The sequence below is a fragment of the Pedobacter folensis genome (assembly GCF_056490665.1).
On record NZ_JBWJIF010000005.1, the window covers coordinates 115,343 to 230,685 of the forward strand.

Consider the following 115,343-nt stretch of genomic DNA (forward strand, 5'->3'; position numbering starts at 1 on the left):
TTTCTTTTACAAATACGGTACTTACATTGGGTTACGATTTATATCCTAATTATCAGGAAGGATTCAGAACTAACCACGAGAACAATATCGAATCAGTATTTGAAATACAGTGTGAACTTTTACTGAATAATAAAGATGCTTCTAACTCTCAGTATAGCCAGGTACAAGGTGTACGGGGAAGTGTTGCCGGTTGGGGTTTTAATGTACCTACTTCGGCTTTAGCAGCAGCTTACGAAGCTGGTGATCCCCGTAGAGATGCAACAATAATTTTTAGAGGAGAAACTACGCCACAAGGTGATGCCATTAGTCCTACCGGAGATAATCCAATGTATAATCAAAAATCATATGTACCATTTAGTTTAATCGTAAGCGGCTATACAGAAGGCTCACAACAAAATGTTAGGGTAATAAGATTTGCGGATGTATTGTTAATGAATGCAGAAGCTGCAAACGAACAAGGAAATCCAACTTTAGCTAAAACATCATTAAACCGTGTACGTGCCCGTGCACGTGGCGGAGTTACCGGTATTTTACCAGATGTAACAACTTCTGATAAAGATGCTTTGCGCCAGGCAATTTGGAAAGAAAGACAAGTAGAACTAGCCATGGAGTCTGATCGGTATTTTGATGTCATTCGCCAAGGTCGTGGAGCAGCTATATTTGGCCCTAAAGGCTGGAAAGCAGGCAAAAACGAAGTTTGGGCAATACCCGCAAATGAAATTGATAAAAGTGCAGGAACTTTAACTCAAAATCCAGGTTACTAACCGCTAATTTTTACGAAAATGAAAACACAATATTTTTTATTATTGACGGTTGTAACCCTGGTGTTATCATCGTGCCAAAAAGACTTTGATCCAACAACCTATGCCCCACCCTTAAATATCAATGGCTACACCAGTTCAAAACAAATTGCTACTTCAAACCTGGTGGCGCATTGGGCATTTGATGGCACTTTAATCGATAGCGTATCGAATACGGCCGGCACCAATACTGGAACCAGTTTCGGTACCGGTGTTAAAGGCAGATCGCTGCAAGGCGCATTAAACGGCTACGTAACATCCAACACCCCGGCCGCAGTACAAAATTTAAAAAGTTTTACACTGACTTGCTGGTTTAACATGCCCCTTAATGATAAAGGAATTGTTGGACTGGTTGATGTTGCAAAATCATCTGACTTTTGGGGAAACCTAACGTTGTTTATGGAAAATAACGGAGATGCTACAACAGGCAGATTGGTGGCCCGTAGTTATACAGGCGTGGTAAACAATGGTGGTGACAATTTTTTAAAGCTTGTTGACCCATGGAATAAATGGAATCAAATAGCCTACACCTATGACGCTACCACTTCAACTTATAAAGTATATTTTAACGGTTCTAAAATCGGAGAAAAGGTTGTGGCAAACTTAGGTCAGCTAACGTTTCAAGATGCTTCTAAAATGGTTTTTGGTACCGTCCAGTTTCAAACAACACCTAGTTTAACTACTTCTACAGGCAAGCAGGATTGGGCAAGTTACCTAACCGGTCAAATAGATGAAGTTAAAATTTTTAACAAGGCGCTTACTGATGTTGAAATTGGTTCATTATCTAAACTAGAAGGTAGGGGTAAATAAATCTCCACAACCTATAGGCACAATAAAAAGGGCTGCCAAACGGCAGCCCTTTTCAACTACGCTACTATGAACAATAAATATTTTTATATTTTAATCTTATCAATTGTTTTTTTTGCATGCAAAAAAAGCGATACACCTTCCCCTATTGATCCGCCCGTTACACCAAGTTCATTTTCCTTTAGTGATTTAAAGGTAAACGATACTTATAGTGGCTTTACATATTATGGTTTAAATAATAGCCCAATTATTAAAATCACATTTTCAGCACCAATTAATACCACTTCGGTTAGTGGTAATGTTACCCTTACTGATGCTGCCGGAAATTCAGCCGCATTCACTTCCAAATTAGAGAACAACGATAATACAGTTGTAATTACGCTGTCGGCGCTGCAACCTATTACAAAATATATTTTAAATATTAATACCGGCCTGTTATCGAAATCCGGGAACAAGCTACTTTCGGCCATCACTGTAAATCTGATCACGGCTGTTGACGATACCGACAAATTTGCCCGCATCAGCGACGATGATCTATTAACTTTAGTTCAAAAACAAACATTTAAATATTTCTGGGATTTCGGCCACCCTATAAGCGGCCTGGCAAGAGAAAGAAATACATCAGGTAATACCGTAACCTCAGGAGGCTCAGGATTTGGAATTATGGCACTGGTAACGGGCATCAGCCGTAATTTTATCAGCAGGGCCGATGGATTGGCAAGGATACAAAAAATGGTATCTTTCTTAAAAACCGCTGATCGTTTTCATGGGGCTTACCCGCATTGGCTGGATGGAAACACAGGAAAAGTAATCCCTTTCAGTACCAAAGACAATGGCGGCGACCTGGTTGAAACTTCCTTTTTAATGGCGGGTTTAATTACTGCCCGGCAATATTTTAACGGAACTGATGCTGCAGAAACGGCATTAAGAGCCGATATTAATGCCATTTACAGCGGCGTAGAATGGAATTGGTATAGAAAAGACAACAGCAATACCCTTTATTGGCATTGGAGTCCAAATTACAACTGGGACATGAACTTACCGATTAAAGGTTGGAATGAATGTTTAATTACTTATGTAATGGCTGCAGCTTCACCTACCTCCTCCATCCCGAAAACCGTTTACGATAATGGCTGGGCTCAAAACGGAGGGATGAAAAATGGCAATACTTATTATGGCCTTCAGCTTCCATTAGGGGTAGCCAACGGTGGTCCGCTTTTCTTTTCACATTATTCTTTCTTAGGTATTAATCCAATAGGTTTAAATGATGCCTACGCCAATTACGAAACACAGACCAAAGCCCATACTTTAATCAATTATAATTATTGTAAAGCCAATCCACTTAGCAACTATGGTTACAGCGAAAACTGCTGGGGCTTAACTGCAAGCGATATTCCAAACGGATACACCGCCAGCGCTCCGGGTAATGATGTGGGGGTAATTGCGCCAACGGCAGCTTTATCATCTTTTCCGTATGCACCAACCGAATCAATGCAGGCACTAAAGTATTTTTATTATAAACTGGGCAATAAAACCTGGGGAGAATATGGGTTTTACGATGCTTTTTCTTTAAAAGACCAATGGTTTGCATCCTCTACACTAGCGATAGATCAAGGGCCGATCGTAGTCATGATCGAAAATTATAGAACTAAGCTCATCTGGAACTTATTTATGTCAGCTCCCGAAGTTAAAGCAGGCATGAAAAATCTTGGCTTTAGTGGTCCCAACCTTTAACATCATACAGCAAAATGAAATTTATATCCCGAAACTTCCTTTTATTATCATTTACCCTTTTCACGCTGTCATCATGTGCGCAGCATGAAACCTCTTCCTATCATCCCGATCTCAGCATCAGGAAAAATCTTTCCGATATAGAACTATTAGATCTGGTTCAAAAACAAACGTTCCAGTATTTTTGGGATGGAGCCGAACCCATTTCAGGAGCGGGTAGAGAGCGTTTCCATGTGGATAATGTATATCCTGAAAATGACAAAAACACAGTGGCTACCGGAGCAACGGGCTTTGGACTAATGGCTATTTTAAGCGGGATTGACAGGGGTTATGTGACCAAAAAAGATGGATTAGACCGTTTAAATAAAATACTGGATTTTTTAACCAAAGCCGATCGCTTTCATGGGGCATGGCCGCATTGGATAAATGGCGAAACCGCTAAAGTACGTCCGTTTGGGCGAAAAGATAATGGAGGCGATCTTGTCGAAACTTCTTTCGTTGCACAGGCTTTAATCTGCATCAACGAATATTATAAAAATGGAACCGAACCCGAAAAAGCATTGGCAAAAAAAGCCGATGAACTTTGGAAAGGTATCGATTTTAACTGGTACCGCAACGGACAAAATGTGTTGTATTGGCACTGGTCGCCAGAGTACAATTGGGAAATGAACTTTCCTGTTAAAGGCTATAACGAATGTTTAATCATGTATGTTATGGCCGCCTCATCCCCTACGCACAGCATTCCCGCCGAGGTTTATCATGAGGGTTGGGCAAGAGGAGGCGCAATTAAAGCAGATTTTGATCTATATGGTCATCACATTCCTTTAGATTATCAAGGTGCAAAAAATTCTGTGGGTCCTTTATTTTGGGCACATTATTCCTATTTAGGCTTAAACCCAAAAGGCTTAAAAGACCGCTATGCTGATTATTGGGAAAACAATGTCAATCAAACACTGGCCATTCACGATTACTGTGTAGCCAATCCAAAGAAATTTAAAGGTTATGGCGAAAATAACTGGGGCTTAACTGCCAGTTATTCGGTAAAAGGTTATGCCGCGCACAGCCTTCAGGAAGATTTTGGGGTAATCTCTCCCACTGCTGCCATATCATCTATCCCATACACCCCAAAAGAATCGATGAAGGTCATCAGACACCTTTACGAAAACCTGGGCGATAAAGTGTGGGGCAAATACGGTTTTTATGATGCCTTTTCAGCGCAGGACAATTGGTATCCAAAAAGATATTTGGGGATCGATCAGGGGCCGATGGTGGTGATGATCGAAAATTACAGATCAGGGCTGCTGTGGAAATTATTTATGGGAAATAAAGATGTTCAGAGCGGGTTAAACAAATTAGGTTTCGACCATCCAGCTTTAAAAAAATAAAATGAGAAAGTTAATTACATTAATATTTTTGGTCTGCACGGTTTCCGCTTTTGCACAGAAACAAAAAACCTACTGCAATCCAATTAATGTTGATTATGGATACACACCCTTCGAATCTTTTACCGAATGGGGCAAACACCGGGCAACGGCCGATCCGGTGATTGTAAATTATAAGGGCGATTTCTACCTTTTCAGTACCAACCAGTGGGGTTATTGGCATAGTGCCGATATGCTGAACTGGAAATTCCACGAAAGAAAATTTCTTCGTCCATGGAACAAAACAAAAGATGAACTCTGTGCACCAGGAGTAGGCATTGTTGGCGATACCATGGTGGTTTTCGGCAGCACCTATACTAAAAACTTCACCTTATGGGGAAGTACCGATCCCAAAGGGAACAAATGGTTTCCATTGGTAGATTCGTTAGAAATTGGCGGCTGGGATCCATCCTTTTTTACCGATGATGATGGCAAATTTTACATGTACAATGGGAGCAGCAACAACTACCCCATGTACGGCGTAGAATTAGACCGCAAAACTTTTCAACCTAAAGGCACGCGCACGCCTATGTACCTGCTTCAGAGCTGGCGTTATGGCTGGCAGCGTTTTGGTGAATATATGGACGATACTTTTCTCGATCCTTTTGCCGAAGGCGCATGGATGACCAAACATAATGGCAAATATTACTTTCAATACGGCGCACCGGGAACCGAATTTAGCGGTTACGCCGATGGTGTGGTGGTTGGAAGCAAACCTTTATTTTACGATAGCCCATCTGTACCACAATCTGATCCTTTAAGTTATAAAGGCGGTGGATTTTCTCGCGGTGCAGGTCATGGCGCTACCTTTCAGGATAACAGCAAAAACTACTGGCACATTTCTACCAGCATTATTTGTGTAAAAAATACCTGGGAGCGCAGAATGGGTATCTGGCCTACGGGTTTTGATAAAGATGATGTGATGTGGACGAATACTGCCTTTGGCGATTACCCACTCTATTTACCTGCCGAAAGGAAAGAAGGTGGGCCAGCGGGTCCAGGCTGGATGCTCATCAATTATAAAAAGCCGGTAACTGTTTCTTCTACATTAGGCAGCTTTAATGCCAATAATGCCGTTGATGAAAGCATTAAAACCTACTGGAGCGCCAAAACTGCAAACAACGGAGAATGGATCCAGACTGATCTGGGTAGCCTGGCTACCGTTAATGCCATCCAGATTAATTATGCCGATCAGGATGCCGAATTTATTGGTAAACAAACGGGCATTTATCATCAATACAAAATCCTGTCCTCAACCGACGGAAAAAAATGGACTACTCTTGTTGATAAAAGCCAGAACAAAACCGATGTACCACATGATTATATCGAGCTCCAAAAGCCAGTTAAAACCAGGTTTATCAAAATGGTCAACATCCACATGCCTACAGGTAAATTCGCCATTAGCGGATTACGTGTTTTCGGAAACGGAAATGGTGAAAAACCAACAAAAGTTAATAACCTGATTGTACTGCGGACAGAAAAAGATAAACGCAGTGCCTACATCAAATGGCAACCCGTTGATCGGGCATTTGCCTATAATCTTTATTACGGTACAGCACCAGATAAATTGTACAACTGCATCATGATCCACGATTTTAACGAGTATTGGTTCAAAGCAATGGATAGCCAAAAAGCATACTATTTTGCTATTGAAGCAATAAATGAAAATGGCGTATCGGCAAAAACCGAAGTGAAGAAAGTTGATTAATAAAATAGCGCACGCTCGTTTGTAACGAGTGTGAAAATAACCAATCGCTTAAAGCGATTAACATCTAACCCGATGAAATCGTAAAGTGATTAGGCACTCACTGGAAACGATTGCCAGCATTTAATAAAAGAATAAAATACACACATAATGAAGAGAGCGAATATCCTGGTTGTTTTTTTAACCCTGCTTGTACTGAACGGATCAGCACAAACCAAAAAACCTGTTTCGACAGAAGAGGCAAAGATGAATACTTTCATCAGCAACCTCATGGCGAAAATGACTGTTGATGAAAAAATTGGTCAGCTGAACCTGCCTAGTTCTGGCGATATCACGACCGGACAAGCCAACAGCAGCGACATTTCTAAAAAAATCAGAGATGGACAGGTAGGTGGATTATTTAACATCAAAGGTGTAGATAAGATAAAGGCAGTTCAAAAAATTGCAGTAGAAAACAGCCGCATGAAAATTCCTTTACTTTTTGGAATGGATGTGATCCACGGTTACAATACGGTTTTTCCAATTCCATTGGGCATGAGCTGTGTATGGGACATGAATACCGTACAAAAATCGGCCAGGGTTGCCGCAATAGAAGCCAGTGCAAGTGGTATCAACTGGACCTTCTCTCCTATGGTTGATATTTCGAGAGATCCACGCTGGGGCCGCATTTCAGAAGGAAGTGGCGAAGATGCTTATTTAGGTTCGCAAATTGCTGCCGCCATGGTAAAAGGTTATCAAGGAAAACTCCAGGCCAATAACGAAATTTTAGCCTGCGTAAAACACTATGCGCTTTACGGTGCAGCCGAGGCCGGTAGAGATTACAATACCACCGACATGAGCAAAGTGCGCATGTACAACGAATATTTTCCACCTTACAAAGCCGCTGTTGATGCTGGTGCAGCCAGCATTATGGCCTCTTTCAATGAGGTTGATGGCATCCCTGCAACTGGTAGCAAATGGTTAATGACCGATGTTTTACGCAATCAATGGGGTTTTAAAGGCTTTGTCGTAACCGATTATACCGGTATTCCTGAAATGATTGCACACGGCATGGGCGATTTACAAACGGTTTCTGCCCTGGCTCTAAATGCAGGCATTGATATGGATATGGTAGGCGAAGGCTTTCTGGGTACGCTAAAAAAATCATTGGCAGAGAAAAAAGTTGGCATCACACAGATAGACAGGGCTTGCCGGTTAGTACTTCAGGCCAAATATAAATTGGGTTTATTTGCTGATCCTTATAAGTTCTGTAACACAGAAAGAGCAGAAAAAGAGGTTTTTAGTCCAGCCAATCGTCAGGTTGCACGCGAAATTGCAGCAGAAAGTTTTGTGTTATTAAAAAACAACAATAATGTACTTCCGTTAAAAAAATCAGGTACAATCGGTTTAATTGGCCCTTTGGCAGATAACACGGCCAACATGTATGGTACCTGGAGTGTTGCTGCGCTTTTTGATCAATCGGTAACAGTACTTCAAGGTTTAAAAAATGTGATTGGAGATAAGGCGAAGATTTTAACCGCACGCGGGGCTAATTTTTTAGCAGATTCTACCATGGAACACCGTTATGTAAACATCCACAACCCTACCTACAAACGCGACCCACGCACAGAAGCTGAAATGATTAAAGAAGCTTTAGAAGTGGCCAAAAAATCGGATGTGATTGTAGCTACCATTGGTGAGGGTTCTGAGTTTACAGGCGAAAGTAGCAGTGTTACCGACATCCAGATTCCCGAAACACAGAAAAACCTGTTAAAAGCTTTGGCTAAAACAGGCAAGCCAGTGGTATTGGTATTGTTTACGGGCCGTCCCTTAGCCTTGAACTGGGAACAGGAAAATATCCCGGCTATTTTAAATGTATGGTTCCCCGGTAGTGAAGCAGGAAATGCAATTGCTGATGTACTTTTTGGTGATGTAAATCCTTCTGGCAAATTGAGTACCACTTTCCCTCAGAACGTGGGTCAGGTACCACTATACTATGCACATAAAAATACCGGTCGCCCCTTGGCTGAAGGCAAATGGTTCGAAAAATTCCGTTCCAACTATTTAGATGTCAGCAATGATCCATTATATCCATTCGGTTTTGGTTTAAGCTATACCTCATTTAATTACAGTGATGTTAAACTGAGCGCAAATACATTAAGCAAAGGAAAATCGATCACGGCATCGGTTACGTTAAGCAATACAGGGAAATATGAGGGTAAAGAGGTTGTTCAATTATACATTCAGGATCTTGTTGGAAGCATTACCCGCCCGGTTAAAGAGCTAAAAGGTTTCCAGAAAATTAATCTAAAGGCCGGAGAAAGTAAAACCGTCACTTTCAATATTTCCGAAAACGATCTTAAATTTTACAATGCTGATTTAAAATTCGTTGCAGAACCCGGCGATTTTAAAGTATTTATAGGAACAAATTCACGCGATGTAAAAGAAACATCTTTTACGCTGAAATAAAGGCAATTAGGTTTGGTTATAAACCCTGTGCTATTGTAAAATAGCCAGGGTTTTCTATTTTTGTTAAATGAAACCTTCATAATTGATCAAAAAACACAGGGTAATAACAAATGATGATCGCTTCATTACCATTAAAACAATCTTAAACAGATGAAAAAGATTATTCTAACTATCTGCATTCTTTTTTCTGTACTCTTTTTAAACGCTCAAGACTTAAAAAAATACGACAAGGGAAGCTACATCAAAGGAAAGGACTCTATTTACTACAGAATTCTGTTTCCTGAGAATTTTAATCCCGATCAAAAATATCCAATCATCTTCTTTCTCCATGGAAGTGGCGAAAGAGGGAATGATAATGCCAGTCAGCTCGTACACGGTGGAAAATTGTTTTTAAAAAATGACCTACGCAAAAATTTCCCTGCTATTGTGGTTTTCCCACAATGCCCATCAAACGATTTTTGGGCAAATGCCAATTTTGAGAGAGATGCCAAAGGCAAAAGAAGAATCAGTTTTGTAGAGGGTGGCAAACCAACCAAAATTATGCATGCGCTGCAGGGAATGGTTAAAAACTTCCTTAATAAACCCTATGTTAATAAAAAACAGGTATATGTAGGTGGTTTATCGATGGGCGCAATGGGTACCTACGAATTGTTAAGAAGGGAACGCCGTAAATTTGCCGCAGCCATTGCCATTTGTGGTGGAGACAATACCAACAACATTAAAAAATACCAGAAAATACCCTTATGGATTTTTCATGGTGCAAAAGATGATGTTGTTGATCCGGCTTTTTCTATTGCCATTGCTGAACGTTTGAAAACGGTTGGCGATGAAGTGAAGTTTACCCTGTATCCAAATGCCAACCACAATAGCTGGGACAGCGCCTTTGCCGAACCGGAGTTGTTAAGCTGGTTGTTTTCGCATAAGAAATAATAGAACGGTCCGTCATACTGAACTTGTTTCAGTATCTATCTGGCTAGACCCTGAAATAAACTCAGGGTGATGATCAGATTAAAAGAATTAGAAAAGCAGGGTTCGGTATCTTATCGGTTCCGAAAGTCCTGCCATCCGCTTTACTCACCCCGATTGAAAAAATCGGGACTCGTGCCCGCTTCTGTCAGGTTTAATTTACCCGGGTTAACCTATTAACCTAAACCCGACAAAATGGAAAGCCCGCAGGGTGAGGAACGAGGCCGAGGACTTGGAATGATGGCGGGACCGCTGTAACCGAAACGCATCAAACCATTGTTTTCCAAAATAATATTGACCACCTGAGGGCATCAATTGATACGATTAAGTTCTATGATCTCTGGATTAAATAGAATAATCCTTCATACTGAACTGGTTTCAATAGCAATCTGGATAGCCCCTGAAATAAATTCAGGGTGACGATCAGCGCAAACAAAAAAGGTCCCGATGCAAAACCGGGACCTTTTTCTATAAATATCTAATTGATGTTACTCCGCCATATTATGGTAAACGGCCTGCACATCATCATCTTCCTCCAGTTTATCGATCAATTTCATAACATCAGCAGCTTGCTCTTCTGTAACTTCGTGATGAGATAAAGCAATACGCTCTAATTTTGAACTTTTTAACTCGATGCCTTTCTCCTCTAATGCTTTTTGCAAAGAGCCAAAGTTTTCGAATGCGCCCTGCGCAACAGCAATATCATTGCCTTCTTCATCGGCCTCTACATAAAGTTCCTCTAAACCAGCATCAATTAATTCGAACTCTAATTCTTCCAGGTCTAAACCTTCTGCAGGTACAAAACGGAAAATAGATTTGCGGTTAAAAATAAAATCCAATGACCCGGTTTTACCCAAAGAGCCATCCGTTTTATTAAAATAACTACGAACATTGGCAACCGTACGATTGGTATTGTCAGTAGCAGTTTCAATTAAAACGGCTACACCGTGTGGCGCATAACCCTCGTATACAATTTCTTCATAGTTAGCCATCGATTTATCAGATGCACGCTTAATTGCAGCTTCTACCCGATCTTTTGGCATGTTTACGGCTTTCGCATTTTGCATTGCCGTACGTAAACGGGAGTTGGTTTCCGGATGAGGCCCTGATTCCTTAACCGCCATTACGATATCTTTACCAATACGCGTAAACTGAACCGCCATTTTGGCCCAACGCTTAAATTTTCTCTCTTTTCTAAATTCGAATGCTCTTCCCATTTTGTCGTATTGAGATATAAGATTTGAAATATGAGACCTTATGCCTTCAACCTTCCAACCCTCTACCTTTATATTATTTTTTTAAATTTTTTAACATATCTGCTGTTAGTTTCGATAAATCGAATTCTGGTTTCCATCCCCAATCTTTCGCCGCATAATTATCGTCGATAGAACGTGGCCAGCTGTTTGCAATTTGCTGACGAGGATCGTTAGCGCCGTAAGTTAAGGTAAATTCCGGAATATGTTTTCTGATTTCGGCAGCCAAAACCTCCGGTGTAAAACTTACGCCACCAAAATTATAGCTGCTGCGCACTGAAATCTGATCGGCCGGTGCATCCATCAGCTCAATTGTACCGCGGATCGCGTCATCCATATACATCATTGGTAACTCGGTATCTGCACTTAAGAAACTCTGGTAACTTCCTTTTTTCAATGCATCGTGGAAAATGTGGATGGCATAATCTGTAGTTCCACCACCTGGGGCAGCTTTCCAGCTGATTAATCCCGGATAACGGATACTACGCACATCCAATCCGTATTTTTGGTTATAATATTCGCACCAACGCTCTCCTGCCAGTTTACTGATTCCGTAAACGGTATTCGGATCCATTACACAATATTGTGAGGTATTATCTTTCGGCGAATTCGGACCAAATACAGCAATAGAACTTGGCCAATAAACTTTTGCAGTTTTATATTCTAAAGCTAAATCTAAAACATTCAATAAGCCATTCATATTTAAATCCCAGGCTAGCTTTGGATTTTGCTCTCCTGTGGCCGATAATAAAGCCGCTAAAAGGTAAACCTGTGTTGGTCTGTATTTATGAAAAATACCATTGATCATTTCTTTATCAAGTACATTCACAAATTCAAACGGTGCAGAGTTTTTGATATCATAATCCGGCCTGCGTATATCGCATGCAACTACATGATCATCACCATATATTTTACGTAACATGGTTACCAACTCGGTACCAATTTGCCCGTTAGAGCCTAAAACAACAATTTTTTCTTGCATAATTTTTTTGAGATTGAGCAAAGGTAAAAAAATGAGATAAAAGGCAATAAAATATTTATACTTAGTGTATAACTTCAGTTATGAACATCAGGATAATCATAACTCATATCTATCATCCAAAAACTTTTATCCTGCCATTTCTCTAGCTATAAGTCCATAATTTCAGCGCCATCAAATGAGCTGAATTACACCATTACCTGTGTATAACCTAAAGCTATAATTACTTCAAAAAAAATCTGGTTTCGACTAATTTTTTCCTTAAAAAACGGGCGTTTTTAAATTTATTAGTAAATAATACGCTTACCTGTACTAAATGTACTTTTTACACCAAGTAAAATGACGACAAAAACCTGCTTTAAACAACAATAGAGCAATAAAAAACTACTTATTTAGAATAATTATTCGGAGTAACAATCACGTTGCGTATCAATAATTTAACTGTAAAAAATTAATCTTTCCGTTATATTTTTTCTAATATTACTAATTCAACACATAAGTAACCAATATATAAAATCATAAAGACGATGCACAGAAGAGAAGCACTCAAAAACGTTGCATTTTTGCTGGGAGGAGCAATCTCGGCAAGTACAATGGGCGTTTTATTTGAAAGTTTTACGCTCCCGGAAAACGAAAAGAACTTTGTCCTCTATTCATTGGAAGACGAAAAGATTTTTGCTGAATTTGCTGATATTATTGTCCCGACGACCAAATCATCTGCTGGTGCCAAAGCTGCAGGCTTAGGAAAATTTATTCCAATGATGATGAAAGATTGTTATCCTGCTGCCATGCAAACCTCATTTGCACAAGGCTTTAAAGATCTTCAGGCTAAATCAAAGAAAGATTTCGGAAAAAGTTATATCACTTTAACACCAGCTGAGCGTAAAAAACTCATGATCGATTTAAGGGCCATTGCGCTTGCCCAAAAAGAGAGCAAATCTGAAGAGAATAAAGATTTAGCTTACTTTTTTATTACCGCAAGAGATTTAACCTTACTCGGTTATTATTCTTCAGAAATTGGTTGCACCAAAGCACGCGAATACGTGCTTATTCCAGGCCGATATGATGGCAATGCACCATTAAAACCAGGTCAAAAATCCTGGGCAACCTAATTTCTAACTCCAACAACAAAACATCATGAATTTAAATACAAATTTAAAAGCAGAAAACACTTACGATGCTATTGTAATAGGATCGGGGATTAGTGGCGGCTGGGCTGCAAAAGAACTTACTGAAAAGGGCTTACGCGTGTTAATGCTCGAAAGAGGAATGAACATCGAGCACATTACCGGTTACGAAACGGCCATGAAAAATCCATGGGATTTTAAACATGCAGGTAAACTTACCGAAGAGCAAAAACGTACTCACCCTGTGCAAAAAAGAGATTATCCTTACCAGGAAGCAAACGAAAAATGGTGGGTAAACGATTTAGAATGCCCATATACTGAAGATAAACGTTTCGACTGGTACCGTGGTTTCCACGTGGGTGGAAAATCGTTAATGTGGGGTCGCCAAAGTTACCGGTTAAGTGATCATAACTTTGAAGATAACGCAAGAGACGGACATGGAAGCGACTGGCCGGTTCGATATGCAGAACTTTCGCCTTGGTACGATTATGCTGAACGTTTTGCAGGAATCAGTGGTTCGAAAGAAAACTGGCCTACCTGCCCTGACGGACAGTTTTTACCTCCAATGGATTTAAACATTGTTGAAAAATCGGTAAAAGCACGTATCGAAGAACATTACAAAAGAGAACGGATCATGATGATTGGCCGTGTAGCCAATCTTACTGTACCACATAAAGGCCGTGGCAATTGCCAGTACAGAAATTTATGTAGCCGTGGTTGTCCGTTTGGTGCATATTTCAGCACACAATCTTCTACCCTGCCAGCGGCTATGGCAACTAAACGTTTAACGTTAAGGCCGTACTCTATCGTAAATCATATTATTTATGATAAAGACACTAAAAAAGCCAAAGGTGTAATGGTTATTGATGCTGAAACCAACAAAACGATGGAATTTTATGCTAAAATCGTTTTTGTAAATGGTTCTACATTAGGCTCAACATTCGTTTTATTAAACTCTACATCAGAAGCACATCCAAACGGGTTGGGCAATGGAAGCGGACAGTTAGGGCACAATTTAATGGATCACCATTTCCGTTGCGGAGCATCTGGAGAAGCTGAAGGTTTTGACGATAAATACACTTACGGACGCCGTGCAAACGGAATTTATATCCCGAGGTATCAGAATATCGGAAACGATAAACGCGATTACCTGCGTGGTTTTGGTTATCAGGGCGGTGCAAGCAGGGCAAACTGGCAAGGTGATGTGGCTGAACTATCTTTCGGTGCCGATTTAAAACAAAAAATGACCACCCCAGGCAAATGGTCTATGGGCTTGGGCGGTTTCGGAGAAATGTTACCTTATTACGAAAACAAGGTATACATCGATAAAACCAAAAAAGACAAATGGGGACAACCCGTATTGGCTATCGATTGCGAGTACAAAGAAAACGAGAAAAAAATGCGTGTGGATATGATGAATGATGCTGCCGAAATGTTAGAAAAGGCCGGTATGAAAAACATCAAAACATTCGATAATGGCTGTTATCCAGGTATGGCGATCCACGAAATGGGTACCGCACGTATGGGTAATGATCCTAAAACTTCTGTATTGAATAAATGGAACCAGATGCACGAAGTAAATAACGTTTTTGTAACCGACGGATCGTGTATGCCATCAATCGCTTGCCAAAACCCATCGTTAACATTTATGGCTTTAACTGCCCGTGCCTGCGATTACGCTGTAAAAGAATTAAAGAAAAAGAATATCTAGAAAGGTTTAAGGTAAAGGGTTTAAGGTATAGGGTTTAATCTCCTATGCCCTAAGCCTTTAGCCCTATACCCCATATCTCAAAAATGAAAAGAAAATTAAGAATGGGCATGATAGGCGGTGGAAAAGACGCTTTTATCGGTGCCGTACACCGTTTGGCTGCCAACATGGATGGCCTTATTGAATTATCTGCCGGAGCTTTAAGTGTAAATCCTGAAATTGGCTACGAATCTGGAAAACTCCTTTTTCTTCCGGATAACAGAATTTATACCAATTACGAAGAAATGCTGACGAAGGAAAGTGAATTGCCAGCAGATGAAAGAATCGATTTTGTAACCATCGTTACGCCAAATTTTGCTCACTTTGCCCCTGCAATGATGGCTTTGGATAAAGGTTTTAACGTAGTCATCGAAAAACCGATGACCTTAACTTTAGAAGAAGCAAAACAGCTGCAAGCTAAAGTAGAAGAAACTGGCTTAACACTATGTTTAACCCACACCTACTCGGGTTATCCAATGGTTAAACAAGCCAAACAAATGGTGAGTGAAGGTGCTTTGGGTGCAATCAGAAAAATCATGGTCGAATATCCTCAGGGCTGGTTAAGTACCCTATCTGAGCGTGAAGGAAATGCACAGGCAGCCTGGCGCACCGATCCATCTAAAACCGGAAAAAGCGGTAGCATGGGTGATATCGGCACACACGCCGCTCATTTGGCAGAATATATCACTGGTTTAAAAATCACTAAAATCTGTGCAGATTTAAATATTGTTGTTCCAGGTAGAGCGATTGACGATGATGGAAACGTATTGTTAAAATTCGATAATGGTGCTAACGGTGTTCTGGTAGCATCGCAAATTGCTGCCGGAGAAGAAAATGCTTTGAAAATTAAAGTTTATGGCGAAAAAGGTGGTATGGAATGGCACCAGATGGAACCAAACACCTTAATTGTGAAATGGTTAAATGCACCTGCTCAAATTTACAGAACAGGCAACGGTTACATGGGTAGTTTCGCTCAGCACAATACCCGTACACCAGGTGGCCACCCGGAAGGTTACTTGGAAGCATTTGCAAATATTTATAGAAATTTCGCATTAACAGTAGATGCGAAGTTGAATAACGAACAACCTACAGCTGCAATGTTAGACTTTCCAGGTACTGAGGATGGCATTAGAGGTATGGCATTTATCGAGAATGTAGTGGCCTCCAGCCAATCAGACCAAAAGTGGTTAGATTATAAATTATAACAATCAAGCATGACAACGATAAAAGGACCAGCAGTATTTTTAGCACAGTTTATAAGCGACGAAGCCCCATTTAACTCCCTTGACAGCATTTGTGAATGGGCAGCAGGTTTAGGTTTTAAAGGCATTCAGATGCCAACCTTAGATGCAAGATTTATTGATCTGCAAAAGGCTGCTGAAAGCAAAACCTATGCTGATGAACTGAAAGGAAAAATCGCCTCTTATGGCTTAGAAATTACTGAACTTTCTACACACTTACAAGGTCAGCTGGTTGCGGTGCACCCTGCTTACGATGATTTGTTTGATGCCTTTGCACCAAAAGAAGTACACAAAAACCCAAAAGCAAGAACAGAGTGGGCTGTGCAACAAATAAAATATGCGGCTAAAGCCTCTCAGAACTTAGGTTTAAATGCCCATGCCACATTTAGTGGATCATTATTGTGGCAATATTTCCACCCCTGGCCACAACGCCCGGCGGGATTGGTTGAAGAAGGTTTTGCAGAATTGGCAAAACGCTGGACGCCTATCTTAAACGAATTCGACCAATGTGGCGTTGATGTTTGCTACGAAATACATCCTGGCGAAGATTTATTTGATGGCGAAACCTACGAAATGTTCCTCGCTGCAGTAAATAATCATCCTCGGGCATGCTTATTGTATGACCCATCTCACTTTGTGTTGCAACAATTGGATTACATTCAGTACATCGATTTTTACCACGAACGCATAAAAGCCTTTCATGTTAAAGATGCAGAATTTAACCCTACAGGCAAACAAGGCACTTTTGGTGGATACCAGAGTTGGGCAAACCGTGCTGGTCGTTACCGCTCACCGGGTGATGGTCAGGTTGATTTTAAAACCATTTTTAGTAAATTGGCGCAATATGATTTTAAAGGTTGGGCCGTTATGGAATGGGAATGCTGTATTAAAAACCAGCAAGATGGTGCCCGTGAAGGCGCAGCGTTTATCAAAAACAATATCATTAACGTAACTGATAAAGCATTTGACGATTTTGCAGCATCGGGTAGTGATAGCGCTTTCAATAAAAGAATATTAGGATTATAAGAATAACAAAACACACATGAAAAAAACATTTTTAATTTTAGGCGCCGTAGTCATTTTTATGGCGTCGTTTTCAAAGGCTGATTTATCGAGAGAGAAAACTGTAGTTGCAACAGCAACAATGACGAAGCATGCTGCTTTTCAATCCAATCCGGGAGAAAAACTGATCAACAAATCAGACTGTCTGGGTTGCCATAACAAGACCAACAAAATTATTGGTCCGGCTTACGTAGAAATTGCCAAAAAATATCCGGCTACCGAGAAAAACATCAATATGTTAGCCGATAAGATTATTAAAGGTGGAACAGGCGTTTGGGGCAACATGCCAATGACTGCTCACGCTACACTTAAAAAAGACGATGCAAAATTAATGGTAAAGTACATTTTATCCCTAAAAAAATAATTTTAACCAAATTAGCAAATCGATTTACTACAGATGAAAACAGAGCAAGAAAATAAAAACACGAGTAACCGCCGTGATTTTATTAAGACCACAGCTATTGCCGCTGCTGCGTTTATGATCGTGCCCCGCCATGTTTTAGGTGGACCCGGTTATTTAGCACCAAGCGATCGTTTATTGGTTGCCGGCATTGGTGTTGGCGGAAAAGGCCAAAGCGATTTAAATATGTTTTACAAAAGCGGAAAAGCAGACATTGCCTTTTTATGCGATGTAGACGATCGCCGTGCAGCAAATAGTGTTAAAGCTTTTCCTAAAGCAAAATACTATAAAGATTGGCGCGAAATGTTAGATAAGGAACATAAAAATTTCGATGCTGTGTCTGTTTCTACTCCTGATCATAACCATGCCATACAGGCTTTGGCAGCGATGCAATTGGGTAAACACGTTTATGTGCAAAAACCTTTAACACATGATATTTATGAGGCGCGTATTCTAACCGCAGCTGCAAAAAAATATAAAGTGGTAACCCAAATGGGAAATCAAGGTGCATCAAACGATGGTCCGCGCCAAATGAAAGAGTGGTATGAAGCTGGTTTAATTGGCGATGTACACACCGTTTACGCGTGGACTGATAGACCGGTTTGGCCACAAGGCATTCCCCGCCCAACAAAAAAAGCCGAAATTCCTGCAGAATTAGATTGGAACCTATGGTTAGGTACTGCGCCTGAAAAAGATTTTATAGATAAATTGGTGCCTTTTAACTGGCGTGGCTGGTGGGATTATGGTACTGGTGCCCTGGGCGACATGGGCTGTCACTTAATCGAAGCGCCTTTCAGTGTATTAAACTTAAAATATGCAAAAGAGGTTGAGGCCAGCGTAGGCTCTGTTTATGTAGATGAATTTAAACGCGGTTATTTCCCTGAAAGCTGCCCGCCATCAAGCCATGTGACCTTAAAATTCCCGAAAACGAATAAAACCAAAGGTGATGTTACGCTACACTGGATGGACGGTGGTATCCAGCCCGAACGCCCTGAAGAATTAGAAGCAAACGAAACTTTTGGCGATGGTGGTAATGGTACCTTGTTTATCGGAACTAAAGGTAAAATGATGTCTGAAACTTATAGTGCAAACCCAAAATTATTGCCATTAAGTAAAAACAAAGACATTAAAGTGGCGCCAAAATACACGCGTGTACCAGATGGCGCAAATGGCCACTATAAACAATGGGTTGAAGCCGCAATTGCGGGTTATGGCAAACAGGAAGTAAGTTCGCCTTTCGAAATTGCAGGTCCGTTAACAGAAGCTTTACTGATGGCGAATCTGGCAATCAGAAGTTTCGATATCCAAAAAACTGTAAATGGTAAGACTACTTACCCAGGCCGGTACACTAAAATGCTTTGGGATAACGACAATATGAAAGTTACCAATTTTGACGAAGCAAACCAGTTTGTAAAACGCGAATACCGTAAAGGCTGGAACAATTTAACTCTTTAATTATCCTAACCTGATCGGTTTAAATCCCATCAGGTTTTATTTAAAAAAAATGAAAAAAATCTTTCTTTCTGCTTGCATCTTGTTAGCGGTAACACAAATATCAAAAGCTCAAAAGGGCTTTAAGCCACTTTTTGACGGCAAAACAACAACAGGCTGGCATACTTACAATAAAACTACGGTTGGCAGTGCCTGGCAGGTTCAGGATGGTGCCCTGCATTTAGATTTAGCAACCAAAGGTAAAGATGGCGGCGGTGATTTGGTTACCGACAAAGAATACGGCGATTTCCATTTAAAATATGAGTGGAAGGTAGCTCCAAAAGCAAATAGCGGTTTAATTTTTTATGTTCATGAAGAACCTAAATACCACGCTACCTATTCTACAGGTTTAGAAATGCAGGTTATTGATAACGATGGCCACCCGGATGGAAAAATTACAAAACACCGCGCCGGCGATTTATACGACCTGGTAAAAAGTTCATCAGAGCCCGTTAAAGCTGTTGGCGAATGGAACAAAGCTGAAATCATTAGCAAAAAAGGCAAATTAACATTAATTTTAAACGGTGTTGAAATAGTAAAAACCACCCTTTGGGACGATAACTGGAAAAAAATTGTTGCAGGCAGCAAGTTTGCAACATGGGAAAACTGGGGAACTTTTAAAACCGGTAAAATTGCCTTACAGGATCACGGAGATGAAGTTTGGTACAAAAACATCTCTATTAAAGAACTATAAATCAGGTTGAAGGCGTAAGGTAGAAGGCTGAAGGTTTCTTTTCTTTCGCTTTAACCATATATTTGAGTTTGCGGGCGGGGAAGCATAAAGTTTGCCCGCTTTCGCATTAACCTTACACCCTATACCTTTAACCTTAAAACCTTATATAAACCAAATGAATAACACTACTCGCTTTAAACTCTCTGCCATGATGTTCCTGGAATTTTTTATCTGGGGCGCCTGGTTTGTAACACTTGGAACTTTCTTAGGAAACAACCTTAAAGCCACGGGCTCAGAAACCGGAGCTGTATTTTCAACCCAATCATGGGGCGCCATCATCGCTCCTTTTATTGTGGGCTTAATAGCCGACAGGTATTTTAACGCTGAAAGAATTTTAGGTGTGTTGCACATCATTGGTGCAGTATTAATGTATCAAATGTACAACGCTACCGATGTTAGCGTATTTTACCCATATGTATTGGGCTACATGATCCTTTTTATGCCAACACTGGCTTTGGTTAACTCAGTTTCTTTCAATCAAATGAAAGATCCGGAAAAAGAGTTCTCATCAATCCGCATCTGGGGTACATTAGGCTGGATTGCTGCAGGTTTATTAATCAGTTATTTCTTCCACTGGGATTCAAAAGAAAGTACAGAAGCTGGCTTATTGAAAAATACTTTCTTAATGGCAGGTATAGTATCTTTAGTTTTAGGCTTGTTCAGCTTTACGCTACCAAAAACGCCGCCTAAAGTTTCTTCAGACGAAAAAATTACAGTTTCTGATGTATTAGGTCTTGATGCTTTAAAACTTTTGAAAGACAGAAACTTCTTGATTTTCTTTATTTCATCTATTTTGATTTGTATTCCTTTGGCTTTTTACTACCAGAATGCAAATCCATTCCTTTCCAATATTGGTATGGATAACCCTACCGGAAAAATGACCATTGGCCAGGCTTCAGAAGTTATTTTCTTATTGTTTATTCCGATATTCTTTAAAAGGTTCGGTTTTAAAATGACCATCCTGGTGGGTATGCTGGCTTGGGCAGTACGTTATGCATTATTTGCTTATGGTAACGCCGGCGAATTGAGCTTCATGCTAATCCTGGGGATTGCCTTACATGGTGTTTGCTACGATTTCTTTTTCGTTTCCGGACAGATTTATACCAACTCTAAAGCTGGTGAACGTTTTAAAAGTTCAGCTCAGGGTTTAATTACCTTAGCTACTTATGGTGTAGGTATGTTAATTGGATTTGCTGTAGCTGGTAAAATTTCTGATGCTTACAAAGCAGCAGACGGCGTAATGGACTGGAAAATGATCTGGATTATACCAGCTGGAATTGCACTAGTGGTATTTATATTATTTGCACTGGTTTTCAACGATAAAACCAAGTCTGAAATAGACGCTAAAGCAGTTTAATATGGCCTCGAACGTAAATAGAAGAAATGCTTTAAAGAACATCATCGCAGGAACCGCTGCAATTGGTGTTTCTTCAGGATTTTCAGCATTAGCAATGGATAAATCAGAATCAGATCAGCCATTAAGGCTAAAAGGAAATATTAATCATGCCGTTTGCCGCTGGTGTTTTAGCGGTTTAGATGTAGAAACACTTTGTGTTGAAGCTAAAAAAATCGGTATTACAGGCATAGATTTAGTTGGACCAAAAGATTGGCCGACTTTAAAAAAACATGGATTAGTATCGACCATGTGTAATGGTGCAGAGATTAATTTAGTGGATGGTTTTAACGACGAGAAATTCCACGAAAAGTTAATTCAAAACTATACTGCAATGATTCCGCTTGTTGCCGAAGCCGGATACAAAAACCTAATTTGTTTTAGCGGAAACCGTCGTGGTAAGGATGATGAAACCGGTTGGAACAATTGTGTGAAAGGATTGAAACAGTTAATCCCTTTGGCCGAAAAGCACAATGTTGTATTGGTAATGGAGCTGTTAAACAGCAAAATTAATCATAAAGATTACCAATGTGATAGAACTTCATGGGGCGCCGAGCTTTGCAAACGCTTAGGATCTGAAAACTTCAAATTGTTATACGATATCTATCATATGCAGATTGATGAGGGAGATGTAATCAGAAACATCAGAGATCACCATCAGTATATCGCCCACTACCACACCGCCGGTGTTCCGGGTAGAAATGAGATAGATGATACGCAGGAACTATATTATCCTGCAATCATGAAAGCCATTGCCGAAACTGGCTTTAAAGGTTTCGTTGCACAAGAATTTATACCTAAAAACGCTGACAAATTAGCTTCTTTAAAAAAGGCAGTTTCTATTTGCGACATCTAAAAAAATACACCTATGTTATCAAGAAGAAATTTTATATTAAATACGAGTATGGCTGCAGCGGCAGCACTTTTGGTTCCATCCTTCGCTTGTGTAGCCAATGATAAAAAATTAGTGGGTTTGCAATTATACTCTTTAAGGGATGAGCTTCCGAAAGATGTAAAAGGAACATTGGCTAAAGTAGCTAAAGCTGGCTTTAAGGAGGTTGAAACTTATGGTTTTTCTATAAAAGATCAGTTTTGGGGCTTAACACCAGCCGAATTTAAAAAATTGCTTGATGACAACGGATTAACTGCGCCAAGCGGTCACTACGGTTTAGGCAGTTATTTAACCGATGGAAACACTGAGGAATTAAAAGCAGCAATTGCAGCGGCTAAAGTGTTGGGAAGTGAATATGTAACCATTCCCTGGTTAGATGAAAGCATCAGAAAAAGTGCTGAGGACTACAAAAAAATTGCAGTTAAAATCAACGAAGCCGGAAAACTGGCGAAAGAAGCGGGTATCAGGTTAGCTTACCACAACCACAATTTCGAATTCGAGAAACAAGGTGATACCACTGGTTACGAAATCCTGTTAAAAGGAACCGATAAAAACCTTGTTGATTTCGAACTTGATTTATATTGGGTAGTACGCTCAGGTAACGATCCGATCAAATTATTTAAAGAAAATCCAGGCCGTTTTACCATGTGGCATGTTAAAGATATGGATAAAGCAGATCCGGCATTAAATGCAGAAGTAGGAACAGGCTCGATTAACTTCAAACCTATTTTTGCGGATGCAAAACTTTCGGGTATGAAACACTTCTTTGTAGAGCACGAAACCAATTACAAGCCAAACCCGATGGAATCTGTTGCAGCAAGCTGCGCATATATTAAAAAAGAAATTATTTAAATTTAAGAGATGAATTCAAGAAGAACATTCTTAAAACAGGCAGGATTAGCTGCCGGAGCGGCATTGTTAATTCCGTCGTTTGCTTTTGATAAAGTAAATAAAAATATTGGTCTACAATTGTACTCTTTACGTAACGAACTGCCAAAAGATGTAAAAGGCATCATCGAAAAAGTAGCACAAGCCGGCTATAAGGAAGTAGAGACCTATGGTTTTGCTAATGGAAAATTCTGGGGCTTAACGCCAAAAGAATTTAAAGCACTGTTAGATGCAAATGGTTTAAAAGCACCAAGTGGCCATTATCATATGGATGATTTTGTAAAAACCGGAAAAACAGACAGATTAAAAGCCGATATCGAATCTTCAGCAGCCATTGGTGGCAAATTCTTTACCATTGCCGGTGCACATGTAGATATGAGCAAAGGTGTAGATGGTTTCAAGAAAACGGCTGATGATTTTAATAAGGTTGCTGAAATTGCAAAAGCATCTGGTTTAAAATTCGCTTACCACAACCACGATTTCGAATTTAAAAAATTAGGTGATACCACCGGTTACGATGTTTACTTAAGCGAAACTGATAAAAACCTGGTAAATTTCGAAATGGATTTATACTGGGTAGTACGCTCAGGTAACGATCCTTTAGCCTTGTTTAAAAAATACCCGGGCCGTTTCCCAATGTGGCATGTGAAAGATATGGACAAAGCCAAACCAGAATGGAATACCGAAGTTGGCAAAGGTGCTATTGATTTTAAAAGCATTTTTGCCCAGGCAAAATTATCTGGTATGCAACACTTTTTTGTAGAGCACGAAACCAATTATCAACCTGATCCGGTAGGTTCGATCAAAACAAGCTGCGATTATATTAAAGCTAATTTGATTTAATTTACTAACCCTCGCAGTTTTTTAAACGGCATGGCCCTCATTAAGGCTATTACACCGAATTGAATCTGCGAGGGTTATAAAAAAAGAATTTCTAATGGCAAACTGATTTGGGCGTTACCCTTTCCCCTGAAATACGGGAAAGGGTCGGGCTTTTCAGGGCTGCGCTTTTCTCCGGTACCAATAAAAAATTGGCACTAAATCCTTACAATCCCTAACGCGGATTTACCGAATTAAAATTTCCTCTATTATTAGAAAGACTGCCCTCAGTTATTTAAACCTGATAGAACGGCAATACTTTTTAATTGCAATGACCATAAATTTTGACCGTTATTGTTTAAAAAGATTATAGTGATAGCAGGGCCTTCGCAACCGATATGCACAGGAACCTGCTTTCCAAAACAAAGAACGACAATTTTTAATGTGGTTTTTTACTGCCCAAAACTTTATACGCTAAGCCTTATTTTCTATTGAAAAAGTAAGATTTTAAATATTAAAAGCAAATTTAATTGGTAACAATGGGGATATAAGCTTAATTTTTAGCATATTTGGGCTTATATCAAATGTTTAATAATATATAATTAAAATTTAAAATGAAAGTAGCAGTAGTAGGTGCCACCGGATTGGTAGGCACTGTCATGTTAAAAGTATTGGAGGAAAGAAATTTCCCTTTAACAGAGTTGATTCCCGTAGCATCAGAAAAGAGTGTTGGTAAGGAAATTACTTTTAAGGGTAAGAAGTTCCCAATTGTTAGCATGGATACTGCAATCAGCATGAAACCAGATATCGCTTTGTTTTCTGCAGGTGGAAATACTTCATTAGAGCATGCTCCACGTTTTAAAGAAGCGGGAACAACTGTTATTGATAATTCATCTGCCTGGAGAATGGATCCTGCAATTAAATTAATTGTACCGGAAGTTAATGCACACGAGCTTTCTATCGATAACAAAATCATTGCTAACCCGAATTGTTCTACCATTCAAATGGTTGTGGTTTTAAAACCTTTGCACGATAAATACAAAATTAAACGTGTGGTGGTTTCTACTTACCAATCGGTTACCGGTACAGGTGTTAAAGCAGTTGAACAATTAATGAATGAGCGTAAAGGCGTTGATGGTCCTAAAGCTTATCCGTACGAAATTGATTTAAATGTTCTTCCTCATATTGATGTTTTCATGGAGAACGGATATACCAAAGAAGAAATGAAAATGGTGAAGGAAACCAACAAAATCATGAGCGACGATAGCATTAAAGTTACGGCTACTACGGTTCGTATCCCGGTAATGGGCGGTCACTCAGAATCGGTAAACATTGAGTTTGAAAATGATTTCGATTTAGCTGAAGTGCGTAGTATTTTAGAAAAATCACCAGGCATAATCGTTGTTGATGATGTTGCCAACCTAAAATATCCAATGCCAAAAGATGCGCATGAAAAAGATGAAGTTTTTGTAGGCCGTATCCGCAGAGATGAGTCGGCACCAAAAGCATTAAACCTTTGGATTGTTGCCGATAACTTACGCAAGGGTGCTGCAACCAATGCCGTTCAGATTGCCGAATACCTGATTCAAAAAGAATTGGTTTAATCAATAAATTTAAATAAAAGCCTCGATTTATCGGGGCTTTTTTATGCGCGCTCCAATCATGAAACATATCCCCATTGCTTTAATTTACACCAGGTTATTAATTGGTTTCGGGATTATTTTACTTAGCCTTTTCCATGCCAATCACTATTCTTTTCTTGCGATTACATTATTATCGATCGGTTTATTAACCGATGTTTTCGACGGAATAATTGCCAGAAAGCTCAATATCTCTTCAGAAAAGTTACGCCGTTTAGACTCCAGTATTGACCAGGTATTTTTCATTTCGGTTGCAGTAGCGACTTATCTTCAATGCCCCGATTTCTTTAAGGCCAACCTGGTAAAACTGATTGTACTCGGTGCTTTTGAGGCCTCAACTTATGCTTTAAGCTACATCAAATTTAAAAAGGAAATTGCCACACATTCGATCGGCGCCAAAGTTTGGACCTTAATTTTATTTGCTACCCTGGTCGAAATTATGGTGCATTGCGAATCAGTGGTGCTATTTGAGCTTTGCCTTTGGATTGGTCTGGCCACCAGATTAGAAATACTTGCCATTGTTTTCACCCTGAAAAAATGGACAAATGATGTGCCTACTATTTATCACGCTGTAAAACTCAGACAGGGAAAAGATATTAAACGCAATAAACTGTTTAATGGGTAACTCAGTTAAAACATATAAAACAGCGACCGTAATCACTAAATTATATATAAAAAAGAGATTGTAATCACTAAATTATATATAAAAAAGAGATTAGCTTTAAATTTGATTATATTTGTTATCGAAAACGAAATCATGAAATGATCATTAGAAGTTTGCAAACTCATATCGAATCTAAGTTTTTTAAACAAAAAGCAATTATAGTTACAGGCGCAAGGCAGGTAGGTAAAACCACTATGTTAAAACAGCTGGTCGATAAAACAGGATTACCTTTTGTTTTCCTAAACTGCGACGAAGCTAACGTCCGCGCAACCCTAACAGATATCAGCATCGAACGGCTAAAATCAATTATTGGGTCGAATAAATTTATTTTTATCGACGAAGCACAACGTGTTACAAATATTGGTTTAACATTAAAATTAATAGTCGATAATTTTACCCATGTACAACTTTTGGTTACAGGTTCTTCATCTTTAGATCTGGCTGTTGGCATCAAAGAGTCATTAACCGGAAGAAAATTTGAATATCACCTCTTTCCATTTTCAGTAGCAGAGCTTGTTGAAGATACAAACCTGCTTGCAGAAGAACAGGCATTAGAAAAAAGATTAATTTATGGCTCTTATCCTGATGCCATCAATTATCCAGCGGAAGAAAAAGAGTTATTGCTGAACTTAACCAATAGTTATCTTTTTAAAGATATTTTATCGCTTACAGGCATTAGAAAACCTTTGCAACTCGAAAAATTGGTACAAGCCTTAGCGTTGCAGATTGGTAATGAAGTATCGTACACTGAGCTCGGCCAAATGATTGAAGCAGATAAACTAACCGTTGAGCGTTACATCGATCTTTTAGAACAGTGTTTTGTTGTATTCAGGTTAGGTGCATACAGCAGTAACCTCCGGAACGAAATAAAGAAGAGCAAAAAAATATACTTCTATGATACAGGGATTCGCAATGCAGTAATTGAAAATTTCAGTATGCTCGGATTGAGACAGGATGCTGCTCAGCTTTTCGAAAATTATATCGTTTCAGAATATATAAAGGCCAGTAACAATAAAAGAAAACATGCGAAATATTATTTTTGGCGTAGTTTTCAACAGCAGGAAATTGATTTAATAGAAGAAATTGATGGAAAAATTAATGCAATAGAAATCAAATGGAACGAAAATAAAAAAGTCAGGTTTCCATCAACCTTTTTAGATGCATACAACACCAATGAAACACACTTTATAAATAAATCTAATTATACCAGCTTTCTGATATAATCTTTGCCAATAAAAAATGAAATTTATCAAATTATTAATCCTATTCATTTTCTCAGCAATTGCTACAATTGCTCAAAATAGAATCCAAAATCTAGAAAAAGCTTTCAATAGTTTATTAAATGATGAACAGGCCAAACATGCCATTGTCTCACTTTGTGTTTTAGATGCCAATACAGGGAAAACATTATTTGCTAAAAACGAGCAAATTGGCCTGGCTACCGCTTCTACCCTAAAAACCATTACTGCGGCCACTGCTTTCAGTATTTTAGGAAAGGATTTTCAATTTCAAACCACGCTGGCCTATACCGGAACAATTACTACAGATGGCATATTAAAAGGAAATCTGATCATTATTGGCAATGGCGACCCAACATTGGGATCGTGGCGTTATCAAAACAAAGAAAATGCGGTTTTAACGCAATGGGTTGCTGCCATAAAATCGGCAGGGATTAAAAAAATTGAAGGGGCAGTAATTGGTGACGATCGTATTTTCGGTACCCAAACTACACCCGAAGGTTGGGTTTGGCAAGATATTGGCAATTATTATGGTGCCGGAACTTCTGGTTTAGCCTGGCGCGAAAATCAATTCGACATCCATTTAAAACCTGGAAGTACCACATCGGATGAAGTAAAAATTGTAAAAACAGTTCCTGCTACTCCTTATGTGCAGCTGGTAAATGAATTAAAAACGGGTAGCTCGGGATCGGGTGACCGCGCTTATGCTTTCTTGCCTCCTTATAGTAATACGGCTTATATCCGCGGCAGCTGGGGCATGGGCATCGCAAAATCGGGGATTTCAGTTGCCCTACCCGACCCTGCTTTTGATTGCGCATACCGTTTGCAGGATACCCTGAAAAGATTGGGCATTTCGACTAACCAACAAGCCACAACAGCCCGGTTAATGCTATTAAACAATCAGGTAATTCCTTCGGTTACACAAAAGATAAACACCATAAGCTCTCCCAGTTTAAGCGAAATCACTTATTGGTTTTTAAAGAAAAGCATTAACCTGTATGGCGAAACACTTTTAAAAACCATTGCAATAAAATCGGGTAAGACAGCTACAACAAGTAAAGGTGCTGAAACCGAGATCAATTTCTGGGCGGATAAGGGCATCGATAAAACGGCCCTCAACATCATTGATGGCAGTGGACTCTCTCCAGGCGATAGAATAACAACTTCGGCAATGGCCAGTGTACTTTTTCAAATCCAAAAGGAAAACTGGTTTCCTGATTTCTATAAAGCTTTGCCAGAATACAATGGTATGAAAATTAAAAGCGGAACCATAAATGATGTTTCGGCATTTGCCGGTTACCATACCGATGCTGCAGGGAATAAATACGTTTTGGTGATCAACATCAATAATTATAGCGGAAGTGGAATTAACAAGAAGTTATTCAACGTATTAGATGAATTGAAGTAAGACCATATACAAACTTGCTTTGATTTTTAAAATTGTGTATTTTTGGTATATGGAAATAACAATCGACATAGGTTATGAACAATTGTTAGCAGCGATAAAAAAACTTCCTGCTGCAAAAATCAAGCAATTAAAGTCTGTTTTAAATGATGAATTTATTAAGCAGAAAGCATCAAAAGATCTATCAGAATTTCAGATTTTTTTACTTACCGCCCCGACTATGAGTGAAGAACAGCATAAGCAGTATCAAGCTGATAGAAAAAACTTCAATTCATGGAGAACGAAATAGTCTGCCTAGACACTTCTATTTTAATTGATTTTTATCGAAAAAAACTCAAAGAAAAAAGCGCCTTTATAAGCTGGCCAAAATTTATAATCTTTTTGCTGTATCAATTATTACCGAATACGAAATTATGATTGGTACCAAAACAGAAGAAATTGAATTTTGGAAAGATTTCTTCGAACGTGTAACCATAATTCCTTTTGATAAGAGTGCCAATAACATTGCAATCGAAATCACAAAGCAAACTAAAGCGAAATAGTAGTTTAATTGAAATTCCGGATATTTTTATAGCTGCAACTGCCCTATCCAGAAAAATAAAAATTGCCACACTCAACAAAAAGCACTTCGAAAGAATTAATGATTTAGAATTGATTGCAGTATAATCCAAACTATCATCAAAGCGTTATATTGTAAGAAGATAAGAAGCTGTTCAGGGCATTAGATGAATTGAAGCAATCTCAACGCAAAACACCATTACCCAGGTAATTACAATAAAATAAAATCCAGGCGACACTAATATTAATCGGAATAAGGATTAATCCAAAGCCGAACATGATGCACAGGTAAAACAGGAAAAACAGGCAAAAAACCCATATTAGAAATCCCTTAATCTGCATTGCATTTAACATGAGTAAACTTCTGAATAGCATTATTACAGAAAATGCAAATAACATTAATGTAAGCGATGTTAAAATGCCAAAGCTGCTGAATAACCAACCCATTTCAGGCAGTAATAAAACAAGATAGTTTAAACAAAAGCTAAAAAACACTTTCCCCTTAGCAAAAGGAAAGTTTGGTAAAAAGGATAAGTACCTATTGTTAAAGATCTTCTCCTGATAAATAAGCACAACATGAGCAACAACAATACAAGTGGTGATGAGCATCAATAATCTTGAATCATCTTTAAGGTCAGTAAAAACTAGCAATATACTCGAAATCAGCACCCAGGAAAAAAATTTGGTAAGGATGTATGCCAGCTTCAATTGATTGAAAACCTGAAAACTATACAATAAAAAAACGGGCTTGTTCCATTTTCGACTAATTCTGATCAACCAATCTGGTTTAGCGGCCTCGATTAAACGATTGCTTTCATTTAAATAGATATAGGCACTGGCCATAATCAGAAGCACCTGAAAAAGTAAAATCCCAATAGAAATCAGGTAGAACCCAAATATCAATCCTATGGTTATTGCATACAGCGTATAACTTAAAACCGGGATAAATAGGCAAGTCTGTATGGTAAACCAATGCTTAAACTGTTGTTTTTTGTTTGATGCGGTAAAACTGTAATACAGAAACTCATGCTGAGGCAAAGCCATTTGATTTAAAACATATTTCAAGCTTTTATAAGCATAAAGTGAACTTCCTATCAGGTAAAAAGCTAAAATGAGTGGATTACTCACGATACTAATGGTAAAGAAAAATTGCCAGAAATCAATTTGCTCTGGCCTAACCGTACCCAACGTATTGATAAATAAACAATAACTGACCAATATCACGAAAATGAATACCAGCATACCTGCGTGGGTACGGTAAAATCCATCAACGAATATTTTCTTTAAGGCAGTATTTGGAAGCAACAACATTAAAAATTCAGTGTTATTTTTTTATCTTCAATATTAATCTGTTTTATTCCTGGCAGTTTTGACTCATCCAACGGCTGATGCGACGACAACAAAAAACTAATTTTTTCATTTTGGTGTTTTTCGTTGATCCAACGGTATAATATTTCTAAAGATTCTACATCAATTGTATTTAAAGGTTCGTCTAATAAAATCAATTTAGGTCGTCCTAAAAAAGCCAAAACCAACGACAACTTTTTTAACATCCCACTTGAATAGGAACCCAGGGGATTATGTATGTAAGATTTCATTCCCATTTCAGTAATTAAAGTCTCTTCCTGATCAGGAATAGCTCCCTTTGCTTTCGCGAAAAGATCGACCATTTCAAATCCGGTTAAAAATTCAGGGTATAGCGGCTCAGCTTCAGCAAAATTTACCAGCCTTCGATAAGAAACGCCATGGTTTTTCAAATAAATAGTGCCGATGGCTATATCTCCGTTAAAAGATAATATGCCGGCAATTGCTTTCAGCAGGGTGCTTTTTCCTGATCCATTACTGCCTTTTATCCAGAAAATACCCTCGGGAATTTTAATATTATCTATCTTTAAAACAAGATGATTGAAATAAGATTTTTCAAACTGATTGAAGTGTAACATAAAATCATTTTATTTCTGACTTTATTTTTAATCAAAAGTTACAGGCCTTACTTATCCCGATAAAATTAGATACGATGCAATTAGTTTTACGCCCTTACAAAGCCAGTGATCTTGAAAGTTTGGTTAAATACGCCAATAATTTTAATATTTCGAAAAACTTAACCAATAAATTCCCTTTCCCTTATGAAAAAAAAGATGGCGAAGCTTTTATTCAACTGGCCTTAAGTCACAAACCATTACAAATCAAAGCCATTGTAGTCAATAATGAAGTAATTGGGTCGATAGGTGTACATCAACTGACTGATATTTATAGTAAAAGTGCGGAAATCGGCTACTGGATTGCTGAAGATTTTTGGGGCAAGGGTATCGTTCCACTTGCTGTTAAAGAAATGTTGAGGTATGGTTTCGAAACATTTGATATTGAAAGGATTTTTGCACGTACTTCTCATGTAAACTTAGCGTCGCAACAGGTTTTAAAAAAAGCAGGTTTTATTTTCGAGGCGGAGTTGAAAGGAACCATTTTTAAAAACGGCGAATATTTTGATGAATTAATTTTTGGATTCAGGAAACATCAGCTCAGCTCAGAACAACATTAAAACATTTTGTTAAAGCCGAAGCTTATTGCGTAAATTAGTACAAACCAAAAACAACAAAGCAATGAAATTATTCAACAAAATTACAGCACTGTTTATCATGCTATTAGGTGTGGTAGATCTAGCAAACGCACAGGATTTAAAAATACCGCAACCCAGTAGCGGGCAAACCATTATCCAGGATTTTGGATTAGGCAAAATTACTTTAACCTACTCCCGTCCAAATGTAAAGGGCCGAAAAATATTTGGCGGCATGGAACCCATGGGCGTGGTTTGGCGTACAGGAGCAAACGCCGCTACACGTATTAAATTTACCGATGATGTTAAAATTGAAGGGAAAGACTTGCCTGCCGGCGAATATGCTTTATTCAGTATACCTGATAAAAATGAATGGACCGTTATTTTTAACAAAACCGCTAATCAATGGGGCGCCTACGAGTACAAGGAAAGTGGCGATGCACTACGTGTAAAAGTAAAAACAATAGCTTTAAAGGATAAAGTGGAAACCCTTACCATGCAATTTTCGACTGTTAGCGAAACTTCTGCAACGTTAAATATGATGTGGGAGAACAATGCCTTTGCCATTAATATTACGACTTCTATTGATGAAAAAGTGATGGCCAATATTGCTGAAGCGATGAAAGGCGAAAAAAAGCCATACTATAATGCAGCAATGTATTATTATCAAAATGGAAAAGATTTAAAAACTGCATTAGAATGGATGAGTGAAGTAGAAAAATCGGATATGAAAGCCCCCTGGTTTAAATACTGGAAAGGCCGTATTCAACTAAAAATGGGTGATAAAGCCGGTGCAGAAGCTAGCGCTAAAGCGGGCCTGGCTTTAGCAACTGAAGCAAAAGTAGATGAATATATACGCTTAAATTCTCAATTATTGGCTGAAGCTAAAAAATAAAGAATCGTCATTTCGACTGTAGCGGAGAAATCTATCTGCATGATATTGTACATAGATCTCTCTCCCGAAAATTCGGGACTGTGCTTCAGTCGAGATGACGACATTCATCCGGCATTACAGATAGCCAATATTAACTTAAAATTAACCGTTGGTTAACTTGAACAACTATCATAACATTAACCCTCAAAAGGCTTTATTTATTTAAAAAATATACTAACTTTGATGTTGCGCTTAGTAATTGTACTTTGTACACTAAGCAGATTAAAAAATCAACAAAAAATTAAATAAAAATGAGCATAATCGTTAATGTCCATGCCAGACAAATTCTCGATTCGAGAGGCAATCCAACAGTAGAAGTAGAAGTTGTAACAGAAGCAGGCGCTTTTGGCCGTGCTGCTGTACCAAGCGGTGCATCTACTGGACAATATGAGGCTGTTGAATTACGTGATGGTGATAAATCTACATATTTAGGTAAAGGTGTTTTAAAAGCTGTAGAAAATGTAAATACTAAAATTGCGGATGCATTAAGAGGTATTGATGTTTTTGAGCAAAATACAATTGATAAAATCATGTTGGACCTAGATGGTACCGAAAACAAAGGTAACTTAGGTGCTAACGCCATTTTAGGTGTTTCTTTGGCTGCTGCTAAAGCTGCCGCTGATGAAATCGGTCAACCATTATACCGTTACATTGGTGGTGTTAATGCAAACACTTTACCAATCCCGATGATGAATATCATTAATGGTGGTTCTCACTCTGATGCCCCTATCGCATTTCAGGAATTTATGATTATGCCAGTTGGCGCTCCTTCTTTCTCTGAGGCTTTACGTTGGGGAACTGAAGTTTTCCATAGCTTGAAAAAAATTCTTCACGATAGAGGTTTATCTACAGCAGTAGGTGACGAAGGTGGTTTTGCACCAACTTTCGATGGTACTGAAGATGCAATTGAAACGGTATTAAAAGCAATTGAAACTGCTGGTTACAAACCAGGTGCTCAAATCTGTTTAGCTTTAGACTGTGCATCATCTGAGTTTTACAAAGATGGTAAATATGACTATACTAAATTTGAAGGCGCTACTGGCGTAATTCGTTCAAGCGAAGAGCAGGCACAATATTTAGCTGATCTTTCTGCAAAATATCCAATTATCTCTATTGAAGATGGTATGGACGAAAACGACTGGACTGGCTGGAAAAGTTTAACAGATAAAATTGGTGACCATGTTCAATTGGTTGGTGATGATTTATTTGTAACTAACGTTACGCGTTTACAACGTGGTATCGACGAAGATACAGCTAACTCAATCTTAGTAAAAGTTAACCAGATTGGTTCTTTAACTGAAACCATAAATGCGGTAACTTTAGCGCAAAACAGCGGTTATACTTCGGTAATGAGTCACCGTTCTGGCGAAACAGAAGATGTTACGATTGCTGATTTAGCTGTTGCATTAAACTGCGGACAGATTAAAACCGGTTCTGCATCACGTTCAGACAGGATTGCAAAATACAATCAATTATTACGTATTGAAGAAGAATTAGGTGAAAACGCTCGTTTCATCGGTTCAAAATTTAAATACGCTAAGAAATAATCCCTAAATCCCCTAAAGGGGACTAAGAATAATGCCAAAAAGCCCCTTTAGGGGTTTGGGGTGTTAACAAGTTGAAAAACTTATTTGTAAAACATCCGGAGATTTTAAATCTTCGGATGTTTTTATTTACATTTACGTCATTGCGAGGCACGAAGCAATCTTACTACCTTGAGTTTGACTGATAAAAACTTATTGCTTTGAGATTGCTTCGTACCTCGCAATGACGATTTTTTGAGAAATATATGAAACGTTTAATAGATCTTTTCCGCAACAAATATTTCCTTGCTACTGTCGCTTTTGCGATGTGGATGCTATTTTTCGATAAAAACGATATGATGTCGCAGTACGAATACCGCAGCCAGGCCAATAAACTGCAGGAAGAGAAGGAATATTTCGAGAAAGAGACTGCCCAGGTTAAAAAAGATTTAAACGAGCTGAATACCAACCTCAATACCGCTGAAAAATTTGCCCGCGAAAAATACTTCATGAAAAAAGACAATGAAGATGTTTTCGTGATTATCCAGGAAGAGAAGAAGGATTAGCGTATGGCGCTGGGCGTTTAGCGTTTAAGTTATCTTCCTTTAGTCACGTCCTCCTGAACTTGTTTCAGGATCTAAAGCAAAAGAATTTTGATTGGCTGTTTGCAGTCAGCAATTTAACCATTCAACAATTTATCAGTTAACCGATTAATCCATTCAAACAGTTAACCAATCGAATGCTCCACATCCTCTACATTATTGCTATAACAGCTGAAGCCATGACCGCAGCACTTTCTGCCGGCCGACGTGACATGGATTGGGTTGGTGTTTGCATTATCGCCTGGGTTACAGCATTGGGTGGCGGAACGGTTAGAAATGTATTGTTTGGCCATTACCCGATGAGCTGGGTGGAACATCCGGAATATTTGGTAATTACTGCGGTGGCAGCTTTACTCGCTGCATTTATTGCCTCCATTATGACTAAACTCAAAAAACTCTTTCTTTACCTTGATGCTTTAGGATTGGTGGTTTTCACCATTATTGGCTGTCAGGTTGCGCAGCAAATTCACCTGCCTTATTTAATTGTACTTTTTAGCGGAATGATTACCGGTTGTGCAGGCGGCGTACTTCGTGATGTACTTTGTAATGAGGTTCCCTTTCTTTTCAGAAAAGAGATTTATGCCAGTGCAGCAATTGTTACCGGTGCGGTGTATATCGGCATAGAACATTTTCACGGAAGCGAAATGCTGGCAACCATTACAGCTGCTATTATTGGATTAACTTTAAGGTTACTTTCTATCCGTTTCGAATGGCATATGCCGAAGTTTGTTTACAGGGATGAATGGCACTAGGTTAGTCTTTATGTGGCGTCAGGTGTTACCACCTGACTGCACATTCAACAACCAGGACTATCATTCAAAAATATCTCTATAATCAATCATTTTGACAATATTTTCAGGACTATCTAAGTAAAATGCGGCACTACTGTACTGATAACCCTCAGGATATTCACTCAAATTCCAATGAGATTGTAATGGATTTTGATGAATATATTCCAGTTTAATTTCCAAAAGTTCTTTACTATCTATCCAAACATCATCAAATCTATCTTCCCAAACTTTAAAGACTTGTTTATCATTTTCAACTCTTATCAAATTTAGCAGGGGGCTGCCGCTGTATTGCAGATACTTTCGAATCTCAAAAGCACAAAACTTTTTCAAATCGCGCATACTATCCGATAATTTATTTTCTTCGTTGAAATAAAATAAAACATGAAGGTGATTAGGCATGATTACATAACCAAGAATTGAAATCTTATATTTTATAGCAATAAAATTTAAACTATTGGCAATTATTAATTTGCACGAACTACTCTCAAGAAGTCTTAAATGTTTATAGCAACTGGTAGTCACGAAAAAACATTTTTTCTCCAGAAATAACCCTCTATTTCTTAACCCCATACCTATTACAAAATTGAACCTATAGCGGTGCCAGATTTTACCATCTGACACTTTCAAATTAATCAAATACCATCGGATTACTCATCAATTTTAAGATATTATATCAGTCAGATGGTAACATCTGACTGCACACTCATAGACCAAACATCATCCATCTTACATCCTTACATTTTACCTCATCTAAAGTTCTCCATTTCGCTTCCTTAAAAACCACTCTGTACCTAGTAAAATCAAAATTAAACCGAACAGCCATTTCATACTGATCAGTTCGTCGTATTTACGGTCTTCGTAACTGATGGTTTTAATATTTTCGTTTTTAGCAATTTCATCAGCTATTTTGAGCAGGTTTTCGGGCATAAACAGCTTACCATTGCTTTGTTTCGACATCGTATTTAAAAGCTGATGATTGGCTGTGGTTTGCTGAAATTCTGCAATCAGCGCATTTACATAGAAGCTACCCGTAGCTGTGAATTTTTTTCCGCCCAGTTCGGTATTGGCTAAATAAGAATAATTACCTGCAGGCATGGTTCCCGCATCTAACTGATAAGCATTTTCAGTTTTAGAAAAAATATAGTTAAATACTTTACCCGCTTCATTTTTAACCTGAAGGTTAACTTCCGGTTCATTGACAGGCTGATAGCTATCGTTATAAAGCGTGCCGTTAAACTGAATGGTTTCATTTTCATCATAAGCTGATTTCGAGGTAAATACCTTAAACCTCCGTTTATCATCTTTAACAGATAGGTATTGAACGGTTTTCGAAATCAGGTCGTTTAAAACTGATTGATTACTTTCATTTTCAGCCTCCGAAAGTTTCCATCGCCAAAGCCCCTCTCCCATTAAATAGCCCGTCTTTAAACCATTTTCATTTGCAAAGAATAACAATGGCTGCTGTGTGCTAACTTTGCCGATACGCTGATTAAAAACAGGTGTGGCGCCTGCATTTACAGTTAACCTTCCAAACGGACTGAGCAGCGGATCGAAAGATGAAAACTGTTTTTTATCTTCTTCTGTGAGATTGAAACTGGTAAAACCATTGGCAAAATCGGCATATACTTCCTGGATCGAACCATTGGCAGAACCTAAGTTGACCTGGTTTTGCATTTGATTGAAAGCGTTTACATTACTTTGCGCACCTAAAATGTACCAGATCGGTTTTTTTAAACCTGTTAACTTCTTTAAAAACGCAGCTGAGATATTCTGCGCATCGGGTAACTGATACAATACGATTAAATCGAATTTAGATGGATCTGTTGCACTTAAATCATCAGCAAGGGCAAGTTTAGCCTCGTAATGTTTATTGAGCGAAATAGCCTCCTTTAACACTCCTAAATCGGGGTGTGGTGCAGCTGCTGCGAGTAATACTTTCTGCCTGCCATCAATCACTTCTACATAAAAAGTCTGGGCATTATTTCTGGTTGTAATTTCATTTGCTAAAGCGCCCAGCTGAACGGTATATTTCTGAACACCGATTTTACCTGCGTGAATCTTAACGGGAACCGTTTTAACAAAGGAGCTTCCATTAATGATTACATTTTGTTGCTCAATCTTTGCGCCGTTTTGACTAACCGTTAAAGAAGTGCTTTCGCCATTGCTTTGAAAAGCCTGAACCTGGACTTCGATCGTAAAATCGTCATCCAGATAAACAATATTGTTGTAATTTACATTCGAAATCAATACGTCACGCTTTGGAATACTATCACCCAGGGCAATCGTATAAACCGGCGCATTGATCTGGTTTACGCTATACAGCGGATTTCCGCCATGATTAAAAATACCGTCGGTTGCTAAAATAATGGCACCAACATTTCGATTGGTATATTCATCTCTAATTTTCTGAAAAAAAGCGGAGGCATCGGTTAATTTCCCCTGATTTTTAAAATCGAAACCATCTGCCACCTGATCACCAAAGTGAAATGTTTTCACCTCGTATTTGTCTGATAGTTTATCCTGTAAGGTTTTAAGGTGTTGTTCATATAACTTTTGATCGAAACCAGCTGCTTTAACTTGTCCTACAGAGAGCGAATTATCCTGTCCGATAATAATAACAGGTTTATCTAAGGTATAATTTAATGTTCTGATGAGGGGGGCAAATATCAACCACGAAATGGTAGTTACCACAATAATCCGTAAGGCAGTTAAGCCATATTGCAGTTTTTTATCTAAATTTTTGTTGCCACGATAAAGCAACCAGGCATACAGTACACCTAACGCCAGGCAACCCAGAAAAAATAAAATAGAAGTACCCGAAAAAAAACCAGTCATAATTCATAAAGATGGTAATTTTGGGGAAATTTTCAAGGTTATTTGTCAATTGGTTCAATGGTTCATTAGCCATTAGTTCATTAGTAATGGCTTATCGACTACATCAAGTGGCCTATCTGCTTCTAACACTATACGCCAAACGCTTTCCGCTATGCCATTCTATGTGTTGATGATTAAATATTAGTACTAAAAAAGATAATTCATTAGCTTTAGCCAAACCAAAATTTATGAAATTTATCTGTCTAACATTTCTGCTATCTCTAAGCCTTATGGTGAATGCCCAAAACAATTTTAAAGCCACACAAATTAAATTTGAAAGAGTGGAAAAGGCCTACAATGAAAAGTGGGAAACACTGAAAAAATTTGTTAGGGCTGGTGGATACGGTGATCAATTTTCCATGGTCATCAATGCTTACAAAACAGAAGGCAAACTGGAAGTATGGTTAAAGAATAATTCGGCTAAAACCTATTCATTGTTCAGAACCTACGATTTTTGTGCCCATTCTGGTACCATTGGCCCGAAAGTAATTGAAGGCGATGGACAAACGCCTGAAGGTTTCTATTACGTTAATGTTTTTAATCCGATGAGCAATTTCCATCTATCGTTGGGTGTTAACTATCCAAATACAGTAGATTATGCAAGAACCGGAAAAGATAGAAAACCAGGAAGTGATATCTACATCCACGGCAACTGTGTAACCGTGGGTTGCATTCCCCTAACAGACGAAAAAATTAAAGAAGTTTATATTTTAGGTGTTGAAGCCAGAAATGCAGGTCAGGAGAAGATTCCGGTTAACATCTATCCCTTCAAAATGACCGATGGAAATATGAAGAAGTACATTGCTTTATTCCCTGTGCAGGCCAGCTTTTGGAAATCGCTGCAACCAGGTTATTTAGCTTTCGAGAAGAATAAAATGCCTGCAAATATTACTGAAGTTAAAGGGCGATATTTTATAAAGTAACAAAAGAAGTCAAGTTTTTCATGGCAAACCGGCCATTAAAACTTGACTTCTTAATATTTCTATGGCTTAAGAAAGAAAACCCTCCACCTTAAGCCTTCTAACCCTATACCTTCCTTAAAGCATTCCGCCGCAAACCGATAACGTTTGGCCTGTTACATAAGCACTCATATCTGAGGCTAAGAACACACAAACATTGGCTATATCTTCTGTTTCTCCGGCACGTTTTAATGGAATATCTTTTTCCCATCCTTCAACAACTTTCGGATCAAGGATATCTGTCATTTCGGTACGGATAAAACCTGGTGCTACGACGTTGGCACGGATATTTCTCGAACCTAGTTCTTTAGCGATCGATTTGGTAAAACCGATGATCCCGGCTTTAGAAGCAGCATAATTTGCTTGTCCACCATTACCTGTAGTACCCACAATAGAACCCATATTGATAAAAACACCTTTACGGGCTTTCATCATTACTTTAGAAGCGGCCTTGGTTACGTTGAAAATCGATTTTAAGTTAATGTTGATCACATCATCCCAGTTTTCTTCGCTCATACGCATCAATAAACCATCTTTGGTAATTCCAGCGTTATTTACTACGATATCAATCGTACCAAACTCTGCTACAATATCGTTGATTAATTGCTCAGCTTCAGCAAATTTAGAAGCATCAGAACGATAACCTTTAACTTTTGTTCCGAAGCTTTGTAATTCCTGTTCTAAAGCTTCACCTTTTTCTACTGATGATAAATAGGTAAAAGCTACATTAGCGCCCTGCTCGGCAAATTTTTCAGCTATTTTACGGCCAATCCCTTTCGATGCGCCTGTAACTAATGCTGTTTTTCCTTCTAATAATTTCATAACCCCTAAATCCCCTAAAGGGGACTTTTATATAATTTATAAAAACTTAATTGTGGTAAAGTTAACAACTCTACCGAGATATTGTTAAATTGTTTCATTGCTAGATTGTTTAACAACTGGAAACTATCAACTGTTAATTGCAAACTAAACCGCAGGTTCCTGCTGACTCAAACAGTGAAAGCTTCCCAACCCCCAGATAATATCAACTGAATTGATACCAATCACTTTCCGGTCAGGGAAGCAACCTTGAATAATAGCTAAAGCTTTCTGGTCGTTTACATCATCAAAAACCGGAACAATTACCGCTGCATTGGCAATGTAAAAATTTGCATATGAGGCAGGTAAACGGGTATCTTCATGAATAACCGGCGATGGCATAGGCAACTCTACAATATTCAATGCCCTGCCATCTTTTAGTTTCATCGCCTTTAAAGCCGCTAAGTTTTCTTGTAACAGCAGGTAATTTTCATCCAGCGGATTACTTTCTACAACCGTTAAAACCGTATCTTCATTTACAAAACGGGTGATATCGTCAATGTGGCCATCGGTATCGTCGCCAATAATTCCATCGCCCAGCCATAACACCTGTTCTTGTCCGTAATACTCAAGCAAATATTGCTCAATTTGCGCTTTGGTTAAATGCGGATTACGGTTTTCGTTCAATAAACAGGCAGTGGTAGTTAAAATCGTCCCAGCGCCATTAAATTCTACCGAACCACCTTCCATCACAATATCGGGTGTAAATAAAGGCAGTTTAAAATGATTGGCAATTTTTGTCGGAACCACATCATCCAGGTCAAATGGCGGATATTTACCACCCCAGGCATTATATCCCCAATCGACAACAGCTTTTTCATTTCCTTTTAACAAAAATGCAGGTCCATGGTCGCGGCACCAGGCATCGTTGGTTTCATTGAAATAAAATTCTATCTGGTTTAAATCGGCGTCTACTTTTGTTAATTCAGAAACCGCAAAAGCTTTCATTTCTTCATCCTTAACATTGATGCGTACCTTTTCACCTTCAGCAACAGCTTTAATAAACTGGCAATATGGTTCGTATATCGTTTCGATTTTATCTGGCCAGGAAGCTTCTTTATGCGGCCAGCTCAACCAGGTTGCCTCATGTTTAGCCCATTCGGCAGGAAAAGCATAACCTTGCTGCTTTGGAGAATAATCGAATTGATTAATATTTAAATCTTTTCTTGGAGGAAAATTTGACATAATTTTTAAGTCCGAAAGTCGGGTGTCCGAAGTCGGATGATTTAGTGTTTTATTGTTTAGTCCGAAAGTCGGGTGTCCGAAGCCGGATGATTTAATGTTTTAGCTATAGACCGAATATCATCGGAGTTCGGTCTTCCGACCCCTTACTAAATTAATTTAACGATTTGATTAATGCAGAAGTCATGATCAAAATTTCTTCACAGGATTGATAGTGTTTCTGAAATATTTCTTCATTAATATAACCTCTTCTTATTGCAAGATGTAGGCAATTCACAACCTCAATATCTGACCTTAAGGCATAACCTAAAAATTTCTTGAACTCAGGATTACTTTGACCAGTGCTTCCTTCAGCAATATTCATTGAAATAGAATCTGCAGCCCGCTTTACCTGAGATGTTAAAACATAAATCTCTTCTTTTGGAAAAGTTTTTGTCATTTTATCAATCTCATCAGCTAAATCTAAAGCTTTTTGCCAAACCTTGAGTTTTTCAAATTTGAATGCCATAATTAAGTCCGAAGGTCAGATGTCCGAAGTTATCATTTATTAGAAATAGACTATACAAATTACAATTTCTTATAATACAATCCAAACCAATGATCTACGTTCCCAGAGTTGTTAATGAATTTCAAACTAGCCATCACGCCTGGTATGCTCTTTGACTTCCGTCTTCGGTCTCCCGACCTCCGACTTTTCTAATCCCCGTCAATATATCTTTTGGTAATCGGCTGGTAAGAATCGATCCTTCTATCTCTTAAAAAAGGCCAGTGTTTACGGAAGAAATCAGATTCTGATAAATCTAATTCAACCACTTCGGTTTCTTCTAAATCGTGTGAAGCTAAATAAAGTAGTTTGCCTTGTCCGTTGGTAGCGAAACTTCCGCCCCAGAATTTCATGGCACCATCTTGCTCAAAACCCACACGGTTTACGCTGACTACGGGAACACCGTTTGCAACCGCATGCGAACGTTGGATGGTTTGCCATGCATTGTATTGATCCTGATTAGTTTCTTCATCCTGATCGGTAGCCCAGCCAATTGCAGTTGGATAGAACATAATATCAGCTCCCATCAAGGCTGTGATGCGCGAAGCTTCAGGATACCATTGATCCCAGCAGATCAGGATACCGATTTTGGCAAATTTCGTTTCGAAAACCTTATAACCTAAATCGCCTGGTGTGAAGTAAAATTTTTCGTAAAAAGCAGGATCATCAGGAATATGCATTTTGCGATATTTACCTAAATATGAACCATCAGCATCTAAAACGGCTGTAGTATTGTGGTATAAACCTTCCGCACGTTTCTCAAACAAAGAAGCAATAATGACCACGCCTAATTCTTTGGCTACCACTTGCAAAGCATCGGTAGATGGACCCGGAATAGCTTCTGCCAGATCAAAATTATCGTAATCTTCAACATCGCAGAAATACAGCGAAGTAAAAAGCTCTTGCAAACACACAATCTGCGCACCTTTTGCTGCCGCTTCCCTTACTTTCGCAATCGCTTTATCTAAATTTTCCTGCTTATCTTTAGTACAACTCATTTGCACTAAGCCAACTTTTACTTTCTTCATATTTTTGAAATGAGAGAATGAGAGAATGATAAAATGATTGAATGCTTAATGTAAGGCCATTCACTCACTCAAAATTCAGTCATTCAAAATTAGGCTGCAAAGTTACTAAAAAGGTTGAAGGTATAAAGGTTGAAGATGTAAGGTTTGTATAAAAAAATGAGAAAAGAGTTGGTTGTATTTTGAATAGTTATTGGTTGGGCTATTATTAATAGATTAAGCAAAAAGTTCGTCATCTCCTTTGGATCGAAGTCTCGAACTTTCGGAAAGAGATCTATCTCTTAGATTTCTCGACTTCGTTGCTCTCCGCTCGAAATGACGATATTTCGGGGTTGATTGTAATAAAACAAAGAAAGCCCCAACTTACGCTGAGGCTTTCCTTTTTAATTTAAAGACCAATTATGGATTAATGTTATCTTTTTTAGGTTTTGGTTTGGTTTCTACAATTTCTGCAACGGCTACCACTTCTTTACGTGTCTGAGGATCCATTAATTCCATCAGTTTTAAGCCCAGCAAGCCATCCATTGCCGAACCGCCATGATTACCTCCATTGCCGCCAATTAACACATCAGGGATCAGTTTCACATTACCTTTTGATAACTCTTCGGTAATTTTGTAACGGGTAAAGTTTTCACCGCCCAAAGCTTTCACCGCAAGTTCATATGCTTCTGCAGTTGATTTACCTACCGCTAAAATTTTACCCGCCTCGGCGCTACCGGTTAACGAAATCTGTTCGGCCTCTGCTGAAGCCCTTAATTTAATCGCTTCCGAATCTGCCTGTGCCCTTGCTTTGGTTGCTTCGGCCTCGGCATGGGCCCTCATTTTTGTGGCTTCAGCTTCTGCGCCCACAGCCAGTTTTACACCGGCAGCATCACCTTCCGATTTTTTCACGGTTGCACTTGCCGTGCGTTCGGCAATCTCTACACTTTGTTGCGCTTTCACAATATCTTTCTGCATATCGGCAATCGCCGTTTCTTTCTCCATCCCCTGGCGTGTTTCCTGTGCCTGTTTCTGGGTTTCGTAAGTAACCTTTTGCTCTTCTGCAATTTTACGGTCGGTTAAAGTTTTCATTAACGACTCTGGCGGAACAATGTCACCGATCAGCGTATCAACCGCATTTACGTTATATTCGTCAAGTACCTTGCGGATATGTTCTTTAGCTGATTCCTGACGCTCTTTACGGGTACTCAAGAAAGCAATCACATCACTTCCCTGGGCCGAGTTACGGAAATAGTTACCAATGGTGGGTTCTAAAACCTGCGAAACCAGGTTAACCATGTTACCAAAACGTGCAATTACTTTAGGCGCTTCTGTAGTGGGCACGTGGATAATCTGTGCCACATCCAAATTAAACGGGAAACCATCTCTTGAACGTACGGTAATGGTCGACAGGTTTTTATCCAAATTGTGTGCTTCACTACGTGCTGACGCCCAGTTTAACACTAAATTGGTTGTTGGCACCAGTTCTACTTTCATAATGTATTTGTTAATCGGGTATTTTCCGGGGCCAAGTGGTTCCAGCCAAACGCCTTTAGAACCTTTTCCCACGATATTACCGTGTTTAAAATCGGCACCGGTTAAATCATTTCCATCGGTACCAATAAACGAGATTACCACGCCTACATAACCGATTGCGATTTCGGTCATCGGAATTTCCTCCAGCTGAATGGCCCATGGGTTAAGGTTGTAAGATCCTGCTAAAATGACCTGGGGCTGTAAACCACGGTTGCCACCTTGTTTAATAAAGGCATCGAAATCCTGGAAATTGTTGTGTCCATCAACCAGTTTACCGGCAATCTGGTTGGCCTCAATCGGCAGTCCATCCAACGTGGTTACAATACCCACCATACTTTCCTGTATCCTGACCATATCGGTAACGGAAACCTGGAACAACATGGTATTGATACGATAAGAACCCGAGGTAATGTAAGAAGTCTGCCGGCCTCGCTGCCCGCCATTTTCGAGAAACTTCACTGCATCCTGAAAATTATCAGATTCTACTTTTTGCCCTAGGATATTCCCTGTCGGGATTTCCGAGCCGTCTTTGGCCATGATGAGTCCGATTTTACCTTCTGGAATAACGGTAAACTGTTCCATGGTTACACTATACTGCCAAAACCACATTCCGAAATACAATCCCGGGGCGAGCGTTTTTCCCTGAAAACCAGCCTCACCTTTGATGGCAATGATGCGCCCGTCGGGCAATTCCCGATCAGCACCAAAGAGCACGAATTTTTTGGTAATTAAGCCGATCCTGTCTTCGGGAACAATAACCATCCCGAATAAGAAACGTAAAATATATTTGTATAAAACTAAGCACAACAGTGCCACTAAAACCCACCAATAGTTAGAAATGAGCGATTCCATAATTTATATTATTTTTCTGTTTTTTTTAGCTTAATAAACCATTTATTAAGCATGATATGGACAGCAAATAGTATGCTTTGTTACTATTTTTAACACTTATTTTTAAACTATTTTTTATTGATTTTAAGGCCTCAAAGATGACTCAGGATTGATTTTAACCAAAATACCAACTGCAGATGACATTTTTGCCAATAACCGAACTGAACGCTTATAAACACTAAAAACTAACCTTTTAGGTTCTCCTGAATACCCGGGGAAATTTTAAATGTATAAACTACAATTAAAAGGAAAAAGTCGTCCTTTTTTAGACCTATACAATTGACCGAATTGGAGTACAGTAATTGATCTGTTTTGGGTTTTACGCAAGAGAAAAATACCTTGATATAAATTTGCCCAGAAGAGCAGAACCCAGGTAACCTAAACCCGATTGCACGAATGCGCCCGATTTAAGGGTTTATCTTTGTTGTTTTATGGGTAGCTTGCCTGTTTCACAGGTTTGATCGGGGCAGAAGGGAAAGCGGGACTGGAACTAACCTAAGCACACAGAAACCTGCTTTTCAAATGATTTACGAACAGAGACACGAAAATCACAAGGTTTTATACACCAATCTCTTCACGGTATTCCTGTTGTAATTCGAATAAACATTTGGCACAAAGACAGCCATCGTACAATTCAGAGATGTATTGGACTTCGTTTATACTCAGCTGTACCACACTACACTGGCATTTGGTATAAGAATTTGCCTTGCACTCAATAGCACCATTACACCGCTCGCAGGGAATGATTTCGTGTTTGGCGCTATGAATAGTTGAAGACATCTTTAAAGTTCAATTGTTTATGGGTTCATTTAGTCATTAACTAATGAAACCAATACAAAAGTATAAACAAAAAATAAGGTTTTGAGCGTTTGCCCAAAACCTTAAATAATACGAACGTAAAAATGTTAAAATGCAGATTCCATTTTAGCATTGATATGGGTATGGGTGAGGTTATATTCTTCGTTGATACCTGCAGTTAAGGGGATGCTACTTTCTGCAACATGCTCATCCTGCCTTACTATTGGCCCATTTTTAGCCAATTCGCTGCCTACTACTTTAGATTTGAAGAACGGCCAGGCCAGTTGGGCATACCACTCATCACCTTCATAATGCGAAATGCCATAAGCTTTAGGATACTTTCTGCTGATGAATGCGGTATCGAAAATGATATCCCACAGGAAAAACATGTTACCAAAATTACCTTTATAATAACCTATCCCATCATCTGTTGATGCCGCATGGTGCGCATGATGTGTGGCGGGGGTTGATATTACCCGCTCGAACACCCAGGCAATAGGATGTAATACTTTGTACTTATAAAAAGGTTTATCCCAGGGAATGCTCGAGTGTGCAAAGGTTACAATAGCTCCTTTTATACCTTTTACCACCACTGCCGGAATACCTAAGCCTAAATAGACCAGCGCAGTAGTTAAATAGGTTTGAGAAAAAAACAAACTATAAATTACATTTTGCCTGCTGGCCATCGCCATACCCATGTACGGCGCCGAGTGGTGTGTACGATGGAAACGCCATAACCATGGAATTTCATGGTGTAAACGGTGGTACCAATATTGCGTCAAATCATCGGCAACTGCGATAATTGCGCAGCCCCACCAAAATGGAACCCACTCAAATTCATTTTTTAAATTTGGTAATACCGCAGGTAAAAACTTTAATCCATAATAGGCTACTACCGGTCTAATGACTAATTTGGGCAAAATGAAACAGGCAATATCTGTATAGCGCTCGCCTTTTGGCCATTTGCCTTTGTAAAGCCCAAAAGAGAACTCGAGTACCCCGATTACAAAAACTAAAAACGGAAATCCGATTCCATTGAGGTTTTCTATTATTTTTTTGATAAAATCAATCGCTTCCATTTTCGCTATTTGTTTTTAAGGTTGAAGGTTTATTAACCGTAGCTTTTTTGTGCTCCCATGGTCTCTCTCCGGTAATGTAAAAAGTGGTGAACATAAGCGCTATGGGTAAAAAAAAGATAAACAGACTTAAGCCAGCGTTTCGCCATATTTTCTGTCTGGATTCTAATGACATTTTCATTTTTTATAATTTGTTTTTAAAGGTGATGAAGCCGTCATGATTTATTCCATGACCTGGTCTTGAAAATCATGACGGTTCCATCATCAAGGTTATTTTACAGGTGAAATAATGGTATTACTGGCGTTTGATTTAGATTTAGGGAGCAATTTTGGAGCAGCCCATAAGCTGCCAAAAATGATAGCAAATGGCACTAAGGTAACCACAATCCCTAAAAGGATTTTCTTGCCAAGAATTTTTACATCTGAAATAGTCATCTTAATTTTTTAAAGTGATCATTTATACTTATTTCTTTATTGTTTCGCTGCTGGTTGTTGTATTTGTAGCCTGCGTTTTTTGATGAATACGCTGATTGGTTACATCATCCCAGGTGATATAAGGATACAAATTGTATTTTTGGGCCTGCACCTCAAACAGCGCTTTCAATTCTGCTAACTTTTTCGGGTCTTTTTTTGCCAGGTCAATTCGTTCATTAAAATCTTCGTTTAGATTGTACAGTTCCCATTCACCTTCTCCGTATTTTCTCGTAGTTGCGCCGCTCGCTTTTTCCGGACCGAAAATTCCATCGCGGTTAAAACTCAACGCGGCCTTCCATCCATCTTTATAAATAGATCTTGCACCGAAAATGTAGTAGTGCTGTACGGTGTGGCGTGAGGCAGCTTTGGCATTATCAAAACTGTAGGCCAATGAAGTACCTTGAAGCGTATCCTGCTTAATCCCGCGAATAAATTCCGGATTTTTAATACCTACATATTCAAGGGTGGTGGGAAGGATATCAATCACATGGCCGTATTGTGTACGTAATGTTCCTTTATCTTTAATCCCCTTAGGATAATAAACAATTAACGGATTACGTGTGCCGCCCTCGCTATTGGCATCTTGTTTCCAGGCTTTAAAAGGTGTGTTTAATGCCTGTGCCCAGCCTAACGGATAATTGCCCACGGTATTTTCTGGCGTACCTACCTTAGCTAAATTGGCATAGTTATAATCCACAGATTCTTCTTCTGTTAATGGTTTTGGCGCTTTTGTACCTGCTGCCACATAACCTTTATCGATCACTCCATTTTGCGTACCTTCTTTACTTGCACCGTTATCGCCAATAATTACAAAAACTAAAGTATTTTCCAATTGCTGTGACGTTTTAAGGTAATCAATCAATCTTCCAACTTCGTAATCAGTATAAGTTAAATAGGCTGCGTAAACTTCCATAAAACGAGCATACACTTTACGCTGCTTATCGGATAACTTATCCCAGGCCAAAATATTCGGGTTACGTTCTGGCAAAACGGTATTTTGTGGAATAATGCCCGATTTCTTTTCTTGTGCAAAAATTTCCTGCCGGAAATTATCCCATCCCTTATCGAATTTACCTTTGTACAAATCCCTAAACTCATCAGGCACCTGGTGCGGTGAATGTGTTGCACCCGGCGCATAGTATAAGAAAAATGGCTTACCAGACTTTACCGCTTGCTGGCGTTTCAAATAAGAAATGGCCTTGTCGGTAATCTGAGCAGTTAAATGGCGACCATCTGGCGTAACATGGGCGTTATCTTCAACTAAGTCTGGTTTGTATTGATCTGTAGCGGAGCCTAAAAACCCGAAGAAATGGTCAAACCCTTTCCCCAGTGGCCAACGATCAAATGGCCCTACATCTGTTGCATCCTCATCTGGTGTTAAACCATATTTTCCTACGGCAAAGGTATTGTATCCATTTTCTCTTAATATTTCGGCGGCTGTTCCTTTATCAGAAGGGATTCTTCCATCCCAACCTGGAAAACCGGCAGACATACGGGTATGTGCAAAACCGCCCATATGCACCGCATGAGAATTTCTCCCGGTTAATAAAGCAGATCTGGTAGGTGCGCAAATTGCGGTAGTATGAAAATTGGTGTAACGTAAGCCATCTTTGGCCAAAGCGTCAAAAGTTGGGGTATTGATTAAGCCTCCAAAAGTAGTGGTCGCACCAAATCCAACATCGTCTATTAAAATCCAAAGTACATTTGGCGCATTTGCCGGGGCCTTTATTGGGTCTGTCCAGTATTCTTTTGATTCCGCAAGCGTGCGACCGATTACCCCTTTAAAAGGTTCTTGTTGTTGCGTAATATTTTGTGCAGCAACCTGATTAGCTACAAAGCTAGCGGTGATTGCTGTTAAGATTAAAAATTTCTTCATGTTTTTTTGAGTTAAGTTTTTAGCTATTATTTTGATGAAGCGATAGCGCCAGCAGGTTTGTTTTGGCTAACCGCAGCAGAAATTTCTTGGGTTGAAGCCTGACCTACTTTTTGCCAAACCAGTTTTCCATCTTTGTAAAGCAGTAGCGTAGGCAAGCTTTTGATATTTTTTTCTTTAACTAATTTTGCCTGCTCGTAAGATTCGATTTTAATGATTTTAGCACCAAAACTTTTTTGGTTTTCCAGCGAATCCAAAACAGGAACCAGTTTTTTGCAAGAACCACAATATTTAGAACCAAAATCTATCAGCACCACTTTTGCAGATTGCGTTAGCTTGTTATAGGCCGCTGTTGTGATTGCTGCTTGTTTGGTATGATCTTCAATGGGATAACCCGAGCCTATCCATTTACTAAAACCGCCATCAAGCACCCAAACATCTTTGAATCCCTTTTCCTTTAATACTTTAGCTAAAGAATTGCTTCTTCCGCTACCGATGGAATAAATTACAATAGGCTTTTGACCAGTTAATTGTTTTAAGTCTTTTTGGTAATCTGCACCTGCGGGATTGATGTTTACAGCGCCTTTGATGTGGCTCTGCTGAAATTCTTCTGCCGATCTGGCATCAATTACCTGAGCCTGTGCTTTATTGATCTTTTCTGCAATTTGGGCGAAAGATGGCGTAGTTTGCGCTTTTGCAACACCTATATACAGGATCATTGCCATTAAGTTTACGATTGTTTTTTTCATGGGTTTTAAGTTTTAATTTTTAGTAAATCCTTTGGTAACCAGACTATCCAGCCCACCAATATTATAAACCTTAGCGTAACCCAGGTTCAGCAGCGAATCGGTCGCTAAGCCACTTCTATGGCCAGACCTGCAGTACAAATAAATTGGTTTTGTTTTATCGAGCTGGGCAATGTTTTTTAAAAAGTCAGGACTTTTAACATCGATGTTTTGGGCATGTTTTAAATGGGCTTTTTGGAATTCTTCAGTACTTCTAACATCTACCAGGTAGGCACTGCCATTTGAAATCTCCTTTAATATTTGTGGGGTAACCAGTTTGGTTGATGAAACAGCAGTTTTAGCCAGTTTCGGGTGATCTTTTACTGCTTTTTGTGCAAAAGTTACTGCACTTAACAACAGCAGTGTAAACAAAATCTGAATCTTTTTCATATCTATTTTTCTAGGAATTAAACTGTTAAAATCTTTAGCTTATTTAATTACCAACCTGGGTTTTGCTTTAACAATGGATTATTCTCTATTTCTGCCTGTGGAATTGGATACAACCGGTTTTTTTCAGTGGCTATTGTTTTGCCAACTTTGTGCAGGCTTGATACGAAAATTGAATTACCAGCGGCATCTTTCTCTCTGATCAAATCGAACCAACGTTCATATTCATAAACTAACTCTAAGCGCCGATCGAGATACAAGGCATCTCTAAATGCGTTTTTGTCTGGTGTGTTAATTAAACTAAGTGCACCCAGCCCTGCTCTTCCTCTTACCCGGTTTAACGAACTGAAAGCTTTTGCGCTTGGCCCGTTCAGTTCATTCTCTGCCTCTGCATGAATTAATAATAGATCTGCATAGCGCAAAATATTTACATTAGCTGCTGCCTCTGCGGTTAAAGTAGTAGAATTGGGATCCCAAAATTTATTAAAGAATGGCGTCAGTTCTGCAGTAGGTAGAGGGTCGGTAGTTTTGTAAACATAAGTTTTACCATCAATACCTAAGGAGTACAAATTGCCGTTTGTTGGGCTTTGGAAGGCTTTTACAAAAGTTGCATCCCTTCTTTTATCAGCGGGTGTGTATAACTTGTAAATACTGAAATATTTGTCGGTACCTACGGTGTAATACCTCACCATATGTGCGTAATTGCCGCTTAAACCTGGAACATTGCTTAAAATTGCCCTCGAAGTTTCGTTATTGCCCTGCCCTTGAGAGTTAGATTTAAATTGCACCGAAAATATATGCTCTTTACCGTTTTTTGTAGCTGGCAAAAAAGCATCTGCATAGTTATCAAACAAACCATAACCGTAATTTCCTGTTCCCCCATCCGCAGGCGAAAGCACTTCCTCAGCCAGGCGGACTGCATCAGCATATTTTGCCGTAATATTTAAGGGTTGCGATGCTTCAGTTAAGTACACTTTAGCCAGCAAAGCTTTTGCAGCACCCTTTGTTGCTCTGCCCACATTTGGCGATACATAAGTTGCCGGCAAATCGATGGCGGCTTCGATTAAATCTTTTTCAATTTGACCATAAACTTGTTGGGGCGTAGATTTTGCAATTGCATAATCAGAAGCTTTGATAAATTCTTGTTGCGCAGTAATTAAAGGCACGCCGCCAAACAACCTGACCAGGTTGAAATAATACAATGCCCTTAAAAATTTAGCTTCTGCAATTAATCTGCTTTTTAAAGTTGCATCAAATGCAATGGTTGGTATTCTATCTATTGCAATATTCGCCCTTCGGATAGTCGCATAATGTTGTTGCCAGATTTCGTAAACCCTTAAATTGCCAGATGAATGAGATAAAACCGATAAGGAACGTACGTCGGCATTGGTAGCACCCGGTCCTGGATCTTCATCATCATCGGCCATGTTCATTCCCGTATTAAATAGCGTGTTGTAGGGTGTTTGCAATATGCCCGAAGCACCGGCAACACCCTGATTTAGTGAGAAATAAACGGCATTAACTGCATTTATCGCATCTGCCTGTGTTTTGTAATATTCGTTTTCCTGCAGCAATCCATCTGGATTTTCTGTCAGAAACTTCTTGCACGATACCGTTGAAAGTATCGCCAATGATAATGCTGTATATTTTAAAATTTTCATTTTTTTAATTCTTATAAACTTAGAGATAGACCAAACTGCACAGATTTACTATTCGGATATACACCATTATCAACCCCGGCAGCTAATAAACTTTGTCCGTTTACACTTGCCTCAGGATCAAAACCAGTATATTTTGTCCAGGTAACCAAGTTGGCACCAGAAACATAGATCCTGATATTTTGGGTTTTAATTTTAGCAGCAATGTGCTTTGGCAACGTATAACCTAACGATACGTTTTTCAAACGCAAGTAACTTGAGCTCTCTATAAAGCGATCAGAAATAGTGATAGCCGGATCTTGAAATGCTGCTTTTACATCGGTGTTTGTATTGCTTGGTGTCCATCTATTAAGTAATTCCGTAGATCCGTTTACATAACCGGTACCCAACTCCAGGTTTGCTCTATTTTGGTTGTATAACTTTCCGCCTACGTTAGCCTGTAGAAAAACATTTACATCGAAACCTTTATAGCTGAATGTATTGGTTAATCCGGCCAAAAAACCCGGCTGATTAGCAATAACGATACGATCATCGCCCTGGGTAATTTTCCCATCGCCGTTTAAGTCTTTATATTTTTGGCCTCCGGCCGATTTGTTTGCCTGTGGCGTAAGGGGCACATCGCCAGCTTGAATAACGCCATCGGTTTGATACACGATAAACGAACCTAAGGGATAACCTACCTTAGCAATTGAAGCAGCGTTGTTGTCCGGAATATATTGGCTTACACCATCGCCCAGGCTCAGCACTTTATTTCTGTTAACAGAGAAAAGTGCAGTGCTACTCCATTTAAATTCATTGATAAAATTTCTTGTTGTTAACGAAAGCTCAATTCCCTTGTTTGCTACCTCACCAATGTTCTGATAAACAACAGATGCCTGTGTATTAAACGGATCAGACAAACCAGAAGTTCCGGGAACCGATCTGCTCAACAATAAATCGGTTGTCTTTTTGTAATAGTAATCAGCAGTTATCGCAATGCGGTTATCAAATAAACCTAAATCGAAGCCTGCATCTATTTGTAAGGTTTTTTCCCATCCCAAATTTGGATTACCCACATTTCTTGGTGCAAAACCTGCCACGGTTGCATTCGAGAAGTTATATCTGTAATAGCCAATTTGTCCTAACGATGAGTATGGAGGGATATTTTGATTACCTGTATAACCCGCACTCAAGCGCACTTTCAGTTGGCTAATTTTTTTCCATTCTTTGGCGAAAGATTCGCTGGTTATGTTCCAGCCAAAAGCTGCCGATGGGAAATAACCCCATTTGTTGCCTTCACCAAAACGCGATGAACCATCTGCACGTAAAGTTAAGGTTGCCAGATAACGGCCATCAAACACATAATTTACACGACCTAAATAGGAGGCTAATGCCCATTGGATAGCAGTTGAAGATGCCGGGCGTTGCGTTACGCCGGTACCTATATTATTGTAGGTATATTCATCTGTTGCAAAGCCTGCGCCCTCTGCTACCGCACCTTTGGTATTGGATTTTTGAGCGGTAAAACCGGCAACCGCATTTATTTTATGCTTCTCGGCAAATGTCTTATCGTAGCTTAGGGTATTTTCATTTAACCAGGATGATGTGAACAAACTACCTACAGTAGCAACGCCACTTAATGCCTGTCCCTCGCCAGTGGTAATTGGTAAATAACGATTTTGCTTATTGTCCGTTACATCAGCACCAAACAAAATTTTTGCTTTTAAGCCCTCCACAATGGTATATTCAGCAGAAACGTTACCTAAAAAACGATTGGTTTTTGTCTGGTTAATTTGATTATACAAAGAGTTGATTGGATTTTGCAAAGCCGACTCAAAGGGGCTGATGACTACAAATGTGCCATCGTTCTTATAAATAGGTAAAGATGGTGGCGTAAGTAATAGGTTACCTACAATATTAGCTGGTGCCACATTTGCCGTGGTGCTACTTCCAATTACACTGGCAAAAATCCTCAGTCTTTTATTATACTCATGGTCTATATTTAATCTACCCGCGTACCTGGTAAAATTGGTATTCTGCAATACACCTTCCTGGTTAAAATAGTTGCCAGACAATGCAAAACGTGTACGTTCAGAGCCAGAAAGGATTGAAATGTTATGGTTTTGTACAGGTGCATCTCTAAATGCAGCTGCCTGCCAATCGGTACCCACACCAGTAGTATCTAAACCATAACCACTTACCGATGGAATGACCAGATTTTTACCTGAATTTTTAGCCGCATCTTTACGTAGTGCCCACCATTGCGCACCATTTAACAAAGGCAATGTTCGGATTACACTTTGACTGCCGTAATAACCATCGTAATTAATTGATGGCTTGCTGGGTTTACCCGTTTTGGTCGTGATAATAACTACACCATTGGCTCCCCTGGAGCCATAAATGGCCGTAGCTGAGGCATCCTTCAATACATCGATAGATTCGATATCTTCAGCACTCAAAAAAGACATTGGGTTTATTTTTGCGCCGTTGGTTACGCCTGCGTCTGCAGCAGTATTGTCGTTATTTATTGGAAAACCATCAATTACATAAAGCGGATCACTACCAGCAGTAATAGAGTTGCTACCCCTGATTTGCACGCTAACTCCCCCACCAGGTTGTCCGGAAGTTTGCGTTACCTGAATACCAGAAACTGTACCTTGCAACAAGCGCTCAGGCGAACTTACTGGTAAACTTTTCAGTTCATCTAATTTTACAGATGCAATGGCTCCGGTTAAGTCTTTACGCTTCTGTGTACCGTAGCCCACCACAACAATTTCGTTCAGTTGTCCATTTTCCTCTTTTAATAAGATATTTACAGGACTTCCATCCACTATTAATTCTTGTTTTTGATAGCCTATATAGCTAACGACTAAAGTATATGGGAATTTTTGCCCGGTAATGAAACTAAATATTCCTTGTGCATTTGTTTGTGCAACGTGAGTTGTACCTTTAATTTGAACAGAGACACCAATTAAGGGGTCTTTAGTTTTCTCATCTAATACAGTACCTACTAATTTAGATTGTACTAATGGGATTGTCTGTTGCGCTTTAACGGTTACAGAAAGCCCCAGGTTTAATGCAATACCAGTTGCCAATAACATTAAAGTATAGCAAATTTGACTTCGGTAATTAGTTGTTAATGCGTTTCGTCTTTTATCGCAAAGGCTTGATGTCTCCCTTCGCTTTCGGTTATTATTCATGATTAGTTTTTATGGGGATTTAAGGGATTTCAATAACGAAACCCTTGTTTTTAAAAATTTTTGTTTGGAATTTATTACGCAACACGCGGCCACCCCAGGCTTTAAATAGCATGAGTTAGCTTAACGAAACCGGCTGAAAGCTATTGGATTATTTACATGAAATAATCTTAGCCCGGACTGGCGTATCTGATTTTATTGGAATGGAATGAACGGCCTAGTTAGGCATTCGACAATAGCCCCAACAACTTAGGGTACCTCTATTTTTAGAAAAGATTTTTTGCACCTGCAAGGTTAAAGCAAGATGACATGATGAGGGTAAGGAAAATTTTTCCATATATTTGACTGTTTTTGTTAATGGTACAATTAATTAAAACAAAGAATTCTTAATCAGTAATGTGATTGGCGTTACGTACTGATTTTATTCTAATTAGCGGGGGTTAACGCCCCTGCTTTTTACACTTCAATTTTCTTTTTAAATCTTGTGCAAAGATAATAGTTATTTCCCTATAAGCAAGTAATTCTATAGATTTAGTAGTCTTTATTTTTTCATGTCATTATTTAATCCATTAAATGTCTTTTTTTGCACTAAAAATATGATTGGTTGCTAAGGTTATTGCGATGGAGCCGACTAACAAGTACAAAAGTATGGTGGGACCAGTAGTTATTTTTTATTTCATCAAAAAGGTTTTGAGCGTTTGCCCAAAACCTCTACGTTATAATTACTTTTAAGGAACTATAGTTACATTTAGCTTTCTTAAACTAGTTTAAGTTTTTCTTGCCAGGTACTGTTCATCTTTGTATAGCACAATTTATCCTAGCAAAGATTATGAAAATAGTAGTTATCGGCGGTACCGGCCTTATTGGTAACCAAATCGTAAATCAATTACAAAACAGCGGACATGAGGTGATCGCTGCCTCGCCCAATAAAGGAGTGAACACACTTACCGGCGAAGGTTTAAAAGAAGTATTGCAAGGGGCACAGGTAGTGATAGATGTATCTAACTCGCCATCTTTTGAAGATACTGCCGTAATGAACTTTTTCAAAACTTCCAATGAAAACCTGTTGCCTATGGCAAAGGCAGCTGGGGTACAGCATCATATTGCCTTATCTGTAGTGGGTACCCAAAAACTCCAGGCCAGCGGTTATTTTCGTGCCAAACAAGTCCAGGAAGACTTGATCAAAGCATCAGGCATCCCCTATACGCTTGTTCATGCTACCCAGTTTTTTGAATTTGCCGGAGGCATTGTTCAAATGAGCATCACTGATGGAAAAGTAATCCTACCTGCAGCCAATATTCAACCTATCGCCAGTAAAGATGTAGCTGCTTTTATGGCCAAAATAGCTTTGGAAAAGCCCGCTAACCAAATTCTTGAAATTGGCGGACCTGAAAAATATGATATGGCCATATGGATAAGGCAATACTTGCAGGCCACTCACCAAAATGATGAGGTAACATCTGATGTTGAGGCGCCATACTCGGGAGCATTGTTAACTGCCGACACGTTAGTGCCCGAAGCGGCTGTTTTTCTTGGTGAAACCCATTACACTGATTGGATTGCGATTACTAAAAATCAGCGATAAAAAAAGCCCGATACAATATGTACCGGGCTTTTGTATTTGGAGGATGTTTTAGATGATCTCCTTTAAGATTCTATCTTGAGGAGATCCTAAACAACCTTAGTATGACGATTGCTCGGGACTAGCCTGAGCAGCTGATACAGCCTTCTTCCATTGAACAAACTGGTCCGTCAACGATTTCTTCAGCAACCTGGTCTTGTGTCATTTCAGCTGGGATAACCGCTTCAATGGCTTTACCACCCTGGTTCTCTACCGTAAATTTAACGGCTTGAGAAGCTGCCTGTGTACGCAAGTAATACATACCGGTTTTTAAACCTTTCTCCCATGCGTAGAAGTGCATTGAAGTTAATTTTGAAGTATTTGGTGCGTTTACGAACAAGTTTAATGATTGCGATTGGCAGATATAGGCGCCACGGTCGGCAGCCATATCGATGATGTTACGCATTTTGATCTCCCAAACGGTTTTATACAATTCTTTAATGTAATCTGGAATTGAATCAATCGCCTGGATTGAACCGTTAGCCAATATGATTTGGTTTTTCATATCGTTGTTCCATAAACCTAATGCCACTAAATCTTTCAATAAGTGTTTGTTTACCACTACAAACTCTCCACTTAATACACGGCGGGTGTAAATGTTAGAAGTATATGGTTCAAAACACTCGTTGTTACCTAAAATTTGAGAAGTAGATGCAGTTGGCATTGGTGCAACCAATAAGGAGTTATACACCCCATCTTTAACTACTTTTTTGCGCAATGCATTCCAGTCCCAACGACCGCTATCTGGTGTAACATTCCATAAATCGAACTGGAATTTACCTTTTGATAGTGGAGAACCTTTAAATGTTTGGTAAGGACCATGTTTCACCGCTAAATCGTGTGAAGCCGTCATCGAAGCAAAATAAATCGTTTCGAAAATATCTTTATTTAAACGTTTAGCCTCATCACTTTCGAAAGGTAAACGCAATAAGATAAAGGCATCAGCCAAACCTTGCACACCTAAACCAACCGGACGGTGACGCATGTTTGAGTTTTCGGCTTCTGGTACCGGGTAATAGTTATGATCGATGATTTTGTTCAGGTTTAAAGTGGCCTGATAAGTTACATCGTATAATTTTTGGTGATCGAAAGCACCGTTGATTACGAAACGAGGCAATGCCAATGAAGCTAAGTTACAAACTGCAACCTCATCTTTAGAAGTGTACTCGATAATTTCGGTACACAGGTTAGAACTCTTAATGGTACCTAAGTTCTGTTGGTTAGATTTGCTGTTCGCTGCATCTTTAAACAACATATATGGTGTACCGGTTTCGATTTGCGAATCTAAAATAGCAAACCAAAGCTCCTGTGCTTTAATGGTTTTACGGCCACGGCCTTCAGCTTCGTATTTAGTATATAAATCTTCAAATTCCTTGCCGAAACAATCTGCTAAACCTGGTGCTTCGTGCGGGCAGAATAATGTCCAATCGCCATTATCTTTAACACGTTGCATAAACAAATCGTTAATCCAAAGGGCATAGAACAAATCACGTGCACGCATTTCTTCTTTACCGTGGTTTTTACGCAAGTCTAAGAATTCGAAAACATCGGCATGCCAAGGCTCTAAATAAATAGCAAAGGCGCCTTTACGTTTACCTCCACCCTGATCTACGTAACGGGCAGTATCGTTAAATACACGTAACATTGGGATAATACCGTTACTTGTACCGTTTGTACCACCAATGTACGAGCCAGTTGCACGGATATTGTGGATACTTAAACCAATACCACCAGCACTTTGCGAAATTTTAGCGGTTTGTTTTAATGTATCGTAAATACCTTCGATGCTATCGTCCTGCATGGTTAACAAGAAACATGATGACATTTGAGGTTTTGGGGTAGCGGCGTTAAATAAAGTTGGCGTAGCATGTGTAAACCAACGCTCACTCATTAAGTTATAGGTTTTGATGGCACTTTCGATATCTTCTTTATGGATACCAACAGAAACACGCATAAATAAATGTTGCGGGCGTTCTACAATCTGTCCGTTAACTTTTAAAAGGTAAGATTTTTCTAAAGTTTTAAAACCGAAATAATCGAAACCGAAATCGCGGTCGTAAATGATAGAACTATCTAAAATGTCCTTGTTTTTTTCTATAATCTCATAAACATCATCAGCGATAAGAGGTGCCTCTTTCTGCGCTTTCGGGTCGAAATATTCGTACAACATTTTCATCGTACCCGAGAATGATTTAGTGGTGTTTTTATGCAAGTTCGAAACCGCAATACGCGATGCCAGCAAAGCATAATCAGGATGTTTGGTTGTTAACGATGCAGCTGTTTCTGCAGCAAGGTTATCCAACTCAGATGTAGTTACACCATCGTATAAACCTTCGATCACCTTTTTGGCTACATCGATTGGATCTACCAGATCTGAATTTAAACTATAGCACAACTTTTGAATACGAGCTGTGATTTTGTCAAATTGCACCGCTTCTTTGCGGCCATCTCTTTTTAGTACGAACATATTTTATGAGATTTAAGTTTTTTATTAAGTCGTGATTATCAAGCGTCAAGACTTAATCATCACTTTTGTATTTTTTATTATTTATTTAATCAGTATCAAGATTTATGTGGCGGGGTATTAAGATAATACCTTTCGCCCGCTACCTTAAAAGTCCTCGTCTAAAGAGAACGCCTGTTTGTTATTATCAGCAGAGGTTAATACACCACTTTTCTGATAATCGCCAACACGTTTTTCGAAGAAATTGGTTTTACCCTGCAATGAAATCATTTCCATAAAATCGAATGGATTGGTTGCATTATAGATTTTTTTGTAACCCAGCTCCTGTAACCATCTGTCGGCCACAAACTCAATATATTGGCTCATTAATTTGGCATTCATACCAATTAGCGCTACTGGTAAGGCATCGGTAATAAATTCTTTTTCAATTTCTACCGCATCACTAATGATTCCGTGAACTGCTTCTTCGCTTAATTTATTGCTCAGCATGCTGTACAATAAACAGGCAAATTCGCAGTGTGAGCCTTCGTCTCTCGAGATCAACTCGTTACTGAAAGTTAAACCTGGCATTAAGCCACGTTTTTTCAACCAGAAAATAGAGCAGAAACTTCCGCTGAAGAAAATACCTTCAACCGCAGCAAATGCCACTAAACGTTCGGCAAAAGTTCCGTTTTCAATCCAGCGTAAAGCCCATTCTGCTTTTCTTTTTACTGCAGGAACAGTATCAATCGCGTGGAACAAACGGTCTTTTTCTTCAGGATCTTTAATATAAGTATCGATTAACAGGGCGTAGGTTTCGGCATGAATGTTTTCCATCATAATCTGGAAACCATAAAAACAACGTGCTTCTGGCAATTGCACCTCACTCATGAAGTTTACTGCAAGATTTTCGTTCACGATACCATCACTAGCAGAAAAGAAAGCAAGGATGTGAGAAATGAAATGTCTTTCGCCATCATTTAAATTGTCCCAGTGTTTCTGATCGTCAGAAAGATCAATCTCTTCTGCAGTCCAAAAACTAGCTTCGGTCTTTTTATACATTTCCCAAATTGCCGGATACTTAATCGGCAAAAGCACAAATCTATCTTTGTTTTCTTGTAGTAATAATTCCTGTTCCATACGCTGATATTTTTAATTCTATTTTTTTAACAGAGCCGACAAAGGCACGCATCCATCAATTTTATATGATGATTGTAATGTCTTTTATCAAAACGCTGTTGTGAAAGTGCTAACCCTATTGCCTGGCAAACAACTGAGTTTTTAGTTAGGAAAATTTAAAATTGCAATCAGAGTGATATACGTATAAATTACTAAAAACTAAGCTTTTATATTTGTTTTCAAGCGCAAGAAGTTAAAGAACTTTGTTATAACAAATATATATACGGTGGCCCTTTTTTGTGAACCAAAGTTGTTAACACCCTACCCAATTGCTGGGGAAAAACGATCAGCCAAATATCATTTTCAAGCGAAAAAAAAGCTAATCGTTTCTTTTCAAGGGTTTAGCAAACCAAAATGAGTGTTAATAACTTAAATTTGAGGGGTATAATAAGCCCTGAATAGAGCTAAAAAGAGTATTACTCAACCGTGTAACTCAGGCTTACTTTAGCAATGCCTTTACGATAGATACCAATCTGTTTTGCAGCACGTTCAGACAAATCTATCGCTAATCTTTTAGAGAATGGACCACGGTCATTTACCTTTACAACGACTGATTTTCCGTTATCTGGATTGGTTACGGTAACGAGGGTGCCGAATGGCAGGGTACGGTGGGCGGCCGTTAATTTTTTTGCCCTGTATTTAGCGCCGCTGGTGGTTCGGCGGCCTTCGAATTTTCTGTGATAATAAGTGGCGAGAACTGTTTTTTTGATACTATCTGGTTCGTTTGATGAATCAGAATCTTGTGCTTTACCTAGTAAAAACAGGAAACAAAAACTTAATAACAGCAGATACTTCATAGGCTAAATTTTCTTTATCGAGCCTGCAAATATAAGCATTTAGTTTATAATCAACAATTTGTGGAAAAACAGCGCTATTTTGTGCATTAAAAAAGGCGTACAGCTTGTCGCCATACGCCTCTACCTAACCCTTCTACATCCACCTTATTTTTTATCCGGCACGAAATTCATGGAGATTGAATTTACACAATGACGGGTGTCTTTATTGGTAAATCCTTCGCCCAAAAACACGTGACCTAAATGCGCACCACAGTTGGCGCAAACAATTTCTGTACGCGAACCATCGGCATCAGGAATACGCTTTACAGCGCCTTTAATTTCATCGTCGAAAGCAGGCCAGCCACAATGTGCATCGAACTTACTTTCCGAACGGTATAAGGCCGCATTACAACGTTTACAGGTATAAGTTCCTTTATCTGTTGTATGTTCGTATTTACCTGTACCAGGGTATTCTGTACCTTTATTTACAATTACTCTCTCTTCTTCGGGTGTTAATGGATTCCAGTTCATTTTCTTCTTTGGTATGATTTGTTCTGTTTCCTTCGATTGTTTTACGGCTTTCTTATCTTGCTTTTGCGCACAAGCTGAAACACCTGTTATTAAAACAACAGCAGAAAGCAAAAATAGTTTATTTAACATCGTTTTCATATCTCAATATACGTTATAGATTCTGTTTTGGTTTATTGGTTTAGTGCTTTGTATGAGTGTTTACAAAGGGATGATAATTTAGCTGGGAGTTGCGAGTTTTCAGTTGGGAGTTGACAGTTTTAGGCGCAGAACCTCACCCTGACAAAGTTTGGGCGATATGTTCATTTTCTGCATGTCCCTCTCCAGGAGGAGAGGGAGGTTAACAAACCTTAGCGCAATCGAGGTTAAAACCTATTACAATTTAAAACCTATTCTTTTCAGTGCTTCTGTGTTTCCGTGGCAACTAATTTTCCTCCTATGTTTCTGCGGCACCATGTAAAAACAAAAAGCGTCCCGAACTTAATCGAAACGCTTTTCTATAATGAGATTTTTAAATCTTATTTGGCTAATTCTTCTGCCATTGCAGCACCGATTTCAGCAGGACTTTCTACAACACGGATACCACACTCGCGCATGATTTTCATTTTTGCAGCTGCAGTATCGTCAGCACCACCAACAATAGCACCAGCATGGCCCATTCTACGTCCCGGAGGCGCAGTTTGACCAGCGATGAAACCTACAACAGGTTTAGTACCGTTTTCTTTAATCCAACGGGCAGCTTCAGCTTCCATTCCACCACCAATTTCACCAATCATGATGATACCGTGAGTTTCAGGATCGTTCATTAATAATTTAACTGCTTCTACAGTTGGTGTTCCGATAATCGGGTCACCACCGATACCGATAGCCGTTGTAATACCTAAACCCGCTTTAACCACCTGGTCTACTGCTTCGTAAGTTAAAGTTCCTGATTTAGAAACCACACCTACGTGACCTTTTTTGAAGATAAAACCTGGCATGATACCAATTTTAGCTTCATCAGCAGTAATTACACCCGGACAGTTAGGGCCGATAAGGGTAACATCGCGATCAGCAATATATTCTTTAACCTGAATCATATCCTTAGTCGGGATACCTTCAGTAATACAAACAATAACTTTAATACCGCCTTCGGCAGCTTCCATAATTGCATCAGCAGCAAAAGCTGGTGGTACAAAAATGATAGATACATTTGCACCCGTTTTATCAACGGCATCTTTAACAGTATTAAAAACAGGCTTTTCTAAATGCAATTGCCCACCTTTGCCAGGCGTTACACCACCAACTACGTTTGTACCATAGGCCAGCATCTGCTCAGCGTGGTAAGTTCCTTCGTTTCCGGTAAAACCCTGAACGATAACCTTAGAATCTTTATTTACTAAAACGCTCATGTATCAATATTTTTTTTGTGCAAAGCTAATATTATTGAACTGGAATTCAAATCTAAAACCACATTATTTAGTCTGTTTTTTCAGTAAAATGTAAGGAAATGGTTTATGGCTGCTGTAGCCCGCTATATAGATTGTAATAGCAAAATGAATAGGAAACATTTAGACTAAAGACTAAAGTGGAAAGACTAAAGTTACAGGCGTGCCTTAGGCGCTATAACAGCAGCAAACCTTTCGGTTATAAACCTGACAGCAACGAGCATCCCGATTTTTCATCGGGATAAAGTGAATGGCAGGGCCGAACCCGACCTAAGAATGGCAAACCGTTCGTTTTCAAATCAAAAATATTGGTGCTTAGGATTAGGAAATGAGCAGTTCAGCGCTTTTGGAGAGCGGGTTTAGTAACAAAGTGCTGGTGCTTGTGGCAACATCCATGCAAAACGCCTAAATTTACTTTTTGAGCTGAAAAACTAAAGATAAAGACTACTTATAAACCCATATGATCAAAAAATTAATCCCTATCGCCGCTGTTTTCGTTACTGCTTTCATTTCTATTAATGCACGTGCGCAGAATAATGATACGACTAAATATATCCTTCAAAACGATGTTGAAGTAACCAAAGAAGAACCAGGAACACACAATGGCGGTGGTAAAACCATTGGTTTTAACTTTTTTAGTGAGGCTAAAAGCCTGAAAACCGTATTTAAAAAACGTATTTTAAAATCGGGTTCTGCTATAGGTTACCATTTGCAAAAAGAAGATGAAATTTATTATGTGCTCAGTGGAAACGGAACCATGCAAATGAATGGGAAAACCTTTGCAGTTAAACCTGGTGATGCCATTTTAACCCGTCCGGGCAGCTCACATGGTATTGCTCCAAATGCAGGTAACGACCTGACTATTTTGATTGTTTACGAAAAGAAATGATGATATTCGGGAAATCAGGGGTTTCGACTCTGCAGACCGAAAAAAACAGCGCACACATTACCAAAAATGGAATTAGAAAAGCATTACACCAATAGAACGGGCTGGCTAAGGGCAGCGGTACTTGGTGCCAACGATGGCATAATTTCTACAACCAGTCTGGTTATTGGTATTGCCGCAGCCAGCGATACGAGGAGCCCAATTGTACTGGCGGCACTGGCGGGTCTGGTTGCAGGTGCATTATCGATGGCTGCTGGTGAATATGTTTCGGTAAGTTCGCAGTCGGATATTGAAAAGGCTGATCTGGCCCGTGAGAAAATAGAACTCGAAACCATGCCCGAATTGGAGCTGAAAGAGCTCGCCAAGATATATGTTGCACAAGGACTGGATGAAGATCTGGCCATGCAGGTAGCCATAAAACTGACGGAAAAGGATGCCTTGGCCACACATGCAAGAGATGAACTGGGCATTAACGAAATTACCCAACCCAAGCCACTTCAAGCCGCTTTTGCCTCGGGCGCATCTTTCATTAGCGGTGGCATCCTACCCTTTCTTGTTGCTTTTCTTGCTCCTATCAAATCGATGGTGTTTTATCAATATGGTTTCGCCATTGTGTTTTTGGCTTTATCAGGCGCAATTGCAGCAAAGGCAGGAGGCTCTGGTATGATTAAAGGAGTATTACGGATCTGTTTCTGGGGAACTGTTGCCATGGCAGTAACCGCTTTGGTTGGATACCTCTTTGACACTAAGATCAGTTAACAGTGCTCAGCTGGTATTTTACAGTTTTGCGTTCCAGACCTGCAATAGCTCGTCACCTACATTCTTAAAAAATCACACAAACGTTTGCTCTAATTTTTGATGAATATTTTACTTAATTTTCATCAACAACAATAATCTAACAACGTAAACTCAACATCACATGAAAAAAGCATTTCTGTTCTTTTGCAGTTTTAGCACCTGGGTAATATCTTATGCACAACAATTTAAAATGCCTGCAAATAAAGTTTTCGAATATGTAAACGAGCAGCGCATTGATGCACAAAAAAAAGAATTTGAGCGATTCTCTTATAGCTTCCATTCGTTAGATAAAAAAGAAGGAGAAGATAATTTATTTGAATTTAAAATCTCAGGGGCAGTGATTAAGGGAGGTCAAATTTTCAAAACAATACTTCATACAGACAGCATCAGGAATGCCAATTTGAATTCCAACGATGGCTTAATTACGCTGGCATTATTAAACAAACCCCTAGTGGTGCAAGTAAGCCCAAAAGGAAAAGTAATCAGTATTAAAGGAGCTAAAGAAGCCCTGGAACTAGCTTTCGAAAAATGGGAGATAAAAAAAGAATTTTCTAGTTCTTTTGTAAACGAAGGCTGTAAATCGTTAAATAAAAAGATACAGGAATTATTTTTTCAGTTCCCTGACTTACCTTTAAAAGCATCTGCAAAGTGGCCTGATGGCAGTGGAAACCTCACCTACACTGTTGATAAAATTAAAGATAACGTTTATTACGTCAGTGCAGTTAACACGGAAAGCAGAAATTATCAGGTAAAAGCAACTTATCAGCTCGAATATCCATCTGGATTGATCAGAAACTACCAGCACAATACTTCCATCAATGATGCTGGAGAAGTTTTTAAAATAAATCATTTCATTAATATCAGTAATATAATCAGTAACAAAAAGATAGATACGGCCTGGATTAATATGGCTGTAAAATTGAGTTATTGGAGTAGTAGCCTAAGAAAGACGGGTAATGAATATGACTCTATTAAAGCAGTAACGGCTTTTAAAACTTACGATAAAATGTTTGCCAATGATCAGTATTATACTGTTCAAAAATTAGGAATTATTCAGCAATTGGGGAATTATAAAATCTATGATGGCTTATTGTTAAAAGCACCGAACGAATACATTAAAAATGAAGGTTCACATCTTCACAATAAATTGCAGGAGGTTATAGATCGTGGTAATGCGACCGAAGCTTACGAATTATGCCAGTACCTTTATAAATCAAATCCAAATTCATTTAGAGGCTGGATACAGAACTCCCTTGCCCAGAAATTCATCATCTCATCTCAGTTTGAAGGAAGGGATAAAGTAGAAAAAAACAGCTATGAGCTTTTAACACTGTTTCAACAGGACAAAAAGATATACAATAAAAACATTGCTCCATTATACTTATGGACATTGGCTAAGAAAAACCCCAATAATATCCCACTGCTGCTGCAAACAGCAAAAAACATAGGTACCCTGGATGTTAAAGAAGGTAATGCAGGCAGATACGCACTGCTTATCTGCAAAATGTTATTTAATAAGGGCAAAAAGACCGAAGCTGAGCTTTTGCTTGCGGGTACTACACAAAAATTATACAAAGCAACAATAGATACTTTAAATAATACACGTTTTGCCCAGCAAAACCTATTGGCTTATGCCTATTTTTTAAAATACCAGCGAGAAGCCAAAAAAGACAGTATTAATGCGATGAAATACCTTGCTCTGGCAGCTCAATTTTCGCCAAAAAGCACGAAAGAAAAGTCGCATGATAGCTTCTATGACCGTGTGTTTCTAAAATCGAAGGAAAGTTACCGGGAAGATTACTTAAACAAGATATTGGTCAGTAAAGATGATGATCAGTTTTTAAGCTTACTTAAGGAAGATATTAATACCAACCCAGATAATTTAACAACCATGCAAAGCCTTTTTACTAAAAGATTTGCAGAAAAAAGTTTTAAGGATTTTTTTGTAAAAGATGTAGTTGAGCATTGGCAAAAAGCACCGGAGTTCTCGTTAAAATATGGTGATAGCATTTCATACCGTTCCGAATCGTTTAAAAATAAGTGGACGGTACTCGATTTCTGGGGCACCTGGTGCGGTCCATGTAGAGAAGAAATGCCAAAGGTAAATAAGTTCTATGAGGAGTCGAAAACAGGCAAACATGGCAATGTTAATTTTTTGAGTATTGCCTGCCATGACTCACAAATAGCGGTTGCAGGTTATCTTAAAGAAAACAAATTTTCTATTCCGGTAGCCATATCAGACGACATTGTACAAAGGAATTATAAAATTGATGGTTATCCTTCAAAAATTTTAATCTCTCCAAGTGGTAAAATGATCAACATCGAATTTGGAAAAGATTGGCTGGACATTTTAAAATCTTTCCAGGCTATTTCGGATTAAAAAAGAATAATGCAAAAAGCCGTTCTGATGTAAAATCGGAACGGCTTTCTGATCATGTATATTTCAGACTAAAGGCTTTTGGTCTCAGTCTTAGGACTATCTGCTTTAGGTTTTGGTTCCGTTTTCCAGGCTTTTACCCACTCGGCCTGGGCAGCTTCATCATGGAAGGTCCATGCAACGAAACGGCTGATTTTTTGTCCCTGGCTCATTTGAACGGTGGTTACCTCGAAAGCATTTGCTTTCACCAATGCGCTATAGATACTTTTTAAATTGGCACTTTTTGATACCAATGAAGTAAACCATAACACCTGATTTTTGATCTGCTCGCTCTGGATAATCATTTGTTCTACAAAAACACGCTCACCACCCGGGCACCAAAGCTCGGCCTTGTTACCCCCAAAATTTAATACGTGTTTTACTTCTTTTTCGTTACCACCCAGGTTACGCCATTTCTGACGGGTACCTTGCTCGGCTTCTTTTAAAGAAGCATGAAACGGTGGATTACAAACCACGGCATCGAACCTTTCTTTACCGCCTACAACACCTCTGAAAATGCCCATTTTTGAAGATTGCTGACGGATTTCTACTGCCCCCTGTAAGGGTTTGTTGGCTTCAATAATACGTTTTGCCGAATCAACTGAAAGTGGATCGATCTCAGAACCTACGAAACTCCAGCCATATTCCTGGTGACCGATAATGGGGTAAATACAGTTGGCCCCTACACCAATATCCAATACATTAATATTGGCTCCTTTAGGGTTTTTACCTTTATTGCTCGACCCCAAAAGATCAGCAACATAGTGGATATAATCGGCCCGGCCGGGAATTGGCGGACAAAGAAAATCGGCAGGGATATCCCATTGCGAAATGTTATAAAAATACTTCAACAACGCTCTGTTAAGTGCTTTAACGGCACTTTGATCTGCAAAATCGATAGAATCGTCATTATGTTCGTTTTTAAAAACGAAACGTTTTAATTCTTTTGAGGTTGCTGTAAGTTGTTTGAAATTGTAACGCGAACGGTGTTTGTTGCGTGGGTGTAACTCGCTTTTTTCTTTGCGGTTATTTTGTTCTTCTTGAGCCAATGTGCTATGGATTAATTAAACAAGCTGTGTGCATGTTTCTGCTGCAAAGGTACATAAAAAAGGTTGAAGGTGTGAAGGCTGAGGGTAGAAGGCTTTTGCATGTGCTATAAAAACAAAGATTTACTATGACATAAATACAAGAAATTTTCCGTGATTTCTGTGCTTCTTTGGCTAAATTATCTGCACCCAGAACTGAAAACTCACAACTGATAGCTCCAAACTACACTTCTTCTGCTTTTTCTATCATTGCGGGTTGAATAGCTTTTAAATACTTCTGCTCATCAAACTGCTTTTCACTTTTAGCAATTACGATGGTAGCCACACCGTTTCCAATTACGTTGGTTATCGCTCTGGCTTCGCTCATAAAACGATCTACACCGATTAATATCGAAATATGTTCAATCGGCATAATTTTTAAGGCCGTTAAGGTTGATACCAAAACAATAAAACCACTACCAGTTACCCCTGCAGCACCTTTTGAAGTAACCATGAGCACGCCTAAAACGGTGATCTGCTGTCCATGTGTTAAATCGACATGAAAAACCTGGCAGAGAAATATAACGGCCATGGCCAGATAAATTGCCGTTCCATCCAGGTTGAATGAATAACCCGTAGGAATAACCAAACCAACAACCGATTTATCGCAACCGATGGCTTCCATTTTCTGCATCATACTCGGCAAGGCAGATTCTGATGAAGAGGTACCTAATACAATTAAAATTTCCTGACGAATATACTTCAGGTAAGCCCAGAGGCTAAAGTTATAGTAACGGCAAATTCCGTTTAAAATCACAAAGATAAACAGGAAGCAGGTTAAATAAACCGAACCCATAAGTTTGGCCATGCCCACTATACTTTCCAGACCATGAGTACCAATGCTGAAAGCCATTCCGCCGAAAGCACCAATTGGTGCTAAACGCATAATCAGCTTCATAATTTTAAATAACACCTTCGATATTTTATCAAAGGCATTCAAAACTGCGGTACCTTCGCCACCCAGTTTATTCAGCCCATAACCAAAAAGAATGGCAAACAATAAAATCTGCAAAATATTGCCTTCGGCAAATGAGGCTATGATATTATGCGGAATAATATGCAGAAAGAACTCGGCCCAATTCATGTCTTTTGCCTGCTCGGCATAACCTGCAATTTTGGTTGCATCGCCAGCCTTAGCAATCATTCCGGCACCTGGCTTTAAAACATTGGCTACCAATAAACCAATTGCAATGGCTACTGTGCTCACAATTTCGAAATATAACAATGCCTTACCACCTACCCTGCCCACCTTTTTCATATCGCCCATATGTGCAATACCTAAAACGATGGTAAAGAAAATAATTGGTGCAATTAACATGCTAATCAGGTTAATAAAACCCTGACTGATTAATTTAGCGGTGGGTGCAAAACCAGGAAAGTAAGCACCAACGTAGATTCCAATGATGATGGCCAATAAAACCTGAAAGGTTAAATTGGAAAATACTTTCTTTATAAATTCTGTAACTGTCATTTACCTGGTGTGAGTAAGGAAAGATATGCGTATTTTTCTATTTAGTGGCACAATAGCTTAAAACCCGACTTTAAAAGCGATTTCGTTATTTATAAATACTGACTTCAATTTTACCGTCAGCTGTTATGGTACCCCTGTACATTCCTTCGGTATTAAAAGGCAGTGCTACATTACCTTTTTTATCTAAAGCAATTAAGCCACCATCGCCCCCCATTTTTCCTACTTTATCTAAAGCTGTTTTAGAAGCTTCGGCAACTGATAAACCCTTGTATTCCATTAAATCGGAGATGGTTTTGGCCACTACATTGCGGATGTAAAATTCGCCCCAACCGGTACAGGAAATACCAGCTGTTTCGTTATTGCAATAGGTACCGGCACCAATAATAGGCGCATCGCCCACCCGTCCATATTTTTTGTTGGTCATACCACCGGTTGAGGTTCCTGCAGCTAAGTTGCCCGCTTGATCTAAGGCCACACAACCCACCGTACCAAATTTATAATCGTGATTTTTGCTTCCCAATAATTCCGATTTCTTGTTTCCATGATCGAGTACTGCTTTTGTTGAATCTTCTTTAATGGCTTTTTGCAAACCATCCCAGCGCTCTTTAGTCCAGAAGTATTTTGGATCTACGATTTCCAGTCCTACTTCTTTAGCAAACTGCTCAGCACCCGCACCCACCATCATCACGTGTTCCGATTTTTCCATCACAGCCCTTGCTGCAGAAATTGGATTTTTAATGGTGGTTACACCGGCAACCGATCCTGCCATTAAAGTTTTACCATCCATTATTGCCGCATCAAGTTCGTTTCTGCCATCATGCGTAAAAACGGCCCCTTTCCCCGCATTAAAGTGAGGATCGTTTTCCATCACATGAATCGTGGCTTCTACCGCATCCATACTGCTTTTTCCTGCTTTAATTTCGGCATAACCTGCCTGCAAGGCTTGTGTTAAAACAGCAATATAGGCGGCCTCCTTTTCGGCAGTCATATTCTTTTTGAGAATGGTGCCGGCACCGCCGTGAATAACCATAACATATTTTTTCTGTTGAGCAGAAACTTGCAGGGTTAAAGCTGAAAACAAGAATAAGGCAAGTAATTTTAACCGTTTCATCTTCCTATGGGGTTTAAGAAGCTGTTAAATTAAGAAAATCCTCGGGAATAAATGTGTTTAAACTTTAGCTATCCCTTTGGACGAGAATTGCAGATCGTAAAGCTTTTTATAGTAACCATTTAGTTTTAACAACTGCTGATGCGTTCCTTTTTCTTTAATCTCCCCTTTATCGAGCACAATAATCTGATCAGCCTTTTGAATGGTGGATAAGCGGTGAGCAATTACGATCGAGGTTCGGCCTTCCATTAAATTATCAATGGCTTTCTGGATCAGTAATTCGGTTTCGGTATCAACTGATGAGGTAGCTTCATCTAAAACCAAAATAGCCGGATTGTGCACCAGCGCACGGATAAACGAAATTAACTGCGCCTGTCCTGCTGAAAGCGTAGCGCCTCTTTCCATCACATTGTACTGATAAGCACCAGGTAAACGCTCGATAAAATCGTGTGCACCTACTTTTTTGGCCGCATTAACCACTTCTGCTATCGTAATTTCGGGATTATTAAGGGTGATATTGTTTAAAATGGTGTCTGAAAATAAGAAAACATCCTGCAGCACGGTAGCAATGTGACTTCTCAGGTAATCGAGGTCAAAATCTTCGATGCGGATACCATCAACCGTAATATCCCCTTTTTTCACTTCATAAAAGCGGTTCAGGATATTGATGGTAGATGATTTTCCTGCCCCGGTTGCACCAACCAAAGCCACGGTTTCGCCAGCTTTTACTTCAAAGCTGAGGTCTTTCAGCACATAATTTTCATCATTGTAGGCAAACCATACCTTTTCGAATTTAATATTTCCTTCTAATTTTGCAGGCCTTTGTGTTCCCTCATTTGATGTGGTCTCATCAGTATCTAAAACTTTAAAAACACGTTCGGCACCAACCATACCCATCTGCAGGGTGTTAAACTTATCTGCCAGCTGGCGGATTGGTGTAAATACCATACCCAGGTACATGATAAACTGGGTGATGGTTCCGGGTGTTACATTCAGGGGTTTGGAAAGAATGCTTTTTGCGCCATACCATACCAATAAGCCCAGCGACATGGCCGAAATTAACTCTACTACCGGAAAAAAGATAGAATAATACCAGTTAGAACGAATATTGGCATCGCGATAACGTTTATTAATCGCGTAGAACTTTCTGTACTCCTGTTTCTCTCTCGCAAAGTATTGAACGATAGAAACACCTGTAATGTGTTCCTGTAAAAAGGTATTCAGGTTAGAAACCTCATTCCTGATTTCCTGAAAGGCCACTTTAATCGCTTGCTGAAATTTCCGGGTAGCCATAATCAACAAAGGAATGGGTAAAAGCACCACCAAACTCAATTGCCAATCGGTGTACAACATTACACACACAATTACCACCACCTGCAAACTATCGCCAATCATGGAGATTAAACCTTCCGAAAAGATATCAGCAATGGTTTCCAGGTCTGAAACTGTTCTGGTTATTAATTGTCCGATGGGTGTTTTATCGAAAAATTTAAGGCGGAGTTTGGTAATATGGTTAAAAACATTGATCCGAAGGTCGCGGATAACCGATTGTCCCAGGGTATTGGTTAAAAGCGTATGGTTATATTGGATCAGGGTCTGTAAAATCAACATAAAGACCATCAACATGGTCATGTTGACCAGCCCGGAATAATTCCCGGCTAAAATATAATGATCGAGCGTATACTTAATTAAAAACGGACGTACGGGAGAAATGGCCGCGAGCAGAATGGTTAAAATAACCGACCATACAAAAACAGCACGATAAGGCTTTACGTATTGAAAAATACGTTTCAGTAATCCGGTGTTGTATACGTCGCCTGTAACTGCCATTTTAGGGTTTAGGGTGTAAGGTTTAGGGTATAAAGCCTTACACTGTTTTAAAATTTTAAATTATACTATCTTTTTGTTGTAATTCACTTTTTTTATGGCGGTTGCTGCACCTTCCAACTTAAACCCTTCTACCTTATATAAGGTTTTGGGGTTAAGGTCCTACGTATCTTACACAAATTTCAATAAAGGAAAAGTTTATCTTGTAAAGCGGTCGCCAAACCTTTTACCTTACACCTTTAACCTTCTACCTTATATAAGGGTATTCTATCTTCACTAAGTACAAACCGCAGGCTGGCACCGATTGTCCGGCGTTACTGCGGTTTTTACTTTCTATTATTGCTTTAAAATCCGTTAAATTTATTTCCTTTTTACCAATCTGCACCAGGGTACCCATTATAGCCCTTACCATGTTCCGTAAAAAGCGATCGGCCTGAATGGTAAAAACCAGTCCATCTTCCTGTTCTTCGAAAACGGCTTTGGTTACTTTACAGTTATTGGTAAAGGTTTGCGTATTTGACTTACTGAAGCACGAAAAATCAGTATAATTTAATAACAATGCTGCAGCGCCATTCATCGCTTCTACATCCAGTTGATCTTTAACCAACCAAGATCGGTTAAGTTTAAAAGGATTTTTTTCGAAGTGTACATAATATTTATAAGCACGGGCAGTTGCATCAAAGCGGGCATGCGCATCATCATGCACGGGTATTATTTTTTTTGCAGCAATTTGATAGGGCAACATGGCATTGATGCCCGTTACTGCGTTTAAAACTTTTGCCTCTTCTACACCTTCCACATCAAAATGCGCATAAAAATCAGTGGCATGTACGCCGGCATCCGTTCTGCCGCAGCCCAATGTTTCGATAGCTTGCCTAAAAAAAACAGACATAGCCTTATCTAACAATTCCTGAACGGTAATTGCATTAGGTTGTGTTTGCCAGCCATGGTATAAGCTGCCATCATAAGCCAGTTGGATGAAATACCTTTTTTTACTCAAAGCGATGCAAAAATACTTTTTTCCTTTTATTTAGGAGGAAAGCGCTTCACATTTATTCGTAACAGCCCTCACTAAGGTTTAGCGGTATTTTTTTCGTCAAACTGCCATTTATTATTGTAAAAACCAGCCAGCTTAATGCCTTTACTTCCTTCTTTAGGTAACTCAGACGAAAATATCATAAAATCAGGGAAACCGCTGCCGCCTGCAAAATACTGGTTGGCATAAGCAGCTTTCATGCCGGTTACTCCGGTGCTGGCCACTACCCCGATCAATAATTTATTATCCTGTTGTGGCCAAATGTAATATGCCGCTAAATCATCTCCTTTCCAGCTGCCTTGTCCTGTGGTTATTTGCGAATTGCTTATCTGTATCGGGCAATCTTTCAGTAATGTTTTCCAGGCTGTATTATTTTCGGAATTTCCGTACAAAATAATATTACGCCCCTGGTATTTTGATGCCGAAAATTCTTTATCCATGATGATATCAATTGCGCCGTTACCACGGTAATACCAACTTTCAGCATCGTATTTGGCTTTATTTAAATTAGCCTGATTGGCTTCGGCACTACCTTTTGTGCCCACTACAAAAACCATTTTATGATTAAATGCTTCTTTAAAAGTGCCGTATCGTAACGGGTTTTTATCTCTTTTATCAATTTTGGTAATAATTTGCCATGCCTCGTTATTTTTCTCTAAAAACAGGGTATCATTAACACTTTGTGTGGTATAATTAATCACCGTTAAGCTATCTAAAGTAATTTTTATAGGTGTTTTTGCACCAAAATCGGTTAAAGCCAATTTTAAAAGGGCAACATTTTCGGTTTTACCCACAATGCTTGATAACTTCCTGTCGCGCGTTAACATGATGCGGCTATATTGTAAAGGTTGCGTTTGCTGATAAATAGTGGCCCAGCGATAAGTAGCCGAAATCCCCGGACTTGATGTTGTAAAATCAATGCGGTTTACCGCCGAATCGGTAGCAATAGTATGCCACTTAAAAAAATTAAAAATAGGTGGCCAATCTACACTTTGATCGCCAAACCAGTGTTCACCTCCGGGATATTCGTAATAACTAAAATCGGCATGGAAGCCTGAAAGCAATTTCTTCATTTGTCTGGCGTAACTAACAGGAACGACCTTATCGGCATCGCCATGCAAAATATAAACACCTAATGGGGTATAATTAGTGGCCAGTTTTGGAACATCGCTTTGATTACCCGCCCTTAACAGCATTCTTTCCACTATATTTTTACTGCTATCCGGAATTTTACCATCGGCAGAACCATAATCTTTTAGCGAAGCATAACCTGCAGCAGGTGCAATAGCCGCCCATTTATCGGGATAAGTGGCCCCTAAAAACCAGGTGCCGTGCCCACCCATAGAATGACCCGTGAGGTAAATCTGTTTATCACTTGGTTTAAACTGATCTTTAGCCAATGCCAACACTTCTAAAGCGTCCTGGCGACCCCAGTCTTCCCAATTAAAACCACGTGGCCTGCGGTTAGTGGCCGCCACTACTGTTCCCCAATCTTTAGATTTATAAGCTTTTGCCTGACCAATGGCTTCTACACCAGCACCATGTACCGATAGAAATAATGCTGAATTTGGTTTCCAGCCATTAAGTTGCGGGGTAACCGCGAAATACTGCAAGCTGCCATCAATTTTGCTGATAAAAGTCTGTTTATGGGTTGATGAATTGGCCAAAGCTTCAATTACAATCGTCTTCTGATCAACACTTGTTTTGTTCTGCAACAGTTGTATTTCGAGATTATAATTACCTGGTGTGGTTATGGCGCTTGCATCTAATTCAAAAATTACCTTCCGCATGCTCAGTTTTGCAATGCGCGAAATGGCTATTTCCTGCTGTTTGCCATTTAAAACGGTTTTGATATGCAAATCGTTAAAATCTTTTAAAGAAGAATTACTTACCGTTAATGCCCCCTTTAGCACACCATTTGCCTGATTGAGCACGATGCTGGGCAAAGTCACATCATCTGTGTGGAGGAGTAACTTTTTAGCGTTAATAATAATCATGGGCAAGATGCTGGCACCTCTTACAAAAAGTTCGTTTACCCCTTTTTTTAATTGAACCGGAATATTCATGTAACCCGACGCATAAGGGTCGCCCATGTGTGGTGTACCATTGAAAAACAAACTATTACCGCCGATTACATTCAAAATGGCGGTTTGTTCTTTAGGAGAGGTATAAGTTATGTAGATATAATCAGAACCTCTATCTATACTGCCTGGATTGAGGAAAGGATTATTTGTTGTTTGAAAAGATCTCCTCGAGAATGCACTAAAACGCCCGTTGGCATCTGCTTTAATGGCTTTCCACAATACTTTTTGTCCATCTTTACCTGCTGAAAATGCTCCGTTTTCGGTTGGCTTTTCTAATTTTCCATTAGCCATTTGCCAGGCCAGCAAATCGGTATAAGTGGCTTCACGGCCATAGCGGGTTCCGCTGGCTACCGTTAATGCTTTTTCAAATTTAAGGGTATCTTGTGCAAAGGTATTTGCTGCAGCAAGTAAGAACATTAGAAAAAGTAAGTTTTTTAGCATAAATCGTTTTATTAGTCTGGTTGATCAAAGTTAATCGATTTAAAAGACTGCCACTGTAGAACTGTTAGATGTAATACCTTTTTTACTCAAGGCGATCTAAAAATTACTTTTTTACTCTTGTTAAGTAGTGAGACAAATTGGAACTCAATATATTTTACGTTAAAAACATCAAATAGCTACAAAAAATTATATTTTTATAACCTCTCAGCATCTAAAACGCGCCATGAAAATTAAAAACACTATTATTTTACTCATCTTTCCTTTTATTATTGCTGCCTGCGCAGGCTCTAAATCAGTTTCGAAAAAGGGAAAACAAGACGACCGATTTTCATCAGGAAAGGTTGATAGCATAAGGGATTATTTATCTGCGATATCCAACAAACCCGTAAAAGACACGGTGTTCATTAAATACGATTTCAATCACGAAAGCTGCTGGGATGCCCTTGATCAGCAGACGGATAACTATATTGCTAAAATTATCATTTCTACAAACGATTTTATTTCGAAGTATAAGAATGCACACCCAGGTACTTCTGTATATCAAATTAAGGAGAGTGGCAAAAGCTTTAACAAACTTGTACTCTGGAATAACAAAATTATCACGGATGGTGGTTACCTCAGAAAAAATATATTTACAAAGAAAATTACTTGCGGAACATCGTTAATATTGTATCCTGACGGATCTTACAAATTCTATTACGGTGATCCCCATTTCATGGCATTACAGCCAAGCAAAAAATGATGTATTCACAATTATGAGTTTAGTTAAATTGCAAGCAAAAGCAATTTTATCTAAGTTTGCTTTTAAATTATTAAACCAACATGATACAAAGAATACAATCGATCTGGCTTTTTTTAGCAGCATTAACCTTGGTTTTAATGTTGTTTTTACCCATTGCAACTAAAAATAGTGCCGGAACAACATCAGCGGTATACACTACCGGCTTATATCAAACTTTAACCATTAAAGCTGGTGTAGGTCTTAAAACCCAATCTTTTTTACCTTTAATCATTACCAATATCGCTGTTGCATTTATTTGTTTAATGAATATCTTTAACTACAAAAGAAGAAGTTTTCAGAAACGCATTGCGATTATATCAATTGTATTAATTGGTGGTTTTGCCTTTTGGTGCAGTGTTTATGCCAAAAAACTGCCAGGTGGTATTGAAGGTGCCAGTTTCGGTGTTGGCGCTTATTTGCCTGCATTAGCTATTTTATTTATTGTACTGGCTATTTTCGGCATTAATAAAGACGAAAGGTTAATCCGTTCGGCTGAAAGGTTAAGATAACTTGCTTATGGCTTACAGAAATACATTTGCTGTTCTTATTATTTGTCTCTGTTTTTCGTGCAAAAAAGGCGGAAGCAAAGCAGAGATAAATTTCCCGTTAATGCTGCAAACCGAAAATCTGGTTAAAAAATCGGATACACGTTTATTTACAGCAAACGGCGAAATAAAAGACCAAAACATTATTAAGCAATTTATTAAAAACGAAAGTAGCTTTATTATACCAGATCATTACGTTGCAGATGGAAGCAGTCTGTTTTTTTCAGCTAGCGATGCAGCAACAATTGACGGAAATGTAAATTATACGGTAATAAAAGACGGCGATTTAATACTGTTCTACTCGCCAAAAACCGTGTTAACCAATAATCAGCTCGTGGACCAGATTTTTAAATACCGCGCACCAATAAGTCCTATTCCAACTCAGAATGGATACAACTACATTACACAGGAAGTAAGGGTTGCCCGGGGAAATTATGATCAATTTTCATTTTCAAGAACGGTATTTTTGCTAAAACGCGGAACCACCTCAAAACAATCGGGAATTGCATTTAACGATATTGCCGATGACGTTGTGACCAAACTGAGTGCTCAGGATACGCTCGCATATTTAGAAACTGCACTCATTATGGCTCGTTAAAGACCATCTAAATAAAACCGTTTGATGGTACTGATGTGGTAAACTCAAATTTTTACCTCCAGCCCTGCCAACTAAACCCGGTTGGAGTGAAAATCCTTTTGAAACCTGAAAGGTTTAAAAAGATTGAAACGGAAAACGGGACTGATGCAACCTAAGCCCCACTGCAGCCGCTTTCCAAATAAAAAGCAACTGTCTCTATTACAATCACGACCTCAACTTAAACCAGCCCCATCCCACCTTTTCCATCATCCATCTTACATCCACTGTTACTTCCTTATTTTCAAATATTTAGCCTAAAAAACTATTTACTTGATTATCTGTGAAATACGGAATATTAACCGTACCTTTGCGGCTCAATTAAAAATAAAAAGACGAATGACAAACCCATTTCAATTATTGGGGATAAGTGATGACGTCGTTAATGCCGTAAAGGATCTTGGATTTGAAACTCCAACACCTATTCAGGAGCAAAGTATTCCTGTACTGTTAGAAGGCACTAATGATTTTGTTGGTTTGGCCCAAACAGGAACAGGAAAAACAGCCGCATTTGGTTTGCCGCTGTTAGAACTAATCGATTTTAAAGTTAATAAACCACAGGCATTGATTTTATGCCCTACCCGTGAGTTATGCTTGCAAATCGCTAACGACCTTAAAAACTTTTCTAAAAACGTTGCTAATGCCCACGTTGTTGCCGTTTACGGTGGCGCGAACATTATGCAACAACTACGCGAAATACGCCAAGGCGTTCAGATCGTAGTGGCCACGCCCGGCCGTATGTTGGATATCATTGGCCGTAAAGCCATTGACTTCACTAACGTTAAATATGTTGTGCTTGATGAAGCTGACGAGATGTTGAACATGGGTTTCCAGGACGACATTAACGACATTTTATCAACTACTCCTGATGACAAAAAAACCTGGTTATTCTCGGCTACCATGCCTGCAGAAGTTCGCCGTATAGCTAAAAACTACATGGATAACCCTGTTGAATTAACCATGGGCACAAAAAATACAGGTAACGTAAACATCGAACACGAATATTACATTGTTCGTGCTCGTGATAAATATGCTGCCTTAAAACGTATTGTAGATTTTAACCCTGAAATTTTTGCCGTAGTATTTTGTAAAACCAAATTGGATACACAGGATGTTGCCGAGCACTTAATTAAAGATGGTTACAATGCTGATGCTTTACACGGCGATTTATCGCAACAACAACGTGATAAAGTAATGCAACGTTTCCGTGAGCGTAACATGCAGTTGTTAATTGCTACTGATGTTGCCGCACGTGGTATCGATGTAAATAATGTAACACACGTAGTAAACTATTCTTTACCTGACGAAATTGAAAGTTATACCCACCGTTCTGGCCGTACTGGTCGTGCTGGTAAAACAGGTATTTCGATCTGTATCATCAACTCTAAAGAATTAGGCAAAATCCGCCAGTTAGAGCGCATTATTGGTAAACAATTTACCAAAGCTGAGCTACCTACAGGATTTGACGTTTGTGAAAAACAATTATTCTCTTTAGTACACAAAGTACATAACGTAGAAGTTAACAACGAACAGATTGATCAGTACATCCCTCGTATTATGGATGAATTTGCTGATTTAAGCAAAGAAGATGTAATTAAACGTTTTGCATCTTTAGAGTTTAACCGTTTCTTAGATTACTATTCTAAAGCGCCTGATTTAAACGCTGCAGTTGGCGATGATCGTGGTGCGGACAGAGGCGAAAGAGGTGGACGTGGACGTGGTAGCGAAGGTTACACCCGTTTGTTCATCAACTTAGGTTCTGTAGATGAGTTTACCCGCGGCGATATGTTATCATTTATCTGTAACAACGGTAAAATTGGTGGCAAAAGCGTTGGTAAAATCGATCTAAAAGGTGTTTTCTCTTTCTTTGAAGTAGAAGACGATGTAGCTGACAAAGTTTTTGAAGGCTTTAAATCTGTTGAGTTTAACGGACGTCAGGTACGTATCGAGAAAAGCGGAGACGGTGGTCGTGGTGAAGGTGCTGGCGAAAGACGCGGTGGCGGTGAAAGACGTAGCGGTGGTTTCGGCGGAGAACGCAGAAGCGGCGGTGGCGGTGGTTACCGTGGCGGAGGCGACAGAAGAAGTTCTGGCGGTGGTAGCGGAAGACGCGAAGGCGGAAACAGCGGTGGCGGTTTCAGAGATTTCTCTGGACGTAGCCGTGACGACAAAGGTGGTAACACCGGAGGTCCACGCAGAGAAGGCGGAAACCGTGAAGGCGGTGAACGCAGAAAAAAATGGTAAATCACTAAACCAAATATTTTACAGCCGTCCCGATTTTTCGGGGCGGCTTTTTTTTGTTTTTAAATATGTTATATTTATTTAATTCAATAATTGATAAAAGATTGGCGTATTTGTTTATCTCGCCGCCAGACACTAACAGATAGTGTTTTTCGTAATTGATTAGGATATGAGTTCAGCATATAGTTGCATAATTACAAAAGAGAAAATTATAATCTCAGAAAATGTACCGCATTTTAAAATAGATGATGTGATTACTGTCCCTATCGATGTAAGTAACTATGCTATTGAGGAGTTTATAGAAGTATTCGGCATAAACAAAAAGCCATTCCCATTAAAAATAAACGATTTATATAACGGTTACGATGATGTATCACTCACAGAAGATAATGTAAGCAGAATTTTAGAAATAATTGATTTACTAAATCTTCGGGGAAAATCTTTTATCCTTTTTCATGAGTCGGATTGGGCCGATATTCCTGACGCCCATACAGAAGCAGCATTTTCTGGAGGTGAATTAGTAGAAGATGGATATTATATGGAATCTGATGATGGGAATGAAAACTGCAAGTATGGGAATGCCTTTACAAAATCAGGCATTTTAGCATCTAAAGTTTATTACGACAGGAGTTATTATGATGCAATAACAGCCTACATCGAAAATATATTTAAACCGGGCATATGGCGGGTCTTGTAATCATTATCGTTGGCGTATCCATAGTATTTTTTATATTATGGGGAGTTTGGATCCAAATGAAATATGAGAGGGATACTAATCTGATACAGAAAAGGAGAATTTATCTCGATGGCGGTATATCGATTCAAGATAGTCTAAGGCTAAAGTTCAAAACGGATGATGTATATATTTATACTGAAAATACTTGGATAGTAACTGTAAAAACAGATTTATGCCATACCCATTATCATGTAAATAACAATGGGAAAATTTTAGCAGAAACTAATATAAAGGGTTCTATTTATGCTATGTATAAATGCAACAAGCTTTTTATAGTATCAGATGATGATATTACTGCCAAGGTTTATAAATGGAGCGAAAATCAATTATATGGGGCAGTAGATGATAGCTTTAATGTAACAATCCCAATTATTTATAATAAGTTGGATGCACTGGAAGATAATTTTGTAGTGGCAACCAAAAATGGTGTTTCAGGGGTTTATAATCCCATTAACGAATTGGTTGTACCAATTGGATATGAAAAAATTGTTCAAGATGTAAAATGCAAACTAATAATCGGTTTTTCTGCAGGTGTTTATGATATATATGAATACGATGGTAAGAAAATAAAATCGCTTGATTATGATAGGATTTATCTTAATTCTAAAGATAATTTGGTAAAATCCAATGCCTTAATAAATCCTGAAGATCTTTCTGTTGGTTACAGTTTGGTAAAAGCTAAAACTTTTAAGAGAAGTGCAAACAACAAAGATTATAAAGCCGTTGATGCACAATTATTAAATGGAAAATGGGGTTTGCTGGATAATGAATACAATGAATTGATTCCACCCACATACAACCTTTTGTACAATGGTCCTAGCGCCGCATTAGCTATGACAGGGGAATTAAATATTAGGGCGGCTGATTTGTGGCCAGGCATGAGCGCATATTATTTATCAAATGGTGGAAAATGGGGAGTAGTGGGTCTCCACAATGAAGAGCTCATACCGATTTTATATGATTGGATAGATTTTACCCCGAACGAAAATTTATTTTTAGTAAACCATTATGGGCAAATGTTCTATCTAAAAACGGCAAACAGACCGGGGTTCTGGGGTATTTCTGGCGGAAAATGGGGCTTAGTTGATCGTAATAACCAAATTAAGGTTTCAATTGATTACGATGTGATTAAAATTGAAGATCATCAAATTCTCTTTCAGAAAAGTGATAAGAAAGAAATTGACTTGGGTTTAAGCTACGTAACTTTTCCGATTTAAAATTGCCCTTGGCAATAAAACCCTTCTTAATATTCATTATATCTATTGCAGTAGTATGATCTAACATAATATATTGTTTGATTTATCTCTTATACAAAATCAAAAAATCCTATATTTAACGTTTAGATATACTAAACAAGATCATGCGTTTTTTAAAGTTTTTCTTCCTTTTATTACCACTATTTGTAGTTAATAATCTTTCTGCCCAGCAAAGCAGTTCAAGCCAAAAAATGCAATGGTTTGCCGATGCCAAACTGGGTATTTTCATCCATTGGGGTATTTATTCAGTTAATGGCATTTCCGAATCGTGGTCGTTTTTTAACAATTACATTAACCACGATGCTTACATGAAACAGCTTAATGGTTTTACGGCAGCAAAATATAAACCTGAAGAATGGGTAAACCTGATTAAAGAAAGCGGTGCCAAATACGCGGTAATTACTACCAAACACCATGATGGCGTGGCCCTTTGGGACAGTAAAGCTCCTTTAGCCACCACAACCTTAAAAAATAGTGCTGCAAAAAAAGATTTAATCACGCCGTTTGTAACTGAACTCAAAAAGTCTGGTTTGAAAACAGGTTTATATTTTTCATTACCTGATTGGAGTTATCCGGATTACGATGGTTTTACCCGCGACAGAAAACGTTACGATTATAAACAGGATGCACCACGTTTTACAAAGTTTCAGCATTATTTCCAGGGCCAGTTAAACGATCTGTCGGCCAAATACAATCCCGATTTATTATGGTTTGATGGCGATTGGGAGCATAGCGGCGAAGAATGGCAGGCCAAAAACATATTGACAAATTTACGCAAGGTAAACCAGAACATCATTATCAACTCCCGCCTCAACGGCCATGGCGATTACGATACACCAGAACAAGGTGTCCCGGTGGTAAAACCGAGTTCACCAGAGTGGGAACTTTGTTATACCATGAACGATTCATGGGGTTATCAACCTTACGACAATCACTATAAATCATCAAATATGATTATCCGCACCCTTGTTGATTGTATCAGCATGGGCGGCAACTTATTGCTTGATATTGGACCAAAAGCTGATGGAACTATTGCACCAGAGCAGGTTAAAATTTTAAAAGATTTAGGCCGCTGGACAAAAAAACATGGCGAAGCCATTTACGGAACACAAACCGGCATCACTAAAAAACATTTCAATGGAAAAACCGCACTTTCGAAAGATAAGAAAACCCTTTTCCTTTACCTCGATTATAAAACGAATGAAGGCATTGTGCTAACAGGTCTAAAATCAAAAGTAAAAAACATGCAATTAGTTGGCGGCGGTCAGGTAAAATTCGCCAACATTAGCGCTTCAGATTATGTTTTCAATATCCCTTCAACTGATTTTGATCAGGATGTAACCGTAGTAAAAGTAAATTTTGATGAGCCTGTTGCGCTTATTGAAACCGAAAATGAAGCCATTTCATTAAAATATTTATTTACAGCAAATAATAAACAGCATGCTGCTGCTTACAAGCTGAAACAGTTAGCGGCCACGTTGGATAAGGGTATCAATATTTTTAACGAAACCAATTTAGCGGCAGATGGGATGGATTTCAACGCGAATATTAAACCTCTTGACCAAACCGTGAACAATTGGGTAATCAAAAATGCGGAGGCCTTATACAAAACAACAGAAGGAATTCCGGCAGGACATTACCAGGGTAACACCGCACTTTCTGCCGATAAACAAACCCTTTATTTATTTGTAGAAGGTACACCAACCGGCCCAATTGCGATTAAAGGCTTAAAAAACAACATCAGCAGGATCAGGATTGTAGGTGAAGGTACTATGCTTCCGCACGAAATTTATAACAAACTGTACTGGAGCAAAATACCGGGGATTGTTTACATTCCGGTGCCTAAAGATAAACTAGATCCCGAATTAACAGTAATTGCGGTGCTTTTAGATAGCCCGATTGATTTGTACCGTGAAAAAGTTGGTGCGATAGAAAGCAATCTTTAATATTTTCTATCCTAAAGATCCCTCGACTCCGCTCAGGATGACGGCTATATGGAAATTCCGTGATTCTGTGCTTCCGTGGCAAAAAATTATTTAACAATTGTAAAATAGTGGCGCGACTTTACGATTATCCTTAAATTGCATTACTTTCGCACATCATGCAGGCAAAATATATCTCATATCAGGAAACCGGATCATTTTCAAAACTGGTTTTAGATTATATTAACGACGAAGAACAGCTTAAAGCTTTTTATAGTTATCGTCCTGATATGGAGGGCCTGGCCAAAGCAATTGAGCATCGAAATTTCTCAGGGAACAGAGAAACTTTAGTTAAGGTTTTACAAGATCAGTACCAGCATTTACAGCCCAATAAATCGGTTACCAAAAATATAGAACTTTTAGGCTCGGCGAATACCTTTACGGTTACAACCGGCCACCAGCTGAACCTTTTTACCGGGCCACTTTATTTTATTTACAAAATTGTAACCACCATTAATTTAGCCATCGAGTTAAAAATGGCCCATCCTGATCAAAATTTTGTCCCGGTTTATTGGATGGCAACAGAGGATCATGATTTTGATGAAATTAACCATGTAAGTGTTGATGAAAAGAACATCAGCTGGATACAACAAACCAACGGTGCCACCGGAAGATTAAGCACCCAAACCGTTGCCGCAGCAGTAACCGCATATAAGGGTTATCTTGGTATCTCTAAAAACGGGAAACGGATTGCCAAGTTAGTAGAACAGGCCTATTTGCAACACGATAATTTAGCCGATGCCACCCGGTTTTTGGTGAACAACCTGTTCGAGAAATATGGTTTGGTGATTGTAAATGCAGATGATGCCCAATTAAAAAAACAATTCGCGCATATTATTACCGAAGATATTATTCAGCATAACAGTTCGAAAAATATTGAAAAGAGCTCAAAAAACCTGGAAGATTTAGGTTATAAAACGCAGGTGAATGGTCGTGATATTAACTTCTTTTACCTGATTGATAATCTCCGCGAACGCCTGATTTTTGAAAATGGCAAATATCTGGTCAATCATACCGATATCAGTTTTACCGAAGAAACACTAAAAGCAGAAATCGAGGCACATCCTGAGCGGTTTAGCCCAAACGTGGTGATGCGCCCCATGTACCAGGAAGTTATTTTACCCAACCTGGCTTATATTGGTGGTGGTGCAGAAGTAGCTTACTGGATGCAGTTAAAAGCAAATTTCGACTTTTACCAAGTTGATTTTCCGGTTTTACTCTTGCGTAATTCGGCTTTATTGATTGATAAACGCAGTGCCCAGAATTTATATCATTTAGGTTTCTCTCTGGAAGATATTTTCTTACCTGTTGAAGAACTAAAAAATATTTGGGTAAAGCGTAATACCACGGCATTGTTGAGTTTAGCCGATGAAACCAGAGCCATTAACAGCATTTTCGATCAGATTAAACTAAATGCCTATAAAATCGACAAAACGCTTTCTGTTTCTACTGATACGGCAAAACAACGAACCAATCATTTATTGGCGAACCTGGAAAAGAAACTATTCCGTGCCGAGAAAAGAAAACATGAAACGGCATTGCTACAGATAGATAATGTAAAGAAAAGGCTTTTCCCGAATGGAACACTGCAGGAAAGAATCTTGAATATTGCGCCCATGTATGTGAATTATGGCGAAGATTTTCTTTCTTCGTGTATAGAAAACTTCGAACCACTAGGTGGCGATTTTACTGTTTTATTACCATAATATTAGTCCTAAGTCCCGAGTCGGAAGTCGATAGTCGACAATCCGAAGCTAAACTCTTGATACCTGCTACTAAATACTATCAACTTGTTACCCAAACTTGATACTTAAAATGAACTTCATCACTTTCACCGAAACCAATCTCAGGGCTTTTACTTTTAACGTTTTTAAAAAAATGGGCTGCTCTGATGAACATGCCGATTTAGCAACCGATGTATTAATCCGCTCAGATTTACGTGGCATCGACTCTCATGGTGTTGCACGTTTAAGTGGCTATGTACGCCTTTGGGAAAAGAAAAGAATCAATGCCACACCTGATATTAAAATCGTACACGAAACGCCTACCACAGCCACAGTAGATGGTGATGCAGGTTTAGGTTTGGTTGTAGCGCCTTTCGCGATGAAAATTGCTATCGAAAAAGCAGAAAAATACGGTAGCGGATGGGTATCGGTTAAAAACTCCAATCACTTTGGAATTGCCGGTTACCATGCTTTAATGGCTGTAGAAAAAGATATGATTGGTATTAGCATGACCAATGCAAGCCCCCTGGTGGCACCTACTTATGCCAACGAACGTTTACTGGGCACAAACCCGATGTGTTACGCTTTCCCAGCCGGAAAATATCCACCTGTAATTGTAGATATGGCTACTGCCGCAGCAGCAAATGGCAAATTGGAAATTGCCCAACGTGCTAATAAAAGTATTCCTGATGGCTGGGTTCAGGATAAAAGCGGAGTAAACTCTACTGACCCTAACGAATTAAAAAATGGCGGTTCACTTTTACCTTTGGGTAGCGATAAAGACCATGGCAGTCATAAAGGTTATGGATTGAGTGCTACGGTTGATATTTTATCAGCGGTACTGTCTGGTGCTAATTATGGTCCCTGGGTGCCTCCTTTTGTGGCTTTTTTAGAACCATCGGCAAATCCGGTTGGTGAAGGATTAGGCCATTTTTTAGGCGCCATGCGTGTAGATGGCTTCAGACCGGCTGCAGACTTTAAAGATCATCTGGATAATTGGGTAGAACGCTTTAAAAGTGCAAAAACGATCGATCCTGACAAAAAAGTAATCATCCCCGGCGAACCTGAACATGAATTTGAGCAGGAAAGAAAAATTAGTGGCATTCCGTTAATTGATGTAGTGGTAAAGGACCTGAATGAGCTTGCGGTGAAATTGGGTATTGATGGCTTGAGTTAATAGTTTGATGGTTGATAGACCATCGTCGATTTATGTAACCGCAAAGTACGCTGAGATAAGGTGCTAGGTTAGCAAAGCTGGGTTGGCAATTCTATTTTTTTTATCTTAAAAACCCCTTGGACTACGCTAGTATTGACATATTCTTATAGAAAGTCGTCATTCCCGCGCAGGCGGGAACCACGCAGTGCTCAGCAAAGCTAATCTTAAAGCTTATTGCATTACGATTCCCAATCAAGTTGGGAATGACGATTCCACGCCATAAATTATCCCTCAGGATGACAACGACATGGAAATTTCGTTTTCCGTGCTTCCTGCCCGATCGGCAATGCGGGCGCGGCAAAAATCCCGAACATAAAAAAGCCGCAGATTTAACCAAGATCTGCGGCAACTATTACTTGATATGGTTTATACCCAACCATAGGGGGTGTTTTTTTAAGGCTTAACTGTTAAGTTATCTTTTAAATAAAGTGCCTTGCTGGATGATCCGATCATGATTCGATATTCACCTGGTGCTACTCCCCAAACATTATTAATATCGAGTGTTTGAAGCACTTCTTTATCCAGTTTGAATGAAATGACCTTTGTTTCACCTGCCTTTAAATGTATCCGCTGAAAAGCCCTCAGTGCAAGAACCGGTTGTGCCCATTTGCTTAACAGTGGTCTCATGTACAACTGCACCACTTCTTCACCATCGTAACTGCCTGTATTTTTAAGTTCGAAACTAACTATAGCGGTTTCATTTTTAGCGATACTTTTGCGGTTAAACTTTAAATTGCTGTAAGAAAAGTTGGTATAACTTAACCCATATCCAAATGGAAAAAGTGGCTCGCCGCTTAAGTTATTATAATCATCGCCTCTTCCGGTAGGCTTGTGGTTGTAAACCAGGGGTAGCTGCGATTCATCAATCGGGTAGGTTATTGGCAATTTTCCTGATGGATTTACTTTTCCAAGCAATACATCTGCAACGGCAGCCCCACCAGCTTCGCCCGGGTACCACACATTTAACACAGCGCTTACTTGATTTAGCCAGGGTTGCATATTGATGGCGCTTCCACCGGTTAATACCACTACAATTGGTTTCCCTGTTTTTGCAAGTTCTTCCAATAACAGTTCCTGGTTACCAGGCAGGTTTAACATCGCGCGATCTAAAAACTCACCTTCTTTTATGCCTGCAACAAATACGATTACATCGTTATTTTTTGCGGCCTTTACTGCGTCGGCTATTTCGTTTGATTTCCTGATGTCATAATCCCAGATCAGTTTGATTTTACCATTTCCTTTAGGCTCAAAAAACTCGACCTTAATTGCATACTCTTTATTTTTCTCGAAATGAAACGGAACTGTCTTTATACTGAAAGACTTTTTGTCCCAGTTATCGATAATCAATTGGTTATTCAGGTATAATCGGTAACCATCGTTACCTTCCAATCCGATATTAACCTCAGCATTTTGTGGTACTTTAATTTTACCATTCCATCTTACCGAATAATCATCCAGCTGGAGTTGTTCATTAGGCGGATATAATGTCCAGCTGAAATTAACAACCTTATCATTTACTTCTTTAATGGGTTTCCCTGTGAATTGAAGTCCTTTGTAGTAACTTCCGGTTAATCCTGCTTTTTGATTAACAGAAAGGAACTGGCTATCTATTGGAATATAAGATTGCAACTCGCGGCTACTCCCTTTTAAATAAGTAATCTCCATATTTCCGGATGCGGCACTTTTAAGTCCATCCATAATATTTACTTTATTATTTCCTGTTCCGCTGTAGCCCCCTAACCTGGCTTCAATTGCATCTTCACCCAATAATAGAATGCGTTTGGTACTTTTTAGCGGAAGGGTGTTGTTATCATTTTTTAGGAGCACGAAAGATTTTAAGGCCGCTTCTTTGGCCAGATGATGGTTACTTTGATCGCTTAACATCTTTTCGGCAATACTTTCATCTACATACGGATGTTCGAACAGCCCAAGTTCGAATTTCGCTTTCAAAACCCTGGCAAGCGCATCATCTATTCTCGATTTAGGAATGCTGCCATCCAAAAATGCAGGTAGAAAAAGTTTGTAATGGTTATAATCTACCTGAAAAATTACATCAAGGCCAGCATTAATCGATTGCGCCGTTGCATCTTTATAATCTTTAGCGGTAAAATGTAATACATTGGCCCCGCCAACGGCACCCGCATCAGAAATGACGAACCCTTTAAAACCCCATTCAGTTTTTAGTTTAGTGGTAAGCAACCACTTGTTTGAAGTAGCTGGAGTACCGAAAACACTGTTATAGGAAGTCATTAACGAACGGATACCCACATTTTTAACTCCATCTTCAAAAGCTGGAAAGTGAATTTCTTCTAAAAAATGTTTATCCATTTCAATCGGATAACTATCGCGACCACCATCGCCAACATTGGCAATAAAATGTTTTGGGGTAACAATAATATTCTGCTTTTCTATGGCATTCATAAATGCATGCCCCAGAACGGTTGTTAGATAAGGATCTTCACCATAGGTTTCTTCTACCCTGCCCCATCTTACATCGGTAGCCATATTGATTACAGGCGCCAGAAGATCTCTCAAACCTCGAGCCCTTGCCTCATGGGCAATAGCCGTCCCGATTTTGGCCACTAAAGCCGTATCGAAACTTGCAGCCAAACCAATTGACTGTGGAAAAGCGGTAGCGCCTTGCCTAACCAAGCCGTGTAAAGCTTCATCAAATGGAATGATGGGGATGCCCAGGCGGGTTTCCTCCACAAAATATTTTTGAATTTTATTGACCTTTTTAGCCAGAGAAAGTCCGTCTTCTGAGGTATTGTAGGTTAACATTTGCTGTGCATTACCACTTCCTTGCGCAGCTGCACTTACCTGCAGACCAAAAATCCCATGTTTAAACTGGTCTTTGTTCTTTTCGGTTACATCACCGGGAATCATAAATAACTGCCAGAATTTCTCTTCCGGAGTCATTCTCGAAATGAGGTCTTTTACCCTCAAATCGACACTTAATTTTGAATTTTTATAGGGTAAAGATTGTCCCTTTTTAACTTGCGCAAAAAGGCTGCTGCAAAAAAACAATGCAGGCAATAAGTATAGGTATCTTCTCAGTTTCGGCATTACTAATTAATTGGTTTCGGGCGTAAAAGAAAAAGTCAAGGCTATTTTCTCGTCAGTTTTAGGAAGATTGAAATGTACCTTGCCCTCTTTTAGTGTCCATTTTACCTTTTGACTGGTACTTAAAATGGTAATTGGACTTCCTTTTTTAGGCATACTTCCCTGCCAGGAAATTTCATTACCCGGTGTATTGCCAAGCAAACTAATGCCGTAAATAGTTTTACCATCTTTACTTTGCGTAAACCAGTTTTGCCCATCATGATAATTTTTGGTGATCCGTGTTCCGTATATGGCAGCACCATTTTTACTGGTCCATTTACCTATTTCATCGAGTTTTGTAATTACATCTTCAGGTAGTGTTCCATCTGCCTTAGGACCAATGCCTAAAAGTAAACTTCCACCTTTGGCAACTATTTCTACCAGTTTATGAACCACTTCGCCAGCTGATTTATATCGGTCGTTGGGTACGAAACCCCATGCACCGCCTAAAGTCATACAGCTTTCCCATGGATAATCCAATTGATTTTCGGGGATTTTCTGCTCCGGGGTCTGGTAGTTTTCAAACTGCCCATGTACGGTACGATCTACCACAATTAAACCAGGCTGTACTTTTCTGGCATCAGCGGCAATCTTAGGCATATCAATGTCCTGACTCCAATCGGGAATAGGTGCTCCCCATGAAAGTACTTCTTTATTTACGCTATTGCGCGGACGTACCCATCCACCATCGAGCCATAAAATATCAATGCTTCCGTAATTATTCATTAACTCACCAATCTGGTTCTGGGTATAGCTTTTAAACTTGTTCCAGCGCCATTGGTTCTTTCTGATATCGTAATTGTTATTTCTATCTGCAGTGGCATATTTGTCCCACCAATAATATTGAGAATGCCAGTCTGGTTTAGAAAAATATGCACCAATCATAAAGTTTTCTTTGCGGAAAGCATCGAACACATATTTGGCTACGTCTTTTCTTGCATTGGTTGCAAAAGGACCTTTGGCTATGCTATAATCAGATTCTTTGGTATCGAACATGGCAAAACCATCGTGATGTTTGGTGGTAAACACCAGGTATTTCATTCCGGCACTTTTACCTGCCTTAGCCCATTGTTCGGGGTTGAATTTTATAGGGTTAAATTTTTCGCTTAAACCCCAATACCATTTTTTATAATCTTCGTATTTTATGGTACTGTCTCTGCCAATCCAATCTTCAGAGCAGATGGACCAGGATTCAATAATCCCTGGAACGGCATAAATTCCCCAGTGGATAATCATTCCAAACTTTTTATCCTGCCAGGTATCGAGCTTCTTTTTAACTGCATCATCTTTTGGCCATTCGTAAATCTCCGACTGGGGCATAATATCGTTCTGTTGAGCAGAAGAATTAAATGCGAAGAGCGCAAAGCAGAAAAGGAAGCAAATTTTTATTTTCATAATTAAGTTGTAAAAATCCCGGCCAAAAATTGGCCGGGACATTGTGTTTAATCAAATCGTTGTGCAACTAAGGCATCCAATAAACTTTGGTTAACATTTGTGTAGTTGGATTTGCACCGCCTGTTTGAGCTTGCCAATTTGCATTGTTATTGGTACTCTCATCATCAGGGTATGGCAATTTGTTTATAACAGCAGGTGTATAATTTGCATCTTTAGGTGTTAAGCCTGTTCTCCTCACTATGGCCCATGCCTCAGCAGGTTCGAACATGGTTGCCAACCAAGCCTGAGTTGCTATTTTTTTAAGCGCGTCTGCATCATTTGCCCCATTATAAAGTACCGCAGGATTAGTTAGGAAAGCGGTCATCTGTAAAGCGGTTGGTGCTGTCGGTTTGGTTAACCAACGTGCCGCATTCTGTGTATAGGCATACCAGAAATTAACTGAAGAAGTTATTCCAGCCTCGTATTCAGTTTTAGCCAATGCTGTATTTTTAGCTACTCCCATACCACGTTGATAAACTTCTGCTTTTAAGAAATGGACATCAGACTCGGTAATAATCAGGTAAGGAAAATAAACCTCATCGTACGCAATAAAATAATTGAAGGCCGAAAACTTGTTATTTGGATTACTGCCGAAAGGTTTCCTCATTTTTGTATCATCATTTGGATAGGGTGTACCACCATCGGCAATAGATCTATCTTGCGGTTGAGCTGCCCACTGGTTAGCATCATTTGTTTGAAAATAAACATACACCCTTGGATCGAAAATACCCGAGCCGTCAGTATTATTATTACTCGACATTTGTGCCCATACATTAGAACTCATTCGCATGTTAGATACAGAAGTTTCTCTAAAGGTATACCATTGGCGCTCTGTTACTACTGCCGGGGTAACCAAACTTGGCCAAAAGCCAAAGTTATTCCTGTCGAGACTCGCTGCTGATTGATTATTTGGAAGTGGTTTATTTCCACCCACAACATCAGCTAAAATTTCTGAAGCCAGTGTTTGTTCTTTGCCATAAAGGCGCACAGCATAACGTAATCTTAATGCATTGGCAAATTTTCGGTAGGCATCCAGATCATTCTTCAGGAACGAATCGGAAGAACTGATATTAGTTTGGTCTGTAGCATTGGAAATACCATCAGCTGCAGCTTTCAGATCCGCTAAAACACTTCTGTAAACATCTATCTGCTTATCGTATTTAGGTCTGTAAAACTCCGTTCCACTACTTGCAGAAGCAGCAGCACTGTATGGAATATCACCATAATAATCTAACATATGCAAGGTTTTTGAAGCCATCATAATGTTTGCCATGTACTTCACATTATTAAAAACCTGTGGATTGGCTTGCTCACTAATTTTTTTCAACAAAGCCTTATAATTAAACAAAGCAGGGTAATAATTCCTCCACAGGCTGGAAGTATAATTTAAATAGGGAGCCTGAATATTCTGTACACCTTGTTGATTAGTAATTGGATAGAATAAACTCACATACAAGGTGTTATCTTCATCTGTTAAGCCTTTTGCAATGCCATTAAATAAACCAGGTATAGAAACGGTAGCCACACTCGATTCTTTATAAGGGGTATTAATTTCTTCAAAGCCCTTTTTACATGAAGTACCATTAGCTATCATTCCGATAACCAATAAGCTATATATTATTTTTTGATTTCTTTTCATTTTAGTAAGATTTAATTATAGCGAGGTTTTGATCGAAAATCCAAATGAACGAACTATTGGAACAGAAGAAAATTCGATTCCCTGCATGTTACCAATCCCGTTTACACCTTCAGGATTCAATCCTTTCGGAATGCTCGTATAGATGTAAAATAGATCGCGGCCAACTAATGAAAGACTTAAATTTTGGATAAATTTTGTTTTTTGAATAAGCTTAGCTGGCACCTGATAAGTTAGTGCAACTTCTCTCAACTTAACCCATGTATTTTCGAAAACGGATGCAGACCTTGGTAATCCTAAGTGATTCCATGATCCATAAGTACCCAGATAATACCAGGCTGGGTTTACTACATTTGTATTAGGTGTTCCATTAGCATATACTCCACCGAAACTAATCCCAGTGTTAGCCGTTGTACCATCAGGGTATACCAACGGTAGACCTCCACCATTACGTTCTTTAACTGTCTCTTCCAACAAACCGTTACCCATCGCTGCACCATAAGTACCAAAGAAAGTATCGCCACCTATTTTTGCATCAACCATCGCATATAGCGAGAAGCTCTTATATCTGAACGTATTGCTAACGCCACCCGTTAGCTTTGGCTGCGAATTACCGATAGGCACTTCATTAGGTGTTAATACCCATTGTGTACCTGCAGTGTAGGTTTTACCATTAACAGTGTATGTCATTACCTGTCCATTGGCACCTGTTGCATCTTTTACTACTTTCTGTCCGTTTAAGTAAGTGAAATCTTTTCCATAGATCGTTCCATAGTTATCGCCCACTTTTACCCTTTGAGATATTCCGTTTCCTCCGAAAAACGATCCTAACTGAAGATCATTAATACCCTCCGACAATGCTAAAACTTTAGTACTCGAAGTGGCTCCATTTACAGAAATATTCCAGCTAAAATCTTTTGATGTAATAGGCGTTGCGTTGACAATAAATTCAAAACCCTTGTTACCAAGCGATCCGTTATTAATCTGAATGCTGTTAAAACCAGAAGATACTGGTAATGGCGTTGAAAGGATCTGGTTAAATGTCTTCATACTATAAGCAGTCAATTCTACATTTAGCCTATTCTTTAAGAAACCTAAATTAAGGCCTAGCTCGTAAGAACGCGTTCTCTGAGGTTTTATCCCATCAAATTTTAAAGTTGAAGGATAGGTTTGAGCTGCCTGTCCATTGTATGCAGAGGTGTTGATCAGGTTAAAAATAGAGTAAGGATCTGCGTCACTACCTGTTTCGGCATAAGAAAACGTAAATTTACCAAAGCTTAACCAAGGTGTAGCCGTTTGCATCCCTTTAATACCTTCAGTGAAAACATAACTTAAGTTAGCTGAAGGATAGAAATAAGAGTTATACTGGTCTGCCAATGCAGAAGACCAATCGTTTCGGCCAGTAACCTGTAAGAACAGATAATTATTATATGATAAATCTAAAAATCCGTATGCAGAGTTTATTTTCTTTCCATATCTGATTTCATTTGCAGCAGCAGGTGGATTAGCACCATTATCCAAAGAGAAAATATAAGGTTTGATGAAATTACCACTGGTACCGTTACTTACTGTATAATCATTTCTATAATAAGATTCTACCCCGCCAGTTAAACTACCATTAATAGATTTATTAAATAAATTATCCTTATGTAATCTGGCAAAAGCACTTAAGTTGCGGTTTAAACTTTTTGCCATAGCTTGTCCGTAATAGCCAGTTGTACCCTGGATATTTTTAGGGTAATTTCTGATTTCGGTAACATCATTAGAGTTATCTAAACCACCCTGCCCAGTAATTGTTAACCAGTCGGTTACATCAGCAATAATTTTTGCCCCACCAATTAACTGATTTCTATTAAAGGTTGTATTATTATTGGTCAAATTCCAAAAAGAATTAGCCATATAGCTATAATAAGGATAAGCTGGTGAACCTGCAGGAAAATTACTTCCATTGGTTACATCACGTTGAGAACCATCAGCGGCAAAATTGTTCATTTGCTCTACATCCGACCTGTAATCTCTGGTTGCAGCATATGAGAAGCCAGCAAGGTAAGATCCTGAGCCCACAGGAGGAGTATTTAATCGCTGATAATTGATGTAACTTCCTGTAATCTCTGCCGATACTTTTTTGCTTACTTTAATACTTGAGCCAACATTAAATGTATTGGTATTAAAATTACTATTTAAAATATTTGCCTTGTTATCGTCTCGTGTATACGAAAATCTTGCTGTTCCAAAATCTCCACCTCCAGATATCGAAACATTATGCTGACTTACCGATCCATCAGGAAAATAGGCTTTCCAGTTGTCGGGTTGAGCAGAATAAGGCCTTAACACCCCATCGTACCATAACACGGGCTGATTGTCAAATCTTGGTCCCCATGATAATCCACTAGGGAAAGAAATTAAATCCCAAGCTTGCGTGCTGTTCGAATATGGAAGCATTCCGTATGCGCCTGTTTTATAGTCACCCGCAGCATAACTTCCGGTATATGTTCCAATCTGGTAACGTTGACCAGATCCGTTTGTTGGGAACTGTTTATTTTGATCGGCAGTCCACATCGAACCAACTAATCCAGAACCATATTCATTTTGAAAATCTAAAAACTGATAGGCTTTTGTTCCCCTGGTTGAGTAAGAATAATCTATCCCTAATCCATTTCTCTTTTCGCCTTTTTTACGCGTTACTAAAATTACGCCATTCGCACCTCTGGCACCATAAAGTGCAGCAGCAGCAGGCCCTTTCAACACTGTGATATTTTCTATATCATCAGGATTTATAAAATTTAATCCGGTTCCCCAATCGTTGTAAACACTCACATCTGCTCCTTGTGCCGTACCTACTGCGCCTCCGGCACTATTGTTACCATTATTATTTAGTGGATCATTATTTAAAGCAACCCCATCAACAATAATAAGCGCCCTATTATCACCTGTTAACGAAGTATTTCCTCTGATAACGACACGTGAGGAACCGCCTTCTACACCACCTGATGCCTGAGTGATATTCAAGCCGGCCACTTTCCCCATTAAGCCCTGTGCAATTGTTGGGGCTTGCGCAATGGTCAAGTTAGCTCCGGAAACTGTTTGTGTTGCATATCCTAATGATCGCTTTTCTCTTTTAACGCCTAAAGCTGTGGTCACCTGAACTTCATCCAGGCTGTTAGTAGATGATTCTAACCTAACATTTACTGTTGAAGATGCGCCAACAGTAATTTCTTTTGAAACATAACCGACAGATCTAAAAACAAGGACATTTCCTTCTGTCGCAGAAATAGAGAATTTACCCCCAGCGTCTGTCTGGGTAGCTTTGGTTGTGCCTTTAATAGAGACACTTACACCTGGTATTGGTCCAGATGCTTCCACTACCGTACCGGTAATGGTTTTTTGCGCAAAAGCGGTTATTGTCAAAAAGGTTAACAAAAACACACTTAAGCACTTTAAGTACATTTTTTTCATAATTCGTTTAGGTTAGTATTGGTTAAAGTTGGTTCAAAATTTGGTTTAGTGGTTCTTTTTTACTCCCTCATAGTATTGGTTATTAGTTAAAAATTATTTTAATTATTTGCTTGGTTTTCTTTATTCAAACAGGCTATTTTCGACCATCAAACTGGCTGCAGCCAATAATTCAGCTTCATCGCTTAGGCTTGAACATTTAATTTCCGTTTGTTCAGCTACCCGGGGTATACAAAATTCGTTAATGGCCTGTTGTATCGGCGGCAGAAGCATTTTCCCTGCTTTTGCACCACGTCCACTTAACACAATACGCTCAGGATTCATAATATGGATTAAAGTGGCTAATCCTTTACCAATCTGAAATGCGGCATCAGCTAATATAGAAATGGCCACAGGATCCTGTTTTACAACTGCGTTTAAGAAATGATCGACATGGCTTTTACTTTTATCATTAAAAAGCGTTTTTAAACTTGTTTCTTCTCCGTTTTTTACGGCTTCTTCTGCTTTCTGAACCATCACCAAAAGCGATGTTTCCACTTCAAGGCACCCGCGTTTACCACAAGAGCATAAGGTATTTGAATTAGATAAAGGAATATGACTAAACTCACCTGCGTAGCCGCTACTGCCCCGGTATAATTTGCCATTAATAATCATCCCTAAACCTGTACCCCAGCCAATATTCACAACGAGTACATCTTTTAAATTTCTTGCTTCACCAAAGTTTAATTCAGCTAAGGCGATCAAACTCGAGTCGTTATCTATGTAAACTGGTAATCTTAGTTTTTTAGCGAGATAGTCTTGCAGACTTATATCGTTTTCAACCTGCATAAACGAATAGTTCATTCCTTTTTCTGCATTCACAAAACCCGGCATGCCAATACCAATCCCCAATAAATTTTCTTTATCGATTGTTGATTTTTTAATACAATGATCAATGAATTCAATTAAAGTATCGGCACTTTTACTTTGGGTCATATCTAAATCGATCACCTGCGTTGGCAAAACCTGGTGATTGGACAAATCATATATGGTTAACTGACTCGTTAACTGATCCATGGCTACGGCTATTATATACCTCTTATAATCGGGGTTTAATAAAAAATTTAAAGGGCGGCGGCCTCCGGTAGATGGTGCCAATCCCTGCTCTATAATTAAACCATCCTCTATTAATGCATTTACAGTCGATGTAATTAAAGGCAAACTCTTTTTAGTGCGTTTACTTAAATCGGTTAGGGATGATTTCTTTTTATAATAAAGCAGTTTAATGATGTCGGCCCTTAATCGTTGTGCTTTCTTAATAGTTGCTGACATTTTTAATTTGGTTTATATAAATTTATAAAAAAAAGAAAAGAAAAGCAATCTTTTTAAAAAAATTAAAAAGAAAGTTATTTTATGGCAAATTAACCAAACCATGATGCTGGTTTGTTATTTAAATGCAGGAAGACTCAGCGTATCAGATAATTTTAACTTTTCTGAAAAGCTGAGGTTAATTATGGTTCACTAACAGACAAGTGTTCATCATCATCTTTATATGGCAAATACAGGATGATCAAAGTCATCATTTCATCAATACTTTTCATTTCTCCTCCACCATAAATATTTCTGGGCGGGTTAAATAAATTTTTTGGATTATTTTTCGAATTGTCATATGTCCCTTCAATAACCAAATAAGAATCTTTAGGTATGATTACGGGTTTCTGATATTTATAAAGTTCCTGCCAGTTAAAATCCCATTTTGGAATAGATATGAGTTTTATAGTATCTTTTTGCGGGCTAATTGCATAAGCTTTAAAATCTTTACCAAGCAAATGCATATGAGGCCAAACACCCAAAATCGATTGCTTTTCCGGATTGGTGATTTTTAACCTGAAAGAACGAATGCTATCTGCGGGAATCATAAAGTATGGGGTTATTTCCTCTTCTGCTATCCCACCAGAACCCAAGTTCACTACATCAATAACTCTTTCAACAGGTTGTTTTGTAAAAAAGAAGTTAATAGAAGAAAAATCTACTTCATCTTTACCTGTAGGTGCGTAATGCATTGTTAAAAGAATTACACCTCTTTTAGGCATTAACCAGCCAATATTCTTCGGATAAGATTCGTACTTTGTTCCCGGAATCCATCCGCCATAATAAATCATGTTACTTTTATAGATATTGTAGGCAGAAAAGCTATCTTCATTAGTTTCACCAACTGTTGTGTTGATAAACTCAGGAGATTTATCTAAGGGAATATTATCCGGCACATCATAAATAGCAAAATTAGCATGGTGAATTACTTTTCTGTTTTTAGAAACAAATTCGATGGCTTCAACATTTTGTGTCCTGGCAAATTGAAAAGGGATTTTAAAAACAATAAACCTTTCCTTGTTATCTCCTTTAATAGCAAAAGGCTTGGTCATATTTAAAACGGCATCAGGCTTACGATGGTAGCTAGTACCTGAATGGTATTTTGTTAGAATAGCAGTTGCCAATTTATTAGGTGTACCAGCAGGCATTTTATCATCAATCCAATCAATGATGATTTTTTTCTCAGCATCTGTTAGTTTTCTATTTCCCTGGAAAGGGATTTCAGCATAATGATCATCTGCTTTCCATGGCGGCATATAGCCCGATTTTATTACTTTCTTAATAAACGATGCTCTCTTGGAAACATCTTCATAAGAAATCAAAGGAAATGGCCCTGCTTCTCCAGCCCGATGGCAGGAGGTACATTTATTATAGATAATTGGCGCTACATCTTCATAGAAAGTTTTTTTTTGAGCATAAACAAAATTTAAGTTTATCAAAAACAAGATTGGTAAAATTATTTTCCTCATTTATCTAAAGATCATTAATATAACAGCCAATTGGCTTTGTAGCACTAATTGTAATTTTTTTATTCATCTCAAGCGCTTCTATTGCATCAGCAAGGAAATGTTTTGATACCATTTGCCTTTGTTGACCTAATTCAATTATTTTATCATCCACCAGTCCGGAATAAGCGATATTCCCCTTGGCGCTTAACAAAACAACCTGGGGAGTTACCGTGCCATTCAATAACTGAGTTAAGTGTTTCTTGTCATCCTGAATAGTTGTAAATAACACTTTATAATCTTTAATAAAAGCTTTAATATCTTTTAGTGTATAAGATTTCCCTGGAAATACGCCTATAAACTCACAATTTTTATAGGTATTTTTTAGTCGGTTCAGCTCAGGTATATAATTTCTGCTTAAAGGACACTCTGGTGAAAGAAAGATGAATACTGTATTTTTATAACTTTTTATCGCTTGTTTTGTGCTTACAGAAATCGGGTTAATAATCTTCACCTGCGGCCATAATCCTGTTTCCTGAACATGAAAGCGCTGAGCTGACACATCATTCAAAAAGATTATGCAAAATAGAACTGATATGATAAATACAATGCGATTTCTCATTTTTAAAGCTAATTAAAATGGCCGGATATACCGGCCATTTTCACTTAATAAAGATAATAATAACTTATGGCATATCCCACCAAACACGTCCTTTAACATCAGTTGGTTGTCCAAAATAAGACTCTTTAGCCATTTCTGCGATTGCACTTTGCTTATTTGCAAAATTAGCATCACCGGCCAACGGGAAGTTGATTACAAACCTTCTAGGTATTGGTTGCACCTGACCTGAGAATGTAAAATCTTCTACCACCAATGCCGTTTGCGCATTAGGCATGCCCGTTCTTTTAAGCAGTGCCCAACATTCGTTATAGTTTTTATAGAAGTTAAGGTACTGCTGAATTAAAATTTGTTCTAAGCCTTTTGCCGGATTATAAACGATTTCTGGTTTAGCTTTGTAGGCTGTAACCGCATTAGGATCCAGAGCAGCATAATCGGCTAAAGCTGCAGCTTTAGCTATTCTATCGTAAGTAGTGATAGATGCATCAATTCCCTTATAATACCATTCAGAAGCGTTCTCGCTTGTTATATTTCTTGCAGCTAATTCGGCACGTAGAAAACAGATATCAGCATAGGTTAGTATTAAAAATGTTGCCGACCCCGTACCTGAGCTGAGTGCTGGCGTGAACATACGATATTGAATTGCAGATATCGTATCTAAATTACCGCTCTTGATTACAACAGGGCTAAAGAATTTTTGCTTAGCTGGGATTGTATTTGCATCCGGGCTTGTAAACTGACCATAATAGCGTCTTGAATCGAAAACCGAGTTTGCTGGTATTTTCCCTTCAGTTTTAGCTGCATCAAAGTTTTCTTGTGTCCATGAATTTTTTTGGTAAAACAATGGTAATCTTGGATCGTTGTTTCTCCACATAAAATCCACTGTTCCATTTGCTCCATAAGCACCCGATGCACTAACATCCCAGTTACCTGCACCAATAAAATTACTTCCAGCTTTTAATGACCAATCGTCATCTGGTGAAGCCATTAAATCAGCTGCACTGTTTGTTAATATATCAGTTGCTATTGCTTTAAGTTTTGCCGGATCTTTTTTAGATAAGCGCATGGCAATTAATAAACGTAAGCTAGTTGCCGCTTTAATCCATTGAGGTATCGAACCTTGATAATATAAGTCGTTACTTCCCAAGCTAACCTGAGGTACCGCAGGCTGAGCTTTCAAAACTGCTACTGCATCTTTCAGCGTTTTCTCAAAACTATTGTACAGATTCTGTTGCGTATCGTAAACAGGTGTAAAAGTACCATTATATCTGGCCTGAAAAGCTTCAGTATATGGGATACTTCCGTTGCCATCAGTTACAAACCAAGCCTCGTAAACCTTTAGTATTTCTGCAATGGTTTTCATTTGCACATACCTTGGTTTTTGATCATCAGCAAGTTTTTCTATGGTTTTTTGAACATCAACCAGCAGGTTTCCAGAACTGTTGTAAAACCTTCCATACCGTTGGTTTATATTTCCTATTCCATCTGTAATTGTACTTGTATTACCTGTTAAGCCAACCATTTGTCTTGTCCACCTCGATACACCTCTATAGTTTTCATAGAAAGCTTCAAAGCTATCATCATGCCAATTGGTTACCGCTTTGGTAAAAAGTGGTTCTGGTGCTATTGCAATAACCGCATCAGGATTAGTATTATATTCAGCAAATTTTTCTTTGCTGCAAGAATATATTAAAAGTGTTGAGCTTATAAACGCCGACACTATAACAACATTATATTTTGAATATTTCATAATATCAATTTTATAAAAAACAGTGATTAAAAACTACCATTAATACCTAAACCAAATGTTCTAACATAAGGGGTACCGCCACCTAAAAATGCTCCACCAGCTCCAGTACTTGTAAAGTCATTAACATTTAGGTTATCTGGTGCATTGTTGTATAGAAAACCAATATTTCTGGCACTAGCATAAACCTTAACCCCATTCATTTTTATTTTAGATACAAATGCTTTTGGCAGATCGTATGATAAAGTGATATCTCTCACGGCAACCCATGATGATTTGAAAGCACCACGTTCTCTGATACCATTACCCCATCCATTTGAGTTATTATAGTATCTCCAGGTTATGGTCGGAATTCTTAATCCTTTATCGATAGCTTGCTGATGACTCATACCACCTACGTTAACGCCATTTATCATCGTTCCATCTGCAAATACACCATCTAAAACTACCCCAACCTCTTGGTTTCCGGCCTCAGTATAAGCTGTACCACCATTTTCAACAGTACGGCCAAACAATGTATTTTTTAGATTACCAGTTTGACTACCGTAAAAATAAGTATCAGAAAATACATAACCACCAAATTTAGCATCAATCAACGCACTCAATGACAATGATTTGTAAGTAATTACATTTCTAATGCTACCATAGAATTTTGGTAATGTAGAACCAATAGTACTCTCTGTTTCTAATCCATTTGCATAGTTAGATGCTCTGGTATAAAATGCACCTCCTGTACCTGCTGGAGAAATTACACGTTTACCATTATTTGGATTGTCGATTGGATTTCCATTTGCATCTCTTGCCTGGTATTTGGCATAACCATAAGCTGCTACCAATGTAGAATATTCGCCACCTACTTTAGCTACAGTTCTGATACCATCGCCACCTTCTAACTGTACTGTTGTTACTCCAGGTGCTAATGAGATAATTTTCGTTCTATTTCTGGTATAATTGAAGTAAGTATCCCAAGAGAATGATCCAGTTTTAATTGGGGTGCCAGAAAGCATTAATTCAATACCCTGATCCTGAACATCTCCACTGTTGATTAGTGTATTTTGCACACCTGACTCAAACGGAACAGACAGGTTGATAATTTGATTTCTTGTGTTTTTTCTGTAAGCCGTAAAATCCAAGCCTAATCTGTTATTAAGCATTTTTAGTTCAACACCAATTTCTTTACTATATGCTCTTAATGGCTTAAGGTTCAGGTTACCCAATGTTTGGCTATCAAACCCGTACTGCTCGATATTCGCAGCATTTGCACCAAGCGCCTGGTAATTTCCATTTTTTAAATAATAACCTGTATTTGCTCGGTAAACACTTGTACCTCCTCCAGTTATTGAATAAGAAGCGCGTAATTTACCATAAGAGAATATAGTAGGCATTTTAAAAGCATCAGTAAAAATCCATGCTAAATCCGCTCCAGGATAGAAATAACTGTAATTTCCTGTTCCGTTAGAATAAACTAAAGTAGAGTTCCATTCTTTACGTCCGTATAAGTTTAATGTTAACCAGTTTTTGTAACCAATGCTACCTTGTGCATAAGACGCAAAAACCTGTGTAATATTAGGTGCTCCTTCACTAACACTTGGCGTGTTGATTGAATTGGTAAGTCTAAACTGTCTAGGAACCCTTAAACCACCAGACGTGCCGTAACTTGCACTTTTACTTTGAGAACGTACTATTTCAGATCCTAATTGCAGAAACAAATCAAAATCGCTTACTTTATGCGTTAAGTTTAAACCTGCTCTATATCTACTATCGATAACATTTCGGATTCCCGAGCCATAATATCCTCCCTTAAAGCCTGGATCTTGTCCAAGTTCTCTGTCTTCTTTCACCGTATTGTACCAGTTTAGTGATGCACTGGTTTCAAGCTGTAACCATTTGGTAAAATTGGTTTTTGCATTAATAGTACCTCTAAAGTTATTTTCGTTCTGAATTTGGCTAAATTCATTTAACCTAAAAAACAATTGGTTGGTACCAAAAGGATCTGTAGTACTTCTTCCTCCGTTAACAGGATCAATATAGTTCTGTTTCCAATAATCTAAATCAAAATTGGTAGGATAACCCCATGTTAAGCCGTAGATAAGACTGTTATCTCCAAAAATCCTTTGTGGGTTAAACCCTCTTGCATTAGAATAAGATACAGTTGCATCCATTAATATTGCATTAGCTAAACGCTGCGTACCCCTGAAATTAAAGGTATGTCTATTTAACTTATTTAATGGGCTTATCCCTTTACTGAAATTATTAGCATAAGAAAAACGAAAAGTAGTTTTTTCATTTCCTCCCTGCATGGAAACATTACTATTCACATAACGTCCTGTTTCGTACAAACTTAGAGGATTGTTTAAAACGCTATTGCTAATCTGTCTTCCATCAATGTCTAAAATTGTAGATCCGTCTAACTTCGGACCGAAACTAAAACCATAAGAAGCTGAATTTATCTGGTTCATTCCGTTCGCTCCTTTAATAAAATCTCGCGGAGTAAATCCAGATCCATATTCCTGCTGCATATCAGGTAATGCATATGCATCATCAAATGTTTCATCATGGCTAAATGAGATGCCCAATCCTTTTTGAGAATAACCTTTTTTAGTTGTGATTAATATTACGCCATTTACTGCTCTACTTCCATAAAGCGCAGTTACAGAACCGCCTTTTAAAACAGAAATACTTTCAATATCATCTGAATTAATGTTTTTTAACACATTTCCAAAATCCTGATCACCAGCTCTTGATGGAACAACAACATCATCCGACAGCATAATACCATCCACTACAATTAAAGGTGTATTTTCTGAGCCATATAAACTCGATGCACCTCTTATTTGAAATTTTGGACTAGATTGTGGTCCACCAGCACCTGGCTGAACCATCATCCCTGGTACCAATCCTTGTAACGCTGCGATGGGATTTGTTGTATTGGCAGCACGTATCTGGTCTCCTTTGATATTATTCATCGAGTAACCCAAACTCCTTTTATTCCTTTCTTCACCCAAACCTGTTACAACTACCTCACCCAATGCTTTCGCATCATCCAATAATGTAACATTGATTGTATTGTTATCCCCTACCGACACTTCCTTACTCAGGTAGCCTAAATATTTAAAAACAATGATTGAATTTGATGGTACTGATAATGTGTACTTTCCTTCTGATGAGGTAGAAGTTCCTTTGGTCGTTCCCTTTAGGAAAACACTTACGCCCGCTAATGGCAGACCCTGGTTGTCCGTTACAGTACCAGAAACGGTTTTTTGCGCAAAAGCAGAAATTGTTGCCATACATAACAACAAAATACTTAAGCTAGTTAAGTAAATTTTTTTCATAATCTGTTTGGTAATGGTTAGTTAAATTGATTAGTTACTTTACTCAGTATTAATTATTAATCCATCGTGCTACGCTCTAAATAGCAAAAAAATTAACTATAGGGCTACTGATAACCCTGGTTTTTGTCAGAAGAAGTGAATATGAATATACGGTTAGATTTTTACATGTTTTTTACTAACTGCTGACATAACAAACTTATGAAAAAAAAACATAAACAATGAAAACTTTTTAATTTTTTTAAAAAGGTGATTTTGACACAAAAAAAGCCTGCATGATGCAGGCTTTTTTCTAAAAAATTATCGTATAAATTAATGGATACCCATAAACAATCTGCTCCACCTTATTTTATGTAGGAAAGATGCCGTACTATCCCAGCTCATCCAAACAAATAAAGCTTTACCTACGATATGGTCTTCAGGCACAAAACCCCAATAGCGCGAATCGGCCGAATTGTGGCGGTTATCACCCATCATCCAGTAATAGTCCATTTTAAAAGTATAAGTGGTGGCTACCTTGTCATTAATATACCAAACACCAGCTTTTTGCTCTACTTTGTTTCCTTCGTAGGTTCTAATGGCCCTGTAATACAGTGGCATGGTATTGCTATCGATTTTAACGGTCCATCCTTTTGAAGGGATTTTAATCGGTCCGAAGTTATCCCTGTTCCAAACCCTGTTTGGATCGTTAGGGAAAACACCACCTGGAACAGCTCCGGCAGGATCAGGACTTAAGCTTACTGATTTTACAAAATCAAAGGTTTTCAGTTTCTCTGCAATTTCGGGTGAGGCATCTAAAATATAAGTATTCGTAGCCACCGCTGGTGCACCACCTAAATTTAAATTAAATTCATCAAGCGCTGCGTAATTAAAGTCCATGGTTTTAAACTCGATGCGGTATGGCATCATACCGGTGTTTTTTAAAGGCTCATTTTTGCCATTTACATTGGCAATACCGTTGCTCATCGAAATGACATCGCCCGGAATACCAATACATCTTTTAATAAAGTTTTCACGTTTATCAACCGGACGGTCTATGATCGTAAATGTGCTTCTCACCTGCTGCCTGCCCATGCTCCGTTCTAAAGCATAGTAACTTTCTGCCTGGTTTTCTACAGCAACGGTATCTCCTTCGGGAAAGTTAAATACCACGACATCGTTTCTTTTAATTTTAGATAAACCTGGTAAACGGTGATATTTCCATTGTACGCCATCCCAGTAAGCTTTGGTTGAAGTGGTTAGCGGCATGGTATGATGCGCAAAAGGGAAAGCTACAGGTGTCATCGGAATACGTGCACCGTAGTTAACTTTACTTACAAAAAGGAAATCGCCAATCAGCAAAGATCTTTCCATCGAACCAGATGGTATGGTGTAAGCCTCGATAAAAAATACGCGGATGATGGTTGCGGCTACTACTGCAAAAACAATTGCATCGACCCACTCGCGGGTTTTAGTTTTTTTCTTCTTTGGGGCATCTTTTTTTCGCTGCCAGAATTTATAATTCATATATCTTATTTTTGGTTTGCGATTTATTTAATCGGTTACCTGTTATCTTTCGTTGATTTCACAGATTTATTTTTGACTGGGTAAATCTGTTAACTGTTTAAATTGATTATCTAAAAATTGCCAATTGTTAACTGAAAACTATCTTCTATTCAAAAATATCAGTAATACTGAAAAATCCTTTTTTATCTTTTAACCACTCTGCTGCTACTACAGCGCCTAAAGCAAATCCTGCTCTGTTATGGGCGGTATGTTTAATTTCTATTTCATCAACCTCACTACTGTAAATTACAGTATGTGTGCCTGGAATATTTTCTATCCTATGCGATTCTATCAGCAATTGTTCTGCTTTCGGAAATAATTCAACATCAGTTCCTACCACTTCGTTTAACCACTCCTGTTTTCTGTCCAGGTTATCTACAATCCCTTCTGCAAGGGTAATGGCTGTACCACTTGGTGCATCCAGTTTTTGTGTATGGTGAATTTCCTCTACCTGAACCTCGTAGGCAGGATAGTTATTCATCAGCTTGGCCAGCGTTTGATTCAGCTTAAAGAATAAATTTACGCCAATACTAAAGTTAGACCCATAAAGTAAGGTATTGTTACTGTTGTTGCAATCATCTTTTACTTCCTGAAGTTTGCCATACCAACCAGTTGTACCCACTACTATGGGCACATTGGCATCAAAACAAGCATCAATATTTTTTAAAACCGAATCAGGTGTACTAAAATCGATGGCTACATCAGCTGATTTTAAATTTTGTCTGGTTAAATCTTCCTGATTATCGATCGTTATTTTTAAAACAATTTCGTGGCCACGTTCTACAGCAAATTTTTCGATAATCTGCCCCATTTTACCGTATCCTAAAAGCGCAAGTTTCATCTGTTTATAGTTTAGTTTTAATTGTGATGAAGCGATCAGATTTTTCGAATGCAGTTGTTTTAATGGTGTTCAAGCAGGCTTGAGCCATTTAATCATCCCAATGTGGTTTGAAAAATCATGATGGTTTTATCTGTTTATATTTATTTCAGTTTTTATTCTTATTTTTTGTGCTTAACCTGAACTGGCAAAACATCATAATTTCAAATATAGTATCCTATATGGCGTATCATGAAGTTTTTGTTATTAAAATGTTAGTGATAGTTTTAACGCTGGTGTTGCATTGAAACCATACATCGAATTGGTATTAATCATCGATGGCATTACCTTAAAAGAAAGGTTATCATCAATATTGAAGAAATGCAAACGGGCTGCAACATAGGCATCTACGATATTGGCGAAATAAACCAAACCATAAGAGAACAATACAATCTGTTTATTTCTTCTATAGGTATCTTTACGCTGGGTGATGCCTGAAGTAGAATAACGGCTACCAAAAGGACCATTAGGATCAGGTTGGTCACTATGCGAATCGCGATACTGTAACTCGGTTAGGGCTAAATTATATTGTTTGCTACTTTCGATGTACGACATGGTCAGCACGGTTATTCCACCGTATATACCTGCAATTTTAGTACTTGTATACAATTTCTGCCATATCTGACTTTTACCCGCCCTTGTACCATAACCGTCGCTAAGCAATTGCATATTGTACAATTGCCCCCAGCCCGGTATAATCATCGATCTGAAAACTGCCTTTCTACCGGCAACCTTACCCGGATTAACATACTTGGCTTTCATTGAGTCCTTTCGGGTCATCGGTTTTTTAGCCGCAGTATCTAATGATTTAGATAATTTAATTTTCGAAGTATCAGCAGGTTTTAATACCGTATCCTTAACCTGCGCTGAGGCTAAGTTTACAAGAAAAAATGTAAATGCAGTAACCAGTATTAAAAGCTTAGTCTTTTGCATTACCAGTCTAATAACTCTAAAATTCGGTTTAAGTCGTCATCACTCATAAAAGGGATTTCTATTGCCCCTTTACCATTCTGACTTACTTTTAACTTTACACGGGTGGCAAATTTAGAGGCCAGATCGTCCTGTAATTTTTGATATTGAAAAGAAACGGCTTTTTCTTTCGATTTTTCGCCGGCTTTTAAAGGCACATGCTGTAAATTACGTACAAGCTCTTCTACCTTACGTACCGATAATCCTTTTTCTAAAATTTCCTGGTGAATAAACAGTTGCTTGTCAACACCATCCACATTAATTAAGGCCCTTGCGTGCCCCATACTAATTTTCTGATCGCGGATGGAAGCTTGAATAGCCGGCGGAAGTTTTAATAAACGCAGGTAATTGGTTACCGTTGTACGGTTTTTACCTACACGTTCGCCTAATTGCTCTTGTTTTAAACCTACTTCATCAATCATCCGCTGGAAACTCAATGCGACTTCAATCGCATTTAAATTTTCACGCTGAATATTTTCGATCAGGGCCATTTCCAGCATCTGCTGGTCGTTGGCACTGCGGATGTAAGCAGGAATCTGGGTTAAACCAGCAAGCTTGGAAGCCCTGAACCTACGCTCACCAGAAATAAGCTGATATTTGTTTGCGGCCAGTTTTCTAACCGTAATGGGTTGTATTAAACCTTGCACCTTAATCGAATCGGCAAGCTCGTTTAAAGCTACCTGGTCAAATTCGGTACGGGGCTGGTATGGATTGGTTTCAACTTCAGTTAAACTTACGTGACTGATATTACCAATCTGCTCAGTTTCGCTAACAGCATTTACCTGCTGTTTCGGCGGATGAGCAGATTCGCTATCATCTAAAAGCGCACTTAACCCTCTTCCTAAACCTGTTTTTCGCTGAAAAGATGTCATCTATAATTTATAAAGTTGCTGTTCCTATGTTTTCTTCTTCCTTTAAAAGGCCGTTTTTCTTTACAATTTCGCGTGCAAGGTTCAGGTAATTAATGGCGCCTTTGCAATTCGCATCGTGCATAATTACCGAAACGCCATAACTAGGCGCTTCACTTAAACGTGTATTACGCTGAATAATGGTATCGAAAACCAGTTCGTGGAAATGCGTTTTCACCTCTTCTACCACCTGGTTTGATAAACGTAAACGCACATCGTACATGGTTAATAAAATACCTTCAATTTCCAGATCAGGGTTTAAACGGTTCTGAACAATTTTGATGGTATTTAATAACTTACCCAAACCTTCCAATGCGAAATACTCACACTGAACCGGGATAATCACCGAATCGGCTGCTGTTAAAGCATTGATGGTGATTAAACCTAGGGATGGAGAACAATCGATAATAATAAAATCATACTGATCTTTGATTTTCTCCAACACCGCTTTCATTTTATACTCGCGGTTATTCAGGTTAATCATCTCAATTTCCGCCCCAACCAGATCGATGTGGGCAGGCAATAAATCTAAATTTGGTGTATCCGTTTTTTGGATGGCCTGTAAAGGATCGATATCATTAATGATACACTCATAAATACTATCTTTAATATTCCGGGGATCGAAACCGATACCTGAAGTCGAATTTGCCTGAGGATCAGCATCAACCAGTAAAGTTTTGTATTCTAGTACGGCCAAACTCGCAGCCAGGTTTATAGATGAAGTTGTTTTACCAACACCACCTTTTTGATTTGCTAATGCAATAATTTTGCTCATCTATGTATCCGAAATTTACTTAACGTTTATTTGGGCTGTGTTATTTATGCGTTTTAATTGGCAAAAAGTTCTATTTTTGCGTTGTTTACGGCCTTTTTCACAATCAGCTAAGATACAAACTATATGGCAATTTTAGCAAGAAGCGTGTTTGGGTTTTACACATCTTATTAACAATTATCCATGATCACAATTATAGCCGCTACCAACAGGCCCAATAGCAATACGCTAAAAGTTGCCAAATATTACCATAAGCAACTAAAAGAAAAAGGAGCTGATGCCAATTTGTTCAGCCTGGAGCACCTGCCTATAGATGTTTTGAATACGGATATGTACGGCAAACGATCAGAAGCTTTTCAGGAAATCCAGAACATGATTAATAACACCGAAAAGTTTTTGTTTATCATGCCAGAGTATAATGGAAGCTACCCAGGTGTGCTAAAAGTATTAATAGATGCCTGTAATTTTCCTGATAGTTTTTATGATAAAAAGGCCGCTTTAGTTGGTATTTCTTCTGGCAAATATGGCAATATCCGCGGGGTAGATCATTTTACAGGCGTTTGCCATTATATCCATCTGCATATCCTACCCTTACGTTTGCACATCCCGAATATTAAAACCGAATTAGACGCCGAGGGCAATTTAAGCCAGCCCGATACCATTAAGTTCACCAACGAGCAGATTGAGAAGTTTATTAAATTCTAATCTTCATTCATTTTTCTGCAACTTGCAACCCCAAATCTTAGTACAGACTTTGCCACCTAAACCCGATGGCAGCGGCACGCAGTAAAGCGCACAGCGGGAATGCTTCAACCTAAATGTTACTAAATCTGCTTTCCAAAAAAAATAAAGGGTTCATTTTTATTAAAGTTTTGTTTGTTAGGAAAAGCAGCACCTGTATTTCATATGAGCGTCACTCCTGCTTTCTGTTACAAGTCCTCGCTGCGCTGTGGGCTTTTCACGTCAATCAGGTCTAAAAACAAAAGGCAGTGCTTTAAGCTTCCAGAGCAATATTCTATTATAATGAAAGGATTTATTTCGCAGCCCCAAATCTTAGTACAGACCGTGCCACCTAAACCCGATGGCAGCGGCACGCAGTAAAGCGTACAGCGGGAATGTTTCAACCTAAATGCTGCCAAATCTGCTTTCCAAAAAAAATAAAGGGTTCATTTTTAATAAAGTTTTGTTTGTTTGGAAAAGCAGTGCCTGTATTTCATATGAGTGTCACTCCTGCTTTCTGTTACAAGTCCTCGCTGCGCTGTGGGCTTTTCACGTCAATCAGGTTTAGGAACGTAAAACAGTGCATCAAACCTTCCGAAACAATACTTCAAAATGGCAAAAACCCTTCCAAAATGAAAAGGTTTTTTGCGGCATTTTTTTTCTGATAAATAGAAAAACATTTCTATCACACTAAAAAACAACAAGTTAATGAAGCTACTAAACCCATTGGCATCACAATTGACCCTACGCCATTTATATTAATCAGCTGTTGTATCATTTGATAAAGAAACAAATCCAATTAAACCATATTTTTACTACAAAACCGTATAGATAAATTTAGGAATACGCAAACCAAATAACTTTGCTTTCTTTTGCGAAAAACTTTCTACCCTTTGCGGTTAAACTAAAAAAAGCCATGAAACCATCAATGATTTACAAAACTTCACAATAAATAAGTAAATCATGATAGCTTCATCACCATTAAAAAAAATAAAAACAGATGAAAATCAAGACCAAACTCCGCCTCGGATTCGGGTTTCTCTTTATAATCGTTTTATCCTTCGGATTAATTGCGCTCTTTTACTTAAATGAGCTTTCCGACAAATCGAAGGTGATCCTTAAAGACAACTACAAATCGTTGAAATATGTTGCCGCCATGCGCAATGTAATCGATCAGCATCCTTTTCCATTAAACAGCACGCAACAGGCAATATTTACTGAAAACCTAAAAAATGAGGGTTTAAACATTACCGAACCCGGTGAAAAAGCGGCTTTCCAGAAATTAGAAATCGCTTTTAATGTGCTTAACGATTCGCAATCATCAGCCATTAAAGCAAACAGCATCAAAGATTTACGCGTAGCACTCCAAAATATCGAGCAGGTAAATATGAAAGCCATTTACGATAAAAATGAGCTGGCCAACGAAGCTTCCTCAAGAGCCAACCTGTACATTATGATTGCCGCTACCTTGAGCTTTATTATACTCTTTACTTTTATTGTCAACTTTCCGGGTTTTGTGGCCAATCCATTGGCCGAATTTAGTGCTGCCATTAAACAGATCAGTCGTAAAAATTATAAACAACGTTTGCATTTCGAAAATGATGATGAGTTTACCGAACTGGCAGACTCCTTTAATGGAATGGTGGTTAAGTTAAACGAATGGGAAAACAGCAACTTATCTAAAATTAAATCAGAAAAATCGCGCATCGAGGCCATTATCGCGCAAATGCAGGATGCCATTATCGGCCTAAATGAAAAAGGTGAGGTATTATTCTTAAATCACCTGGCTGCCAAGTTGATGAGTTTGGATGAAGATAAAGTTATTGGTCAGAATGTGGCTGAACTGATGCAAAAAAACGAGCTGCTTAAACGGATCATTAAACCCGAAACGAATGACAATACCTTAAAAATTTATGCCGATGATAAAGAATCTTATTTCCTGTTGGAAAACCGCGAAATTATCATCCCAAATTATGAAGAACAGGACGAAAATACATTAATTGCCTCATCTAAATCTGCCGGGAGTGTTTACACTTTAAAAAACATTACACAGTTTAAAGAACTCGATGAAGCCAAAACAAATTTTATCGCCACGGTTTCGCACGAGTTAAAAACACCACTATCGTCTATCAAAATGAGTTTGAAATTGCTTAACGATGAGCGTGTAGGCGCGATGAACGACGAGCAGCACGAACTACTCAATCACATCCAAGAAGATAGCGACCGACTGCTCAAAATCACCAGCGAACTTTTAGATCTTTCGCAAGTAGAAACGGGTAATTTAAAACTTACTTTTGCCATCACCCAACCAGAAGAAATTGTTCAATATGCCATCGATGCGGTTAAGTTTCAGGCCGAGCAAAAATCAATTGAACTGGTACTCAACTGCGATCAGAATTTACCGAGCGTGAATGCCGATATCCAGAAAACAGCCTGGGTAATGGTTAACTTTTTATCCAATGCCTTGCGTTATAGTTCCGAAAAATCGAAAGTAATCATCGATATTTTCCAAAAGGATAAATTTATAGAATTCTCGGTCCGCGATTTTGGGAAAGGTATTGACGAAAAATACCAGAAACGATTATTCGACAGGTATTTTCAGGTGCCTACCGATGGTCAGAATAAATCAGGCTCCGGATTGGGACTGGCCATTTCTAAAGATTTTATTGAAGCCGAAAATGGAAAAATATGGGTGGTAAGTGCCATTGGAGAAGGCAGTAAGTTTTGTTTTAGTTTGCCTGTTGTGGAGTAGATTCCGTGTTTTTAACCGCAAAGGGCGCAAAGTTTAAGGCAGAGCACACAGGGAAAAGATGGATGATGGAAAATGGAAGATGGAAAACGCACCGCCAACCGCTCAACGCCACGCGCTTACACAATATACGGTTCCATTTCCTTATCAATGCTTTTACGCAGCTCCATTAATTTAATGGCATAGCCATGCATGGCAATTTCTTTTTCGGTTTTGGGCTTAAAAGCTGGGATTGCTTTTGGTTGTCCATCATCGTCAACGGCAACAAAAACAATAATACAATGTGTATTCTTAACAAAATCGGTCTGCCCTACTGGTTTAGAAAAAGCATCAACAGCAATGTGCATACTGGTTTTGCCTGTATAAATAATACGTGCTTCCATTTTAACCAGGTGACCGATATGCACCGGGTGAAAAAACCTGATTCCCCCAACATAAACCGTTACACAATAAGTCTGGCTCCACTGTAAAGCACAGGCAAAAGCAGCCTGATCAATCCATTTCATCATCATACCTCCATGTACCTTACCGCCATAATTAACATCAGAAGGTTCGCTTAAAAA

Annotated in this window: 91 protein-coding genes (2 of these 91 running past the window's edge); 45 read left to right on the top strand and 46 right to left on the bottom strand. The window is 38.8% G+C overall.

Annotated elements, in window-relative coordinates:
- From AC04QZ_RS23090 to AC04QZ_RS23120, 7 genes are all read left to right on the top strand, one after another.
- Positions 1-764, top strand: the 3' portion of a protein-coding gene (locus tag AC04QZ_RS23090; protein ID WP_478359634.1) for a RagB/SusD family nutrient uptake outer membrane protein. Its footprint begins 721 nt before the window's first position; 764 of the gene's 1,485 nt are visible here — the last part of the coding sequence; its start codon lies beyond the left edge, outside the window; the stop codon is at positions 762-764.
- Positions 765-782: 18 nt separating this feature from the next.
- A complete protein-coding gene (locus AC04QZ_RS23095; protein ID WP_478359635.1) occupies positions 783-1,610 on the top strand; it encodes a LamG-like jellyroll fold domain-containing protein in 828 nt (275 codons plus the stop codon).
- A gap of 66 nt (positions 1,611-1,676) precedes the next feature.
- Complete coding sequence (locus AC04QZ_RS23100; protein WP_478359636.1) at positions 1,677-3,341, top strand: glucoamylase family protein; 1,665 nt, start codon at positions 1,677-1,679, stop codon at positions 3,339-3,341.
- A gap of 14 nt (positions 3,342-3,355) precedes the next feature.
- Positions 3,356-4,723: a glucoamylase family protein gene (locus AC04QZ_RS23105; protein ID WP_478359637.1), complete on the top strand. Its 1,368-nt coding sequence runs from the start codon at positions 3,356-3,358 to the stop codon at positions 4,721-4,723.
- Position 4,724: 1 nt separating this feature from the next.
- Positions 4,725-6,467 (top strand): discoidin domain-containing protein, encoded by a 1,743-nt coding sequence (locus AC04QZ_RS23110; RefSeq protein ID WP_478359638.1) that lies wholly within the window; start codon positions 4,725-4,727, stop codon positions 6,465-6,467.
- Between the two features lie 147 nt (positions 6,468-6,614).
- Positions 6,615-8,912 (top strand): beta-glucosidase BglX, encoded by a 2,298-nt coding sequence (gene bglX / locus AC04QZ_RS23115; protein WP_478359639.1) that lies wholly within the window; start codon positions 6,615-6,617, stop codon positions 8,910-8,912.
- A gap of 150 nt (positions 8,913-9,062) precedes the next feature.
- Entirely contained in the window at positions 9,063-9,842 is a 780-nt protein-coding gene (locus AC04QZ_RS23120; RefSeq protein ID WP_086547483.1) for a carboxylesterase family protein, read from the top strand.
- Positions 9,843-10,366: 524 nt separating this feature from the next.
- Here AC04QZ_RS23120 and AC04QZ_RS23125 read toward each other — a convergent pair.
- Both AC04QZ_RS23125 and AC04QZ_RS23130 read right to left on the bottom strand, forming a co-directional pair.
- A complete protein-coding gene (locus tag AC04QZ_RS23125; RefSeq protein WP_086547484.1) occupies positions 10,367-11,095 on the bottom strand; it encodes a YebC/PmpR family DNA-binding transcriptional regulator in 729 nt (242 codons plus the stop codon).
- 73 nt (positions 11,096-11,168) lie between these two features.
- Positions 11,169-12,113 (bottom strand): NAD-dependent epimerase/dehydratase family protein, encoded by a 945-nt coding sequence (locus tag AC04QZ_RS23130; protein WP_086547485.1) that lies wholly within the window; start codon positions 12,111-12,113, stop codon positions 11,169-11,171.
- Positions 12,114-12,637: 524 nt separating this feature from the next.
- Here AC04QZ_RS23130 and AC04QZ_RS23135 point away from each other — a divergent pair.
- The 17 genes from AC04QZ_RS23135 to AC04QZ_RS23215 all read left to right on the top strand — a co-directional run bounded on the left by AC04QZ_RS23135 (position 12,638) and on the right by AC04QZ_RS23215 (position 29,392).
- The gene (locus AC04QZ_RS23135) at positions 12,638-13,222 is read left to right on the top strand and encodes a gluconate 2-dehydrogenase subunit 3 family protein (RefSeq protein WP_478359640.1); all 585 of its coding nucleotides are present in this window, start codon (positions 12,638-12,640) and stop codon (positions 13,220-13,222) included.
- A gap of 25 nt (positions 13,223-13,247) precedes the next feature.
- Positions 13,248-14,948 (top strand): GMC oxidoreductase, encoded by a 1,701-nt coding sequence (locus tag AC04QZ_RS23140; RefSeq protein ID WP_478359641.1) that lies wholly within the window; start codon positions 13,248-13,250, stop codon positions 14,946-14,948.
- Between the two features lie 83 nt (positions 14,949-15,031).
- Positions 15,032-16,189, top strand: a complete 1,158-nt coding sequence (locus tag AC04QZ_RS23145; RefSeq protein WP_086547488.1) for a Gfo/Idh/MocA family protein — start codon at positions 15,032-15,034, stop codon at positions 16,187-16,189.
- Between the two features lie 9 nt (positions 16,190-16,198).
- Positions 16,199-17,251 carry a sugar phosphate isomerase/epimerase family protein gene (locus AC04QZ_RS23150; protein ID WP_478359642.1) on the top strand — a complete coding sequence of 351 codons (1,053 nt, stop codon included), beginning with the start codon at positions 16,199-16,201 and terminating at the stop codon, positions 17,249-17,251.
- A 16-nt stretch (positions 17,252-17,267) separates the two neighbouring features.
- Positions 17,268-17,651 carry a c-type cytochrome gene (locus tag AC04QZ_RS23155; protein WP_086547490.1) on the top strand — a complete coding sequence of 128 codons (384 nt, stop codon included), beginning with the start codon at positions 17,268-17,270 and terminating at the stop codon, positions 17,649-17,651.
- A gap of 33 nt (positions 17,652-17,684) precedes the next feature.
- Positions 17,685-19,142 carry a Gfo/Idh/MocA family protein gene (locus AC04QZ_RS23160; protein WP_086547491.1) on the top strand — a complete coding sequence of 486 codons (1,458 nt, stop codon included), beginning with the start codon at positions 17,685-17,687 and terminating at the stop codon, positions 19,140-19,142.
- 49 nt (positions 19,143-19,191) lie between these two features.
- Positions 19,192-19,872 carry a 3-keto-disaccharide hydrolase gene (locus tag AC04QZ_RS23165; protein ID WP_086547492.1) on the top strand — a complete coding sequence of 227 codons (681 nt, stop codon included), beginning with the start codon at positions 19,192-19,194 and terminating at the stop codon, positions 19,870-19,872.
- A 154-nt stretch (positions 19,873-20,026) separates the two neighbouring features.
- Positions 20,027-21,268, top strand: a complete 1,242-nt coding sequence (locus AC04QZ_RS23170) for a nucleoside permease (RefSeq protein ID WP_478359643.1) — start codon at positions 20,027-20,029, stop codon at positions 21,266-21,268.
- Position 21,269: 1 nt separating this feature from the next.
- Positions 21,270-22,160 (top strand): hydroxypyruvate isomerase family protein, encoded by an 891-nt coding sequence (locus AC04QZ_RS23175; protein ID WP_478359644.1) that lies wholly within the window; start codon positions 21,270-21,272, stop codon positions 22,158-22,160.
- Between the two features lie 12 nt (positions 22,161-22,172).
- Entirely contained in the window at positions 22,173-23,048 is an 876-nt protein-coding gene (locus tag AC04QZ_RS23180; protein ID WP_086547495.1) for a sugar phosphate isomerase/epimerase family protein, read from the top strand.
- Between the two features lie 9 nt (positions 23,049-23,057).
- Positions 23,058-23,927 (top strand): sugar phosphate isomerase/epimerase family protein, encoded by an 870-nt coding sequence (locus tag AC04QZ_RS23185; RefSeq protein WP_478359645.1) that lies wholly within the window; start codon positions 23,058-23,060, stop codon positions 23,925-23,927.
- Positions 23,928-24,517: 590 nt separating this feature from the next.
- Positions 24,518-25,507, top strand: coding sequence for an aspartate-semialdehyde dehydrogenase (locus AC04QZ_RS23190; protein ID WP_086547497.1), 990 nt, complete (start codon positions 24,518-24,520; stop codon positions 25,505-25,507).
- Positions 25,508-25,565: 58 nt separating this feature from the next.
- A complete protein-coding gene (locus AC04QZ_RS23195) occupies positions 25,566-26,168 on the top strand; it encodes a CDP-alcohol phosphatidyltransferase family protein (protein ID WP_478359646.1) in 603 nt (200 codons plus the stop codon).
- A 137-nt stretch (positions 26,169-26,305) separates the two neighbouring features.
- Positions 26,306-27,430: an ATP-binding protein gene (locus AC04QZ_RS23200; RefSeq protein ID WP_478359647.1), complete on the top strand. Its 1,125-nt coding sequence runs from the start codon at positions 26,306-26,308 to the stop codon at positions 27,428-27,430.
- 16 nt (positions 27,431-27,446) lie between these two features.
- On the top strand, positions 27,447-28,853 hold the full coding sequence (dacB, locus tag AC04QZ_RS23205) for a D-alanyl-D-alanine carboxypeptidase/D-alanyl-D-alanine endopeptidase (protein ID WP_478359648.1): 1,407 nt from the start codon (positions 27,447-27,449) through the stop codon (positions 28,851-28,853).
- Positions 28,854-28,902: 49 nt separating this feature from the next.
- Positions 28,903-29,139, top strand: coding sequence for a hypothetical protein (locus tag AC04QZ_RS23210; RefSeq protein WP_478359649.1), 237 nt, complete (start codon positions 28,903-28,905; stop codon positions 29,137-29,139).
- A 124-nt stretch (positions 29,140-29,263) separates the two neighbouring features.
- A complete protein-coding gene (locus AC04QZ_RS23215; protein WP_478359650.1) occupies positions 29,264-29,392 on the top strand; it encodes a hypothetical protein in 129 nt (42 codons plus the stop codon).
- Positions 29,393-29,591: 199 nt separating this feature from the next.
- On the opposite strand, the gene AC04QZ_RS23220 is transcribed toward AC04QZ_RS23215, so the two are convergent.
- Together AC04QZ_RS23220 and AC04QZ_RS23225 are read right to left on the bottom strand one after the other, a co-directional pair.
- Positions 29,592-30,719: a hypothetical protein gene (locus AC04QZ_RS23220; protein WP_478359651.1), complete on the bottom strand. Its 1,128-nt coding sequence runs from the start codon at positions 30,717-30,719 to the stop codon at positions 29,592-29,594.
- Positions 30,719-31,351 (bottom strand): ABC transporter ATP-binding protein, encoded by a 633-nt coding sequence (locus AC04QZ_RS23225; protein ID WP_478359652.1) that lies wholly within the window; start codon positions 31,349-31,351, stop codon positions 30,719-30,721. Before AC04QZ_RS23225 ends, AC04QZ_RS23220 begins: the two co-directional genes overlap by 1 nt.
- 74 nt (positions 31,352-31,425) lie before the next feature.
- On the opposite strand from AC04QZ_RS23225, the gene AC04QZ_RS23230 reads away from it, so the two are divergent.
- The 5 genes from AC04QZ_RS23230 (at position 31,426) to AC04QZ_RS23250 (ending at position 35,773) form a co-directional block, all read left to right on the top strand.
- Positions 31,426-31,947 (top strand): GNAT family N-acetyltransferase, encoded by a 522-nt coding sequence (locus AC04QZ_RS23230; RefSeq protein WP_478359653.1) that lies wholly within the window; start codon positions 31,426-31,428, stop codon positions 31,945-31,947.
- A 61-nt stretch (positions 31,948-32,008) separates the two neighbouring features.
- On the top strand, positions 32,009-32,857 hold the full coding sequence (locus tag AC04QZ_RS23235; RefSeq protein ID WP_478359654.1) for a DUF2911 domain-containing protein: 849 nt from the start codon (positions 32,009-32,011) through the stop codon (positions 32,855-32,857).
- A gap of 290 nt (positions 32,858-33,147) precedes the next feature.
- Positions 33,148-34,443 (top strand): phosphopyruvate hydratase, encoded by a 1,296-nt coding sequence (eno, locus tag AC04QZ_RS23240; protein ID WP_478359655.1) that lies wholly within the window; start codon positions 33,148-33,150, stop codon positions 34,441-34,443.
- 242 nt (positions 34,444-34,685) lie between these two features.
- Positions 34,686-34,985, top strand: coding sequence for an FtsB family cell division protein (locus AC04QZ_RS23245; protein ID WP_025145767.1), 300 nt, complete (start codon positions 34,686-34,688; stop codon positions 34,983-34,985).
- A gap of 173 nt (positions 34,986-35,158) precedes the next feature.
- Positions 35,159-35,773, top strand: a complete 615-nt coding sequence (locus tag AC04QZ_RS23250; protein WP_086547503.1) for a trimeric intracellular cation channel family protein — start codon at positions 35,159-35,161, stop codon at positions 35,771-35,773.
- A 60-nt stretch (positions 35,774-35,833) separates the two neighbouring features.
- Here the strand turns inward: AC04QZ_RS23250 and AC04QZ_RS23255 are convergent, their stop codons facing one another.
- The gene (locus AC04QZ_RS23255) at positions 35,834-36,382 is read right to left on the bottom strand and encodes an REP-associated tyrosine transposase (protein ID WP_478359656.1); all 549 of its coding nucleotides are present in this window, start codon (positions 36,380-36,382) and stop codon (positions 35,834-35,836) included.
- Positions 36,383-36,562: 180 nt separating this feature from the next.
- Positions 36,563-38,647 carry a hypothetical protein gene (locus AC04QZ_RS23260; RefSeq protein ID WP_478359657.1) on the bottom strand — a complete coding sequence of 695 codons (2,085 nt, stop codon included), beginning with the start codon at positions 38,645-38,647 and terminating at the stop codon, positions 36,563-36,565.
- 227 nt (positions 38,648-38,874) lie between these two features.
- On the opposite strand from AC04QZ_RS23260, the gene AC04QZ_RS23265 reads away from it, so the two are divergent.
- On the top strand, positions 38,875-39,609 hold the full coding sequence (locus AC04QZ_RS23265; protein WP_478359658.1) for a L,D-transpeptidase family protein: 735 nt from the start codon (positions 38,875-38,877) through the stop codon (positions 39,607-39,609).
- Between the two features lie 114 nt (positions 39,610-39,723).
- Here the strand turns inward: AC04QZ_RS23265 and fabG are convergent, their stop codons facing one another.
- The 14 genes from fabG to AC04QZ_RS23335 all read right to left on the bottom strand — a co-directional run bounded on the left by fabG (position 39,724) and on the right by AC04QZ_RS23335 (position 55,791).
- Positions 39,724-40,467 (bottom strand): 3-oxoacyl-[acyl-carrier-protein] reductase, encoded by a 744-nt coding sequence (gene fabG, locus AC04QZ_RS23270; RefSeq protein WP_086547506.1) that lies wholly within the window; start codon positions 40,465-40,467, stop codon positions 39,724-39,726.
- A 144-nt stretch (positions 40,468-40,611) separates the two neighbouring features.
- The gene (locus AC04QZ_RS23275; RefSeq protein ID WP_478359659.1) at positions 40,612-41,688 is read right to left on the bottom strand and encodes an agmatine deiminase family protein; all 1,077 of its coding nucleotides are present in this window, start codon (positions 41,686-41,688) and stop codon (positions 40,612-40,614) included.
- 151 nt (positions 41,689-41,839) lie between these two features.
- A complete protein-coding gene (locus tag AC04QZ_RS23280) occupies positions 41,840-42,193 on the bottom strand; it encodes a four helix bundle protein (RefSeq protein WP_478359660.1) in 354 nt (117 codons plus the stop codon).
- A gap of 188 nt (positions 42,194-42,381) precedes the next feature.
- Entirely contained in the window at positions 42,382-43,257 is an 876-nt protein-coding gene (locus tag AC04QZ_RS23285) for a carbon-nitrogen hydrolase (protein ID WP_108198352.1), read from the bottom strand.
- Between the two features lie 396 nt (positions 43,258-43,653).
- Positions 43,654-45,621, bottom strand: coding sequence for an SPFH domain-containing protein (locus tag AC04QZ_RS23290; protein WP_478359661.1), 1,968 nt, complete (start codon positions 45,619-45,621; stop codon positions 43,654-43,656).
- Between the two features lie 597 nt (positions 45,622-46,218).
- Entirely contained in the window at positions 46,219-46,440 is a 222-nt protein-coding gene (locus AC04QZ_RS23295; RefSeq protein ID WP_086547511.1) for a cysteine-rich CWC family protein, read from the bottom strand.
- A gap of 125 nt (positions 46,441-46,565) precedes the next feature.
- A complete protein-coding gene (locus tag AC04QZ_RS23300; protein ID WP_478359662.1) occupies positions 46,566-47,537 on the bottom strand; it encodes a sterol desaturase family protein in 972 nt (323 codons plus the stop codon).
- A complete protein-coding gene (locus AC04QZ_RS23305) occupies positions 47,524-47,709 on the bottom strand; it encodes a hypothetical protein (RefSeq protein WP_478359663.1) in 186 nt (61 codons plus the stop codon). Before AC04QZ_RS23305 ends, AC04QZ_RS23300 begins: the two co-directional genes overlap by 14 nt.
- A 95-nt stretch (positions 47,710-47,804) precedes the next feature.
- Positions 47,805-47,969 (bottom strand): hypothetical protein, encoded by a 165-nt coding sequence (locus AC04QZ_RS23310; protein ID WP_478359664.1) that lies wholly within the window; start codon positions 47,967-47,969, stop codon positions 47,805-47,807.
- 28 nt (positions 47,970-47,997) lie between these two features.
- On the bottom strand, positions 47,998-49,884 hold the full coding sequence (locus tag AC04QZ_RS23315; protein ID WP_478359665.1) for an arylsulfatase: 1,887 nt from the start codon (positions 49,882-49,884) through the stop codon (positions 47,998-48,000).
- A gap of 26 nt (positions 49,885-49,910) precedes the next feature.
- Positions 49,911-50,630, bottom strand: coding sequence for a rhodanese-like domain-containing protein (locus AC04QZ_RS23320; protein WP_478359666.1), 720 nt, complete (start codon positions 50,628-50,630; stop codon positions 49,911-49,913).
- Positions 50,631-50,642: 12 nt separating this feature from the next.
- Positions 50,643-51,056 carry a rhodanese-like domain-containing protein gene (locus AC04QZ_RS23325; RefSeq protein WP_478359667.1) on the bottom strand — a complete coding sequence of 138 codons (414 nt, stop codon included), beginning with the start codon at positions 51,054-51,056 and terminating at the stop codon, positions 50,643-50,645.
- 47 nt (positions 51,057-51,103) lie between these two features.
- Positions 51,104-52,714, bottom strand: coding sequence for a RagB/SusD family nutrient uptake outer membrane protein (locus AC04QZ_RS23330; protein ID WP_478359668.1), 1,611 nt, complete (start codon positions 52,712-52,714; stop codon positions 51,104-51,106).
- 11 nt (positions 52,715-52,725) lie between these two features.
- A complete protein-coding gene (locus tag AC04QZ_RS23335) occupies positions 52,726-55,791 on the bottom strand; it encodes a SusC/RagA family TonB-linked outer membrane protein (RefSeq protein WP_478359669.1) in 3,066 nt (1,021 codons plus the stop codon).
- A gap of 925 nt (positions 55,792-56,716) precedes the next feature.
- Here AC04QZ_RS23335 and AC04QZ_RS23340 point away from each other — a divergent pair.
- The gene (locus tag AC04QZ_RS23340; RefSeq protein WP_086547519.1) at positions 56,717-57,472 is read left to right on the top strand and encodes an SDR family oxidoreductase; all 756 of its coding nucleotides are present in this window, start codon (positions 56,717-56,719) and stop codon (positions 57,470-57,472) included.
- A gap of 118 nt (positions 57,473-57,590) precedes the next feature.
- Here AC04QZ_RS23340 and AC04QZ_RS23345 read toward each other — a convergent pair whose 3' ends face one another.
- The 5 genes from AC04QZ_RS23345 to sucD form a co-directional block, all read right to left on the bottom strand.
- Positions 57,591-59,975, bottom strand: a complete 2,385-nt coding sequence (locus tag AC04QZ_RS23345) for a ribonucleoside-diphosphate reductase subunit alpha (protein WP_086547520.1) — start codon at positions 59,973-59,975, stop codon at positions 57,591-57,593.
- A gap of 144 nt (positions 59,976-60,119) precedes the next feature.
- Positions 60,120-61,091 carry a ribonucleoside-diphosphate reductase small subunit gene (locus tag AC04QZ_RS23350; RefSeq protein WP_025145778.1) on the bottom strand — a complete coding sequence of 324 codons (972 nt, stop codon included), beginning with the start codon at positions 61,089-61,091 and terminating at the stop codon, positions 60,120-60,122.
- Between the two features lie 455 nt (positions 61,092-61,546).
- Positions 61,547-61,927 carry a septal ring lytic transglycosylase RlpA family protein gene (locus AC04QZ_RS23355; protein ID WP_086547521.1) on the bottom strand — a complete coding sequence of 127 codons (381 nt, stop codon included), beginning with the start codon at positions 61,925-61,927 and terminating at the stop codon, positions 61,547-61,549.
- A 144-nt stretch (positions 61,928-62,071) separates the two neighbouring features.
- Positions 62,072-62,575, bottom strand: a complete 504-nt coding sequence (locus AC04QZ_RS23360; RefSeq protein WP_086547522.1) for a methionine-R-sulfoxide reductase — start codon at positions 62,573-62,575, stop codon at positions 62,072-62,074.
- Between the two features lie 377 nt (positions 62,576-62,952).
- Positions 62,953-63,825 (bottom strand): succinate--CoA ligase subunit alpha, encoded by an 873-nt coding sequence (gene sucD, locus AC04QZ_RS23365; RefSeq protein WP_057931931.1) that lies wholly within the window; start codon positions 63,823-63,825, stop codon positions 62,953-62,955.
- Between the two features lie 496 nt (positions 63,826-64,321).
- Between sucD and AC04QZ_RS23370 the strand changes: the two genes are divergently transcribed.
- The 3 genes from AC04QZ_RS23370 to AC04QZ_RS23380 all read left to right on the top strand — a co-directional run bounded on the left by AC04QZ_RS23370 (position 64,322) and on the right by AC04QZ_RS23380 (position 67,925).
- A complete protein-coding gene (locus AC04QZ_RS23370) occupies positions 64,322-64,750 on the top strand; it encodes a cupin domain-containing protein (protein WP_478359670.1) in 429 nt (142 codons plus the stop codon).
- A 66-nt stretch (positions 64,751-64,816) separates the two neighbouring features.
- Positions 64,817-65,506 (top strand): VIT1/CCC1 transporter family protein, encoded by a 690-nt coding sequence (locus AC04QZ_RS23375; protein ID WP_086547524.1) that lies wholly within the window; start codon positions 64,817-64,819, stop codon positions 65,504-65,506.
- A 160-nt stretch (positions 65,507-65,666) separates the two neighbouring features.
- The gene (locus AC04QZ_RS23380; protein WP_478359671.1) at positions 65,667-67,925 is read left to right on the top strand and encodes a DUF6263 family protein; all 2,259 of its coding nucleotides are present in this window, start codon (positions 65,667-65,669) and stop codon (positions 67,923-67,925) included.
- Between the two features lie 68 nt (positions 67,926-67,993).
- Here AC04QZ_RS23380 and rlmF read toward each other — a convergent pair whose 3' ends face one another.
- From rlmF to AC04QZ_RS23410, 6 genes are all read right to left on the bottom strand, one after another.
- On the bottom strand, positions 67,994-69,010 hold the full coding sequence (gene rlmF / locus AC04QZ_RS23385; protein WP_478359672.1) for a 23S rRNA (adenine(1618)-N(6))-methyltransferase RlmF: 1,017 nt from the start codon (positions 69,008-69,010) through the stop codon (positions 67,994-67,996).
- Positions 69,011-69,230: 220 nt separating this feature from the next.
- Positions 69,231-70,517: a C4-dicarboxylate transporter DctA gene (gene dctA / locus AC04QZ_RS23390; RefSeq protein ID WP_478359673.1), complete on the bottom strand. Its 1,287-nt coding sequence runs from the start codon at positions 70,515-70,517 to the stop codon at positions 69,231-69,233.
- Between the two features lie 85 nt (positions 70,518-70,602).
- Complete coding sequence (locus AC04QZ_RS23395) at positions 70,603-71,628, bottom strand: isoaspartyl peptidase/L-asparaginase family protein (protein ID WP_478359674.1); 1,026 nt, start codon at positions 71,626-71,628, stop codon at positions 70,603-70,605.
- Positions 71,629-71,685: 57 nt separating this feature from the next.
- A complete protein-coding gene (locus tag AC04QZ_RS23400; RefSeq protein ID WP_478359675.1) occupies positions 71,686-73,455 on the bottom strand; it encodes an ABC transporter ATP-binding protein in 1,770 nt (589 codons plus the stop codon).
- 244 nt (positions 73,456-73,699) lie between these two features.
- A complete protein-coding gene (truA, locus tag AC04QZ_RS23405; RefSeq protein ID WP_478359676.1) occupies positions 73,700-74,452 on the bottom strand; it encodes a tRNA pseudouridine(38-40) synthase TruA in 753 nt (250 codons plus the stop codon).
- A 71-nt stretch (positions 74,453-74,523) separates the two neighbouring features.
- Positions 74,524-77,013 (bottom strand): prolyl oligopeptidase family serine peptidase, encoded by a 2,490-nt coding sequence (locus AC04QZ_RS23410; RefSeq protein ID WP_478359677.1) that lies wholly within the window; start codon positions 77,011-77,013, stop codon positions 74,524-74,526.
- A 223-nt stretch (positions 77,014-77,236) separates the two neighbouring features.
- Here AC04QZ_RS23410 and AC04QZ_RS23415 point away from each other — a divergent pair, with 223 nt between their 5' ends.
- The 9 genes from AC04QZ_RS23415 to AC04QZ_RS23455 all read left to right on the top strand — a co-directional run bounded on the left by AC04QZ_RS23415 (position 77,237) and on the right by AC04QZ_RS23455 (position 88,086).
- The gene (locus AC04QZ_RS23415; protein WP_478359678.1) at positions 77,237-77,755 is read left to right on the top strand and encodes a hypothetical protein; all 519 of its coding nucleotides are present in this window, start codon (positions 77,237-77,239) and stop codon (positions 77,753-77,755) included.
- An 80-nt stretch (positions 77,756-77,835) separates the two neighbouring features.
- Positions 77,836-78,303: a DUF4293 domain-containing protein gene (locus tag AC04QZ_RS23420; RefSeq protein WP_478359679.1), complete on the top strand. Its 468-nt coding sequence runs from the start codon at positions 77,836-77,838 to the stop codon at positions 78,301-78,303.
- 100 nt (positions 78,304-78,403) lie between these two features.
- Positions 78,404-78,937 carry a hypothetical protein gene (locus AC04QZ_RS23425; protein WP_478359680.1) on the top strand — a complete coding sequence of 178 codons (534 nt, stop codon included), beginning with the start codon at positions 78,404-78,406 and terminating at the stop codon, positions 78,935-78,937.
- A 375-nt stretch (positions 78,938-79,312) separates the two neighbouring features.
- Positions 79,313-81,214 (top strand): DEAD/DEAH box helicase, encoded by a 1,902-nt coding sequence (locus tag AC04QZ_RS23430; RefSeq protein ID WP_086547534.1) that lies wholly within the window; start codon positions 79,313-79,315, stop codon positions 81,212-81,214.
- Positions 81,215-81,380: 166 nt separating this feature from the next.
- Positions 81,381-81,908, top strand: coding sequence for a hypothetical protein (locus tag AC04QZ_RS23435; RefSeq protein WP_478359681.1), 528 nt, complete (start codon positions 81,381-81,383; stop codon positions 81,906-81,908).
- Complete coding sequence (locus AC04QZ_RS23440) at positions 81,893-83,164, top strand: WG repeat-containing protein (protein WP_478359682.1); 1,272 nt, start codon at positions 81,893-81,895, stop codon at positions 83,162-83,164. Before AC04QZ_RS23435 ends, AC04QZ_RS23440 begins: the two co-directional genes overlap by 16 nt.
- Before the next feature lie 143 nt (positions 83,165-83,307).
- Positions 83,308-85,149, top strand: a complete 1,842-nt coding sequence (locus AC04QZ_RS23445) for an alpha-L-fucosidase (RefSeq protein ID WP_086547535.1) — start codon at positions 83,308-83,310, stop codon at positions 85,147-85,149.
- A gap of 155 nt (positions 85,150-85,304) precedes the next feature.
- Positions 85,305-86,891, top strand: coding sequence for a bacillithiol biosynthesis cysteine-adding enzyme BshC (bshC, locus tag AC04QZ_RS23450; protein ID WP_478359683.1), 1,587 nt, complete (start codon positions 85,305-85,307; stop codon positions 86,889-86,891).
- A 109-nt stretch (positions 86,892-87,000) separates the two neighbouring features.
- Positions 87,001-88,086 (top strand): Ldh family oxidoreductase, encoded by a 1,086-nt coding sequence (locus AC04QZ_RS23455; RefSeq protein WP_478359684.1) that lies wholly within the window; start codon positions 87,001-87,003, stop codon positions 88,084-88,086.
- 432 nt (positions 88,087-88,518) lie between these two features.
- Here the strand turns inward: AC04QZ_RS23455 and AC04QZ_RS23460 are convergent, their stop codons facing one another.
- From AC04QZ_RS23460 to AC04QZ_RS23525, 14 genes are all read right to left on the bottom strand, one after another.
- A complete protein-coding gene (locus AC04QZ_RS23460; RefSeq protein ID WP_478359685.1) occupies positions 88,519-91,191 on the bottom strand; it encodes a glycoside hydrolase family 3 C-terminal domain-containing protein in 2,673 nt (890 codons plus the stop codon).
- Between the two features lie 6 nt (positions 91,192-91,197).
- Complete coding sequence (locus AC04QZ_RS23465) at positions 91,198-92,622, bottom strand: alpha-L-fucosidase (protein ID WP_478359686.1); 1,425 nt, start codon at positions 92,620-92,622, stop codon at positions 91,198-91,200.
- 67 nt (positions 92,623-92,689) lie between these two features.
- Positions 92,690-94,300, bottom strand: a complete 1,611-nt coding sequence (locus AC04QZ_RS23470) for a SusD/RagB family nutrient-binding outer membrane lipoprotein (protein ID WP_478359687.1) — start codon at positions 94,298-94,300, stop codon at positions 92,690-92,692.
- A gap of 15 nt (positions 94,301-94,315) precedes the next feature.
- Complete coding sequence (locus AC04QZ_RS23475) at positions 94,316-97,753, bottom strand: SusC/RagA family TonB-linked outer membrane protein (RefSeq protein ID WP_478359688.1); 3,438 nt, start codon at positions 97,751-97,753, stop codon at positions 94,316-94,318.
- A 120-nt stretch (positions 97,754-97,873) separates the two neighbouring features.
- On the bottom strand, positions 97,874-99,061 hold the full coding sequence (locus AC04QZ_RS23480) for an ROK family protein (protein WP_086547541.1): 1,188 nt from the start codon (positions 99,059-99,061) through the stop codon (positions 97,874-97,876).
- A gap of 179 nt (positions 99,062-99,240) precedes the next feature.
- Complete coding sequence (locus AC04QZ_RS23485) at positions 99,241-100,539, bottom strand: monooxygenase (protein ID WP_478359689.1); 1,299 nt, start codon at positions 100,537-100,539, stop codon at positions 99,241-99,243.
- 34 nt (positions 100,540-100,573) lie between these two features.
- Positions 100,574-101,167 carry a redoxin domain-containing protein gene (locus tag AC04QZ_RS23490; protein WP_478359690.1) on the bottom strand — a complete coding sequence of 198 codons (594 nt, stop codon included), beginning with the start codon at positions 101,165-101,167 and terminating at the stop codon, positions 100,574-100,576.
- A 64-nt stretch (positions 101,168-101,231) separates the two neighbouring features.
- Positions 101,232-102,914 carry a SusD/RagB family nutrient-binding outer membrane lipoprotein gene (locus AC04QZ_RS23495; protein ID WP_478359691.1) on the bottom strand — a complete coding sequence of 561 codons (1,683 nt, stop codon included), beginning with the start codon at positions 102,912-102,914 and terminating at the stop codon, positions 101,232-101,234.
- A gap of 26 nt (positions 102,915-102,940) precedes the next feature.
- Complete coding sequence (locus AC04QZ_RS23500) at positions 102,941-106,243, bottom strand: SusC/RagA family TonB-linked outer membrane protein (RefSeq protein ID WP_478359692.1); 3,303 nt, start codon at positions 106,241-106,243, stop codon at positions 102,941-102,943.
- Between the two features lie 309 nt (positions 106,244-106,552).
- Complete coding sequence (gene lepB, locus AC04QZ_RS23505; RefSeq protein ID WP_478359693.1) at positions 106,553-107,746, bottom strand: signal peptidase I; 1,194 nt, start codon at positions 107,744-107,746, stop codon at positions 106,553-106,555.
- A 145-nt stretch (positions 107,747-107,891) separates the two neighbouring features.
- Positions 107,892-108,626, bottom strand: a complete 735-nt coding sequence (dapB, locus tag AC04QZ_RS23510) for a 4-hydroxy-tetrahydrodipicolinate reductase (protein WP_086547546.1) — start codon at positions 108,624-108,626, stop codon at positions 107,892-107,894.
- 243 nt (positions 108,627-108,869) lie between these two features.
- Positions 108,870-109,595 (bottom strand): DUF5683 domain-containing protein, encoded by a 726-nt coding sequence (locus AC04QZ_RS23515; protein WP_478359694.1) that lies wholly within the window; start codon positions 109,593-109,595, stop codon positions 108,870-108,872.
- Positions 109,595-110,503, bottom strand: coding sequence for a ParB/RepB/Spo0J family partition protein (locus AC04QZ_RS23520; RefSeq protein WP_086547548.1), 909 nt, complete (start codon positions 110,501-110,503; stop codon positions 109,595-109,597). The genes AC04QZ_RS23515 and AC04QZ_RS23520 overlap by 1 nt, the downstream gene beginning before the upstream one ends.
- Positions 110,504-110,510: 7 nt before the next feature.
- Complete coding sequence (locus AC04QZ_RS23525; RefSeq protein ID WP_029280114.1) at positions 110,511-111,314, bottom strand: ParA family protein; 804 nt, start codon at positions 111,312-111,314, stop codon at positions 110,511-110,513.
- Positions 111,315-111,494: 180 nt separating this feature from the next.
- Here AC04QZ_RS23525 and AC04QZ_RS23530 point away from each other — a divergent pair, with 180 nt between their 5' ends.
- The gene (locus AC04QZ_RS23530) at positions 111,495-112,016 is read left to right on the top strand and encodes an NADPH-dependent FMN reductase (RefSeq protein WP_478359695.1); all 522 of its coding nucleotides are present in this window, start codon (positions 111,495-111,497) and stop codon (positions 112,014-112,016) included.
- A gap of 1,015 nt (positions 112,017-113,031) precedes the next feature.
- Positions 113,032-114,783, top strand: a complete 1,752-nt coding sequence (locus AC04QZ_RS23535) for a HAMP domain-containing sensor histidine kinase (protein ID WP_478359696.1) — start codon at positions 113,032-113,034, stop codon at positions 114,781-114,783.
- 116 nt (positions 114,784-114,899) lie between these two features.
- Here the strand turns inward: AC04QZ_RS23535 and AC04QZ_RS23540 are convergent, their stop codons facing one another.
- Positions 114,900-115,343, bottom strand: partial view of an acyl-CoA thioesterase gene (locus AC04QZ_RS23540; RefSeq protein ID WP_116251707.1) — the 3' portion only. It continues 33 nt past the right edge of the window; 444 of the gene's 477 nt are visible here — the last part of the coding sequence; its start codon lies off the right edge, out of view; its stop codon occupies positions 114,900-114,902.

Bases quoted from the DNA above. Each gene is read 5' to 3' on its own strand.
- AC04QZ_RS23260 (WP_478359657.1), bottom strand. From the start codon at position 38,647: ATGACTGGTTTTTTTTCGGGTACTTCTATTTTATTTTTTCTGGGTTGC.
- AC04QZ_RS23520 (WP_086547548.1), bottom strand. From the start codon at position 110,503: ATGACATCTTTTCAGCGAAAAACAGGTTTAGGAAGAGGGTTAAGTGCG.
- AC04QZ_RS23350 (WP_025145778.1), bottom strand. From the start codon at position 61,091: ATGGAACAGGAATTATTACTACAAGAAAACAAAGATAGATTTGTGCTT.
- AC04QZ_RS23160 (WP_086547491.1), top strand. From the start codon at position 17,685: ATGAAAACAGAGCAAGAAAATAAAAACACGAGTAACCGCCGTGATTTT.
- AC04QZ_RS23155 (WP_086547490.1), top strand. From the start codon at position 17,268: ATGAAAAAAACATTTTTAATTTTAGGCGCCGTAGTCATTTTTATGGCG.
- AC04QZ_RS23375 (WP_086547524.1), top strand. From the start codon at position 64,817: ATGGAATTAGAAAAGCATTACACCAATAGAACGGGCTGGCTAAGGGCA.
- AC04QZ_RS23200 (WP_478359647.1), top strand. From the start codon at position 26,306: ATGATCATTAGAAGTTTGCAAACTCATATCGAATCTAAGTTTTTTAAA.
- AC04QZ_RS23315 (WP_478359665.1), bottom strand. From the start codon at position 49,884: ATGAAGAAATTTTTAATCTTAACAGCAATCACCGCTAGCTTTGTAGCT.
- AC04QZ_RS23195 (WP_478359646.1), top strand. From the start codon at position 25,566: ATGAAACATATCCCCATTGCTTTAATTTACACCAGGTTATTAATTGGT.
- fabG (WP_086547506.1), bottom strand. From the start codon at position 40,467: ATGAAATTATTAGAAGGAAAAACAGCATTAGTTACAGGCGCATCGAAA.
- AC04QZ_RS23410 (WP_478359677.1), bottom strand. From the start codon at position 77,013: ATGCTAAAAAACTTACTTTTTCTAATGTTCTTACTTGCTGCAGCAAAT.
- AC04QZ_RS23525 (WP_029280114.1), bottom strand. From the start codon at position 111,314: ATGAGCAAAATTATTGCATTAGCAAATCAAAAAGGTGGTGTTGGTAAA.
- AC04QZ_RS23095 (WP_478359635.1), top strand. From the start codon at position 783: ATGAAAACACAATATTTTTTATTATTGACGGTTGTAACCCTGGTGTTA.
- AC04QZ_RS23290 (WP_478359661.1), bottom strand. From the start codon at position 45,621: ATGGAATCGCTCATTTCTAACTATTGGTGGGTTTTAGTGGCACTGTTG.
- eno (WP_478359655.1), top strand. From the start codon at position 33,148: ATGAGCATAATCGTTAATGTCCATGCCAGACAAATTCTCGATTCGAGA.
- AC04QZ_RS23125 (WP_086547484.1), bottom strand. From the start codon at position 11,095: ATGGGAAGAGCATTCGAATTTAGAAAAGAGAGAAAATTTAAGCGTTGG.
- dctA (WP_478359673.1), bottom strand. From the start codon at position 70,517: ATGACAGTTACAGAATTTATAAAGAAAGTATTTTCCAATTTAACCTTT.
- AC04QZ_RS23445 (WP_086547535.1), top strand. From the start codon at position 83,308: ATGCGTTTTTTAAAGTTTTTCTTCCTTTTATTACCACTATTTGTAGTT.
- AC04QZ_RS23245 (WP_025145767.1), top strand. From the start codon at position 34,686: ATGAAACGTTTAATAGATCTTTTCCGCAACAAATATTTCCTTGCTACT.
- AC04QZ_RS23495 (WP_478359691.1), bottom strand. From the start codon at position 102,914: ATGAAATATTCAAAATATAATGTTGTTATAGTGTCGGCGTTTATAAGC.
- AC04QZ_RS23230 (WP_478359653.1), top strand. From the start codon at position 31,426: ATGCAATTAGTTTTACGCCCTTACAAAGCCAGTGATCTTGAAAGTTTG.
- AC04QZ_RS23475 (WP_478359688.1), bottom strand. From the start codon at position 97,753: ATGAAAAAAATGTACTTAAAGTGCTTAAGTGTGTTTTTGTTAACCTTT.
- AC04QZ_RS23310 (WP_478359664.1), bottom strand. From the start codon at position 47,969: ATGACTATTTCAGATGTAAAAATTCTTGGCAAGAAAATCCTTTTAGGG.
- AC04QZ_RS23355 (WP_086547521.1), bottom strand. From the start codon at position 61,927: ATGAAGTATCTGCTGTTATTAAGTTTTTGTTTCCTGTTTTTACTAGGT.
- AC04QZ_RS23480 (WP_086547541.1), bottom strand. From the start codon at position 99,061: ATGTCAGCAACTATTAAGAAAGCACAACGATTAAGGGCCGACATCATT.
- AC04QZ_RS23220 (WP_478359651.1), bottom strand. From the start codon at position 30,719: ATGTTGTTGCTTCCAAATACTGCCTTAAAGAAAATATTCGTTGATGGA.
- AC04QZ_RS23380 (WP_478359671.1), top strand. From the start codon at position 65,667: ATGAAAAAAGCATTTCTGTTCTTTTGCAGTTTTAGCACCTGGGTAATA.
- AC04QZ_RS23180 (WP_086547495.1), top strand. From the start codon at position 22,173: ATGTTATCAAGAAGAAATTTTATATTAAATACGAGTATGGCTGCAGCG.
- bshC (WP_478359683.1), top strand. From the start codon at position 85,305: ATGCAGGCAAAATATATCTCATATCAGGAAACCGGATCATTTTCAAAA.
- AC04QZ_RS23460 (WP_478359685.1), bottom strand. From the start codon at position 91,191: ATGCCGAAACTGAGAAGATACCTATACTTATTGCCTGCATTGTTTTTT.
- AC04QZ_RS23105 (WP_478359637.1), top strand. From the start codon at position 3,356: ATGAAATTTATATCCCGAAACTTCCTTTTATTATCATTTACCCTTTTC.
- AC04QZ_RS23335 (WP_478359669.1), bottom strand. From the start codon at position 55,791: ATGTTATTGGCAACTGGTATTGCATTAAACCTGGGGCTTTCTGTAACC.
- AC04QZ_RS23185 (WP_478359645.1), top strand. From the start codon at position 23,058: ATGAATTCAAGAAGAACATTCTTAAAACAGGCAGGATTAGCTGCCGGA.
- AC04QZ_RS23530 (WP_478359695.1), top strand. From the start codon at position 111,495: ATGATCACAATTATAGCCGCTACCAACAGGCCCAATAGCAATACGCTA.
- AC04QZ_RS23300 (WP_478359662.1), bottom strand. From the start codon at position 47,537: ATGGAAGCGATTGATTTTATCAAAAAAATAATAGAAAACCTCAATGGA.
- AC04QZ_RS23465 (WP_478359686.1), bottom strand. From the start codon at position 92,622: ATGAAAATAAAAATTTGCTTCCTTTTCTGCTTTGCGCTCTTCGCATTT.
- AC04QZ_RS23135 (WP_478359640.1), top strand. From the start codon at position 12,638: ATGCACAGAAGAGAAGCACTCAAAAACGTTGCATTTTTGCTGGGAGGA.
- AC04QZ_RS23275 (WP_478359659.1), bottom strand. From the start codon at position 41,688: ATGTCAAATTTTCCTCCAAGAAAAGATTTAAATATTAATCAATTCGAT.
- AC04QZ_RS23370 (WP_478359670.1), top strand. From the start codon at position 64,322: ATGATCAAAAAATTAATCCCTATCGCCGCTGTTTTCGTTACTGCTTTC.
- AC04QZ_RS23100 (WP_478359636.1), top strand. From the start codon at position 1,677: ATGAACAATAAATATTTTTATATTTTAATCTTATCAATTGTTTTTTTT.
- AC04QZ_RS23150 (WP_478359642.1), top strand. From the start codon at position 16,199: ATGACAACGATAAAAGGACCAGCAGTATTTTTAGCACAGTTTATAAGC.
- AC04QZ_RS23120 (WP_086547483.1), top strand. From the start codon at position 9,063: ATGAAAAAGATTATTCTAACTATCTGCATTCTTTTTTCTGTACTCTTT.
- AC04QZ_RS23470 (WP_478359687.1), bottom strand. From the start codon at position 94,300: ATGAAAAGAAATCAAAAAATAATATATAGCTTATTGGTTATCGGAATG.
- AC04QZ_RS23415 (WP_478359678.1), top strand. From the start codon at position 77,237: ATGAAAATTAAAAACACTATTATTTTACTCATCTTTCCTTTTATTATT.
- AC04QZ_RS23535 (WP_478359696.1), top strand. From the start codon at position 113,032: ATGAAAATCAAGACCAAACTCCGCCTCGGATTCGGGTTTCTCTTTATA.
- AC04QZ_RS23110 (WP_478359638.1), top strand. From the start codon at position 4,725: ATGAGAAAGTTAATTACATTAATATTTTTGGTCTGCACGGTTTCCGCT.
- AC04QZ_RS23340 (WP_086547519.1), top strand. From the start codon at position 56,717: ATGAAAATAGTAGTTATCGGCGGTACCGGCCTTATTGGTAACCAAATC.
- AC04QZ_RS23320 (WP_478359666.1), bottom strand. From the start codon at position 50,630: ATGAAAAAAACAATCGTAAACTTAATGGCAATGATCCTGTATATAGGT.
- lepB (WP_478359693.1), bottom strand. From the start codon at position 107,746: ATGAATTATAAATTCTGGCAGCGAAAAAAAGATGCCCCAAAGAAGAAA.
- AC04QZ_RS23165 (WP_086547492.1), top strand. From the start codon at position 19,192: ATGAAAAAAATCTTTCTTTCTGCTTGCATCTTGTTAGCGGTAACACAA.
- AC04QZ_RS23440 (WP_478359682.1), top strand. From the start codon at position 81,893: ATGGCGGGTCTTGTAATCATTATCGTTGGCGTATCCATAGTATTTTTT.
- AC04QZ_RS23500 (WP_478359692.1), bottom strand. From the start codon at position 106,243: ATGAAAAAAATTTACTTAACTAGCTTAAGTATTTTGTTGTTATGTATG.
- AC04QZ_RS23215 (WP_478359650.1), top strand. From the start codon at position 29,264: ATGATTGGTACCAAAACAGAAGAAATTGAATTTTGGAAAGATTTCTTC.
- AC04QZ_RS23490 (WP_478359690.1), bottom strand. From the start codon at position 101,167: ATGAGAAATCGCATTGTATTTATCATATCAGTTCTATTTTGCATAATC.
- AC04QZ_RS23130 (WP_086547485.1), bottom strand. From the start codon at position 12,113: ATGCAAGAAAAAATTGTTGTTTTAGGCTCTAACGGGCAAATTGGTACC.
- AC04QZ_RS23420 (WP_478359679.1), top strand. From the start codon at position 77,836: ATGATACAAAGAATACAATCGATCTGGCTTTTTTTAGCAGCATTAACC.
- AC04QZ_RS23435 (WP_478359681.1), top strand. From the start codon at position 81,381: ATGAGTTCAGCATATAGTTGCATAATTACAAAAGAGAAAATTATAATC.
- AC04QZ_RS23345 (WP_086547520.1), bottom strand. From the start codon at position 59,975: ATGTTCGTACTAAAAAGAGATGGCCGCAAAGAAGCGGTGCAATTTGAC.
- AC04QZ_RS23400 (WP_478359675.1), bottom strand. From the start codon at position 73,455: ATGGCAGTTACAGGCGACGTATACAACACCGGATTACTGAAACGTATT.
- AC04QZ_RS23430 (WP_086547534.1), top strand. From the start codon at position 79,313: ATGACAAACCCATTTCAATTATTGGGGATAAGTGATGACGTCGTTAAT.
- AC04QZ_RS23325 (WP_478359667.1), bottom strand. From the start codon at position 51,056: ATGAAAAAGATTCAGATTTTGTTTACACTGCTGTTGTTAAGTGCAGTA.
- bglX (WP_478359639.1), top strand. From the start codon at position 6,615: ATGAAGAGAGCGAATATCCTGGTTGTTTTTTTAACCCTGCTTGTACTG.
- AC04QZ_RS23235 (WP_478359654.1), top strand. From the start codon at position 32,009: ATGAAATTATTCAACAAAATTACAGCACTGTTTATCATGCTATTAGGT.
- AC04QZ_RS23225 (WP_478359652.1), bottom strand. From the start codon at position 31,351: ATGTTACACTTCAATCAGTTTGAAAAATCTTATTTCAATCATCTTGTT.
- AC04QZ_RS23190 (WP_086547497.1), top strand. From the start codon at position 24,518: ATGAAAGTAGCAGTAGTAGGTGCCACCGGATTGGTAGGCACTGTCATG.
- AC04QZ_RS23455 (WP_478359684.1), top strand. From the start codon at position 87,001: ATGAACTTCATCACTTTCACCGAAACCAATCTCAGGGCTTTTACTTTT.
- AC04QZ_RS23295 (WP_086547511.1), bottom strand. From the start codon at position 46,440: ATGTCTTCAACTATTCATAGCGCCAAACACGAAATCATTCCCTGCGAG.
- AC04QZ_RS23305 (WP_478359663.1), bottom strand. From the start codon at position 47,709: ATGTCATTAGAATCCAGACAGAAAATATGGCGAAACGCTGGCTTAAGT.
- AC04QZ_RS23360 (WP_086547522.1), bottom strand. From the start codon at position 62,575: ATGAAAACGATGTTAAATAAACTATTTTTGCTTTCTGCTGTTGTTTTA.
- AC04QZ_RS23395 (WP_478359674.1), bottom strand. From the start codon at position 71,628: ATGAAACGGTTAAAATTACTTGCCTTATTCTTGTTTTCAGCTTTAACC.
- AC04QZ_RS23285 (WP_108198352.1), bottom strand. From the start codon at position 43,257: ATGAAGAAAGTAAAAGTTGGCTTAGTGCAAATGAGTTGTACTAAAGAT.
- AC04QZ_RS23145 (WP_086547488.1), top strand. From the start codon at position 15,032: ATGAAAAGAAAATTAAGAATGGGCATGATAGGCGGTGGAAAAGACGCT.
- AC04QZ_RS23170 (WP_478359643.1), top strand. From the start codon at position 20,027: ATGAATAACACTACTCGCTTTAAACTCTCTGCCATGATGTTCCTGGAA.
- sucD (WP_057931931.1), bottom strand. From the start codon at position 63,825: ATGAGCGTTTTAGTAAATAAAGATTCTAAGGTTATCGTTCAGGGTTTT.
- AC04QZ_RS23250 (WP_086547503.1), top strand. From the start codon at position 35,159: ATGCTCCACATCCTCTACATTATTGCTATAACAGCTGAAGCCATGACC.
- AC04QZ_RS23265 (WP_478359658.1), top strand. From the start codon at position 38,875: ATGAAATTTATCTGTCTAACATTTCTGCTATCTCTAAGCCTTATGGTG.
- dapB (WP_086547546.1), bottom strand. From the start codon at position 108,626: ATGAAACTTGCGCTTTTAGGATACGGTAAAATGGGGCAGATTATCGAA.
- AC04QZ_RS23330 (WP_478359668.1), bottom strand. From the start codon at position 52,714: ATGAAAATTTTAAAATATACAGCATTATCATTGGCGATACTTTCAACG.
- AC04QZ_RS23140 (WP_478359641.1), top strand. From the start codon at position 13,248: ATGAATTTAAATACAAATTTAAAAGCAGAAAACACTTACGATGCTATT.
- AC04QZ_RS23210 (WP_478359649.1), top strand. From the start codon at position 28,903: ATGGAAATAACAATCGACATAGGTTATGAACAATTGTTAGCAGCGATA.
- AC04QZ_RS23425 (WP_478359680.1), top strand. From the start codon at position 78,404: ATGCTGCAAACCGAAAATCTGGTTAAAAAATCGGATACACGTTTATTT.
- dacB (WP_478359648.1), top strand. From the start codon at position 27,447: ATGAAATTTATCAAATTATTAATCCTATTCATTTTCTCAGCAATTGCT.
- AC04QZ_RS23175 (WP_478359644.1), top strand. From the start codon at position 21,270: ATGGCCTCGAACGTAAATAGAAGAAATGCTTTAAAGAACATCATCGCA.
- AC04QZ_RS23255 (WP_478359656.1), bottom strand. From the start codon at position 36,382: ATGGGGTTAAGAAATAGAGGGTTATTTCTGGAGAAAAAATGTTTTTTC.
- AC04QZ_RS23280 (WP_478359660.1), bottom strand. From the start codon at position 42,193: ATGGCATTCAAATTTGAAAAACTCAAGGTTTGGCAAAAAGCTTTAGAT.
- AC04QZ_RS23515 (WP_478359694.1), bottom strand. From the start codon at position 109,595: ATGCAAAAGACTAAGCTTTTAATACTGGTTACTGCATTTACATTTTTT.